The following is a 115343-nucleotide window of genomic DNA, read 5'->3' on the forward strand; positions in this document are numbered from 1 at the left end:
TGAAGGGGCTGTCTTTTATGGATGAATTTGATCTTATTCGCCGAATTACACCAAAAGAAACGCATCAGCGTTCTTTGATCATGGGCATCGGTGATGATGCTAGTGTTTATCAACCTCATTCACATTGTGAAGAGGTCGTTTGTGTTGATACAATGGTAGAGCATGTCCATTTTCGATTTGATTTTTCCACACCCTTTGAGGTTGGATTTAAAGCGCTGGCAGTGAATATCAGTGATATCGCAGCCATGGGAGGAACCCCTAAGTATTATCTTGTATCAATTGCGATCCCGCCTCATGGGGATGAAGCAATTGTCGCAGCTTTTTACGAGGGAATGAAAGCATTGGCTGACAGATATCATATGGATTTAATCGGTGGAGATACTGTAGCCACCCGCAGTGACTTTGTCATCACAGTAACGGTCATTGGTGAGATTCCAAAGGGAACAGCTTGTTACCGTCATAGTGCTCAGACAGGAGACGTTGTCTTTGTCACAGGTGAACTAGGTTCATCAGCTGCTGGGCTATCCCTTTTAATGAATGAAGTAAATGTTGCACATTCGATTGACACTGCTTTTTTTCTAGAGCGACACAAAATGCCGCAGCCGCATATTGCTGCTGGCCTTATTTGCTCAAGCTTCCCCCGGGTGACCTTGAATGATGTGAGTGACGGATTAGCGAGTGAGTTAAACGAAATAGCGGAAGCCAGTCGTGTGACGATTGAAATTGAAGCTGATCAGCTCCCAAAACATCCACATCTACCGTTGTTACATAAAGAATGGCTTGAATGGGTCTTGTTCGGTGGAGAGGATTTTGTCTTAACTGGTACGATCCCTGAAACGGATTGGAAGCGATTTGAGACGCAATGTAAAAAAGATCACATTCAGGTCACGCGTATTGGACAAGTCAAAGATGACCGAGCGTCCAGCGTTATTTTAAAAGACCATGATCAACAAACAATTTTAATGAAAAAAGGATATAATCATTTTAAGAAATGAGGTGACTCCACCATGAAGTTAACGTGGACAACAAAAGGTGCGGATGAGACGAAACGTATTGCTGCTGCCTTGGCTACACTTGTGATGCCCGGCGATGTCTTAACATTAGAAGGAGACTTAGGCGCAGGTAAAACGACTTTTTCAAAAGGTTTTGCAGAAGGCTTAGGTATTACCCGTATCGTCAACAGCCCTACTTTTACAATTATTAAAGAATATACGGATGGCAGACTGCCACTTTATCATATGGATGTGTATCGTATGGAAGATGCGGAAGAAGATATTGGACTGGGCGAATATTTTGAGGGGGAAGGTGTATGTTTGGTTGAATGGGCACATCTCATTGAACCTCAATTGCCTTCATCGTATTTAAAAATTGAAATGCTGAGAACAGAACGTGAAGAAGAACGTCATCTCACGTTTTATGCAAAAGGGGAGCGCTATGAGGCCCTTTGTAAGGAGATGAAAGACATTGACCATACTGGCAATTGATACGTCAAACCATACACTCGGAATAGCTCTTGTCCGTGATGACACTGTGGTTGGGGAAAGTATTACGTACTTAAAGAAGAATCATTCAGTACGTGCAATGCCGACAGTTGAAGCATTGATGAAAGAATGCGGCGTAGCACCGAACGAATTAAGCAAAATTGTTGTAGCCAAAGGACCCGGTTCTTACACTGGCGTTAGAATCGGTGTGACCATTGCAAAAACACTTGCTTGGACGCTGTCTATCCCGATAACTGCTGTTTCAAGTTTAGAAACGCTGGCGGCAAATGCTCGATATTTTGATGGAATGATTTCTCCTATATTTGATGCAAGAAGAGGACAAGTTTATACAGGGTTATATACATTTGAAGGTGGAAAGATAAAAGAAGCGAAACCAGATCAAAATATCCTGCTCACTGATTGGCTTCAAGAGCTGAAAAAGGAAGGGAACTCTGTTTTATTTCTTGGACATGATGTGCATCTTCATCAAGAGAATGTTCTCTCCATACTTGGAAAAACTGCTGTGATCGCAGACGAGGCATTTCATAACCCAAGACCTTCAGTGCTCGCATTTTTAGGGGCAGACCGCCCTGCTGAAGATGTCCATCAGCTTGTTCCTAATTATATTCGTTTGGCAGAAGCGGAAGTGAAATGGCTTGAAGGACAAAAATAATCTCAACACAGTGGAGATGCGAAGAATGACAGTAGAGGACATCCCAGAGGTATATACGATTGAAGTGCATTCGTTTACAGCGCCTTGGAAAAAAGAGTCGTTTGTCTATGAAATTCTCCATAACCAATACAGCCATTATTTCCTCATTGAAGAAGATGGTCAGCCTGTTGGGTATTGCGGCGTTTGGATTGTCATGGATGATGCACAAATTACGAATATTGCGATTCTCCCTGAGCACCGGGGAAAAGGATACGGGGAAGCGCTGCTTCGATATGTCATGGAATTTTGCAAAGAAAAAAAGACAGATCATCTTTCACTAGAAGTGCGGGTATCAAATACGCCAGCACAATCCCTTTATGAAAAGCTAGGTTTTAAACCAGCTTCTATTCGAAAGAATTATTATACGGATAACGGGGAAGATGCATTAGTCATGTGGGTGAAGATAAATGAGTGAAAAAAAAGATCTATTCATATTAGGTATAGAAACAAGCTGTGACGAAACAGCTGCGTCCATTGTGAAAAATGGGAAAGAGATCGTAGCGAATGTTGTCGCCTCACAAATAGAAAGTCATAAACGATTTGGCGGCGTGGTACCAGAAATCGCTTCAAGGCATCATGTGGAACAAATGACGATCGTATTAGAAGAAGTCATGACGCAGGCCAATATGACCTTTCAGGATTTAGACGCCATTGCTGTGACAGAAGGTCCGGGCTTAGTTGGTGCACTTTTGATAGGTGTCAATGCAGCCAAAGCATTGAGTTTTGCACATCAAATTCCGCTTGTTGGTGTTCATCATATTGCTGGACACATTTATGCGAACCAGCTCGTTGGTGAACTGGTGTTTCCTTGTTTAGCTCTAGTCGTCTCTGGTGGGCATACTGAGCTTGTTTTGATGAAAGAGCATGGGTCTTTTGAGGTCATTGGTGAAACGTTGGATGATGCGGCTGGAGAAGCGTATGACAAAGTAGCTCGGACAATGGGTCTGCCATATCCAGGGGGACCTCACATTGATCGATTGGCACATGAAGGGGAGCCAACGATTAAGCTTCCTCGAGCATGGCTTGAAGAAGGGTCTTATCATTTTAGCTTCAGCGGTTTAAAATCAGCGGTTATTAACACACTACACAATGCGTCTCAAAAGGGTGAAACCATTGCGCCAGAGGATTTGGCTGCAAGTTTCCAAGAAAGCGTGATTGAGGTGCTGGTAGGAAAGACCTTAAAAGCGGCTGAAGCGTATGGTGTGAAACAAGTCGTTCTAGCTGGCGGGGTTGCTGCCAATAAAGGTCTTAGAGAAGCCCTTACTTCAGCATTTGCGAAGTTGCCTGAAGTGAATGTCATGATTCCGCCATTGTCTCTTTGTACAGACAATGCAGCCATGATTGCTGCTGCGGGAACCATTGCATTTGAAAAGGGAATAAGAGGCGACATGGCAATGAACGGTCAACCTGGACTGCCGCTTGTCTCCTATGAATAAGAACTCCTGTGGATACAGGAGTTTCAGCGTGTAGACAAACCCTCGCATTCTTTGTCAGTCCTGCGTGCTGGTGCTCACGAATGTGAAATTCGCTCCGCGCCAGTACTCGTCCTTCCTAGACTTCAAAGGTTTTCTATCACGCTGAAAAGAAGACAAAGGGCTAAAATCAAGTTCATTTTTGCCCTTTGTCAAAAATTTGAAACTCCTGTATATCCACAGGAGTTTTTTCTATTGAAATGAAAGCGATTTATTCACATGTAAACGTTATATATCCACAATTGTTAGAAAATTCGTTATAAAATGAAGAGAATGTGTATAAATGTGATCTTTTATGTGGATATGTGATTAAAATACTGTGGATAAAGTGGATAACTTTAAAATATTTAAGAATAATCAAGATGTTATTGTGGGTATCATTGTGGATAAAGATTCTCACCTTAAAAAAAGAGCACCCGTTAGGGCACTCTTTATGCATCTGATAGATCTTCCCATTCCGCAAAAAGTGATTCCATCTCTTGATTGAGCGCATCATTTTCTGTTTGAATGGCTTGTACTTTCTCGTGATCTTGGAAAATAGCAGGATCACATAGAAGCTCTTCGTTTTCACCGAGCTTGTCTTCGATGACAGCGATACGCTCTTCAATTTCTTCAATTCGGCGCTGCTTTTGTCTTTCTTTCTTTTTGAGTTCTTTCTCTTCTGCATAGGAAAGTTTTGCTGTTTCTACTGGTTTTTCTGCTTGTTTTTTATGCGTCTCCTGAGTTTGGAGTGCTTCAAGCTCTAATTGTTCGTTTTTCTTTTCAAGATAGTAGTCGTAGTCACCAAGGTATTCTTTTGTTTCATTTGGTGAAAGCTCAAGTACTTTTGTTGCCAAGCGATTGATAAAGTAACGGTCATGCGAAACAAACAAGATGGTGCCTGGATAATCTATTAGTGCATTCTCTAATATTTCCTTACTGTCCAAATCAAGATGGTTCGTCGGCTCATCGAGAATGAGGAAATTGGCTTTTTGGAGCATCAGCTTTGCCAGTGCAAGTCGTGCTTTTTCTCCACCACTTAAAGCATGTACAGGCTTTAAGACGTCATCACCTGAAAAAAGGAAGTTTCCTAAACAAGTCCGAATGTCTTTTTCAGTCATATGGGGATAATCATCCCAAAGTTCATTTAACACTTTCTTGGAGGATGTCAGCTTGGCTTGTTCCTGATCATAGTAGCCAATCGTCACATGAGAACCAAAGCTGATCTCGCCTTTTACTGGTTTTAACGTTTCCGTTAAGGTTTTTAAAAGAGTTGATTTCCCGATACCGTTAGGACCGATGAGTGCCACGCTATCCTCTCGTTTAATATGAAAAGAGAGGGAGGAGAGGAGCGGCGTTTTTTGATCGTAACTAATATCGAGATCATGCACCTTCAGCACGTCATTTCCGCTTTGCCTCATAATATCGAAATGGAAGTTTGCGGATTTTTCATCTCCTAACGGCTTATCTAAACGATCCATCCGTTCCAGCTGTTTCCGCCTACTTTGAGCACGCTTTGTGGTGGATGCTCTTGCTAAGTTGCGATCCACGAAATCTTGAAGCTTCGAAATTTCTTCTTGCTGTTTTTCATACAGCTTCATATCACGCTCTAGCTGCTCAGCTTTTTGGTCAAGATACTTGCTATAGTTCCCAGCGAACTTTTTCATCGCTGTTCTTGACACTTCATATACATGGTTGACTACTTTGTCTAAGAAGTATCGGTCATGGGAAACGATGAGGATGGCTCCTGTATAATTTTGCAAATACTGCTCAAGCCATGATAAGGTATCAATATCTAGATGGTTGGTTGGCTCATCCAAAATCAAGAGTTCTGGTTTCATCAATAATAGCTTTCCAAGCGCTAGACGGGTTTTCTGACCGCCGCTTAAGGATTGGACAGTTGTATGGTCTTCAAAATGACTAAAGCCGAGTCCGTGTAAAATAGAGCGGACATCTGCTTCATATTGATAGCCGCCTTGATCTTTAAATGCTTGCTGCAGCCTGTCATAGGTTTTCATTAGAGAATCTAATTCTGTTCCTGTGGAAGAAGCCATTTTCTCTTCTATGGTTCTCATCTCTTGTTCCATTTCTTTTAAATGATCGAAAACGGATAGTAGTTCGTCTTTTAGCGTACGTGTAGACGTCACATCTGTATGCTGTGCTAGATATCCAATGGATAGGTCTTTCGGTTTGATGATCTCACCTTGTTCGTAAGACATTTGACCGGCAATGATTTTTAAAAGCGTGGATTTTCCTGCACCGTTACGACCGACAATGGCAATACGATCCCTCGCTTTGACTTCCAATTTTATATTCGTTAAAACGGTATCAGCCCCAAACGATTTGGACAGCTGATTCACTTGTAGAATCATCATGTAACTTCACCTCTGCTATAATATGTTAAGTGTAGCTTATCAGCAGTAAACCGGCAAATCTTACATACGGCTGCCATGGTCAAATGAAAGACAGATAGGAAAAAATAGTGTATGATTTGAGTGAGGGAGCGTTGAAAGATGAGTCAATTTAGCCACTTTAACGAACAAGGAAGAGCAAAGATGGTCGACATTAGTGACAAATCGTCTACAGTGAGAACTGCCGTTGCTGTTTCAAGCGTTCGTATGATAAAAGAAGTATTTCATCAAATACAAAAGCATGACATTGGAAAAGGGGATGTATTATCTGTCGCACAGGTAGCTGGCATCATGGCAGCAAAGCAAACGTCCAGCATCATTCCAATGTGTCATCCGCTTGCATTAAAAGGTGTCGATATCTCCTTTGATTGGGAGGAAGACGGAAATGCGTACATTCTGAACATACAAGTACAGGTGAAAACAAAAGGAAGTACGGGTGTGGAGATGGAAGCGCTCACTTCTGCCTCAGTATGTGCACTGACCGTTTATGACATGTGCAAAGCAATAGACAAAGGGATGATCATCGGCCCGACCTATCTAGTAGAAAAAACAGGCGGGAAAAACGGTGATTTTCACAGAGCATCTGATATTTAAGTTGGAGGATCTTATATGAATATAGACCAGTCAAAAATTCCACAAGCGACAGCCAAACGTTTGCCGCTTTACTACCGTTTTTTAAAAAATCTGCATGCATCAGGAAAACAAAGGGTGTCATCGGCAGAGCTTAGTGATGCAGTCAAAGTGGATTCTGCCACCATTCGCCGAGATTTTTCTTACTTTGGTGCACTTGGGAAGAAAGGGTATGGCTATAACGTCGATTACCTCTTGACCTTCTTTAGAAAGACCCTTGACCAAGATGAAATGACGAATGTCATGCTCATCGGTGTCGGGAATTTAGGGACTGCTTTTTTACACTATAATTTCATTAAAAATAATAATACAAAAATTTCAATGGCTTTTGACGTCAATGAGAGTAAAATAGGAAGTGAGATAGGCGGCGTGCCTGTCTATGATTTGGATAAGCTTGAAGAGCATGTGCAAGAGGTAGGAGATATTCCTGTTGCGATTTTGACAGTGCCTGCCGTAGCAGCTCAATCCATTACAGATCGTTTGATTGCCCTTGGCATCAAAGGAATCCTTAACTTTACGCCGGCTCGATTGAATGTGCCGGAACACATTCGAATTCATCATATAGATTTGGCGGTTGAACTTCAGTCTCTTGTGTATTTCTTAAAGCATTACTCTGTTACACAGGAGGACTGACGAAAAGGGGTAAAGGGGGTGGAGCAAATGGGTCCGATCGGTCCTGGAAGTTTGGTTCTGATTGCGGTTGTTGCGCTCATTATTTTTGGGCCGAAAAAGCTTCCTGAATTAGGAAGAGCAGCAGGAGATACATTACGTGAATTCAAAAATGCCACAAAAGGTTTAGCTGATGATCAGGAAGAAAAAAAGAAAAAAGAAGATCAGTAGAATAGGATGAGCTTCATGAATGTCAAAGATATGCCGCTTATGGAGCATATTGTGGAACTGCGAAAACGTTTAGTGATCATTGCGATGTTTTTTGTCACCTTTATGGTGGCAGGTTTTTTTCTCGCTAAGCCAGTCATTGTGTATTTACAAAATACCGATGAAGCGGCAACACTGACATTGAACGCATTTAAGCTCACAGATCCACTTTACGTGTTTATGCAGTTCGCTTTTGTCATTGCTCTTGTTTTGACGTGTCCCGTGATCTTATATCAGCTTTGGGCGTTTGTGAGTCCTGGCTTATATGAAAAAGAAAGAAAGGTGACACTTGCTTATATTCCGATTGCACTGCTTTTATTTCTGAGCGGTGTGGCTTTCTCTTATTTTATTTTGTTTCCATTTGTCGTCGATTTTATGATACGGATGTCAAATGATTTACATGTGGAGCAAGTGATTGGGATTCATGAGTATTTTACATTTCTGATGCAGTTAACACTTCCATTTGGCTTTTTGTTTCAGATGCCTGTCGTGTTGATGTTTCTCACTAGACTTGGTATCATTACACCGATGTTTTTATCAAAAATACGGAAGTATGCCTATTTTGTCCTCCTTGTCATTGCCGCACTGATTACACCGCCAGAGCTCGTTTCTCACCTCATGGTTACCTTGCCGATGCTCGTTTTGTATGAAGTGAGTATTGTCATTTCAAGAGTGACCTATCGCAAAATGCAGCAAACAGAGACAGAGGAGAAAGAAAATGATGTTGTCTCATAAAAAAGCATCGTGATCCAAATAGGGGTCACGATGCTTTTTCTATTGTGAAAGAAATTGATTGATTGCTTGAAAGAGATGCTCATAATAGGCAGGTTCATGCGGGACAAAATCATGTACATGGACCTCTCTCTTTTCCTCACGTCGCTTGCCGTCTGCATCCACTTCAAAGCCCTCGATGTTCATTTTTTAGCATTCTCTATTTAAAAGCTGCTGTGCATCGATCAACCTTGCTCTATAAAGTCCAGCAACTTCTTCTTTCTGTAGATGGACATCCATGTGCTCTTTTTGATCCATATAAAAATACACATGGCAAAACTCACGATCGGTAAACGAAGGCATATGGATTTCATCTTTAATAACACCAGCAAAGGTAAGGTTCTCAAACGAGATGGAGAGACCAAGCTCTTCTTCGACTTCTCTGATGCCATCAGAAGGCTGTTCATCTGCGAGAAGGTGGCCTGCTGCTGTGATATCAAGTAGAGAAGGGAAATCCTTTTTGGAGGGACTCCTCAGCTGAAAATAGAGAAACACTGTGTCATCTTCCTTTTTTAAAAGCCAGAAATGAAAGGTTTCATGCCAAAGGCCCTCAGCATGGATATCAGATCGAGCGGCTGTACCAATCGTTTCATGCTGATTGTTCATGATGTTCAGTTTTTCGTGTTCCATGAAAACATGACCTCCATAAAAAAACCATTTTCCAAACGGCGGAAAATGGTTTTTGCTTTATTTTTGCTGCTGTTTTTTCATTTTGACAGAAAAAGCAAACATTTTTAACGCGATATTGATATTATAGGCCGCAAACACCATCAGCAAAATGCTGTAAAATGACCACATGTCACCTGGATTTTGAATGGCCATATAGGTGAACGCCACACCTACGGCAAAATAAATAATGCCCCATACGACAGGGTTTCTCATGAGAAAAAGCCTCCAATAATCATTTGCATTGTTTGAGATTGTTCTTCAATCATTTTTCTTACTGGCTCAATCTGCACAAGGATAACGAGCGAATTCATCAGCATATGAGCACCGATGGGCACAATGATTCGTTTTGTTTTCGCATATAAAAAGGCAAATGTAAAGCCCATTGCGGTATAGAGCAAGATATGTGGGAAATCATTGTGTACAGCAGCAAAAACCACTGAACTGACAAGTGCGCCAATGAAAAAATTCGTTTTTTCATAAACCACACCAAAAATGATTTTTCGAAAAATGATTTCTTCTAATATCGGTCCAATCAGAGCGATGACGATTACAAGCCATGGAACTGCATCCATAATGGCTAAAATGTTTTGAGTATTTTCGGATTCTCGGCTAATGCCAAATGCATATTGTTCAATCGCCCCCGCAATGGATTGTGCAAAGAGGGAAAGAAAGAAACCGCCAATGATCCAAGCGATTGCCACGCCGACTGATGCCGGTGCTTCATTTCGAAGTGATGTTTTTGGCACAGTCCGAAGAATGAGCAGAATAATGATTAATCCGACACAGAAGCTAATGATTGTCCAGGTTCCTGACAATTCAGAGAGCTCTGCTTGTGTCATCGGTGTCTGAATGTATCCTAACCATTTCATAATGAACACATAAGGAATCGCAGAAACCTGCACCAATATATACGTTAAGATGATGTACCAATATTGTTTTTTCAAGTAACGAAAACCCCTTTACTAAAAGAACTAGATTTATTGTAACACAAGTCTTCTTTTTCGTTGAAAAGGAAAGAATCGGTGATAAAAAAAGATCATGAAAGCGTAAAAATTTTTAAAGGTTTTTACTTGAAATTACAGAAGACATTCTTTATTATAATAAATGTGTTAGCACTCGTTGATGATGAGTGCTAAAAAAGACTACATATAAAAATTGAGGAGGTTGTTTCTTATGTTAAAGCCATTAGGCGATCGCGTAATCATTGAACTCGTTGAATCTGAGGAAAAAACCGCTAGCGGTATTGTCTTACCGGATTCTGCAAAAGAAAAACCGCAAGAAGGTAAAATTGTTGCAGCAGGTTCAGGTCGTGTACTTGAAAGTGGTGAGCGCGTTGCGTTAGAAGTAAACACAGGCGACCGCATTATCTTCTCAAAATATGCAGGTACTGAAGTGAAATATGAAGGAAAAGAATATTTAATCCTTCGTGAAAGCGACATTTTAGCTGTTATTGGTTAATCACATAAACAAAGATTGAGATATATTTCTAAAAAGACTGAGGAGGTTTCGTTATTATGGCAAAAGATATTAAGTTCAGTGAAGAAGCACGTCGTGCGATGTTACGTGGTGTAGATGCACTTGCAGATGCTGTAAAAGTAACTTTAGGACCTAAAGGACGTAACGTGGTTCTTGAGAAAAAATTCGGTTCTCCACTTATCACAAATGATGGTGTAACGATTGCAAAAGAAATCGAATTAGAAGATGCATTTGAAAACATGGGTGCAAAACTTGTGGCTGAAGTTGCAAGCAAAACAAACGATGTAGCTGGTGACGGTACAACGACTGCAACAGTTCTAGCTCAAGCAATGATCCGTGAAGGTCTTAAAAACGTAACAGCTGGTGCAAACCCTGTTGGCGTTCGTAAAGGAATCGAAGAAGCAGTGAAAGTAGCACTTGAAGGCTTACACGAGATTTCTAAACCAATCGAAGGTAAAGAATCAATTGCTCAAGTTGCGTCTATTTCGGCAGCAGATGAAGAAGTCGGCAGCCTAATTGCTGAAGCGATGGAGCGGGTAGGAAACGACGGCGTCATCACAATTGAAGAATCTAAAGGTTTCACAACTGAGCTTGAAGTGGTTGAAGGAATGCAGTTTGACCGTGGATACGCTTCACCATACATGGTCACTGATTCTGATAAGATGGAAGCGGTTCTTGAAAATCCTTACATCTTAATCACTGATAAAAAGATCACAAACATTCAAGAAATCCTTCCTGTACTTGAGCAAGTCGTACAACAAGGAAAACCATTATTGATCATTGCTGAAGATGTAGAAGGCGAAGCACTTGCAACACTTGTTGTGAACAAACTTCGTGGAACATTCAACGCAGTGGCAGTAAAAGCACCTGGATTCGGTGATCGTCGTAAAGCAATGCTTGAAGACATCTCTGTTCTAACTGGTGGAGAATTAATCACAGAAGACCTAGGACTTGACCTGAAATCAACTGAAATTGGTCAGCTTGGCCGTGCGTCTAAAGTGGTTGTTACAAAAGAAAACACAACGATCGTAGAAGGATCAGGAGATTCTGCTCAAATCGCAGCACGCGTGAACCAAATTCGTGCGCAAGTAGAAGAAACAACTTCTGAATTCGATAAAGAAAAATTACAAGAACGTCTTGCAAAACTAGCTGGCGGCGTTGCTGTCATCAAAGTTGGTGCTGCAACTGAAACAGAACTAAAAGAACGTAAACTACGCATTGAGGATGCACTGAACTCAACTCGTGCAGCAGTTGAAGAAGGTATCGTATCCGGTGGTGGTACAGCACTTGTGAATGTATACAACAAAGTCGCTTCCATCGAAGCTGATGGTGACGTTCAAACAGGTGTGAACATCGTTCTACGTTCTCTTGAAGAGCCAATTCGTCAAATCGCTCACAACGCAGGTCTTGAAGGATCAGTCATCGTTGAGCGCTTGAAAAACGAAGAAATTGGCGTAGGCTTCAACGCAGCAACAAACGAATGGGTAAACATGATTGAAAAAGGAATCGTTGACCCAACAAAAGTCACTCGCTCTGCACTTCAAAACGCAGCTTCTGTAGCAGCTATGCTTCTTACAACTGAAGCAGTCGTAGCTGACAAACCAGAAGAAGGCGGCTCAGGCGGCGGAATGCCGGATATGGGCGGAATGGGCGGCATGGGTGGCATGATGTAACACCCCCGAAAACCCCTTGAAATATAGGGGTTTTTGTTTTGTCTATTTTTTGGTTAAGAGCGTTAAATGAATTGAAACCTTCACCGCTTTACATCCGTTAACTAAAGAGACAGTGATTTTTTGGGTTTTATCTAACATAAAGAGATGATTTTCAAAAGAAAAGCGGTGATCATATGGGCTTTACGACTTGGGTGGCGATTATTGTTGCGCTGGCGGTCGTGTTTGGATTGTTTGGATCGAAGAGGCGTGATAAATAAAGAAAGAGTTGAAAACCCACTTTCAATTAAGAAGTGGGTTTTTTGTTGTAAATACAACATTAATCAATTATACTAACTTTAGTTATTTGTTGTAAATGCAATAAAAGGAGTCGAGGTATATGAAAGAAATTTTGCGGGAGATCGGCGTGATTGCTCGCGCGCTTGATTCCATTAGTAATATTGAATTTAAAGAGTATGATTTAACGAAGGGGCAGTATTTGTATCTTGTGCGTATTTGTGAGGAGCCTGGCATCATTCAGGAAAAACTAGCGGAAATGATTAAGGTGGATCGAACTACGGCTGCTCGGGCTATTCAAAAATTAGAGCTGCATGAATTTATTGAGAAGAAACATGACTCAGCGAATAAAAAAATCAAGAAATTGTTTCCAACTGAGAAAGGGAAAGCCGTCTATCCAATGATCAAACGAGAACATGATCATTCAAATCGGGTAGCGCTGGATGGGTTTTCTGAAGAGGAAGCGGAACAGATTTATCAGTATCTTTTGAGGGTGCGAAAGAATATCGAAAAAGATTGGGAAGATGTGAAAAAAGGCAAAAAGAGAAGCTACTAATGACTAAGGAGGGGTTACTTCATGACCGTCACGCTCATTCGGTGTAATGAACAACATATAAAAGAGCTGCAAAAAATCGGAATCGAGACTTTTATAGAAACGTTTCAGGAGCAAAACAAGGCGGAGCATATCGACGCATATGTGAAGACAGCTTTTCATTCGAACCAGCTGTTAAAAGAATTACAACATCCCTTTTCACAATTTTATTTTGTTCAAGTAAATGGGCGCCTTGCTGGTTATTTAAAGGTCAATATGGACGATGCACAGTCAGAAGAGATGGGTGATGACACATTAGAAATTGAACGCATTTATATCAAACAGTCCTTTCATAAACTAGGATTAGGTCGATATTTAATGAATCAAGCCTTTGAAATTGCAGAGAAACATCATAAACGTGATGTTTGGCTTGGTGTGTGGGAGCATAATAAAGCCGCCATGGCATTTTATCAAAAGCTTGGGTTTGTTCAAACAGGAGTGCATGCTTTCCAAATGGGGGACGAGGAGCAAATGGACTTCATTATGACCAAAACATTGAGATGATCAAAAAGGGGGAAGGGGACATGCATATACCATCATTTTTTCAAGTGAAAGATATGGAGAAAATCAAATCATTTATTCAATCACATTCATTTGCTACAGTTGTGACGACAACGAATGAAAAGCCCATTGCGACCCATATTCCAGTGAGTATTCATCAAATTGGCGATTCGTATGTGATCTCAGGGCATATGGCGATTGGAAATCCTCAGTGGAAAACGTTTGAAGAGAACGAGAAGGTGCTCGTCATTTTTCAAGGGCCGCATGCTTACATATCCTCTTCATGGTATGAGAAAGAAACCGTACCGACGTGGAATTATCAAGCTGTACATGTATATGGAAAGGCTGCACTGCTCGAAAAATCAGAACTGGTCAAGGAATTAACAGCGATGCTGGAGACATATGAAAGTCATAGAGATCAGCCAGTGTTATGGGATACGTTATCTGAGGAACTGCTAGAGAAACAAATGAAAGGGATTGTGGGCTTCAAAATCATCATTAATGAAGTTCAAGCTGCTTTTAAGTTAAGCCAAAATCGCCATGAAAGAGATTATGCTCGCATTATTGAACAGCTGGAAGCAGAGGGTGAAGTGGAAATGGCGGCTGCGATGAAAAAGAGTTCCATGTAAGAGACTTCTCGAAAAATCAGTTATTCTTATGAAGTATTAAAATGAATGAATCGTTACTTATAAACAAAAACACTTTCTTTTCGGAAAGTGTTTTTTAATGTGATAAATAAAAAAGCCCTCATTATTCAAGGGCAATAGCGAAAGTTTATTTTACTTTTACTGTGAAGGTCACATCTTTACTATTCATGTAATCGTCAGTTGTGACATTTCCAAATTTCAGCTTTAATTCTTTGATGTTTTTAATGTTGATCTCTTTGCCTTCAGGAGCTAAGAATTGAATAACACCATCTTGTTTAACGCCACCTTCAACTTCGCCACCAATATCGCCATCAGTCATAAACATATTCGCATCTAATTGCATGCTTCCAGCTACAACTTTACCTTGGTCTGGATAGAAGTTTAGAACTTTATCTGTCGTATTTTCGATATTCATTCCTACATTGATTCTATCCTTCATAATTTTAATTTCGCCAAGGTTTACTTTCATTCCTTGAGCAGTTGTTTTGTGTTTGCTCGCATTTATTTTCTTTGAACCATCATCTTTTTTGTTTTTTGATTGTGTTTTTGTGCTAGTAGACTCTTTTTCTTTAGATGCACCTGTAGACACATCTTCTGTTGAGCCGCAAGCAGCCAGTGTAAATGTTAGCCCTAAAGCTAAAAATAAAGCATATAATTTCTTCAAAATGAAAATCCCCTTTTGTTTAATTTATATAAGCGTCTTGCACTTATATATTGACCATGACTATTATAATAGGATAAAAGAACCTTTAAATCAACAAAAAATGATAAAAATAGAAAATAATTGTTTTTGGGTGGTTTTTTGATAAACCAGTTAGCTTAAAATTACATAAAATCCACTTCTGATGACTTAAAACGAGTTTGAATTTCCTTATAATAGAATTATTATAAGAGATTGGGAGTGATTAAAATGGATGGTTCGTCAATCAAGATGGTTAATAGAGAGGATCAACATGAATTCTCGTTTCTGAATATATCTTCAAATACAGTTGGGGCTCTTTCAAAGGAATTTGCTGAGAGGATTCTAAAGGAAAGGAAAGTAGATGAAATTCATCAATTGATGTATGTTCCTATTGAAAATCATGAAGACCTTAAATGGCTGATCTACTCTTTGCATAAAGCCATCATGGATGAAAAAGATGTAAGTGTCGCTCTTGAATTGGCTGACCTACTCTATTTCTTTATTGTCCCTGCTTACAAAGAAGAATTGATGTGCAAGGAAGATTTGTCACACATGATGGATGATATATTGTTTATATTTGATCTTTGGACAGATGAAAACATAATAGAGTTAGTTGATGCCATTCAATATGAATTACAAAAAGTAGAGAGAAAAGGCTTGTAGAGCAATCTCTACAAGCTTTATTCTCTATTTTTATGCAGTTGTGTTATTGACGACAGTCTCTTTTCTAAACACGCCCATGCAGCCTGCAATGATGATTAATACAGCTGGAAGGATAAAGAACATAGAAATAGAAATAATACCACCAACAGCAGATACTAATAATAAAATCCCGCCAAGCTTTGCTTTTTTCTTCACGATAACAGATGCCACAATCGCAAGAATAGAGAAAAGCATCGCTGCCCAGCCTAATCCTGTGATTTGACTCGTACCTGATTCACTAAATGCCGCATCGAGTCCTCCAAAGGCAATGGCAAACATTGCACCGAAAAATCCAAAAATACCTCCAATTAAACCTAAAACAAATTCTGTCGTTCTTTTCATAATACTTTCCTCCGATATGTAAATAAGAATTATTGGTACTTAAGAACCAACACAATCTTACTCATCGGCATTCTTTTCACAATGTTAATAGTTTTGTTAAAAAAAACAAGAAAATCCATAAAGAATTTTCTTGTCCAATTACTGGGCTCTCTCCCAGGTAATCTTTGTTTCATTTGTTGTTTTCTTTCCTTTTGCCAGTACTTTTCCGTTTTCCTGTTTCACGGTGATGTTTAGGTCGTAAAAGGAGTAGAGGGCGCCGAGGCTGTCATTTTCCGGTTTATGCAGGTTGTTTTCCTTTTCAGTGGATGCACCAATAGCTAGTGTTTTGGCAAAGTTCAAACCAATGACTTCAGCGTAATCACTATTGGTCTCAGATGAAGCCGTCACGTTTAAGGAAATGACTTTTTTCTTTTGATCAACGGTGATCGCTGTGTCTTTTACGAGCTTAGACTGCTCCATGACCTCTTTCGTTTCATTTTGAATGCGTTCATTAATCGTTGGAAGTGCCGTAGATTCTGTTTTTTCTTCTTTTGTCGTATTTGAGCAAGCTGCTAGGATAGAGAAGGTTGCAACAAGACTCATGAAAACAAGTAGACTTTTTCTCACGTTCTTTCTCCTTTGTTCTTCAAAGTATGTATGCTTATGTTACCACGAATTGATGTTTTGATTAAAAGAGAAGTGTTGATAAGCTGTGAACAATCAAAAGCACCCAAAGTTGGGTGCTCGTGTTTTATTGTGCTGAAAGGGTTGTACTAAGTGGGATAGACGAAATGACTGTGAATTTTGGAGCCGGAGCACCAGATTCTAGATTTTTGCGTAAAAGAGATGATTTGACGGTGCCGTCCCATTTTTTATAGACACTTCCAGATGTATTTGCACGAAGCTGTACATTAGAGAAGCTTGCTTGCGAGTAGCTGTTTGTTCCATTATCTTGTACGCCGTGTACCATTTTGACGACATCGAGGTCTTTCAGACGACTAGGGTTGAAAACAGGCTGTTTATAACGCAGTTTCCCGTTGACGTATAGTGACACTGTGCCATCACCATTGTTGATGAGCTTTAAGTTGACACGTGCACCATCTTTAATACTTGAATCGTATTCGCTGTTCCAATATTGACTGCCGCCTTGGGAGCCGGTGCCCAGGAAGACCTTATAACCAGAAGATGTTTTTGAAATCCCGCTCTCAACAACGGCAGAACCGAGACCAAGATACCAGTCGGCATAGCCATTTTTAATAGTGGCTGTTTTTGGCAGCACAATATCAGCCGAGATACCTGACCATTTGGCTTCATCCGTTTGTGTCACGATGGCGCCGTGACGAGGACCAGCCGCAGAGGCAGGAATACTTGAAAGCATCAATACGAAGGTCAAACTTACACTCAAAACGATGAACCACTTTTTCATGAAAATTCCTCCTTATCTTTGATTCATTTCTATTATATAAAACAAAAGGGAGGGATTTACTGACAATGTTCTGGCTGTTTTTGGTGAAATTTATGAACAAAATCGGTCATTAAGTGGTCAACTTGTATTCGAATTGTAATGTGACTGTAAAATAACTGGGTGCATCTTCATGTATAATAGGGTCAGAAACCAAATACGGAGGATTTTTTAATGAATAAAAAGCTTATCGCGACAATCGTAACAGTAGCTAGTTTATTTTTAGCGTTTAGTTTCTCACATGGAGCAAGTGCAAAAAAAGTAAGCGGCAATATTACATGGTATAATGGTGTCGGTAAAAAAGGCGCAGATGGAAAAAAACTCGGTCATTGGGATGCAGCAACAAAAATGGGATTTGACGTACCGAAAAAAGGTACAAAACTAAGAGTGACAACAAAAGCGAAACCACATAAAGTGATTACAGTATATAAATATGATGTAGGTAGAATGCCAAACGCAGTATTAGACGTAAGTCCGAAAGCATTCAAAGCACTTGGGTATAAAACAAGTAAAGGTGTCGTCAAAGGGCATTACACTTATTAATACATAGGCATGCAAAGAAGCGGGAAAAGTTCATTTTCTGGCTTCTTTTCTTGTGGAGAGGGTCTGAAAGTCAATGAAAAAATCAACATGGTGGATCATCACAGTAATTGGAGTCGCAGTAATTGCGGCCGTCATCTTCTTCATGATGAAGCCGGGGCAAGAGGCAAAACATGCAGGAAAAGTGAAAACAAATCAAGATGCAAAAGACGAATTGCTTGTTTCATTTACGGATCAAAAGTTAAACAATACTTATTACTTGCATGACAAGGCGCTTCATACAGAGAAACTGACAGCATATCCTTCAATTGCTTATGATCAGGCGAAACAGCTTTTATACTATACGTATACAGATGAAGACACACAAAAAGTAAGTATACGGGAATTGAATGTGAAAATGGATAAAGAAAAAACGCTCTTTACGAGTGACGATTCAATCGACAGTATGAGACTTTCTGGTGACGGAAAACAGTTATATCTAAGGTATAACAAGGATTCAGGTGAGCAATTTTATGTAGCGTCTTTTGATTTGAAAACACAGAAAGTGAAAGTGTTATATCCAGAAAAAAGTGATGATGATACGGTGAGTTCTTTTGCTTATGATCCAGCATCAAATCTGTTGGCCATTCAGCATTATTCGTTAAAAGAGGATTATAAAAAGACGGATGAGGCAAATGAAAAAGGAATGGATCCTGAACCAACGACCATGAATATTACCCTACAAACAGGTGAGAAGGGAAAGCGAATTGCACGTATTTCTCAAACCATCAATGATATTTCTTTTTCACCAAATCATAAAAAACTCATTTATACAGAAGTGAAGGTTCGAAATGAAAAAGAAGTATCATCTATTAAGGTGATGGATGTAGATACAGGAAAAACAAAGACACTTGTTAAAAACAGCCAAGATGTGCGTATTTTAAGTGCTGCCCAGCCACAATTTTCTGCGGATGGTACATCTGTTTATTTCTTAGGTGTTGCAAATAACGCAAAGGAATTAAAGGATGACACAGGACGAAAGGCGAAGGTCAGAACTATTTTTGAATATGATATTAAGAAGAAAACAGTAGAAACCGCTTGGGAGAAAGAAGGCGGGATTGTTAACAATTTCACTGTCAATCGGTAAAAGGTGCGCGTTCAGTTATTTTATATAACTGGACGTTTTTTTATTTTGTCATGGGATGTGTCGGTGAAAAATGCGGATTTGTGAAATGAACATCACTTTTTAAGCAAGGAAATGAGTGGTATTTTGATATTTTGCTACTGTGACAGAATCAGCGTAAGAGAGTAAAGTAAGTGGAAATAAAAAAACGAGAGGACAGAAGACTTCTCGTTTTCTCTTATTTATTTATTGTTTTCATCTAGTAAGTTTTGAAAAATAAACAAGGCATTAATGGAATGAGGGAATCCTACAACCTTTGTACAGTGCTTAATGATCTCCATAATCTCTATAACAGAGAGCCCGATATGTAATGCTTGTACAAAATGAGCTTTTAACTCTTCATCACAATCACCTTTTGCAATGAGAGCCGATAATGTGCTGATGGCCTTCTGTTTTTCATCTAATATGAAGTGATTGAATTCTTTTTGTTCACCGAGTTCAATTGTTAGTTGTTCAATGTTTGATCGAATGCTCTCGTTTTCATGAATTGAAAGCTTCTCCCTGTTACCTGCCACTGTTTCTTGCTTGACCTGGCAAGTCTCTTTTTCTTCATTCAAATTGAACTCCTCCGTTTTTTATGACGATTTTCTATTTGTTCGTGCTTGGTTTCTTAAGTGCCTTTTGATAGAGGTAATGGGTATATAGTAGTATTATCGGTTTACTTCGTCAACTTTTTAAGTGTGGAATGTTCAAAAAAATGCCATTCATGCGATACATTGTTCGTTTTTTCTCATGGAGATTGAAAAGAAAATAGAGGGCTAATATATAGAAGCTGTTAGCCCTTTTTATATTACGCAATTAAGAGAGAGGAGGTTTCATATTTACTAAATGATATCCATCGGCCGCATCATGTCATAATCTTCGTGTTCTAAAATGTGACAATGCCACACATATCGTCCGCTATACGGGACAAACCGAGCTATGATGCGAATGACTTCACCAGCATGCGCCTGAATTGTATCCTTGTAGCCTTGTTCATGCAAAGGAGGCGCTTCATTTGGTCCCGTGTACACGATTTCACCAGTTGATTGATAGATGTCTGTATCGAATGGTCTTCTATCAATCACCCGAAATTGAACAAGATGTAAATGAATAGGGTGTGTGCCCCTTGTTGGGTTGACAATGTTCCATACCTCTACACTACCAAGTCGAGGATTTTCCGTGACAGGATCATTCCAAAACCGGTTATCTAGTAATAAAATCGGGCGCCCATATTTATCTTGTGTGCCAGTAAGCGTTAGTGTTCGCTCGTTATCAGCTCGGCTCGGTCGGAGCGGTGGAAGTGGTTTGAAGATCGGACGTAATGTTTTAGCTGCTCTTCCTTTGAGCGGACGAGTGACTTTAAACTGCATAATGTTCGCATCTGTTTCTGGATTGACTTCCTGACCGCAGCCTGCCGTATTTTTTAAAATAATCGTTTGGTTTTCGTAAGCTGAGAAGTCGATGATGACATCAAAACGTTCAGCAGGTGCAATGCTAAAAGATTGGTGATGAACAGGTCTTGGCAAAAAGCCGCCATCAGATCCAATTTGTAAGATTGTGGCGTCGTTATCTAGATGAAGCTCGTAAGTTCTTGTGTTGGATGCGTTTAAGATACGAAAACGATATTTTCGCGGCTCTACTTCTAAATACGGCCATACTTTTCCATTGACTAAAATCGTTTCCCCGCAAAAAAATGGCACGATAGAGGGATCAGGAAGGTCACTATCTTCTGGTGTGTTATTTGGTCTACTTGGGTAAAACAGTGCGCCATCCTCCTGGAATGTCCGGTCCATGATCATTAAAGGGATATCATATTCATCTTTCGGTAATTCGAGTGATTTTTCAAACGCATCTGAGATCAAATAAAAGCCAGCTAATCCGGCGTATACATTTAATCGTGTTAATGCCATGGCATGATCGTGATACCACAATGTGCATGCTTGCTGGTGATTAGGGTATTCGTAAACCTCTCGTTCAAAGAAGGGACCGGTCGCTTCAAAGTCTCGCGAAAACCAAGCCTCCGGATAACCGTCACTGCTTGCAGGTGTCACGCCCCCATGCAGGTGAACGACTGTTTTGACTTCGGGTTCATCATGATGTCCAGCGTGAATGGTATGATCGACAGGCAGGAAGTGTTTCAGCGGCAATTTGTTCATCCATTTCACTTTGACCTTTTCATTTCGATTCGCTTTAATGGTTGGACCAGGCAAACTGCCATTATAGGTCCATAGCTTGGTTGGGGGCAGATCTCTATGAACTTTTAGGAACACCTCCTCCATAGCGATTTCATAATACGTTTGTCTTGGGTTTTTTTTGACGGGCTCTGCGACTTCTGGAATTGGCAGCTCGTCAACAAACTTTTCTAGGTTCATGTTGACTAATCCTCACTTAAAATCAATTTGATACATTATAAGTGCGGACATCCAAATAGGTGAATAAAATAAAAAAACCCGCTTTTCAGCGGGAGAATTAAGGGTGTTTATTTTCAAGCGCTGCACTTGCAGGCACTTTTTTATTCGGTTTAAAGATGAAGTAGGCGGCTAGTACACCGATGGTAATGATGCTTGTCAGTATGAGCTGAGGTCTCATCGATTCGATAAACAGCATAGAGGCCAAGATGGCGCAGATGACCAAAATGGTAAAGTACGTAAGGTATGGGAACAGCCACATTTTGATTTTGAGTTGTTCTGGATTTTCTTTTTCAATTTTACGACGCATTCTTAATTGTGAAACGGCAATGACCAAGTAGACAAGAAGTGCAATGGCACCAGAGGCATTGACTAGAAATAGAAAGATGGTTTCAGGATAAAAGTAGTTCATCATGACGGCAATATAGGAAAAGAAGGTACCTGCGACTGTCGCTGCTACAGGGACACCGCGTTTGCTGATTTTCATAAAACGTTTTGGTGCTTCGCCTCTTTCTGCTAATGAATAAAGCATTCTGGACGTTGTGTATAGGCCGGAGTTTAAACAAGAAAGAACGGCTGTTAAAACAATGACGTTCATGACTTGGGCGGCTGATGGGACACCGATGTATTCTAATACTGCAACGAACGGACTTGTTAAAATATTCGCTGAATTCCATGGGAGTAAAGTGACAACGACGGCGATCGACCCGACGTAGAAAACAATGATACGCCATACAACTGAACGGGTAGCTGTTGTCACAGATTTGACAGGGTCTGCTGATTCACCTGCGGCAATTGCCACAATCTCGGTTCCCATGAAGGAAAAGATGACAACGACAATCCCGAGGAGTACAGAGCCGAATCCGTTTGGAAGGAAACCGCCATTCCCCGTTAAATTGGCAAGACCTGCAGTATGATGACCGCCAAAACCAAAGATAAATGCAAAACCAATGAGTAGGAAGAGAATAATGCTGACGACTTTAATCAATGAAAACCAATATTCAAATTCGCCAAAAGATTTAACAGAAAAGATATTTGTCAAAGTTAAGAGGATTGTGAGGATAAGACTTGTGAGCCAAACAGGTGCATCTCCATACCAATATTGAATAATGGCAGCACCGGCAATGGCTTCAATGGCGATGACGATGACCCAGAAGAACCAGTAAAGCCAGCCGATTGTAAATCCGGCCCACGGGCCTATGGCGTCGCTCGCATATTGTGAGAAAGAGCCGCTTGTCGGATAGGCACATGCCATTTCTCCAAGCATTCTCATAATAAAGATGACCAGAAGTCCGGCAAATGAATAGGAAAGAATCGATCCAGGCCCTGCAGAATGAATGACAGCACCACTACCAACAAATAGCCCTGCCCCAATGACCCCGGCAATGGAGATCATTGAAATATGTCTTGTCTTAAGGTTTTTTTGAAGACCGTTTGTCATGTTGGACATTTCTTTACCTCCAAACATTTCTCTTTTATTCAAGAGTTTGTTTTTAGAATATTTTAAATTTTATCATACTGAATTGTCATTCAGCATTGGACAGGTTATCAAACTGACATTTCAAACCTCTTAACATGATGTTAAAAAGTATAAAGGATTTGAGAGATTATGTTCCCTCATTTTCCTCTGCCCATTCTTAAAAATAGCATAAGAAGGAAGAAAGAAAAGTTGTGTTTTAAAATAAAACTATTCTGACAATTAGATAGTAGAGTGATTTTGTTCTTTTTCATTTTTCGGGGTGATTTTGAAAAACGTTGATGGGAGTAGGTCTTGAGGTCAATTGACCTTATAAAAATAAGTTTGCTTAGGTCAACACATTTCTATGTATCCTATTTTGCTGATTCAAGCGAATCATGTTGCTGTAGACCCACACGGGCTTGGCTTTGTAAGATAAATATAGAAAAGTAATGTGTGAGGAGGCGCTGTTCGGTATGGAGCGCTACAACGAATTAAGACAAGGTGAAACAGGTGCTTGGGTCAGCATTATAGCCTATGTGATCTTATCTGCTGTCAAACTGATCATTGGGTATGTGTTTCATTCAGAAGCCCTTTCCGCAGATGGCTTGAATAATACGACAGATATCATTGCTTCGCTGGCCGTATTAATTGGGCTGCGTATTTCTCAGAAGCCACCTGATGAGGATCATCCATACGGTCATTTTAGAGCTGAAAATATTGCGTCACTTGTGGCTTCCTTTATTATGATGCTTGTCGGGCTTCAGGTTTTGCTGAGTGCAGGCCAGTCGCTTTTCTCATCAGAGCATCAAACGCCTGATATGATTGCAGCTTGGACGGCAGCAGGAAGTGCTGTTGTGATGTATGGCGTGTATATGTATAACCGTAAACTGTCTAAACGAATTAATAGCCAGGCGCTATATGCCGCAGCGGCTGATAATAAATCAGATGCTTATGTGAGTATCGGGACGTTTGTCGGAATTATCGCCTCTCAATTTCAGCTGGCGTGGGTTGATACGCTTGCTGCGTTTGTGATTGGCTTAATTATCTGTAAAACGGCGTGGGAGATTTTCAGAGATGCGTCTCATTCGTTAACGGACGGTTTTCATATAAAAGATATGTCTAAATATAAAGAGACGATTGAAGCGACACCAGGAGTGGGCGATTTGAAAGACATTAAAGCTCGTTATCTTGGAAGCACCGTCCATGTGGATGTGGTCGTTGAAGTAGAACCGCATTTAAACATCGCAGAAAGCCATGATATTGCAGATGAAATTGAACGCAGAATGAAGCAGGAACATGATATTTTACACTCTCATGTTCATATGGAACCAGCAAGTGAGCCTAAAGAGGAGCAGAAGTCTTTTCCGTCGTGAGAAGGCTTCTTTTTTCTACGTGTTGATGTTTCATGCAAATGCGTGTTGTATGGTAAAGTTAGACTATATGAAAATTGACGGAAACGTGATAGGAGGATCAGGATGGCATTTGATGAACCGATGCATTCAGATTTACAAAAAATCGTAGATAACATCAATAAAGTGATGGTGGGAAAAAAAGATATTGCGATATTAAGCCTTGTTGCGATTTTGGCGAAGGGGCATGTGCTATTAGAGGATGTGCCTGGCGTTGGGAAGACCATGATGGTTCGTGCTCTTGCAAAATCCATTGGGTGTGAGTTTAAGCGAATCCAATTTACGCCTGACCTTTTGCCTTCAGATGTAACAGGTGTGTCGATTTATAATAAAAAGACAAACGAGTTTGAATTTAGACAAGGACCGATTATGGGGCAGATTATTTTGGCTGATGAAATCAACCGAACCTCTCCTAAAACACAATCAGCCCTTCTTGAAGCGATGGAAGAAGGCAGTGTCACAGTGGACGGAGAAACGATGCCGCTGGCAGATCCTTTCTTTGTGATGGCTACGCAAAATCCAGTGGAGTATGAGGGAACCTATCCACTTCCAGAAGCGCAAATGGACCGTTTCTTATTTAAGCTGCAGATGGGGTATCCAACCATGCTGGAGGAGCTTGAGGTGCTGAATTTGCAGGAGAAACAATCGCCAATTGACACGCTTCAGGCAGTCATGACAAAAGATCATATCCATGCTTTGCAGCAAGCGGTTCAGACCGTACATGTGGATGCATCGATTAAAGAATATATTGTCGAAATCGCCCAAGCGACGCGAAATCATCCGTCTGTCTATTTAGGCGTGAGCCCAAGGGGTTCAATTGCATTGATGAAAGCGGCTCAGGCGTATGCGCTGTTGAACAGGCGGGATTATGTGATTCCTGATGATGTACAGTATTTGGCGCCTTACACATTGCAGCATCGCATGATCTTGACATCAGAAGCAACATATGAAGGGAAGAAGGCGGAGACACTGTTGCGACAGATGATTGAGCATATTGGCGTACCAGTTCAAAAGTCGATGACTCAATGAAGTCACGTAATCGTTTAGCTTTTTCACTATGGTTACGGGTGATGATGCTCGTCATTCTCACGGCAGCAGCCTTTTGCTATGCCATGTTTCAGGGCGGCTTTGTGAGCTGGTTCCTTTTTTATGCATTTTCACCATATGCTTTGTATGCTTTGTTGTTTGCCCTTGTTCCACTTCGTGCAACAGCCAAAAGGACATTACAGCATACCCGGTTAAAGGCAGGGGATGTGCTGTCTGTTGACCTTGAAATCAAGCGGACGAATTTATTTCCGTACGTGTACGCCATACTTGAGGATGAACCGCCGGATACCTTTCATTTGCAGGAACAAATTGAAATGAAGCGAATGATCTTTCCTTGGTTTCGGAAAACGTGGCGTTTTTCGTATCAATTCAATGACATCGTGCGGGGAGAGCATCAATTGACGGCGGTTAGAATCAAAACGGGTGATATGTTTGGGTTTGTTGAAAAAGAAGTGATTCTTCCATTAGAGAAAACATTGCTTGTGTATCCGAAAATGTTGGATATTCCTGTAGAATCTGCTGCATCGGTGAATGAAAATGGAGGCAAAGCGGTGCACTCTTGGTTAAATGAACCGACAAATGTGACGACAGGTGTGCGTGAATACCAGCAAGGAGACCGTTTCGCTTGGGTGGACTGGAAGACAACAGCTAGAAGAGGTCAGCTTATGACGAAGGAGTTTGAACAGAATCAGACAAAGGATCTGGTGGTGTTTGCTGATTTTACAGATGAAGCCGCTTTTGAAACGATTGTGTCTATGGCCGCATCGGTTCTGCAAACGGCTGTGAAAAAAGGGGTGCCGGTAGGCCTTGTCCCGCTTGGGGATCAGCACTTATTTCGAGTGGATCAAGGAGAGTGGCATTTACAGGACATGCTCTACTATTTAACAAAGGTGCAGTATCAGCCTTCTCGTGCACCTGATTATCAATCATTAACAGCGAGTGAGCACCAGCAGACAGGAAAGTATGTGGTGACAGGTCATCTGCAAGAAGAGCTTGCTACCATTTTACTTGGGAATCGAAACAGAAAGAACATCACCGTTCTTTTAGTGAAGAGAGCCGTTGATCGATTGACGGCAAAAGAAAAACAGCTTGTGGACCGGCTTAAAGCTTCTGGGATACACACGACCCTTTTATTTGAGGACCGGCTGCACGAAAGAACTGTGAGGTGACAAACATTTATGCTGCATATGCATCAGCGGCAAAGCCGTTTTGAGTTGTTCATCTATTATGCTGTCGCATTTCTGCTGCTTTGGGAGTGGCTTCGTCCGCTTCAAGATTTTACAGAGACGAGTCATACGTCTTATTTCATCATTTTTATAGGGCTTACGTGTTTGTTTACGTTCTTTCGATTGAAGTGGTATGTGACGTTTCCTATTTGTGCTGGATTGATCTTGCTCGCATTATATTTGATTTTTTATCAATCAGAGCCAAGTTATCTGCCTGCGCTGTTTGCTGATATTAAAGATAATATTTCTTTGATGAGCATGGGCATGTGGAGTGACATGTATCCGTCTTTCCGCACATTGTTGTTTTATATTTTGCTTTGGCTACTTGTGTATTTGCTTCATTATTGGGTTGTGTATCAGCAGCGTATCTTTTTCTTTTTACTGATGACGATTGTATATGTCACGATTCTTGATACGTTTACGCCTTATGATGCGACTTTTGCGATCGTTCGAATTATGGTATTTGGCTTTTGTTTGCTTGGCCTGCTCTATTTCGACCGGCTTCGTTCGGCTGAAGGTGTGCGGGTGTCACAGAAAGCGCGTCTCAATTGGTTCTTACCCATGCTGGTGGTTGTTCTTGTATCAGCATCACTCGGTGCTTCTTTGCCAAAATCTGATCCGAAATGGCCTGACCCTGTCCCGTTTTTTAAAGCGGTCACGAATCAAGATGGTTCTGCCGGGCAGAATAAGGTGGGATATAGTACGGATGATTCGTCGCTTGGGGGACCGTTTAGTGAGGACCGTACACCGGTATTTAAATGGAGCGGAAAAGAGCCGTCTTATTTTCGTGTAGAAACAAAAAGTATTTACACGGGGAAAGGCTGGGAGGATGCTTCAAACGATACGAAACCTACTCGGTTAAAAGGGAATGAAGTGCCGAACCAGTGGTTTACCAATCGCGTGAAAACAGAGGAGCATGAAACAAGAGTCGATATTGAATCAGATTATCGATTTAATCATGCTGTTTATCCGATTGGTACGGTTATGATGACGCCGATGGAAAACATTCCACTGCAAATGATGGGCAAAACGGAGAAAATTGTCCCGTCTACTCAAAACCCGCCCAAAAATTTAGGGAACTATCAAGTCAGCTTCTTATCACCTACATTTATCCTAGAGGATTTACAGCGGATCAAAGTACCGACCAAGCAGCAAGTGAACCAGCAGGTCGGACGTGAATACTTGCAACTCCCATCCTCGCTGCCAGAGCGTGTGAAAACATTGGCGAACAGCTTAACGGAAACGAAGGATAATATGTATGATAAAGCAAAAGCAATTGAGGATTATTTAGGATCTGCGAAGTTTTCATATGAAACCCAAAATGTCGCTGTGCCTGGGCGTGACGAAGACTATGTGGATCAGTTCTTATTTGATACGATGATTGGCTATTGTGATAACTTTTCAACCTCGATGATTGTCATGCTTCGCTCGATTGGAATTCCGGCGAGATGGGTGAAAGGGTACACGTCAGGTCAGTTATATGAAACACAAATGGATGGAAACAATGTGTATGAAGTGACCAATAACAATGCGCATTCATGGGTAGAGGTGTATTTTCCAAACCGTGGCTGGGTGACATTCGAACCGACAAAAGGGTTCACGAACCCAGAGAAATTTACGAATGAAACCACGGCTAACAACGACCAAACAGATGATCAACAGGATGAAAAAGATCAGCCCGCATCTGATCAACAAGAAAACGAGCAGACACAACAGCCGCAGCAACAAGAACCAGAACAGGCGGCAAAACAAGAGGAACAAGCAACTAAAGCAAAGCCAAGTATGGTTCATGTTGGTTCAATCTTGGGCTACGCAGCAGGTGTGATTGTCTTTCTTGGTTTCATAGGCTGGATGCTTTACCGGTTCAGAGCAAGATGGCTGCCAATCTTTATTGTGAGAAAGGTAAAACGTCTGCCAGATGAGGAAGCTTTTTTCTATGCATATGCTGCTCTATTAAAACAGCTAAGGCGCAGAGGGATCGAGAAAAAGCCAGGCATGACGCTAAGAGAATTTGCTTCTTTGATCGATGACAAGGAAGGGAATCATCACATGTCTGAGCTAACGCAGTTCTATGAGCGGGCGCTCTATCGACAAGAAGATGCGTCGGCGCTTTGGCGGCAGTCGGTGAAGTTATGGGAAAATTTAATAAACAGGAGATAGTCTTGACCCCGTACCTTCCTGTTGTTAGAATAGGTGAATATTAAAACCTTCTAAAATACATGAAATTGAAGCGTTCGGATGTGAGTCTGGGCGCTTCAAAAGCGTGATTTACACTGAGAGCAGGTTTTCTCCTCTCATTTTTTCTGTGCGTTTATAAAAACTATATTGGACATAGAGGTGACACCATGACAAATTTAGTAAATGAAATGATTTTGGTTCTCGATTTCGGTAGTCAGTACAATCAGCTGATCACTCGCCGTATTCGTGAATTTGGTGTGTACAGTGAGCTTCATCCGCACACTTTAACTGCTGAAGAAATTAAAGAAATGGCGCCGAAAGGAATCATCCTTTCTGGTGGACCAAACAGTGTATATGATGAAGGATCTTTCCGTTGTGACGAAAAGATTTTTGATCTAGGCATTCCAGTTCTAGGCATTTGCTACGGCATGCAGCTGATGACTCACTATTTAGGTGGGAAAGTAGAAGCGGCTAGCCAGCGTGAATATGGAAAAGCAGACATCCATATTAACGGAACACCTGCTTTATTCAAAGACCTTCCAACGGATCAAGTCGTTTGGATGAGCCATGGTGACCTTGTCGTTGAAGTACCAGAAGGCTTTACAGTTGATGCAACAAGTGCACATTGTCCAAACTCAGCGATGAGCTTAGCTGAGAAGAATTTCTATGGCGTTCAGTTCCACCCAGAGGTACGTCACTCTGAGTACGGAAATGATCTATTGAAGAACTTTGTCTTCGGCGTATGTGAGTGCGATGGCAAATGGTCAATGGAGAACTTCATTGAAATCGAAATGCAGAAAATCCGTGAAACAGTAGGCGACAAACAAGTATTGTGCGCACTAAGCGGCGGTGTAGATTCTTCTGTTGTGGCTGTATTGATCCACAAAGCCATCGGCGATCAGCTGACATGTATTTTCGTTGACCACGGTCTTCTTCGCAAAGGCGAAGCAGAAGGGGTTATGAAAACATTTAGCGAAGGTTTCAACATGAACGTGATTAAAGTAGATGCGAAAGATCGCTTCTTAAACAAGCTAAAAGGTGTGTCTGATCCTGAGCAAAAACGTAAAATCATCGGTAACGAATTCATTTATGTATTCGATGACGAATCGGACAAGCTAAAAGGAATCGACTACTTAGCACAAGGAACTCTTTACACAGATATCATTGAGAGTGGAACAGCAACGGCACAAACAATCAAATCTCACCACAACGTTGGCGGTCTTCCAGAAGACATGCAGTTTGAATTGATTGAGCCACTCAATACACTATTCAAGGATGAAGTTCGTGCTCTAGGGTCAGAGCTAGGTATTCCAGACGACATCGTATGGAGACAGCCATTCCCAGGTCCAGGACTAGGAATCCGTGTACTAGGTGAAATTTCTGAAGAAAAACTAGAAATCGTCCGTGAATCTGATGCGATTCTACGCGAAGAAATTGCCAACTTCGGCCTTGAGCGCGACATCTGGCAATACTTCACGGTCCTCCCAGACATCCGCAGCGTAGGTGTCATGGGTGACGCAAGAACATACGATTACACAATCGGCATCCGTGCTGTTACGTCTATTGACGGTATGACGAGTGACTGGGCAAGAATCCCTTGGGATGTACTTGAAAAGATCTCGACTCGTATCGTGAATGAAGTGAAGCATGTGAACCGCGTGGTGTATGATATTACGAGTAAGCCGCCTGCTACGATTGAGTGGGAATGAATTATATAAATGATTTGGTGTGATAATGTTGTTTTATAAGGGTTTGGGTTATTTTGAAATGACGAAAAACTATATAAAATGATATAGTTCCCCACCAAAATCCCCACCAAGGGGAGAGAGATACCAAATCCTTTTAATAAGGGTTTGGTATTTTTTTTATGATGTGTGGAGAGCATTCAAAACCTATTCGAGCGAAAAAGGATTAGAGCATTTATTGTTAAACTACTTTAATTAAAGGGGAAAAAAATGAAAATACAAATACCTATTAGATATAAGAATCTTATTACAGCTCTAAAATGGGGATCTATATTAACTTCAATAATTGTTAGTTTCTTTACCTTACAAACAGAGTTAGCTGTAATAATTACTTTATTTTTAGTTATTATAGGTCTGTTTGTTGAGAAAGTAATTTTTGAATATAATTATCTCTATATAAATCCAACGCCACGCATTAATGCTGAATTCCAGCAAACTTCTATAGCTGTTGGATTGCATGAATTTAATGGAATAGAACGACCACTTATTGGGATAGTATATAGAACAAAAGTGGAAGCACAAGAAGCGTTTCGCTATTTTAAGAGTATAAACGAAAACAGGTACAAAGATATTGAAAATAATATTTTTCTCAGTTTTGTTTTTGAAGATGAAAAACGTTACACATTCTTTTTGTACCCTAATAAATATAGAAATAGAACGATGAAAAACATCGAAGAAATTATGTTGAATCAGGGTCACGATAAGACAAAGAAACTTAATTTCAAAGTGCTTTCTATAGTAAAGTATTTCCCTAGTACCTTTAAAGGGGAAGGAAGTCTTAGAGAGATTCTTACTGAAAGAGTCTTACCAAAAACACCTTTTGCTTTTCAGACCTTCTATTTAGATAATGGAGAAATAAAACCGGCACAAAAAAAGCCAATTTTAAAGTATCAATTACGAATTATAAATAGAAATGAGTTAAGCTCCGAAGACATTGAAAGTGCATTTGAATGGTTTGATAATAATCCTCATATTCACAAAAGGTTTACAGAGTCATAAGTTTAGCTGGTATTGTATCTTTATCAAATGAAGAAGACTGAAGCTCTTTTATTAAACAGATGAATGAGAACATCTTGATGAGAAAAAGCCTAGCGCAAATAAATTCTTACAAAGTCTCGCAAAAGCAATTGAATTAAAAGATACAAATTTTATACATTTGAACATACCAAATACTATCTTTGTCACAAATAATACACAAAAAACATAGATCTTTAAAAGATTATTTGTTTTCGGTGCTTTTTTCGCTATATAAAATAATCTATACACTTCATATAATTGTGTTAAAATTTTAATGTAAGCGTTTAATTATATATGAGAGGAAGTAAAAAATGAATGAGTTTGATTCTTTTATAAATTTTGATCAATTGGTAGATGATGTATTGACAGGTGAGCCAGATGATCCTAGAGATATTTTCGATATCATTCCAAATAAAAACCCTAAATATGAAGAAACCCTTAGGCCAGGTCAAGAAGTAGTTTTAAAAAAATGGTATGCTGACCACAAAGATAAGCATAATACGATTTTAAAAATGAACACTGGTAATGGAAAAACTGTAGTGGGACTACTTATATTGAAATCATATTTAAACAGAAAAATGGGGCCTGCTGCTTATGTAGTACCTGATAATTTCTTGTTAGAACAAGTGTGTAAAGAGGCAGAAGATCTAAATGTCTTGATTACAAAAGATGTAGATGATTCATCATTCATTAACGGAGATGCAATATTAGTAGTAAATATGCATAAAATATTTAATGGTAGATCTGTATTTGGAGTTAATAATAAAAAAATAGATGTTGGTTGTATAGTTATTGACGATGCGCATGCTTGTATGAATATAGCAAAAAATCAGTTCTCCATTAAAATTCCAAGAGCTAATTCTCTCTATAATTTTTTCTTAAATACTTTTGAATCAAGCATCAAACAACAGAATGAAATAAGGTTTGAAGAATTAGCTCAAAATGAAATAGGTGCTCAACAACTAATTCCATTCTGGGATTGGCAATCAAATCTACAAAATGTAAGAAAGAAATTAATGGAAAATAAAGACGTTAAAGAAGAAAATAATGCTAGTCTTTTTTTTAATTGGGAATTATTAAAAGATAACTTGGATTTGGCAGACTGTATAATTAGCTCAAACGAAATTACTATAAGCGTTGAATATTTACCAATAGAATCTATTCCTAGTTTCAGTGAATGCAAACATAAAATATTCATGAGTGCGACAATAGAAGACGATTCAATTTTAGCCACTCATTTTAATATTGATGTATCTGAGATTGGAAAAATAGTAACCCCTGTGAAAGCTAATGATATTGGTGAAAGAATGATACTTATACCTCAAAGTTTTGATTCCAAAATAAGTGATGATGATCTAAAAAGACTTTATGTGGAATTAGCAAAAAAAAATAATATTGTCATACTCGTTCCTTCAGACGTAAGAGCACAGTATTGGAAAGATGTAGCCTATCAAATAATAGATAATCAAAAAAGTTTAACCGATACTATAGAGGAAATGAAAAATAGAGTTGTTGGAATTGTAGTAATAAAAAATAGATATGATGGAATTGATTTACCAAAATCAGCTTGCACAGTATTAGTTTTAGATGGAATACCAGATATTAGAAGTGGTTATGATAAGTATGAAGAAATTATCTTAATGGATAGTAGCACAATAAACAAAGAGAAAGTTCAAAGAATAGAGCAAGGTATGGGAAGAGCAACTCGTTCGAGAGAAGATTATTCTGTAGTATTTTTAATGGGCAGAAATCTAGTGAGTACATTATATGGTAAAAATGAAGATTATTTTACAAGTGCTACTAGAAAACAATTAAATATATCTAGAGGAATATCTAGACAAATAAAAAACAATCCTGCTAATAAAGATATACATCCACTTAATTTGATGTATAAAACTTCTTCATATTGTCTAGATAGAATACCTAATTGGATTCAAGCACACAGAAAGGCATTATTAGGTGAAATTTATGAAGACTCTGTTTCTTTTGATGAAAATATTTTAAAACTTAGAAAAGCTTTTAATTTATACAAAGATAGACGCTATTCTGAATGTCAAACCTTAATTCAGGAGGTTATATCAGCTGAAAATGATAATACATTAAAAGGATATCTAAAATTCAAACTTGCAAAATATCAAAATAAAACAGATCAAACATCAGCACAAGAAATTTTATCTTCAGCTCGAAAATTAAATAACCGATTGCTTTTCCCGATAAATGGAATACAATATAAAAAGTCTCTTATTCCAAATACCTCTCAAAGCACCAGGATTTCTCAATTTAATTCAAGCTTTTTTGGAGATGCAAATGAATATATATTACATGTTCAGAGTATAGTTGATAACCTACAATTTCAAGATACTAGTTCTACTCTTTTTGAAGAAAATTTGAAAAAATTAGGTGTTGTACTTGGGTTTATATCTAAACGACCTGAGAATGAAGTCGGAAAAGGACCAGATAATTTATGGTTAGATTCCGAAGGGCCTTCTTTTGTAATCGAGTGTAAAAACGAGGCATATGCTGAAACAATTAACAAACAATATTGTAATCAATTAAATGGATCAATAAACTGGTTTGAAAGACAATATGATGGACTATTGAATTTTGTTCCAATCATGATTCACCCATCTACTAAATTTGAATATGCTGCAAGTCCACATTCTAAAATTAGAATTATTGATAAAAATAAATTAGAACTCTTAAAGAAAGCTACCTTAGAATTTTCTGTAGAAATTTCCGCAAATTTCACAAATGAATCAATAATTTTTAAATCATTAAAAAGTAATAATTTATTAGCTAATCTAATTGAAAATAATTACACTATGAAATTTAACTATATCTAATTTTGTAACCCACTATTTTTTATATTGATAAATAAGAAATTACCGAGTTAGAAAAATGAATTTAATTGGTTCGCCTCTAAACATCAATCATTTATTGGAGTATACGGGCATTTTTTATATACTTACATTAAAAAACCACTCTGATTATACTAATCGAGTGGTTTTTTAACTACTAATATTAGCCTTATAACAATACTAACTTTCTAAGTAATATTTGTAATTATTTAATTGTAAAAAGAAACATTATTGGTGAAATGAAAAATAACAACTTTAAATATCGATAAAACAAATAACGAGCTGAATTCATTCAATGCGGTAATATAGTGAGATTTCCAATAAATCTTATGCACTAACATGAGCCTAATTGTTTTATCGGCTCTTTGATATAACTTTGTTTAAAATCCCATTCCCAAGGCTTGATTTCAAGTTCTTCACACTTTTCAAACCAGCCTTCTATCCATGTGTTCCCCTTCATTTCTTTCCTCCTCTTTTCATTATCTATTGAACACTTTTTTCATTCTTAATCTTCTCCACAACACCACCGCAAGAACAAGCAAAATGCCACATTGAATCGAAAGTAAAAGCATTTGTAATTCCACAGGCGTTTGCCCATTTGTGATTTGATCCACGATATTATGAACGGCATGCCATAAGATCACCCATTGCAGACTGTTCGTGAGTGCAACGATTTCAGCTGCAACGAATCCAAATAAAAAGGCGAAAAGGATTTGTGCCACTGTTAATGTGAGGCTTTTTCCGCTTAGCAGATTCGCAGCATGACCAAGTCCGAATAGTACGGCGGAGCCCCATATGGCAGTGCTCAAGTTAATTTGTTTTAAATATTGAAACAGAATGCCTCGAAAGATTCCTTCTTCAAAAAGGCCGACACACACCATGAAGAAACAAAGTGCTAGAAAGGAAGAAACAGTTAAATCCTTGTTGAATCCAGCAATAAACGGAATGGCCTCGATGATAAGGATCGGAAATATCCACATACCAAGAGAGCCTTTTCGAAAACCTATTTCTTTCAAGTGAAAACGACTTTTTTGAATAATGAATAGAAGTAAAAGACACCCAGTTAGCATGGCGCAGCCATTGATGAGATAGATGGTCATCGGATCGGTTACTTCTTTGATGGATAAATAGACACCTGCACTTGTTGGAATGATTAAAGAAAAGAGCAGTAGAAGTACTGATTTTCGAATGATTGTGATTGGTTTCATGTGTTGATTCCTCCTCTAACCTCAGAGTATTGGAATCATGCAGAAGTCACAATGAAATCTTCCTAACATGTCAATTTTTAGCCCTAAGATGCGCTTTAAGATGTTGTTCGTTTCTTTCGTTGCTGTAAAAGTTCGTTGATTTCCTCAGCAGTTGCTTGATCTTTTTTATACAATAGATACTTCATCAAAAAGAATAAAGCCATGACCACAAGGAAATTCACGATAAACGAAAGGGGGCTGAGTTCACCGCTGACGATGATGATGGTGGTCATAATCATACACATCACAAGGACGATATATAGAATTTGTTGAAAAAGAATCCGTTTATGGCTGTACGTTTGTTTTGGGTATAGCAAGAAGGTCAGGGCGCTTGAAAAAAAGGAACTGAACATGATGGCTTGTAAAATATAGATGGGCATCGTTCCAAACGTGAAACAGTAAATCAATACGAGTGCAGTAAAGATCATACAAAATGTGATCAAAAGATTTGTGATATAACGTTTCATCCTGTTCACTTCCTCCGTAATCCAAGCTTCTCTTTTAATGCTTGGATATAAAAACGTGAAATCATTACTTTTTCTTTATTTGTAAGGCTTGCTTCAAAACGGCCACTCGTTTTAGGAGAAATAGCGGCAATAGAATCTATATTCAGAATCATCGATTTTGAAATCCTGACATAATCGTGCGCTTCAAGCCGTTCTTCAAGTTCAAATAACTTTTCCTTTAAGAGAAACACTCCATCTGACGTATACAAGAACGATCTTTTATCAACGCTTTCTATATATAAAATGTCGTGATAATAGACCTTTTTCACTCTTTCTTTCGTTGGTTCTTGTGCTAAGAAATAGGGGGCTGACTGCTCCACTTGCTGGACAAGTTTTTCAACCGCCGGATTGAGTTCATAAATGTGAAAAGAAACATACTCTGGTTGCGGCTTTTGGATGAAATGAATATCCGTTTTCATTTGTTTCTCCTCTGTTTAATAGGATTTTTCGTAATCTCTCTTCAAAATCGAATACATATACACATCATCGAATCCCTTCTGACCCAATTCATACTCTCTTAATAAACCCTCTTGTACAAAATGTATCTTCTCCAATAATTGAACAGAAGACGTATTTGCTGGATCAATGATCGCTTCAATCCGATTCAAGTTCATCTCCTGCAATCCATACCGCAACACCGCAGTAATCGCTTCCTTCATGATGCCTTTTCGCCAATGATCTTGGTGTAATTCATAGCCAATTTCCGTACGGCGGTGCTGTTTTTCTAGATTGAGAAAGCCGCAGCTGCCGATGATGGCTGGATTTTCTTTTAGAGAAATGCCCCAGCGGATGCCTGTTTGTTCTTTGAAGATATTGTCATACCATTTGATTTCCCCTTTTGTGTCCTCGATGGTTTCATGTGCATCAATGCCCATGTAGCGGCACACGGTTTCATTGGATAAATAGATGTGCATATCCTCAGCATCTGCGATTGTCGCTTGTTTTAAGATTAGTCTTTCAGTCTGTATCGTTGGAAATGATTGTGGAAAAGTAATTTTGTTCATGCGTTTATCCTCCATGTGATGTCTTTTGTTCTGTACATGCCTTACAATAAAAAACCCCTTCATTTCTTAGCCAAGCCTTTACTTCTGTCATTCCTCGTCTCTTTGGATAGACCAGCTTAACGTACACTTCTTCGTTACCTACTATTTTCTTTTGGCAGCTAGCACAAGCAGGTTCTTCAAATAGAAACAATCAATATCCTCCTTTTTGTAGATATTTCTTCCATTATATCAAAAGTTCAATACGATCTTTGCGGCCTATTCTTCACTTTCTCTATTTTTGTCCGACATATGCTAAGTAAAAGAAATTTCTGTTTGTTGAAACCGTTTGTGAGAAACCTTGCTCTAACAGGTGTAGGAGGTGTGGATGAGATGAAGCAAGTGCGTCTAATTAAAAAAGCACAAAAAGGGAATGTCCCGGCATTTGAGACATTAATGCTGATGTATCAAGAGCGTTTATATAAAACGGCTTTTCTCTACACAAGAAATAAAGAGGATTCGTTAGATGCTGTTCAGGAGACGGTCATTAAAGCATTTAAACATTTATCTGGATTAAAAGAACCGGCTTATTTTTCTACATGGCTGACTAGGATCTTGATTCATACAATTTTTGCGATGAAGAAGAAGCAGCAAGATGTTGTTCCGTTTGAACAGCATCATGAGAGCGTTGAGCGGCATGATTTTTTGGAAGACAAGATCGATTTAAAAAATGCACTAGATGTATTAGATGAGCAATATCAGCTCGTGATTCAGCTATTTTATTTTCAAGATTATTCAATTTCGATGATTTCTGAGCAGATGGGTGTGCCTGAAGGAACGGTTAAAACTCATTTGTATCGAGCAAGAAAGTTATTAAAGCAAACATTGGAGAAGGAGGAGAGTGTCGATGGAACGAAAAGAAATGAAGAAGCTTTATGATGAGATTGATGTACCAAAGGTTGAAGTGACCTCTGCGGTTCGCCAAGCAATAGGAGATGTGAAAGCGGAAAAGAAAAGACGTTGGTTCACATGGAATTGGAGAACGCCAATCTATTCAGTTATCGCCCTTGTTGTCCTTTACTTTTCATCAGGCTTCATTTTTCCTTCTCTTAATACAGCGATGGCTCGAGTGCCGTTTGTTGGACAGTTATATATGATGTTTCACGATAAAGTAGGAATGTCTCTTTTTCAGAGTGAGTTGGTGAAGCATGTCAATGAGGGAGCTGAATCAAGAGGGGTTACTGTGAAAGTGAACAGTGTGTATTATGATGCCGGGCGGCTTGTTTATACGTTTACTGTGGAGAACTTGAATACAAAGGAAGATGTTGTCCCTTTCATAGTCAACTTAGATCCAGTAAATCAAGCTTCCCAATCGAGTTCCTACAATCATGAATTGAAAAAATTAAAAGATGGCCATTATGTTGGGCAGGTGACAGTCTATACAAATGGTCAAACGATCAAACAAGGTCAACAAGTGCCACTTGTCATTTCGAAAATTGGGGATATTGTAGGGAATTGGCGCTTCAAGGTACCAGCGGTCAAGCAAAAAACCACTGTATTAGCTGGACAAAAAGACGTGTCTATTTTAAATGGACGTTATCACTTAAGAAATATAAAGGTAGAAAATGGAGTGAAAAGCTCTGTTATTCAATATACCATTGATTACAATGGTTTTGCTAAAGACGATATAGTTAGTATAGAAAGAATGAAGGATAATCTAGGGAATGATTATCAGCTCGAAATTGGAACAGTTTTAGGAGAAAAACAACTGACTTCTGACAAAACTAGAAAAAACCATTTGACCATTTTAGATCAGTCGATTGATCCAGAGGCAACTGAATTAACATTTTACACGGGTGTGACAGACGAACAAGAAGAAAGCAAAATCATTCATCTTCAGACAAAGCTGCCTGTTCAGTTCAAAACAAAACATCATGGAATAGGGATCAAAATCAATAAAATTGAGCAAAAGGGGCATTCTGTGACAGTTTATTATCAATTTACTGGAGTAAATCAGAAAGAATTAGATGAGGATGTTATGGAGAATGTAGGTGAATGGATAGGATTAGGTGATGTTAAAAAGCTGAAATCGTGGTCAGACCCTGAAACAAATGATGAAAACGGATATTACTTGGAGAGAAACGATGCGAAGGTGACCAATTTCAAGACAGCCTCTATGCAATCCACCTTTGAATTTGATGTGAAGAAGTTAGACACATTTTCATTTAAGGATTATGGGCTTTACCTTGATTTGTCAGATCTGAACCGATTGGCACCACAGGAAGATATACCCGTAACCATTCCAGTCAAAAAAGAAACATCAAAAGCTAATCGATAAATAAGAAAGCGAACATGATTACACATGTTCGCTTTTTGTCTGCTTTTGAACCAGCTGATGACGGTTGAACGAATACCTGATCAACATCAACGCAGCAAAACTAGCTATCCCACCAATCCAACTTAAATTCGTTACATTTGTATATTGAATAATCAGACCACCCATTGACGATCCAAGCATCATGCCGATATTCATAATCGCTGTATTAAAGCTCAGCACAGTTTCTGATGTTTCGGGTTTTAGGGAGATGAGATAAAATTGCTTCGCTGGTGTTGTTGTCCATGTGGCGGTGCCCCAAATGGCGAGCGTGATGAAGACGCCAACTACAGAAAATTGTGTAAAAGATAATGCAAAGAGCATGAGCATCTGAACCGTGATGCTGATTGAAATGGTTCGGTTTGGTCCCCATTGATCGACAGCGTATCCGCCAAAGCGTGATCCGATAAAAGCAGAAATCCCTAAGACGAGCAAGGCAATGCTTGTCATTTCGAGCGTAAATCCGGATGTCTGTCGCAATAATGGCGAAATGTAGGCAAATACCATTGTGTACCCTAAAATCCAAAAGGCAGTCGTGGCTAAGCCGCTTAACACCCTACGGTCTTGAAGAATTTGCATTTGCTGTTTGAATGGCACATGGGAATGTCCCTCCATAGGCGGTAATAAACGATACAGAAGAAACAAGAGACAAGCGGTTCCTATTGCAATGATGAGAAAAATGGCATGCCAATCTACATATCCTGCTAAAAATGTTCCAATCGGTACACCGAGTACTAGTGAAACTGTAAATCCAGTGATCACCATGGCCATCGCACTCCCCTTTTTTTCTGGCGGGGCGAGCTGCGCTGCATAATTTGTTGCGAGTACAATATATAAGCCGCCACTCATGGCCATGATGACCCGTGAGAGCATGAGCAGCATAAAGTGATGGCTAAAAAAGGCGAGCACATTCCCTGCTATAAACATTGAAATCGCCGATAAAAGAACCTTTTTTCGATTCAATTTCGATGTGGCCATGACTAAAAAGAGGGCACCCACGGCATAAAAAAGAGAATAGATGGTGATGAGCTGTCCCGCAACCGGGATGGAGATGCGCAGATCGTCAGAAATGATGTCCAGTATGCCTGATACGACGAATTCTGAAGTACCTGTGACGAAAGAACCGACGGCTAAAAGAAATATGAGCAATGGATAAGATGTACTTTTCATTTTGAACCCTTCCTTTATGTTGAAACGTTGTATTCATTTTAAATTCCGTGCTAACATAAGTAAAATTGATGTTTTTCATGAAAGGGATGAGTGAATACTCATGAGCTTTGTTCGATTCGAGACGATGGCTAAGGTGGTCGAGCTAGGCAGTTTTACCGCCGCAGCTGAAGCATTAAATATGACACAGTCTGCCGTGAGTCATGCGGTGGCAAGTTTAGAGACGGAGTGGGGCGTGTCTTTATTCGTACGTGACCGAAAAAAGGGCATTACGCTGACAGACATCGGTGAAACCCTTCTTCCGCATATAAGAGAAGTGCTAAATCGAGTAGAGAAAATTCAGCAGGAAATTGCGCTCACCAAAAATATTGAATCTGGCTTGATTAGGATTGGAACATTTGCCAGTGCATCCGCTTGTTTGTTGCCAAAACTGCTTGTGAGCTATCAGAAAAAGCATCCAAAGATTGAATTTAAATTTTATGAGGGGACATATGAAGAAATATTGGAGTGGCTCGATTCTGGCATTATTGATGTTGGGTTTGTTGTAAAAGGTAAAGCGGATGAAGCGTTTGATCTATTGCCACTTATGAAAGATAAAATGGTGGTCGCCTATCACGAAAATCATCGTTTTAAGCAGCAACCAATTGTAGATATGGAAGAATTAGCGGACGAACCGTTTATTATGCCAACTGGCATGTATCAGTCCCATGTAGAGGATATTTTTTCAGAGGCGCAAATCAAGCCGTCTATTTTATTTGAAGTGCATGATTGTACGACCATTGCCCGCATGGTTGGGGAAGGACTTGGTGTGACGATAGGTCCTGAATTATTCCTAAAAACGCAACAACTTGTGCAGATCAGTCATCTGAATGTATCGCATCATCGTGAGGTGGCGCTTGCCTGTCCATCGCTCACGCAATCTTCTCCTGCTGTGAAGGCATTTTTCGATGTAGCAGAAACGGTTTTTGCCAGAATTCAGTGATGGGTGTATAAAGAACTAGATGTGATTTTCCAAATTCGTGTAATAAGACGAATGAAGCGGACATTTCTTTGAAAAATGTTCGCTTTTCGTATTGTGTTTTAAAAATGAAGTTGGTACAATAGACACAGAAATCAAATAGATAGAAGTCGTATAATGGCGGGGATATGGCCCGCAAGTTTCTACCAAGCTACCGTAAATGGCTTGACTACGTCAATTCACACTCGTTTGATATAAATCATGCATTGTTCTTGTTTGATGTCACGGTCTGAATTCACATTGTAGTCAAGCGTCCCAAAAACTGGTGGGGCGTTTTTTATTTGACTTGTGAATGGGGCAGACTAAAGCAAAAGGACATGAAGGGAGTCAGTTGGCTTTGAAACAGTTTTTTCAGTTTGATGAGTTAGGTACGAATTATCGCAGAGAGATCATCGGCGGTTTAACGACATTTTTGTCGATGGCTTACATCTTGTTTGTCAATCCGATCACACTTGCTTTAGTAGCAGTACCGGATTTTCCAGATAAATTACGAATTGATCAGGGGGCTGTCTTTACAGCTACGGCGTTAGCTTCTGCGGCAGGTTGTTTCCTGATGGGATTGATCGCCAGGTACCCGATTGCGATTGCACCAGGTATGGGACTGAATGCGTTCTTCGCTTTCTCAGTGGTTCTTGGTATGGGGATCTCATGGCAGGCAGCACTTTCCGGTGTGTTTGTTTCAGGATTGATTTTCGTTGCTCTTTCTTTAACAGGTTTTCGTGAAAAAATCATCAATGCCATTCCGAGTGAGCTGAAGCTGGCTGTTGGTGCAGGGATTGGTTTGTTCATTACATTTGTGGGTCTTCAAGGCTCCGGTATTATTGCAAATAACGATAATACGCTCGTTTCGATTGGAAATATTCATAGTGGTCCGGTATTGTTGACGGTATTTGGAATCGTTGTGACTGTCATTTTAATGGTTCTTCGAGTGAATGCAGGTGTCTTCATTGGGATGCTTGTGACAGCCATTGCTGGAATGATCTTTGGTCTTGTGCCAGTTCCATCTCAAATTATCGGAAGCATTCCAAGTTTGTCTCCAACCTTTGGTCAAGCTTTGATTCACTTGCCAGATATTTTCTCCATTCAAATGCTTGTGGTCATTTTAACGTTCCTATTCGTTGGGTTCTTTGATACAGCTGGTACACTTGTGGCTGTGGCGACACAAGCTGGTTTAATGAAAAATAATGAGCTGCCTCGTGCAGGAAGAGCGCTTCTGGCGGATTCTTCTTCTATCGTCGTCGGTTCTGTTCTTGGTACATCAACGACGACGTCTTATGTTGAATCTAGTTCAGGTGTTGCTGCGGGTGCCCGCTCTGGTTTTGCAGCCGTCGTGACAGGTATTTTCTTCTTACTTGCGATGTTCTTCTCGCCACTATTATCTGTCGTGACATCGAATGTAACGGCACCTGCTTTAATCATTGTCGGTGCACTGATGGTAGCACCTCTTGCGAAGATCGCATGGGATCGTTTTGAAATTGCGGTACCGGCCTTCTTAACCATGATTATGATGCCACTCACATATAGTATTGCAACAGGGATTGCGATTGGTTTCATTTTCTACCCGATCACCATGATCTTTAAAGGAAAAGCAAAAGAAGTGCATCCAATTATGTACGGACTGTTTGTCATCTTTATTCTATATTTTGCTTTCTTAAATCATTAATGGTTTGTCTGAAACAGCAGCTCATGGAGGCTGCTGTTTTTTGTAGGGAAATTTTAAAAACATAGTTGACTTATAGGAATTATGTGTTTATGATAAAAAGACATAATTCGCTGATTGGATCACCAAAGGCGCTTTGATTTCCTTTTTTCTATAGAAGGGTTCAGAGTGCCTTTTTTCTTGCATTCATTATAACGGGAGGGGATGACTTGTCACGCTGGCTTAGGCAGGTGATTGAGCGGAAAAAGCAGGTATTGATTGAGCAGCTCCTTTTATGGGGGCATGAAGAAAAACATGAAGCGCTCATGCATTATACGATTCATGAGCTGGAAAATGAGGTTCTCTATTTAAAAGAGCGAAAGCAAAATTAGTGGGATGGGGGATGAGCGATGGATGAACAAAAGCTGAATTTTATTTTATCTGCCTTAAAAGGGATTGAATACGGGTCGGTGGTGATCACCATTCATAATGGACAAATTACACAAGTCGATACGACAGAAAAGACTCGTTTCCCCGCACACCAGGAGAATCTTCGGATTCAGAAAGCAAAGCAGGGGCGCTATCGTTCATGAAAAGTAATGAAAGATGATGAAAAGCTGATCCACTCATCAGCTTTTTTGTTTTGGCTTAATTTCTCTCCATTTAAAACCTCTTCATTCATTTATCCGTCTATTCGTATGAACGTCAAGGAATCTTGACTGAATAGAGAGACTCCGCTACTTTAATAGGAGTCATCCGGACAGGTCACCTGAGCCTGTGCGGATTGTCTGAGATAGGAGTTGATATGGGATGTTAGAGAAAGATCAAGAGCAGGTCACATCTGAAACGAAAAACGAAAACGAAGAGCCATCAATAGATCGAGAAACGAGGCAGTCCCGCCTCAGCCGCAGTGCTGCAAAACGAGGAAGAACGGCTAAGCCAGCTGATGAAGAGCGTTCAGCCATTCAGCGCATTGCAAGAGGTGTAGGCGGTGCGTTTAAGCGCTATGGCTCATATGGGCTCGCGATGTTAAAATCACCGAGCCGTGCGATCCATCAAGCGGACACTTTACGCATGAAGTACGCTTGGATTTCAATTGTGTTATTCAGTGTGTTTTTTGCTTTAGGCAACTGCGTTCAATTAAAGGCGTCAAAGACCCGTTTATTAGGTTTTGGTATTCATTATTCTTTTGGTGACGCCTTTTTGAAGGTATCGGTCTTTACACTCATTTTGTTGACACTGATGATGCTGACGGTTTGGGTGCTCGGTAAGTACATGCTGAAAGGGAACATATCGCTGAAAGAAGTGATCATGAAGTTCGGTGCCGTGCTTGTGCCGGTTTTGGTTTTATCTATCCTTTGGCTTGTATTTGCCATGCTGAATATTCCATATGTAACGGTGATTTTATCCGTGATGATGTTTTTTGGTCTTCAGCTGATTGCCATTGTGCTCTTCCGCTCCATTCAATCAGAGCAAGAAGCTGTGCGGGGAGACTTGATGTATGCCGGCTGGGTCTTTTTGTTGATTGAGCTCGTCATCATTGCCCTTTTATGGGGCATTGTCGGAGAGTATTTGATCCCATCACTTGTTCCAGTTCGGTTTGGATAATAACACGTTTCAGCGTGTAGACAAATCTTTGGAATCGACTGTAATCCTGCGTGACGGTGCTCACGAAAGTGAAATTCGCTTCGCACCGGTACTCGTCCTTCTTAGAATTCAAAAGTTTCTATCACGCTGAAAAGAAGACAAAGGGTTAAAATAAAGTATATTTTAGCCCTTTATCAACCATCTAAAGCCTCCTTTTGAAAAAGGAGGTTTTTCATGTTGAGAAGAGGAAAAAACGGGTAAACTCTTGGTAACAAAGACCACCCCTTGTTGTCGAAAGATATATGTGTTTTTCTCGCGCAAATTTGATTGTATCAAGGTTTGTTCTCTAGTAGAATATGGGGTGCTTTATTTGATTTTTAGTGCAGGGGGTTCGAATCGTGCTTCAACAACTTTTATCCAATGCGTTCACCATGGTTTTGATTATTTTAGTGATTAACATTGTTTATGTCTCTTTTTCCACTATGCGTTTAATTTTAACAATGAAAGGCAGAAGGTACGCAGCCGCTTTTGCTGGTACTGTCGAGATGCTGATTTATGTCATTGGTTTGAGTATCGTATTAGATAACTTAGATCAAGTACAAAATGTCATTGCGTATGCGCTAGGTTATGGAATTGGAATCATTGTCGGGATGAAAATTGAAGAGAAGCTGGCACTTGGCTACATTACTGTGAACGTGATTACAAAAGAAATCGATCTAGATCTCCCAAAACAATTGAGAGAAAAAGGATATGGCGTCACCAACTGGGTAGTAGGAGGTCTTGAAGGAGACCGGTCAGCGATGCAAATTTTAACACCGAGAAAATATGAACTGCAATTATATGAAACGATTAAAACGCTTGATTCAAAGGCGTTTATCATTTCGTATGAGCCCAAAACGATTCATGGCGGCTTCTGGGTGAAGGCTGTGAAGAAAAGGAGAATTAAAGAATGACCGCAAAACCAAAGAAAAAGAAATTCTACGTGGAAGACAACATGACGATTGAGCAAGTGTTGTCCCAGATGGCGGAGGAAGGATACTCACCTGTCCGACGAATGGAGGAGCCCATCTTTCAGGAAAAGAAGGAAAATGGGTCGATTCAGATCATTCCGATTGGGAAAAAAATCGTATTTGAGGGAAAAATACTCTAAATCCGAACATTAAAACGACGACTTCATAGATTGTTCGATAAATCCGTTGACATCATGAACATCCGTTGTTAAGATAAACATGAAATCAAAACACGAGCCTCATATAATCTTGGGAATATGGCCCATAAGTTTCTACCCAGTTACCGTAAATGACTGGACTATGCAGGATAGTGAACAAAACTGACATGGCGTTTTAAAAGCGAACAGCGCTTACCATGGCCCGGTTTGTGTTGCTTCCTAACAATGCAATACAAACCGGGCCTTTTTGTTCGGCGTTTGACAAGCTACTTAGGTTTGGGAAGCGTGTCAAACGATACAAAATCGAATAATAGCTTAAAGGTGGGGACAAAATGAAGCCGCTTGTAGGTGTCATCATGGGAAGTACATCTGATTGGGAAACAATGAAACATGCGTGCGATATCTTAGAGGAATTGAACATTCCGTATGAAAAACAGGTTGTATCTGCACATCGGACACCTGATTTGATGTTTGAATATGCGACTGAAGCAAGAGGTAAAGGACTCAAGGTCATTATTGCCGGTGCTGGAGGCGCAGCACATTTACCGGGGATGGTCGCAGCAAAAACGACACTGCCGGTCATTGGTGTGCCCGTACAATCAAAAGCATTAAACGGGCTGGATTCCTTATTATCCATCGTTCAAATGCCAGGCGGTGTACCTGTTGCTACAGTGGCAATTGGCAAAGCTGGTGCAACAAATGCAGGGCTTCTAGCTGCACAAATGATTTCAGCATTCGATGAAGCCGTTGCAGCACGCCTTGAAGAAAGAAGAGAGCAAACAAAACAAACTGTATTAGAAAGCAGTGATCAGCTTGGCTAAGCAGACCATTTTTCCAAACGCAACCATTGGTATCATCGGCGGCGGACAGCTTGGCAGATACATGGCCGTCAGTGCAAAGCAAATGGGCTACCGGGCAGCAGTTCTTGATCCGGTAAGACATTCTCCTTGTGGACAGGTTGCTGATACAGAAATTACAGCCGCATACAGTGACCTTGAAGCGATCAGGCAGCTGGCGGACATCAGCGATGTGGTCACATATGAATTTGAAAATATTGATTATGATGCACTCAATCAGCTGAAGGAAGAGGCGTATTTACCGCAAGGAAGCGAACTCCTTCTTTTAACCCAAAACCGTGAAACGGAGAAAAAAGGGATTGTAGATGCAGGCTGTGAAGTCGCCCCTTATCGCATCGTTCATGATGAGAAGGAGCTGAAAGATGCAGTAAGTGCGCTTGGTTTACCAGCTGTGCTGAAAACATGCAGAGGCGGTTACGACGGTAAAGGACAGTTCGTCATCAAAGAGAAGGATCAGCTTCATGAAGCGGCTGCACTTCTCACGCATGGAACGTGCATTTTAGAAAGCTGGGTTCCTTTCCAAATGGAACTGTCCGTGATTGTGACGCGTTCTGTTCATGGGGAAATTGCGACATTCCCAGTCGCTGAGAACATTCATAAGCACAATATTTTATTCCAAAGCATCGTGCCTGCACGGGTAGATGGCAGCATTCAGGAGAAAGCAAAAGAGCTGGCAACAACGCTTGCTGAAAAGCTAGGGCTGGTCGGTACGCTTGCTGTTGAACTGTTCCTGACAAATGAAGGGAAGCTGCTCGTCAATGAACTGGCACCGCGCCCGCATAACTCTGGACATTACACATTGGATTTATGTGAGACGAGTCAGTTTGAACAGCACATTCGCGCCATATGCGGTTTGCCGCTTGGCGGAACAGCTCTTTTATCAGAGGGTATGATGGTGAACTTGCTGGGCGATGAAGTGGACATCCCAAAAGAACATCCTGAGCTTTTAAAGGAAGCGAAACTTTATCTATATGGCAAACATGAAGTAAAAGCCGGCCGCAAAATGGGGCATATGACATTTATGAAACAGCTTGATGATGAATGGATGGCAAACATCACAAAGATATGGACTGAAAGAGATGGAGGAAACGGGAAATGATCGAACGTTACGCACGACCAGAAATGTCAGCAATCTGGACAGAGGAAAACAAATTTAATGCATGGCTTGAAGTAGAAATTCTCGCTTGTGAAGCTTGGGCAGAACTTGGCATCATTCCGAAAGAAGACGTTGTGACAATGCGCAAGAATGCAAGCTTTGATATTGGACGTATTTTGGAGATTGAACAAGACACGCGCCACGACGTGGTTGCCTTTACGCGTGCTGTATCTGAATCTCTAGGAGAAGAAAGAAAGTGGGTTCATTACGGGTTAACATCTACAGACGTAGTGGATACGGCGCTTTCATATCTATTAAAACAGGCGAACGATATTTTGCTCAAGGACATTGAGAGATTTGTTGACATACTAAAAGAAAAAGCAAAAGAGCACAAATATACCGTCATGATGGGCCGTACGCATGGTGTACACGCTGAACCGACAACATTTGGCTTGAAGCTTGCTCTTTGGTACGAGGAAATGAAGCGTAACTTAGAACGTTTTAAACAAGCAAAAGCCGGCATCGAATACGGCAAAATCTCTGGTGCTGTTGGCACATATGCGAACATCGACCCGTTTGTTGAGCAATATGTATGTGAGAAACTTGGCATCAAAGCTGCACCAATCTCCACCCAAACCTTGCAGCGTGACCGTCATGCAGATTACATGGCAACCCTTGCTTTAGTCGCAACAAGCATTGAGAAATTTGCTGTTGAAATTCGTGGTCTTCAAAAGAGTGAAACGCGTGAAGTAGAAGAGTTCTTTGCAAAAGGACAAAAAGGATCATCCGCGATGCCTCATAAACGAAACCCGATCGGTTCTGAAAATATGACGGGGATTGCCCGTGTCATCCGTGGTTATATGCTGACTGCTTATGAAAATGTACCGCTTTGGCATGAGCGTGATATTTCTCATTCATCTGCTGAACGCATCATTTTACCAGATGCAACGATTGCACTGAACTATATGCTGAACCGTTTCTCTAACATTGTGAAGAACTTGACGGTGTTCCCTGAGAATATGAAACGCAACATGGACCGCACACTTGGCTTGATCTATTCTCAGCGTGTTCTTCTTGCACTTATTGATACAGGCATGGCACGTGAAGAAGCATATGACACGGTTCAGCCAAAGGCGATGGAAGCTTGGGAGAAACAAGTACCATTCCGTTCATTAGTAGAAGCAGAAGAGAAAATCACTTCACGCTTAACACCTGAACAAATCGCTGACTGCTTCGATTACAACTATCACTTGAAAAATGTCGATATGATTTTCGAACGTCTAGGTCTTGCGTAAGAAATGGGCCGCCTGCTAGTCAGGCGCCTAATCCTGAAAATTGCCAACATTCAAATTAGGAGGCCAATCTGAATGACTGTGAAACAAGAACTTCTCTACGAAGGCAAAGCGAAAAGAATCTATCAGACCGATGACGAGCATATTTTATATGTCGAATATAAAGACTCAGCTACAGCATTTAACGGTGAAAAGAAAGCGGAAATTGAAGGCAAAGGCAGACTGAATAACGAAATTTCTAGCTTGATTTTTCAAATGCTACATGAGAAAGGGATCAACAATCACTTTGTGAAACGCCTATCTGAAACAGAACAGCTCATTCAAAAGGTAGACATTGTACCGCTTGAAGTCGTTGTGCGAAACGTGGTGGCAGGCAGTATGTCAAAGCGTCTTGGAATTCCAGAGGGAACGAAACTGGACACACCTTTGATCGAGTTTTACTACAAAGATGATGCACTCGGCGATCCGCTCATTACAGAAGATCATATTCGCATTTTACATGCAGCGACACCTGAGCAGGTCGAGGAAATGAAACAAATCACAAGACAAGTGAATGAAGAATTAAAGCAAATCTTCTCAGATTGCCATGTGAATTTAATTGATTTCAAGCTTGAATTCGGAATAGATCACGAGAATCGTATTTTGCTAGCTGATGAGATTTCACCTGATACGTGCAGGCTTTGGGACAAAGACACAAACGAAAAGCTTGATAAAGACGTGTTCAGACGAAACCTGGGCGGCTTAACAAATGCATACGAAGAAATTTTCAAAAGACTTGGAGGCCATAAACATGTATAAAGTGAAAATTTTTGTCAGCTTAAAAGAGAGCGTTCTTGATCCACAAGGAAGTGCCGTGCAGCACGCTTTGCACAGCATGTCTTATCAGGAAGTAAAGGATGTCCGTATCGGGAAATATATGGAGCTAGTCATTGAGAAATCAGAACGTGACTTAGATACAGTGGTCAAAGAAATGTGTGAAAAATTGCTTGCCAATACGGTGATTGAAGATTACCGCTATGAGGTGGAGGAGGTTGTCGCACAGTGAAGTTTGCAGTGATCGTCTTGCCTGGCTCTAACTGTGATATCGATATGTACCATGCGATTCAAGATGAGTTAGGTGAACAAGTTGAATATGTATGGCACGACGAAACGAGTCTTGATGGTTTTGACGGTGTACTCGTACCAGGCGGTTTCTCTTATGGGGATTACTTAAGATGCGGTGCGATTGCTCGTTTTTCTAACATCATGCCAGCTGTGAAAAAAGCAGCTGCGGAAGGAAAACCTGTTCTTGGTGTTTGTAACGGGTTCCAAATTCTTCAGGAGCTTGGCATTTTGCCAGGTGCAATGAGACGGAATAAAGATCTAAAATTTATCTGTCGTCCAGTTGAACTCATTGTAGAGAACAACGAAACGCAATTTACAAGCGGTTATCAAAAAGGTGAATCGATTACGATTCCTGTAGCACACGGTGAAGGTAACTTCTACTGTGACGAAGACACGTTAGCGAAGCTGATTGAACGAGGCCAAATCGCTTTCACTTACGGTGACGATATTAACGGCAGTGTCAATCGAATTGCAGGTGTAACGAATGAACAGGGCAATGTACTCGGCATGATGCCGCACCCTGAGCGCGCGGTTGACTCATTACTAGGCAGCGCAGACGGACTTAAATTGTTTCAATCTATCGTGAAAAATTGGAGGGACACTCATGTCACTACTGCTTGAACCAAGTCACAAGCAAATTAAAGAAGAGAAATTGTATCAGCAAATGGGATTGAGTGATGAAGAATTCGCTTTAATCGAATCCATTATTGGCAGGCTGCCAAACTACACGGAAACGGGTATCTTTTCTGTCATGTGGTCAGAGCATTGCAGTTATAAAAACTCAAAGCCTGTTTTAAGCAAATTCCCGACAAAAGGAGAGCATGTTCTTCAAGGTCCTGGGGAAGGCGCTGGAATCGTTGATATTGGAGACAACCAAGCGGTTGTATTTAAAATCGAATCACATAACCATCCATCTGCGATTGAACCGTATCAAGGAGCGGCAACAGGTGTCGGCGGAATCATCCGTGATGTATTCTCCATGGGTGCTCGTCCAATTGCGGTATTAAACTCTCTTCGTTTTGGTGAACTGACTTCACCGCGCGTGAAGTACTTGTTTGAAGAAGTAGTGGCAGGGATTGCAGGCTATGGAAACTGTATCGGTATTCCAACAGTCGGCGGAGAAGTTCATTTTGATCAAAGCTATGAAGGCAACCCGCTCGTTAACGCGATGTGTGTAGGGTTAATCAACCATGAAGACATCAAGAAAGGGCAGGCAAAAGGTGTTGGCAATACGGTCATGTACGTTGGTGCTAAAACGGGACGTGACGGGATTCACGGTGCAACATTTGCGTCTGAAGAATTTTCTGATGAATCAGAAGAAAAACGTTCAGCGGTTCAAGTCGGCGATCCGTTCATGGAAAAGCTTTTGCTTGAAGCATGCCTTGAAGTCATCAAAAATGATGCGCTTGTGGGCATTCAAGATATGGGAGCGGCTGGCTTAACTAGCTCAAGTGCAGAGATGGCAAGTAAAGCTGGTTCAGGTATCGAAATGAACCTAGACCTGATCCCTCAGCGTGAAACAGGCATGTCAGCGTATGAAATGATGCTGTCTGAATCCCAAGAGAGAATGCTGTTGGTCATTGAAAAAGGCCGTGAGCAAGAAATCATTGATATTTTTGAAAAATACGATCTTGAAGCAGTCTCAGTCGGTCATGTGACAGACGATAAAATGCTTCGTTTACTCCATCAAGGAGAAGTAGTGTGTGAGCTTCCAGTTGATGCACTTGCAGAAGAAGCACCGGTTTATCACAAGCCGTCAAGTGAGCCTGCATACTATCGTGAGTTTTTAGAAACAAAAGTGGAAGCTCCAGCGATCACAGATGCAGCAGATACATTGAAGCAGCTGTTAAAACAGCCAACGATTGCGAGTAAAGAATGGGTTTACGATCAATACGACTATATGGTTCGTACAAACACTGTCGTTGCACCTGGCTCTGATGCGGGCGTGCTTAGAATCCGTGGGACGAAAAAAGCTCTTGCGATGACAACAGATTGTAACGCACGTTATCTCTACCTTGATCCAGAGGTTGGCGGGAAGATCGCAGTTGCAGAAGCTGCACGTAACATTGTCTGCTCAGGGGCTCGTCCGCTTGCAGTAACAGATAACTTGAACTTCGGTAACCCGGAGAAACCAGAAATCTTCTGGCAGATTGAAAAGTCTGCTGACGGCATTAGCGAAGCTTGCCGTACATTAAGCACACCGGTCATCGGCGGTAACGTCTCTTTATATAACGAGTCAAATGGAACAGCCATTTACCCAACGCCAGTTATTGGCATGGTTGGTTTGATTGAAGATACAGCTCATATTACGACTCAATCGTTCCAACAGGCAGGCGATGTGATTTTCGTCATTGGTGAAACGAAGGAAGAATTTGCAGGCAGTGAGCTTCAAAAAATGACAGAAGGCCGTATCTACGGAAAAGCACCAGAAATTAATTTGGATGTAGAACTGGCGCGTCAAGAAGCCCTATTAGCAGCGATTCAAAACGGACTTGTTCAGTCAGCACATGATGTGTCTGAAGGCGGTCTTGGTGTAGCACTAGCTGAAAGTACATTTGGAACAGATGGTCTTGGCGCTGATATCCAGATCGATCTAAACAGCGCTGCATCACTATTCAGTGAATCACAGTCACGTTTTGTCGTCACAGTGAAACCAGAAAATCGCGAAGCGTTTGCTGCGGCTGTGCAAGATGCAAAAGAAGTCGGAACGGTCACAAATGATGGTGTATTCACTGTCAAAAATCAAGAAGGACAACAATGGATTCATGCGGCAGTCAACGAGCTTGAACGCGCATGGAAAGGAGCGATCCCATGCTTGCTGAAATCAGAGGCTTAAACGAAGAATGTGGCGTCTTTGGGGTTTGGGGACACGAAGAAGCCCCACAAATCACATATTACGGATTGCATAGCCTTCAGCACCGAGGACAAGAAGGTGCGGGAATTATTGCAACAGACGGTGAAAACCTGACGTCACACAAAGGCCTTGGACTGATTACGGAAGTGTTCCAAAATGGTGAGCTTAAGGATTTAAAGGGAAAAGGTGCGATCGGACACGTTCGGTATGCGACAGCAGGCGGAGGCGGCTTTGAGAATGTGCAGCCCCTCTTCTTCCGCTCGCAAAACAATGGCAGTCTTGCCCTTGCTCATAATGGAAACTTGGTCAATGCAACGCAATTAAAACAGCAGCTAGAGAACCAAGGAAGTATTTTTCAAACGTCTTCTGATACCGAAGTGCTCGCTCACTTAATTAAGCGCAGCGGATATATGGATTTGAAGGATCAAATCAAAAATGCTCTGTCCATGCTAAAAGGGGCTTATGCTTTCTTAATCATGACGGAAACAGAAATGATCGTAGCGCTTGATCCGAACGGATTACGCCCACTTTCACTTGGTATGCTTGGGGATGCTTATGTTGTCGCTTCTGAAACATGTGCCTTTGATGTCGTCGGTGCTACCTATTTACGAGATGTAGAGCCTGGCGAAATGCTGATCATTAATGATGACGGCTTAAAATCTGAGCGTTTCTCGATGAACATTAACCGCAGCATGTGCAGCATGGAATACATTTATTTCTCAAGACCGGACAGCAATATCAATGGCATCAACGTGCATAGTGCGAGAAAGAATCTTGGCAAGAAGCTTGCAGAAGAAGCACATGTCGAAGCAGATGTCGTGACAGGTGTGCCAGACTCCAGTATTTCTGCAGCGATTGGCTATGCCGAAGCAACAGGTATTCCATATGAGCTAGGTTTAATTAAAAACCGTTATGTTGGCCGGACATTTATTCAGCCGTCTCAAGCATTGCGTGAGCAGGGCGTGCGCATGAAGCTGTCTGCTGTGCGCGGGGTGGTCGAAGGCAAACGTGTCGTCATGGTGGATGATTCCATCGTACGCGGAACCACAAGCCGCCGGATTGTGACGATGCTAAGAGAAGCGGGAGCGACGGAAGTGCATGTACGCATTAGTTCACCGCCAATCGCTCATCCGTGTTTTTATGGAATTGATACGTCTACACACGAAGAGCTGATTGCATCATCTCATTCAGTGGAAGAAATTAGACAGGAAATCGGTGCAGACACCATTGCATTTTTATCTGTAGACGGTTTAATGGACGGGATTGGCAGAAAGTATGATGATCCGCAGCGCGGTCAGTGTTTAGCATGCTTTACTGGAAAATACCCGACCGAAATTTATGAAGATACTGTCCTTCCTCATGTGAAGGAAACAGTCCTGACGAAATAATCGAATAATGGAGCAGCAGTCAACGTGATTTGATATGCTGCTCTTTCATTCTGCCGAAAATACATGAAAGACAAGCAGATAAAAGGAGTGAATGGGATGTCAGAAGCATATAAAAACGCCGGTGTCGACATCGAAGCAGGATACGAAGCCGTTAAACGAATGAAAACACACGTAGAACGTACAAAAAGAGCAGGTGTCATGGGGGCTCTAGGCGGATTTGGCGGTATGTTTGATTTATCTGAGCTGCCATACAAAAAGCCCGTTCTTGTCTCAGGAACAGATGGTGTTGGTACGAAATTAAAGCTAGCATTTTTAATGGATCAACACGATACGATCGGTGTAGATGCTGTCGCTATGTGTGTGAACGATGTGCTTGCACAAGGGGCAGAGCCGCTCTTTTTCTTAGATTACTTAGCAGTTGGAAAAGCAGATCCTTTGAAAATTGAATCCATCGTCAAAGGTGTAGCTGACGGATGCGAGCAGTCTGGTTCAGCGCTTGTCGGCGGAGAGACTGCAGAAATGCCGGGTCTTTACACAGAAGAAGAATATGATATTGCTGGATTTTCTGTAGGTGTCGTTGAAAAGGATGAAATCGTCACAGGAGAGAACATCAAGGAAGGTCATTTGCTGATTGGACTCAGCTCTAGCGGAATTCATAGCAATGGCTATTCTCTTGTACGAAAAGTATTGCTGGAAGACGCAGGTCTAGACCTTCACCAAACGTATGAACCTTTTACAAGACCGCTTGGAGAAGAGCTGCTGGAACCGACGAAGATTTATGTCAAGCCTGTTCTTAAACAAGTGAAGGCTGGCAAGGTTGACGGTATGGCACATGTGACAGGCGGTGGCTTTATTGAGAATTTACCACGTATGCTGCCTGAAGGGCTTGGTGTTGAGATTGATAATGGCTCATGGCCGGTCCCGCCTATTTTCTCCTTTATTCAAGAAAAAGGGCAATTAAAAGCAGAAGAGATGTTCAATGTATTTAATATGGGTATCGGCTTTGTCCTAGCCGTCAAAGAGGATGATCTCGTCGATGTGATCAGCGGACTTGAACAAGACGGAGAGAAAGCCTTCCTTATCGGACGAGTTCAAAAAGGAGAAGGCGTCACTTTCGGTGGTGGAAGCCTCTCATGAAAAAGTTTGCGATCTTCGCCTCTGGAAGCGGGACAAATTTTCAAGCCATTATTGATACGTTAAAAGAAGAACAGTGGCCGGCAAAAGCCGCCATTGTGATCTGTGATAAACCGGGTGCGAAGGTGCTGGAGCGGGCAGAGAAAGAGGGCATTCCGTCCTTTTCTTTTACGCCGAAGGCTTTCCCGAGTAAAGCCGCTTTTGAGCAAACCATCATTGAACAGCTGAAGCTGCATGAAGTGGAATGGATTTTCCTCGCTGGGTATATGCGACTGATCGGTCCGACATTACTTGACGCATTTAGAGGGAAAATCGTGAATATCCACCCTTCTTTACTGCCAGCATTTCCTGGACTCGATGCGATTGGACAAGCCTATCAAGCAGGAGTCAAAGTAGCTGGCATCACGGTTCATTATGTCGACGAAGGCATGGATACCGGCCCGATTATTGATCAAGCAGCCATTCATATTGAACAAGGGGAAGACCTTGAATCCATTGAAAAAAGAATGCATGAATTAGAACATACACTATATCCAAAAGTGATCAAATCACTTTTAGAATTATCTTAATGAGGTGACAAAGGCATGACGATCAAACGCGCATTAATCAGTGTTTCCGATAAAACAAATCTTGTACCTTTTGTGAAAGAACTAACAGAACTTGGAGTTGAAGTGATTTCAACTGGTGGTACACACAAACTTCTTCAAGAGAACGGCATTGATGTCATTGGTATTTCTGAAGTGACTGGCTTCCCAGAAATCATGGACGGACGACTCAAAACGCTTCATCCGAACATTCACGGTGGACTGTTAGCAGTGAGAGAAAACGATGAGCATATGGCACAGATCGAAAAGCACGGCATTCAGCCAATTGATCTTGTCGTTGTGAATCTATATCCATTCAAAGAGACCATTTCCAAAGACGATGTCACGTATGAAGAAGCGATTGAAAACATTGATATTGGCGGACCGGGTATGCTTCGTGCTGCTTCTAAAAACCATCAGGACGTCACTGTGATTGTAGACCCGCGTGATTATGATTCTGTCGTTCAACAAATCAAAGAAGGCGGCGTCTCACTAGAGAAAAAACGTGAGCTTGCAGCAAAAGTATTCCGTCATACAGCTGCTTACGATGCCCTGATTGCGGATTACTTAACGAACTTTGTTGGCGAAACAGAGCCAGAACAGTTCACAGTCACATTTGAGAAAAAGCAATCTCTTCGTTATGGAGAAAACCCGCACCAAGCGGCGACGTTCTATGAAAATGCGCTTCCAAGCAAAGGCTCTTTAGCTACTGCAACGCAATTACATGGAAAAGAACTTTCCTACAACAACATCAAAGATGCAGATGCTGCTCTTCAAATTGTACGTGAATTTACGGAGCCAGCGGCTGTGGCTGTAAAGCATATGAACCCATGTGGTGTTGGGACAGGGGAAACGATTGCAGAAGCATTTGATCGTGCATTTAAAGCAGATGAAACATCTATTTTCGGCGGCATTGTGGCGCTTAATCGTGAAGTAGACAAACAAACGGCTGAGGTGCTCCATACGATTTTCTTAGAAATCGTCATCGCACCATCGTTCAGCCAAGAAGCACTTGACGTGTTAACAGCGAAAAAGAACCTTCGTCTACTAACATTAGATATAGAAGCAGATCTTGGGAAAAAAGAAAAGCAGCTCACAAGTGTTCATGGTGGATTGCTCGTTCAGGATATCGACACATACGGCTTAGAGGAAGCAACGATCTCTATTCCAACGAAAAGAGAACCGACTGAAGACGAATGGAAAGACTTAAAGCTCGCTTGGAAAGTCGTCAAGCATGTGAAATCAAATGCCATCGTTCTAGCGAAGGATCAAATGACAGCAGGTATTGGTGCTGGTCAAATGAACCGTGTTGGCTCGGCTAACATTGCGATTGAGCAAGCAGGTGAAAAGGCAAAAGGCAGTGCACTAGGTTCTGATGCATTTTTCCCAATGGGCGATACAGTGGAAGCTGCTGCAAAGGCAGGCGTCACAGCGATCATCCAGCCAGGTGGTTCCATTCGTGATGAAGAATCAATCCAAAAAGCAGATGAATACGGCATCGCCATGGTCTTCACTGGCGTTAGACATTTCAAACATTAAGGGGATGACAGTGTGAACGTATTAATTATCGGCAGAGGCGGAAGAGAGCATACCATCGCATGGAAAGTGAATCAAAGCGAACTTGTCAGCCAAGTATTTGTCGCACCCGGCAATGATGGAATGACAGACGCTGCGAAGCTTGTCCCGATCGACGAGGGAGATCATGAGGCGTTAATTCGTTTTGCAAAAGACAATAACATCGGTTTAACAATTGTCGGTCCAGAGGTTCCTTTAATTGCAGGTGTCGTCGATGCATTTGAAGAAGCAGGACTCAAGGTATTTGGACCGAATGCAAAAGCCGCAGTCATTGAAGGCTCAAAAGAGTTTGCAAAAGACTTAATGAAAAATTATGAGATCCCGACAGCCGCTTACGCCACTTTTACATCGTTTGAAGAAGCGAAGGCATATGTGGAAGAAAAGGGTGCCCCAATTGTCATTAAAGCAGATGGGCTTGCCGCAGGAAAAGGCGTGACAGTGGCAATGACGCTTGAAGAGGCAATCAACTGCCTGCATGACTTTTTAGAGGATGAAAAGTTTGGCGATGCGAGTGCATCGGTTGTCATTGAAGAATTTTTAACGGGTGAAGAGTTTTCTCTGATGGCCTTTGTCAATGGAGAAAAGGTGTATCCGATGGTGATCGCACAGGATCATAAACGGGCATTTGAAGATGACAAAGGACCAAACACCGGCGGGATGGGCGCTTATTCACCGGTTCCACAAATTTCTGATGAAGTCGTACAAAAAGCGGTGGAAGACGTCGTCAAACCAGCAGCTCGCGCGATGGTGCAGGAAGAGCGTTCGTTTACAGGCATTTTATATGCAGGCTTAATGCTGACACCAGAAGGCTCAAAAGTCATTGAGTTCAATGCACGCTTTGGCGACCCTGAAACGCAAGTAGTGCTCCCTCGTCTTGAATCAGATCTAGTCCAAGTATTCCTAGACATTCTAGATGGAAAAGATGTAGACTTGCAGTGGAAAGACACAGCCGCTGTCAGTGTCGTTCTTGCATCAGAAGGATACCCGGAAGACTATGCAAAAGGCACGCCAATCGGTGCTTTGCAAACAACGGTCTCTGATGTCGTCACCTTCCACGCAGGAACAAAAAAGGAAAACGATCAATTCGTCACAAATGGCGGCCGTGTAGCAAATGTGACCGCATTTGACGACACATTTGAAGCGGCAAGATCAAGAGTGTATGAAGCGGTTGAAGAAATCATTCAGCCAGGTTTATTTTATCGCCGTGACATTGGCGCCCGTGCGCTGAAGGCTGCGGGGAAAAACGTTTAATCAAAACACCTTTCTATCTGACGAGATGGAAAGGTGTTTTTTTCTTCTTCTGTTCATAGGAGGGATGCGGGCAGATGATGAAGAAGTAGTATGGGATCACGAATAGATTTAGGGAGGCAACATGGAAATCAAAGCATTTATCATCTTTGCAAACGTCATGCTTGTTTTATATCTCATAACTATAAATAACATCATGGTGACTGCCATTAAGCAGAATAAATTGAAAAAAGGCTTTGCCATTAGTTATATGATCCTATCCATTTTTTCTGGCATTGCTATTTCTTCATTTTTAATTTGGAAGTTTTTCATTAGCTAAGAGGGGAATGAGTGTATGGTGCAATTGAAGAAACTTGCAAACGAGCGTTTTTCTGCTTTGATCTGTATGGATTCATTCAATGAGCGAATTCGTTTGGATGACTATAGCGGCAGGGTGCAGGATGTGATTCAGTCCGTGCTTCAGGAAGCGGCGGACTGCAAGGCGTCTAAGGTTATTGTAAAAGTAAGGCGCGAGCATATGCCTCTTTTTTTAGCAAAAGGCTTTCGGCTTGAAGGCGTGTTTTCTCATTATTTCCTCGGAAGTGATGCGTACGGCATGTCGCTCTTTCTGACCGAAGATCGAATGAACAGCCCATTTTGGCTGAAGGAAGATGAAATCGTTGCGTCTATTCAAGAAAAGCCGATGAAAAAAGACCAAGGCGTGTGGCAGGATGAGTATGTGATGAGGAAAGCCGGTCCAGAGGATGTGCACAAGCTGGCAGCACTCTATGATACGGTCTTTGAAACGTACCCCACGCCAATGAACGAGCCAGATTACATCCGAAAGGTAATGGAGGAAGGGACGGTTTTTTATGCCGTTGAACATGACGGTCAACTTGTAAGTGCCGCATCCGCTGAAATCAATGTGCCATATGGTCATGCAGAATTAACAGATTGTGCAACCCTTCCCACATACAGAAAACTAGGATTCATGCATCATTTGATTCTAGCCCTCGAACAAGAGCTTCAATCCATGCACATTTATGTCTTTTATTCTCTTGCCCGTGCACTGTCCTATGGAATGAATCAAGTATTTTATCAGCTCGGGTATACATACACCGGACGCTTTCAAAACAACTGCTATATTTTTGACAAAATTGAAGATATGAATCTATGGGTCAAAACGCCAAATGAATCATGAAATGGTTCTCATCTGATCAAGCAGACCAGATAGGCGGTACGCCATGATACTCAGCTGCAGCTTCATCCGATCATCAGTGGATTTGAGGCTGCAGCCTGTTCTCGTTTCAATTTGTTTCAACCGGTAGCTTAACGTATGCCGGTGAATAAACAATTCCCCCGCTGACTTTTGAATATTTTCATTGTGTGCCAAATACACTTCGAGTGTATGAATGAGGTCAGCTCCTTGTTTTTTTGTATAAAGCAGCGGGCTTAACAGCTCCACATAAAAGTCATGCAAATTCATTCCGGCTTCGTTCATTTCAAGCAGCATCCCATATAGACCGAGCTTCTGATAATGAATGATGCTGTCATCTGTTTTCAAAAGAGGAAGAAGCCTTGCTGCATACTGGGCTTCTTTTGCACTTTTAGCAAAGAGACTGATCTGGTCGTAGGCTCTTCCAATGCCAATCACAATGGGATGGACGGGGAAAAAATAAGACCAAGTACTGCGGCATTCTTCTGATGCACGATACCAATTTGTTTCTTGATACGTGTTTTTTCCTGCGGGTGTCAGAACGAAAATGGAATCAAGCCTTGCCTTTAATAAAAAAGGAATTTGTCTGCGTTCAAAAATGGATGTGAGCAATTGGGATAGGCGCTGCACCATTTGATGATCGAGCTGTGTGTGCTGATGCTGAAATTGAAAGTAGATGACGACTTGTTCCTCACTCATATCATATTGCAGCTTTCTTGCTTGTTCGATGACATAACTTTCTTCTGTGTATTGCTGTTGCAGCATATCATCCAATAAATGCCCCTGCATTTGGTTTTCTGTATCTTGAATGGCTTTTTGTTTCAACCATTCAATCGCATACACCGCACCGGCATGCTCAATGGCGATGGCATCGAGATGGTGCCACGTCTCTTTTTTCTTTAACGCCACAATGAACCCGAAAATATCCCCCATTGCAATCACAGGGCATGCAGCTAGAACAAACGCACCATATGTGTCATAGACGAGCCGGCCTTTTTCCTCTGCCTGCTTGAGCAGAGAAGAGGTTTCAATCGGTTCGTCATCTGTTAGAAAGCCAAAAGCAGGAGAATAGGTCACTTCGTCTGTTTCGAGATGAGCTGCTGTTTGGTGCAAAAACACATCCAGTACGACGATATTTGCCGCTGTGAGATGTGCCAGTTCATCTGTAATTTGCGTGACATTTTTATTGCTCACATTTAAATGGGTCAGTCTTTGATGAATCGCGGAAGAATATTTGAGCTGATGGAGCTGACTGCTGACGATTTGTTCTAGAACGGCTTTTGTGATGTCTGAAAAATTGACATGGGGCGGAATCTCGATGAGCGGAATACCGCTATTTTCGGCGGCTTCAATGAGTGATGCGGGAATTTCCGTTAAGTACACGCCTTTATAAATGGCAATGGCTGAAAGACGATGAGATTGAATCAATTGTTCAAGCCGGATGCGTCTTTCTTTATTTTCTGTCAGCCCAAATCCAGTTGTAACAAGTAATTCTCCTTCGGAAAGTCTAGACGTGTCCTCAATAATTTCCACAATGGTTACCCACTGGATAAGACGATCCAGTCCATTTTCTCCAGCAAGCAGTTTGGTTTCTTTCATCATATCGAGCGAGAGTGCATCTTTGACGAGAATCGCCATAGACTCATGACCTCCTTTTGAACACTCTTATACACCATGTATAAAAAACACATGTGAAATTCGGGCATATGGCGAATGGAGGATGACTGCCCTCTTGATTAAGCTAATCTTATACCAAGTATACAAAATTTTCTTGCGATTCATGTAAAAAGAAAAGTGCAGCTGCTGACAAGAGAGGGAGGAATGACAAAGTGGAGACCCGGGATTACTTAATCAAACCGATGTTAAATCAGCAATATCCTGTGGCTGTGAGAGGAGAGGGGATTTATTTATATGATCGGGACGGGAAAAAATATATAGATGGCTCATCAGGGGCAGTCACGGCAAGTATTGGACATGGCATACAAGACATTATTGATGCGATGACGGAGCAAGCGAAAAAGGTGAGCTTTACGTACAGATCACAATTTACGAATGAACCAGCGGAAGAACTAGCGTATGAATTGAGTACACTTTGCCCAGGTGATCTGAACTGGTCTTTTTTTGTAGGGAGCGGTTCAGAGGCAACGGAGACTGCTATGAAAATGGCGATTCAGCATTGGCAGGAGCAGGGGAAGACGGAAAAAAATCATATCATCTCAAGATGGATGAGTTACCACGGTATTACATTAGGGGCGCTGTCAATGTCAGGACATATTGCAAGGAGAGAGCGCTTTGAACCACTGCTTGAAAAGCACCCAGTGCTGTCACCGCCCTATAGCTACCGGTCATGGCTGCCAAAGGAAGACAGCAAGCAGGTCGAGTGGTATGTCCAGGAATTTAAGACCGTCATCCAGCGTATAGGAAAAGAGAGGATCGCCGCATTGATTGCTGAACCGATTGTTGGCGCAGCGGGAGCGGCGCTCCTGCCACCAGACGGTTATTTCGAAGCAATGAAGCGAGTCTGTGAAGAAAACGACATTTTATTGATCGCAGATGAAGTCATGACGGGCTTTGGACGAACTGGAAAAATGTTTGCGATGGAACATTGGGGCACGGTACCAGATATCATGGTTCTCGGAAAGGGCATGAGCGCAGGTTATTCTCCAATCGCAGCAGTTGTCTCAACGGATCGTGTGATGGCACCGATTATCAGCGGTTCCGGCTCTGTCATGGCAGGGCACACATATAGTGCCAATCCGCTTTCAGCAGCCGTTTCATTAGCGGTCATTCGATATATGAAAAAGCATCAGCTTCCCGAACGGGCTGAACTTTCCGGGCGATACATGATGAATGCTTTAAAAGATCTGCAAGTAGCCCATTCCATCATAGGGGATGTAAGAGGGAAGGGATTGCTTATTGGCATTGAATTTGTCGCAGATCGTTTATCCAAAACGCCATTTCCTGCACATGCTCAGATAACCAATCTCGTCGTTGAAACGGCAAAACAAAATGGACTGCTGGTGTATCCAGCAAGCGCTGGAGAGAATGGAGTCGGAGGCGCAGCGGTTATGATCGCACCGCCGCTTTCCATCACACAGCAGGAAATGGATGAACTGATTGATAAATTCGGCCAGACCATCACACAAGTCGAACAAGAAGTAATCAATCGAGGGTTTTTCCCATCTGCTATGTAAGGAGGAACGAACATGAACAAAACTGTGGGTTTGGATGAAGTGATGACGCGATTAAAAGATGGCATGACCATCATGTTTGGCGGATTTGGCGGCGTGGGTTCACCACCATCGTTGATTGATGCCATTTTGCAAGCAAATATTCAAGATCTGACATTGATCGGAAATGATGCAGGTTTCCCGCAAATTGGTGTGGGCCGGCTCATCACAGAAGGAAGAGTGAAAAAAATCATCGCCTCTCATATCGGCTCAAATCCCATTGCCGGACAGAAAATGCAAGCTGGTACATTAGACGTTCATTTTTATCCGCAGGGCATTCTTGCAGAAAAAATCAGAGCAGGCGGAATGGGGCTGGCGGGCATTGTGACAGATGTTGGGATGGATAGCCTGAATCTCGATGAGAAACAATTGGTTGAGCTGAATGGGAAGAATTATATGTTAGAGCCTGCGCTCACAGCGGATATTGCCATCGTCAATGCCTACAAAGCAGATGAAGTGGGAAACTTGATTTTTGATAAAAGCGCACGGAATACAAACCCGATTGTGGCGATGGCGGGAGACTGGACCATTGCGGAGGCAGAAGAAATTGTGGCAGCGGGGCAGCTCGATCCAGAAGAAATCGTGACGCCAGGCGTATTTGTGAATCAAATCGTGCAATCAAAAGGAGTGAACTGGACATGGGCATGGGAGACATCGATTTAAGACACCGTATTGCCAAAAGAGCAGCACAGGAAATTGAAGATGGCATGATTGTGAATCTTGGGATCGGCATTCCGACCCTAGCAGCAGATTACATTCCATCACATTACGAGGTGTGGCTGCATGCAGAAAACGGCATTATGGGGGCAGGAGCCTCGCCTCTGCAAGGGGAAGAAGATCCGAATTTGTGCAATGCCGGTGGTTTTCCCATTACGTTGACAAAGGGCGGCTCGTACATGGACAGTACGACTGCTTTTGGCATCATCCGAAAAGGCATGCTGGATATGACGATTTTGGGTGCACTTGAAGTAAGCAGCCAAGGGGATCTTGCCAATTGGATTGTACCGGGGAAAAGAGTACCGGGTATGGGCGGAGCGATTGAGCTGGCGCAAAAAGCGAAAAAAGTGGTGGTGGTGATGAGCCATCTTGATAAACACGGTCGATCTAAAGTGAAATCGGCTTGTACATTGCCGTTAACCGCTAAAGCGTGTGTCGATTTGATTATTACGGATATGGCGGTCATTGAGGTCAAGTCTCAGCTGCTCATTTTACGTGAAGTCATGCCGCCATTTCAGCCGGAAGATGTCATAAGGGCGACTGAAGCGCCATTAATTTTAGCGCCTGATGTCAAATCTGTTGTGTAGAAAGGATGAACGACTTGCAGCCAATGACACGTATTAGAAACTGGATGAAAGAGCATCAGGATGAAGCCATTACGCTTCTTCAGCAAATGGTGCAATGTGACAGCACCCAAGGAAATGAAGAAGACGTGCAGCAGATCGTGGCCAATAAACTGTCCGCCATTGGCTTTGATGTAGACGTTTGGGAAATTGGCGGCGATGAATTACTAGAGCATCCTTATTTTTATTCCCCGCGCCGATCTTTTCATGGGAGTCCCAACGTTGCTGGACGATTGAAAGGAAAAGGTGGCGGCAAATCGATTTTATTAAACGGGCACGTAGATGTGGTTCCGGCAGGAGATACAAATCAATGGACATATCCACCTTACAGCGGGCATATCATAAACGGGAGACTTTATGGACGCGGGGCAACAGATATGAAAGGTGGAAACGTTTCTTTACTCTTTGCGCTTGAGGCACTGCATGCGCTTCAGATTCCCCTGAAAGGAGATGTGGTGTTTCATAGTGTCGTCGAAGAGGAAAGCGGCGGAGCAGGCACACTTGCAGCGATATTGAAAGGGTACACAGCGGATGCTGCCATCATTCCAGAGCCAAGTCATATGAACATTTTTCCGCTTCAGCAAGGATCAAAGTGGTTCAGGCTGCATATTAAAGGAAGGGCAGCTCATGGCGGAACAAGGTATCACGGTGTTTCTGCTATTGAAAAGAGCACGGTGGTCCTTTCTCATATAGCGGCACTAGAAAAAGAAAGAAATCAGCGAGTGACGGAGCCGCTGTTTCAGCATATCCCGATTCCAATTCCAATCAACATTGGGAAAATTCAAGGCGGTGATTGGCCGTCCTCTGTCGCAGATCTTGTCACAATGGAAGGCAGGCTTGGTGTGATGCCAGGTGAGACAGTTGAGCAGGCAGAGAAGGAATTAGAAAATTGGATGACTGGACTCGCTGAAAAGGATGATTGGTTTCAAGAACATCCTGTGGAGGTGGAGTGGTTTGGTGCTAGGTGGCTTCCAGGGTCAATCGACTCTGATCACCCGCTTTTAGGTCTATTGAAGGAACAATATGAAGAGGTCATGCAGCACCCGCCAAAAGTGGAAGCCGCCCCTTGGGGGACAGACGGCGGATTACTGTCACAAGCAGCGGATATCCCAATCATTGTGTTTGGACCTGGAACGACAGAGCTTGCCCATTTCCCGAATGAATCCATTGAGATCAAACATGTGATTGAAGCAGCAGAAATCATTGCTGGTACGTTGGTCAAATGGTGCGAAGCAGCGGAATGATTCACACACAAAAAAAGAAGGCTGTCTACTCAGCCTTCTCCAGCGTGCAGATAAACCCTCGCATTCGTTGTCAGGTCTGTGCGCCGGTGCTCACGAATGTAACATTCGCTCCGCTCCGGTGCTCGCCCTTCCTAGGCTTCAAAGGTTTTCATGTCACGCTGAAAGGAAGACAACGGGCTATAATAAAAATCATTTTAGCCCTTTGTCAACAATCTGATGAAGGCTGTCTACTCAGCCTTCTCTTTATGTGTATTCTGCTGTTCACACATATAGGTCACTGGACAAAAACGAAGAATACCAGAGCCCAATTTTAATCCGCCGAGCATGATGCCAAAAAGCAGCATTTTACTCCATGGTTTTCGAGCATATAAGGATCCAGCTACAGTACATATCGTCATTCCGCAGGCAATTCTCATGAGCGCTTCCATTAAGCCAAGATTAGGTTTCATTGCAAGTGATTCTCCTTTTTTAAATTATTTTAAGTGTGATTTCAAGAAATTGTAACGTTTCATTAATGCGTAACGTGGTTCGTTATGTTACGATAGGGCTAATACAAATGAAGGAGAGTATGTGAATGTCCGAACGTACTTTTAATTGGAGAAACAATGACATCCGCACACAAATCGATGTAGTCGACTCAAAAATAGTTCCAACACTCCTTTTAACGAATGGACTCGTGCTAAACCCGTTTTTGAAGCAATGGGTGAAGGCAAATATTTGGATACATGATGATCGAATTGTTTATGTCGGAGCAGAGCTTCCTCAAAATAAATCAGCTAAACGTGTGATTGATTGTGAAGGTAAATACATTGTGCCGGGGTATATTGAACCTCACGCGCATCCGTTCCATATTTATAATCCCCAATCACTTGCAGAATATGTGTCTCAATTTGGCACAACAACGATGGTCAGCGATAACTTATTTCTTCTTTTGCAAAGCAACGAAAAGAAAGCGCTTTCCACTCTGTGTGAATTAAAAAAGCAGCCATTTCAGTACTTCTGGTGGTCCAGATACGATCTTCAAACCGAGGTCAGGTATGAAGATGAGATGCTTCCTATTAACTATCGGAAAGAATGGATTGATCATCCCGACGTCCTTCAAGGCGGCGAATTAACGAGCTGGCCAAGATTAATGGACGGTGATGATCTCATTTTATATTGCATGCAAGAAACGAAGAAGCAGAGAAAACGAATTGAAGGGCATTTCCCTGGGGCTTCTGAGAAAACGCTAACAAAAATGAAGCTGTTTGGAGCGGACAGTGATCATGAAGCAATGAATGCAGACGATGTGCTCAAACGCTTGTCTCTAGGTTATCATGTGTCCTTGCGTCATTCTTCCATCCGCCCAGATTTAGTGAACATTTTAAGGGAATTGCATGAGCGTGACTTTAGGCACTACGATCACTTTTTCTATACAACAGATGGATCAGCGCCTCACTTTTATGAAGAAGGCATGATCAATCGTCTCATTTCCATTGCCCTTGAAGAAGGCGTGCCTACTATTGATGCGTACAATATGGCGACTTTTAACATTGCGAAATACTATCAAATTGATGACTTATTAGGCGTGGTCGGTCCTGGCCGATTGGCTTCTTTGAATATTTTAGATGATCCGATGAATCCAAATCCAGAAACGGTGATTTCTAAAGGGGTAATCCTGAAATTAGAGGGGGAGAACCAGCATCAATTCCAAGAGACAAAATGGGAAAATGGTGGGCTTGAACCATTAGATTTAAGCTATGACCTGACAATGAGTGACTTGCAATTCTCAATGCCTCTTGGTGTCAAAATGCGCAATGCTGTCATCATGGAGCCTTATACAGTGGAGATTGATAACTCTGTCAATCAGCTGTCCTGTGACCATGATCAAAGCTTCTTCAGCCTGATTGATCGAAAAGGCGAGTGGCGCGTGAACACAATGTTAAAAGGATTTGCAAACAAGGTGCAAGGGTTTGTCAGCTCATTTTCAACCACTGGTGACATTTTAGTGATTGGGAAAAATAAAGATGATATGATGCTCGCTCATAAGCGAATGAAAGAAATTGGCGGTGGAATTGTGCTCACAGAAAACGGAAAGATTTTGCATGAAATCCCGCTGCAATTATCAGGCTGTGCATCAGCTGAACCGTTTGAAACGGTTCTTCAGCAGGAGCAAACGTTACGCAAGCTACTCATTGAGCGAGGGTATCCATTTGACTGCCCGATTGATACACTTGTCTTTTTCCAAAGCACACACTTGCCGTATATTCGAGTGACACCAAGAGGAATATTTGATGTCATGAAAAAAACTGTACTCTTTCCGTCTATAATGCGTTAAAATATAACAGAGTGGAGCTGTATCATATTTGCTGGATTTCTGACCGCTGTTATAGGGCAGGAGTGAGCAAAAGATCTCTTCGCTGCTAGATATGGTGACAAAGCATAGGGCTTTGACATGACGAATGAAGTGCCCAATTGTAAAATGAATCTGTCGGTTACGCTGGCCGACCAACATATTTTGAATAATTAAGCAAGGCGGGGCGCAGGTTTATCGTCTCGCCAAGCTTGCTACACATACTGTTTTTTAGGGAAAGACTTAACAGAGCAGAAGTGTTCTAGATATCGGAGGCAAACAAGTTTGTCAGATTGTCGCACAAGGAATATGACAAAACTTGTCGAATTTGTTTACGATAAAGAAGCTTCGGCTTACGAAAGAACCTGATGGCATTTTCAGCGTAGAACCAAACCTGTCATGATTCGTTCAAAGCTCATTGCTGAGGTTGAAAAAAATGAGTCAGGAAAGATACCGCTTTCTCGGAAAAGTCAGTGCGGAGCGGTGTGCCAATAGTAAAGGAGAAGATGTATAAAGATGCAAATTGATAAATTAAGGGGCAAAAGCTTAGATCAGCTATTCAACTCCATCTTATCCCTTAAAGACCTGGAAGAATGTTATCGATTTTTTGATGATTTGTGCACCATCAATGAAATCCAATCTTTATCACAGCGTCTTGAAGTAGCGCGTATGCTTCGCGAGGGAAATACGTATCATAAAATTGAGACGGAAACAGGTGCAAGTACAGCCACTATCTCACGTGTCAAACGCTGCTTGAACTACGGAAATGATGCCTATACGATGGCACTTGACCGTGTAGCAGAGCAACAAGCAACGGACGAAACAAAATAAAGCAGCTTTCACTGCAAACATTCTTTATGATTTGTCGTTTTGAAGTTGAACAAGTAAGAGCCATTTCATTTGAAATGGCTCTATTTGATGTCATCAAGTTCTCCCATAAACCATCGTTCACCTTCATAGGACACTTCATCGTCATCAGTGATCACTTCCTTAAAACCGATGGTTCGCATATTTTGCGCAACAGATAAATCCCATTCTTTTTGAATATTTCTCTGATCAGAAAGGGGAAGCCATGTCTGATACTCATCTTGTCTGTTGAAGAAATCTTTCACATAAGAATCCCCTTTAAACACAATGATTTGTGAATGCCATAATTCAGGCAGATCGACTGCGACCACGACACGATATATGTCCCCGTCGTTTGGTTTCAAATCAATGAGATGCTCAGCTCTATTCAATAGAGTTTGAATGCATAGACGTTTGATCTTTTTCGGTGTTCTGTTGGAAGTCATAAAATCATAAGCCGCTGGTAGAGGCAGGTGCCAGTAGTCAGAAACATTCTCCGGAAACGACTGCGTATTTGCGTTCATTTCTTTTATGATCTGTTGAGTCTTTCGTTTCATACCGCGGACCTTTTTTTCACGCATACTCTTTCTCCTTATCAAAGATCTATTAAGTTCTTTATACGTGATTGAGCAAGAATGTCAACGAAAAAAGGTGCGGAAACGCACCTTTTTAAGCTAGACAGACTGCTCTGTGCCTGAGAACATAGGGACTTCACTTGTCTGGCCGTTTTCTTGTCTAAAAATAATATGTTTTTCGTTAAAATGAATAGGTGATTCGATTCCAGCTGCTGCGCATAAATTAAACAAACCTTCTCTAAGAGAAAGGATATAATTACAGACTCGGTATTTCTTTTCTTCAATGGATAAACCTTTTTGCAGCTTTGGATCAGTTGTGGCGACCCCGACTGGGCATTTATTCGTGTGGCATACTTGTGCGCGAATGCATCCGACTGAAAACATGAGTCCCCGTGCGATATTGACAAAGTCAGCACCCATGGAAAGGGCAATCGCAATTTTATCAGGTGAGAGAAGTTTGCCAGAAGCAAAGAGTTTTACCTGATCTCTGACACCGTATTCCTTCAATATTTGATGAACCATTGGGAGTGCCGTGAAAATCGGCAGCCCTGCGGAATCTGCCAATTCATGAAAGGATGCACCAGTGCCGCCTTCTCCGCCATCTACTGTAATGAAATCAGGATGCTTTCCGCTTTTTTTCATGTACGCTGCAAGTTCCTCAATGTTTTCTTTATGTCCGACCACAAGCTTGATGCCGACTGGCTTTCCGCCTATACTTCGCAACTGTTCAATGAAATCAAACATATCAGGAATGGAATGGAACATCTCAAATCGATTTGGACTGTCAATGGATTGGTGGGGCGGCAATTTACGGATGCTTGCAATTTCTTCGGTGACCTTTTCACCGTCAATATGTCCGCCGCGTGTTTTAGCTCCTTGAGCCAGCTTCAGCTCAAAGGCTTTGACTTCCTCGTGCTCGCTTTTTTTCTTAAACTCTTCAAAGGAAAAAGCGCCATCCTCTGTTCTCACGCCAAATAGACCAGGCCCAATCTGGCATATAATATCGGCTCCGCCTTTGAGGTGATAGGGAGAAAGCCCGCCTTCACCTGTGTTCATCCACGTACCGCCAGCCATCTTTAATCCTGAGGATAATGCTGTAATGGCCCTGTCGCCTAAAGATCCGTAGCTCATGGCTGACTGACCAATCAGGCCTTTTACACGGAAAGGCTTTTGACATGTGTGCTCGCCTATCACTTGTACATCGTCTTGATGGAGATAGTAAGGTTTTGCTTCGATCTCTTTGGTATGTTCACTTCTTCTCAGTAAATTGTCTTGATCGATCTGATACACTTTTGTTTGGATTTTTTCAGATTGATCGATGCGTAACTCATCTCGCTGCTTTGGAAATAGGACGTTGCGAATATAGTAACCAGGCTTGTCAAAATCACGTTTTGATCCAAAGCCCATTGTCCGGCTTTTGTACTTCCCAGACATGACAGCTTGCTCGTATTCTCTTCTTGAGAAAGGAAGCTCCTCTCGATCATTTAGAAACAGATATTGACGAAGCTCAGGTCCTATTTTTTCAAAAATAAACCGTAGCTTTCCAATGACCGGATAATTTCGTAGGACAGAATGCTCTTCCTGTTTTTCATCTCGCATCCAAATCCAGATGAATAAAATGATTGGTATGATGAAAAAAATCACTAATAATGCGCCAATGACAATGAAAGTTGTTGTCACGTAAATCCCCTCTTTTCTCTATCATTACTGTTGTTATTCCACTTTTCATTGAAAGAGAAACCACTTCAACAGATTGTGACGTTTAGAAATGAAAAGGCGGGGTAACTTACAAATAAGATCATAAGGGGAGGGAACATACATGAATAAGCGTCCGAATGCGTATGTACTTGCAGGATTAGGGGTTGGTGGTGCAGTGTTATTAGCAGTGAAAAATAAACAGCATCTCAAAAAATGGGCAAGCATGTTCCGCTCAGATGAAAAGGTTCCTGAAAAAGCTGGTCACCCTGATCCGTTAGATATTCAAGACAACAAGATGGTCGATGAAGGGGCCATGACATCTGTTCATTATTTTAATGAAGTGAGACAATAGTTTAGAAAAACCGTTTTGACCATTCAAAACGGTTTTTTCTTGTCTTTTTTTTGATGTGATATCGAAGAGGATCGACAATCGTAAAACCGATCAACCCTTCGTGATCAGGCGTCGAGAAAAGAAATTCAATGCCCGATAAATGATAGGTTGAGAGAACTTCCTGATCCGTAAAACGTAACGAAAGCTCGTCCTCATAAACGGGTGTGTGCTTCAACACCTTGGCTTCTTCTGCAAATAACTCCAGCCCAGCCACTCGGCCCTCTTTGTCGATGTCTACGTTCACACATTCATTCACGTCTAATTCAATGGTTTCTTTGATTGTCCCGATTCGAGGCGGGATGAGATAGATGTATCCGATGTCGATCGTTTGATCATATGTGATGATTCTTTTCAAATCATTCACCTGCTTGGTCGATAGTAAAATGTTCCTTTCATGTATAATATCATGTGATGAGATGAAGTAGCTCTCATTTCAGTTCAGCACGCATCTATTGATCTCCTTCAGCTCCTCTTGAAGTGGAGCTTTTCATATAGTCTCCATTCACCTCGCCTAAAGTGAAAATCGACTATTTTCAAAAGAATGAAACTTTTAGCTGAAGGAGGTTACCCATTTTTTGCGGTGTCTGATTTTGTTATAATATTTAAATGGAATGAAACGAATGGAGGAACGTTTTTCATGTATGATGTTACCGAGTGGAAGCATGTCTTTAAACTCGATCCAAATAAAGAGATTTCCGATGAACAACTTGAAGCGATTTGTGAATCCGGTACGGATGCCATTGTGATTGGCGGAAGTGACAACGTGACAGAAGACAACGTACTGCAACTGATGTCAAAGGTGCGCCGCTTTCTTGTGCCATGTGTCCTTGAAATCTCGACACATGAGATGATTGTGCCTGGCTTTGACCTGTATTTTATCCCCACTGTGTTAAACAGCGCTCATCCTGATTGGATTGTTGGTCTGCATAAGGATGCGATGAAGGAATACGGTGATTTGATGTCAATGGAAGAGATTGTGCCGGAAGGATATGTCATCTTAAACGAAGAGTGTAAAGCGGCTAAGCTGACAGAGGCCAATACGGCACTGGATATAGATGACGTAAGGGCATATGCGAGAGTGGCAGAGCACTTGATGAAACTGCCCATCTTTTACTTAGAATACAGCGGGACGCTTGGAGACATAGAGCTTGTGAAAGAAACCAAAGCAGTGCTACATGAAACGGTTCTATTTTATGGCGGCGGTATTGAAAGCAAAGAGCAGGCGAAAGACTTTGCACAGCATGCAGACGTTGTCGTAGTGGGAAACGTCATTTATGACAATTTTAAAGAAGCGTTAAAGACAGTCGACGCAGTGAAAAAGTCATCATAGTCAAACAAGACGAAACGGGTTAAAATAGAACATAAGTTCGAATTGGCGGTGAATGAAATGAATGAAATATCAAATCATCTATTAGAAGGGCTGAATGACGCGCAGAAAGAAGCGGTCAAAGCAACAGACGGGCCGCTGCTACTGATGGCAGGAGCAGGTAGTGGAAAAACACGAGTGCTCACGCATCGAATTGCGTATTTAATGGCAGAAAAGCATGTGGCACCGTGGAATATTTTAGCGATTACCTTTACAAATAAAGCAGCAAGAGAAATGCGTGAGCGTGTACAAGCGATTTTAGGGCCTGGTGCGGATGACATTTGGATCTCTACGTTTCACAGCATGTGTGTGCGCATTTTACGACGCGATATTGACCGTATTGGTGTGAATCGCAACTTTTCTATATTAGACACATCTGATCAGCTTTCAGTCATTAAAAACATTTTAAAAGAACGAAATATCGATCCTAAAAAGTTTGATCCACGTAGCATTTTAGGTTCAATCAGTAGTGCAAAAAACGAACTCATTGACGCAGAGGAATACGCTAAAACTGCTGGTGATTTCTATGATCAAGTGGTCAGCGACGTCTACACAGATTATCAAAAACGATTACTCAAAAACCAATCACTCGATTTTGATGATCTTATTATGATGACGATTCGTCTGTTTGAGCGGATCCCTGAAGTATTAGAACACTATCAGCGAAAATTCCAATACATTCATGTCGATGAGTATCAGGATACAAACAGAGCGCAGTACATGCTTGTGAAATTGCTTGCTCAGCGTTTTCAAAATATATGTGTGGTCGGTGACTCGGATCAGTCCATCTACCGCTGGCGTGGAGCGGATATTACAAACATTCTTTCCTTTGAAAAAGATTATCCGTCCAGTGAAGTGATTTTGCTTGAGCAAAATTACAGATCGACTAAACGTATTCTGAATGCCGCAAACACGGTCATTCAAAACAATTCAAACCGTAAGCCAAAAAACCTTTGGACAGAAAATGACGAAGGAGCGAAGATTGCCTATTACCGCGCAGATAATGAATTCGGTGAAGGTCAATTTGTCGCTGGAAAGATTCGTCAGCTTCATCAGAGCGGCAAACGTAAGTTATCTGATTTTGCGATCCTCTATCGAACGAACGCTCAGTCACGTGTCATAGAGGAAACGTTAATGAAGGCAAACATTCAATACAACATCGTCGGCGGCACGAAGTTCTATGACAGAAAAGAGATCAAGGACATTTTGGCTTACTTACGCCTTGTGTCAAATCCAGATGACGACATTAGTTTTGCGCGCATTGTCAACGTACCAAAGCGTGGAATTGGGGCGACTTCTGTTGATAAAATTGCCGCATACGCAGAAATGAATGATCTCTCTATGTTTGAAGCACTTGGTCAGGTGGATTTCATTGGACTCAGTGCAAGAGCAGCCAATGCACTTGATGAGTTCAAACAGCTCATTGATCAAATGACAAATATGCAGGATTATTTATCTGTCACAGAATTAACGGAAGAGATCCTAGAGAAAACAGGTTACCGTGAAGCGCTGAAGATCGAAAAAACGATTGAAGCACAAAGCCGTTTAGAAAATATTGACGAGTTTCTATCGGTCACTAAAAACTTTGAAGAACAAAATGAAGATAAATCACTTGTCACCTTCTTGACAGACCTCGCCCTCGTCGCAGACATTGATAAGCTGGATGAGGCTGAGGAAGAAGATCAGGATGCGGTCATTTTAATGACGCTTCACGCAGCAAAAGGACTTGAATTCCCTGTTGTGTTCTTAATGGGCATGGAGGAAGGCGTCTTCCCGCACAGCCGTTCATTAATGGAAGATGCCGAGATGGAAGAAGAGCGCCGTCTTGCTTATGTAGGGATCACACGGGCCGAAGAAGAGCTTTATTTATCAAGTGCGAAGATGAGAACGTTATTCGGCCGGACGAACATGAATCTGGAATCACGATTTATCAGAGAAATACCAGCTGATTTATTGGACAACCTAAATGAGAAAAAAGAAACGAAAACACCGTTTGGCCAAACGAGAGAAAGACCGCAAAGACGAGGGCCTGTCTCACGTCCCCAAACGCAAACCATTCAAAACACAGGCGGCGGCAGCATTGGCTGGGCTGTCGGTGATAAAGCCGCTCATAAAAAATGGGGCGTTGGCACGGTTGTGAGTGTAAAAGGTAGTGGGGATAGTACAGAGCTTGATATTGCCTTCCCAAGCCCTACAGGCATTAAGCGTCTCCTTGCCGCATTTGCGCCAATCGAAAAGCAATAAACTGATAGGACTGACAAAACGGATGAAGTGAAAGGAAGAAGCAGATGGATAAAGAAGCAGCGAAACGCCGGATCGAGGAACTACACCAGATTTTGAATCAATACAACTACGAATATCACACACTGGATCGTCCAAGTGTTCCTGACGCTGAATATGATGCGCGGATGCGTGAGCTGATTTCTCTGGAGGAAGAATACCCTGATTTAAAAGCAGCGGATTCACCCTCGCAAAGAGTAGGAGGTGCTGTTTTAGACGCCTTCCAAAAAGTACGTCACGGTACACCGATGCTCAGTCTAGGGAATGCGTTTCATGAACAGGACCTTCTTGATTTTGACCGCCGGGTTCGTCAAGCAGTCGGTGACGACGTCGCTTACAATGTCGAGCTGAAAATTGACGGACTCGCTGTTTCTCTCCGTTATGAAAATGGCGTGTTTGTCCGGGGGGCCACGCGGGGTGATGGGACAACAGGTGAGGATATTACCGAGAACCTCAAAACCATTCGTTCCATCCCGCTCAAAATCAATCGGCCTCTGTCGATTGAAGTGAGAGGCGAGGCATTTATGCCAAAACCTTCTTTTGAAGCCCTTAACGAAAAAAGATTACAAAACGAAGAAGAGCCGTTTGCGAACCCGCGTAATGCGGCTGCTGGCTCACTTCGTCAGCTTGATACGAAAATTGCAGCGAAACGAAACCTTGATATCTTCGTCTACAGTATAGCGGAGCTTGATGAAATTGGTGTTGAAACGCAAAGCGCAGGACTTGATCTTCTCGATGAGCTTGGCTTTAAAACGAACAAAGAAAGACGGATGTGCCAAACCATTGAAGAAGTGATCGACCTCATTGAAACACTGAAAACAAAGCGTGCTGATTTCTCATACGAAATCGATGGCATTGTCATTAAAGTCAATTCATTGGCTCAGCAAGAAGAACTAGGCTTCACAGCAAAAAGTCCACGCTGGGCTGTTGCGTACAAATTTCCGGCCGAAGAAGTCGTGACGAAGCTGATTGATATTGAACTAAGTGTGGGGCGTACTGGCGTCATCACCCCAACAGCGATTCTTGAGCCTGTAAAAGTGGCAGGGACGACAGTGCAACGTGCATCTCTTCATAATGAAGATTTGATCAAAGAAAAGGATATCCGCCTTTTTGATCAAGTGATTGTCAAAAAAGCGGGCGATATTATCCCAGAGGTTGCAGGGGTCCTTGTTGATCAGCGAACAGGAGAAGAAAAGCCGTTTCACATGCCGACTGAATGTCCAGAGTGTCAAAGTGAGCTGGTCAGAATTGAAGGAGAAGTGGCGCTTCGGTGCATCAATCCACAATGCCCCGCTCAAATACGTGAAGGACTCATTCACTTTGTGTCTCGTAATGCGATGAATATTGATGGGCTAGGCGAGCGAGTCATTACACAACTTTTCAAAGAACAGCTTGTCTCTCGTGTATCAGACCTTTACCGCTTAACAAAAGAAGAGTTGATTCAGCTAGAACGAATGGGCGAAAAATCAGTCGATAATTTACTGCGTTCGATCGAGCAATCGAAAGAAAACTCTCTTGAACGTTTATTATTTGGACTTGGTATTCGATTTATTGGTTCTAAAGCAGCGAAGACGTTGGCCATGCACTTTGAGGATATCGATCAGTTAAAACAAGCAACGAAAGAACAATTACTTGAAGTAGATGAAATTGGTGAAAAAATGGCCGATGCAGTCGTCACGTACTTTGAGAAAGAAGAAATACTAGATCTGCTAAATGAACTAAAAGAACTTGGGGTCAATATGACCTACACTGGGCCAAAACCGGTGAAAGTAGAAGAAAGTGATTCCTACTTTGCAGGAAAAACGATTGTGCTGACGGGGAAATTAGAAGAAATGTCTCGTAATGATGCAAAGGCAGCGATCGAAGCATTAGGCGGCAAGTTAGCAGGTAGCGTAAGTAAAAAAACAGACTTAGTCATTGCCGGCGAAGCAGCTGGAAGTAAGCTGACAAAGGCAGAAGAACTCAATATTGAAATTTGGGACGAAGCCAAAATGCTCGAGGAGCTAAAGAAATAAGAGGAGTGTTTTCTATTGAAAAAGTTGCTATTGCTGCTGACAATGCTCACACTGGTATTGTCAGCGTGTGCACCTTTTGGGGGAAAGGATGAGGAAGAGGTCACACAAAAAACGGATGAAACGAAAGAAACAGCGATCATCCCAATGTACAACATCTCTGATTCCTATTACAAAATGGTGCTGCCGTTTAAACAAGGAGCGGCAAGAGGACTAACAGCAGAGCGTCTCAATACACGCTTAGACATTGATGAATTTGAAACAGGGCTCATGCGCCTGGCAACAGAATCATTCAATACAAACGACTATTTGTTCCAAGAAGGACAGCATTTAGATGAAGATACTGTTCTCAGCTGGCTTGCCCGCAAAAAAACAGGCAGTGATCTGAAAAAAGCTGAAAAAGAAGACAAAGACTTTAAGAACTTAGGCTTAAACCCTGCTCTTCCAAACTCAGGTTCAACAAAGTCAAAAAATGAAAATAGTCCAATCTACTTAGCTTCCATGCTAGAACATAATTACTTAATCAGAAAAGATAAAAATAGCTTACAGCTTGGCGGGGTTGTCATCGGTCTTGCGCTTAACTCTGTCTATTATTATCGCGAAAATATCGGGGATCCTCAGCAAGAGGTGACCATCGATTCATCGAAAAATTCAAAGAAACTTTTAGCAGAGGGCGAAAAAATTGCGGAACAAGTCATTAAACGCCTTCGTCAAATGGACGGACTGCAAAAAGTCCCAGTCATGATTGCTCTTTATAAACAAGCACCAAAATCATCTATTGTTCCAGGAAACTTCATCGCTAAAACCGATGTAAAAGCAGGATCAGCTGATATTGGCAGTTGGGATACGATTAAAGAAGAGAATGTCTTCTTCCCTTCAGATAATGCCAAGAGCAGCTACAAAGATGATTCAGAGCGATTTGACCGCTTCAAGACAAAGGTAGAAGACTACTTCCCGAATTACACAGGTGTGGTAGGCAAAGGTTTCTATAAAAACGGGAACTTGCAAAAAATGAAAGTAGAAATTCCAATGCAATTCTACGGAAAAACAGAAGTCGTGGCATTCACGCAATACTTAACAGGTGAAGTCATGGATTACTATAAGAGCACCAATATAGAAATCAACATCACCTCTTCTGATCAGCAAGAAGCCCTCATCACAAAAAATGCTGAAGACAAAGAACCAACGGTCCATATATATGACTAAATAAAAACCGCCTTTTGGCGGTTTTTAGCGTGTAGACAAACCCTCGCATTCTTTGTCAGTCCTGCGTGCTGGTGCTCACGAATGTGAAATTCGCTCCGCGCCAGTACTCGTCCTTCCTAGACTTCAAAGGTTTTCTATCACGCTGAAAAGAAGACAAAGGGCTAAAATCAAGTTCAATTTCGCCCTTTGTCAACCATCTGAAAACCGCCTTTTGGCGGTTTTTTATTTCTAATTAGAGGAATTTTTCAACTTTTGTCAAAGTATGTGAAGAAACCAAAAGGAAAGGCAGGTATGTTGATGCTCGAATAAATGCTGATTACCGTCATGTATAAGTAAAAAGACGATAAAAGGAGAATCAGCATGCATAAAGAAGTAAAAGCACGATACGATGAACAAATGGTCTTAAAGAAAGCGGCTCTACTCTATCATTTTCAGCCAGAACAGGTCACATTTCTAGCCGATGCAGAAAATTATGTGTATGAATATACGGATGAAAAAGGGTCAAGTTATATATTGAAAATTACCCATACCATTCGCCGCTCAAGCACATATATTCTAGGAGAAATGGACTGGATTCGGTATTTATCTCAACATGGAATCTCAGTAGCTAAACCGGTTTTATCCGCAAGAGGAAAAGATGTTGAAGCGATTCCCGATCAAGCAGGAGGCGCTTTTTTGCTGAGAGTGTACGAAAAGGCGCCCGGCAGAAAAGTGACCGAAGCAGATTGGAATGGACTGTTGTTTCAAGCGTTAGGAGCCTATACTGGGCGTATGCATCAAACGACTAAACAATATCAAGTGAAAGATCCTCGCTATAAGCGTCAAGAGTGGTATGAGGAGGAGCAATTAAAGCTTGAAACGTATATTCCTTCTGATCAAACGGTTGTGTTGCAGAGAAAAGATGAACTGATGCAAAAGCTTCACCAGCTCCGAATATCCAAGGATGTCTATGGACTGGTGCATGCGGATTTACATCACGGGAACTTCCATTATCATCAGGGAGAAATCATTGCATTTGATTTTGATGATTGTGGGTATCACTGGTTTATCAATGATATAAGCATTTTGCTATACAACGTTCTTTGGTATCCGGTGATTCCGTATGAGGATAAAGCTGAATTTACGGGTGAATTTATGAGCCATTTTCTCAAAGGCTATCGACAGGAGAATGAGCTTGATGACGCATGGCTGGCGACAATACCAGATTTCCTTATGCTGCGTCATATGCTTATTTATGGGCTTTTACATCAAGCATTTGATCTCCGAACACTAAGCGCTGACGAAAGTGCCATGCTGGCGCGTTTTCGAAAGGAGATTGAGGACAAAACCCCAATTACGCCTTTTGACTTTCATCAGCTAACAACATAAATAGAAAGCCCCTTGCTGTTTCACATAGCAAGGGGCTTTCTATCCTAAACCGTATCACACTTCACACCAACAACGCCTTCTAAATCTTTAATATCAAAGTACACATCGGTTGTATAGCGGTCTTTATGTACGCGAACACGTACTTCCATGATCGGATAGTCCTTTTCCTTTAAATCATCAATACGTACAGAATGAATGCGAATATTGAGTGCTTTCATTTCTTTTAAAATCTCTGTCATGCGGTTTCGATCAGAAAGTGACATTCTGATGCGGATTTCTTTTTCCTGTAAGCGAATGGGTCCAATCCGCTGGAAGAGCCAAGGTAAAAATTCCACACTGACAAGAATAAAGAAAAGACTAAGGAAGGCTTCTTTATAAAAACCTGCACCTGTTGCAACCCCAAGTCCTGCTGCTCCCCAAATCATCGCAGATGTCGTAAGGCCTGAGATGACGTCATTGCTTTTGCGAAGAATCACACCTGCTCCAATAAAACCAACACCAGATATAATTTGCGCCGGTAACCTGAGTGGGTCCATTTGAAGCTTAGAGACTCGAGGGAAATTGTAGGCTGCATCAATGCTGATGATGGTTAATACGCAGGAGCTGACAGCAATGACAATACACGTTTTCAGCCCAAGCGGCTTTTTCTTAAGTTCGCGTTCAAGACCGATGATCAAACCGATTAAGGTGGCAACGGCTAATTTTAAGACCGTATCCCATTCAATTGTCCAAAACATGCGTATCGCTCCTTTCACTTCATGTACGTTTCACATCATGTATATGATCTTCTCACAGCCCATATGGCTGCACAACTTCTATTTTATTCAGAAACGGGAGAAAGAAAAGCATTTTATTTAAAAATAAAGAGAGTCATCCGCATAATGCAGATGACTCCTCATGTCTGGTTATTTTGTTTCTTCTTCGAGATGGTCTTCCATTTTGCTAAATAGCTTTTTAGAAGCTTTAGACGGTTTATTTGTTAAGAGGCTGACAATAATAGCAGTCAAACCACTTAAAATAAATCCAGGAACCATTTCGTACAATCCAGTCGTGTTGTTTAAGCCTGTTGAAATCCAAACGAGAACGACAACAGCCCCAACAATCATTCCGGCTAAAGCGCCATGATGATTCATTCGTTTCCAGTATAGACATAACAAGATGACTGGACCGAATGAAGATCCAAATCCAGCCCAAGCATAACCGACAAGGTCAAGAATAGTATCACTTGGGTTTAGAGAGAGACCAATGGCAACAATCGCTACGACTAGTACAGAGATACGTCCAATCATCACAAGTTCTTTGTCAGAGGCTTTTCTTCTAAAGAACGTACGGTATAAATCCTCTGTCATCGCACTTGCAGTGACAAGCAGCTGAGAAGAAATTGAACTCATAATTGCAGCTAAAATGGCAGAAAGTAAAAATCCAGTAATATATGGATGGAATAACACTTTAGAAAACACAATAAAGATGGTTTCTGGGTCCGCCAAAGTGGTGCTTGTTTCATGAACATACGCCACGCCGACTAAACCGACAGATAGTGAACCAATGACAGACACAATCATCCAGCTCATACCGATACGACGTGCTGGCTTTAAATCTTTTACAGTCGTAATCGCCATAAAGCGAACAATAATGTGCGGCTGTCCAAAGTAACCGAGTCCCCAAGCGAGGAAGGAAATAATGCCAATGACGCTCGTTCCTCTAAAAATATCAAGCAATTTAGGGTCAATCTGTTGAATATCATTGAATGTGGCAACAGGTCCACCTAATTGAGTAAAGGCAACGATCGGCACGAGCACTAATGCTAAAAACATAATAGCTCCTTGAACAAAATCAGTTAAACTAACTGCCAAAAAGCCGCCGAATAGTGTGTACAAAATCACGATACTAGAAGTTAAGATTAAACCAAACATATAATGAGCACCAAACGCTGATTCAAATAAGCGTCCGCCTGATACCATACCTGATGAGGTGTAAAGCGTAAAGAAAATCATAATGATGACAGCTGAGACAGCTTTCAATAAAGTAGATGAGTCTTTAAACCGTTTGTCAAAAAAGTCTGGAATGGTAATCGCATCATCAGCAACTTCTGTATACGATCTCAATCGTGGCGCTAGGAAAAGATAGTTTAAGTAAGCCCCACTAATTAAACCAACAGCAAGCCATCCAGATGAAAGACCGGTTGTATACATAGCGCCTGGAAGCCCCATCAGCATCCACCCACTCATATCAGCTGCACCAGCAGATAGAGCCGTTACATAAGGACCTAACCCGCGTCCGCCTAACATATAATCATTCAAGTCATTTGTTTTTCTGAATGCATACCAGCCAATGGCAAGCATTCCAATAAAATAAATAGATAGAGAAATTACAATCTCAATACTCATGTTTCCATATCACCTTTTTCGTATTAATTTGACATCACCTCAATCAAAATATACAAAGAACAGCCTATTGAACTGTCTGCTCACTGCTATGGTTACTTAACCTATCAGAGTATTCCCAAGTGATCAACCTTCTTAAACATCCTCATCAGACAAAAAAATACGTGTATGCGTGATAAGCGTCTATATGTAAGCGCTTACCCAATTAAATAAAAGAAAAAATTTTCTGAAAAATAAAAAGTCACCTTGATGAATATTTTAGACAATAGTGGACAAAGCCTTTCTGGGCGACCTCGTAAAGTTGCTTTAGAACAGTAAAATTTGATATGATAAAGTGTATATGACTTATGATCATGACCACGAACACGTATCATTTTTGGAGGTGAACCTGCATGTCAAGAATTTCAATAGAAGAAGTAAAGCATGTTGCGCATTTGGCACGGCTTGCGATTACAGAAGAAGAAGCTGAGATGTTTACAGAACAGCTTGATAGCATCATTTCATTTGCAGAGCAGTTAAACGAGGTAGATACGGAAAACGTTGAACCAACAACACACGTATTAAAAATGAAAAACGTCATGAGAGAAGATGTTCCGAATAAAGGTCTTTCTATTGAGGCAGTCATCAAAAACGCGCCTGATCATAAAGACGGCTATATTCGTGTGCCATCAATTTTGGACTAAAGGAGGCCTGAGGCATGTCACTGTTTGACCACAAAATTTCTGAATTAAAAGAGCTTTTACATAAAAAGGAACTGTCTGTTTCTGATTTAGTGGGCGAGTCTTATAAACGAATCCATGAAGTAGACGGGAAAGTACAAGCATTCCTAGCGCTGGACGAAGAGAAAGCACGTGCGTACGCAAAGGAATTGGACGAGGCCGTTGGTGAAAAGGACGAGCTTGGTCTATTGTTCGGTATGCCGATCGGTGTCAAAGATAACATCGTGACGAAAGATTTACGTACAACGGCATCAAGTAAAATCTTGCAAAACTTCGATCCTATTTACGATGCAACCGTTGTGAACCGCTTAAGAGAAGCGGAAGCTGTCACAATCGGTAAATTAAACATGGACGAATTTGCGATGGGATCTTCTACGGAGAACTCAGGCTTCAAAGCAACGAAAAACCCGTGGAATTTAAATACAGTTCCAGGTGGGTCAAGTGGTGGCTCAGCAGCATCTGTTGCAGCTGGAGAAGTACCATTCTCTCTTGGATCAGATACAGGCGGCTCCATTCGCCAGCCGGCATCATTCTGTGGTGTTGTTGGTCTTAAACCAACGTATGGCCGTGTATCTAGATACGGTTTAATCGCATTTGCTTCATCATTAGATCAAATTGGGCCGATTACGCGTAATGTTGAGGACAACGCATATGTTCTTCAAGCGATTTCTGGTGTTGATCAAATGGACGCAACGAGTGCAAATGTCGATGTCCCAGATTTTCTTTCTTCATTAACTGGCGACATCAAAGGCTTGAAAATCGCTGTGCCAAAAGAATATCTTGGCGAAGGTGTTGGCGAAGAAGCAAAAGAGTCTGTTCTTCAAGCATTGAAAGTATTAGAAGGACTTGGTGCGACATGGGAAGAAGTGTCTCTTCCGCATTCTAAATATGCGCTTGCGACGTACTACTTACTGTCGTCTTCAGAAGCATCTGCAAACCTTGCGCGTTTTGACGGTATTCGCTATGGCTACCGTACAGACAATGCAGACAACCTGATTGATTTATATAAAAATACCCGTTCTGAAGGCTTTGGAGACGAAGTGAAACGCCGCATCATGCTTGGCACATTCGCTCTAAGCTCAGGATATTACGATGCATACTATAAAAAGGCGCAAAAAGTCCGTACGCTGATCAAAAAAGACTTTGAAGATGTTTTCGAAAAGTATGATGTCATTGTAGGACCAACAACACCGACTCCGGCATTTAACATTGGTGAAAAGACAAGCGATCCACTCACAATGTATGCAAACGATATTTTAACGATCCCTGTTAACCTTGCAGGCGTTCCAGGAATCAGTGTGCCTTGTGGATTTGCAAATGGTCTTCCGTTAGGACTGCAAATCATCGGTAAACACTTTGATGAAGGAACGGTTTACCGCGTGGCTCACGCTTTCGAACAAGCAACAGATCATCATAAAGCAAAACCTGAACTGTAAGGGGTGAATCAGAATGAACTTTGAAACGGTAATTGGACTTGAAGTCCACGTAGAGCTCAAAACACAATCAAAAATTTTCTCAAGCTCACCGACGCCTTTTGGTGCGGCTGCCAATACGCAAACAAGTGTCATCGATCTTGGTTATCCTGGCGTACTGCCTGTGCTGAACAAAGAAGCGGTGAACTTTGCCATGAAAGCAGCAATGGCACTGAACTGTGAGATTGCAACTGATACAAAATTTGACCGTAAAAACTATTTCTATCCTGATAACCCAAAGGCGTATCAAATTTCTCAATTTGATAAACCGATCGGTGAAAACGGCTGGATTGAAATTGAAGTAGACGGCAAGACAAAACGAATTGGTATTACACGTCTTCATTTGGAAGAGGATGCAGGAAAACTGACGCACACAGGCGACGGTTATTCACTCGTCGATTTCAACCGTCAAGGTACACCACTTGTTGAAATCGTATCTGAGCCTGACATTCGTACGCCAGAAGAAGCGTATGCTTACTTAGAAAAATTAAAATCCATTATTCAATATACAGGCGTCTCTGACTGTAAGATGGAAGAAGGCTCACTGCGCTGTGATGCCAACATTTCTCTTCGTCCAATCGGCCGTGAAGAATTTGGAACGAAAACAGAGCTCAAGAACTTGAACTCATTCGCATTCGTCCAAAAAGGTCTTGAGTTCGAAGAAAAACGCCAAGAGCAAGTATTGCTTTCTGGCGGATTGATCGAACAAGAAACTCGCCGCTATGACGAGGCGTCTAAAAAGACGATCCTCATGCGTGTCAAAGAAGGTTCTGATGATTACCGCTACTTCCCAGAACCAGATTTAGTGGAGCTGTATATTGATGACGAGTGGAAAGAACGCGTAAGAGCATCCATTCCAGAGCTTCCAGACGAGCGCCGCAAACGCTACATTGATGAACTTGGACTTCCTGCATATGACGCAATGGTACTGACGCTGACAAAAGAAATGTCTGATTTCTTTGAAGCGACCATTTCAGAAGGTGCTGAAGCGAAGCAAGCATCAAACTGGCTCATGGGTGAAGTATCTGCCTACTTGAACTCGGCTCAAAAAGAGCTGGAAGATACGAAGCTAACGCCGCAAGGACTGGCTGGCATGATCAAGCTTATCGAAAAAGGAACGATTTCTTCTAAGATTGCCAAAAAGGTATTTAAAGAACTTATCGAAAATGGGGGCGACGCAGAAACAATCGTCAAAGAAAAAGGACTTGTCCAAATTTCTGACGAAGGTGCACTGCTCAAACTTGTCACAGAAGCTCTTGATAACAACCCGCAATCCATTGAAGACTTCAAAAATGGAAAAGACCGCGCAATTGGTTTCTTAGTCGGACAAATCATGAAAGCATCGAAGGGCCAAGCAAACCCGCCGATGGTCAACAAGATTCTTCTCGAAGAAATCAAAAAACGTTAAATCGCAAAAACCGCCTCATGGAAGAGGCGGTTTTTTTGTTGATGGACATGACAGGGTCTTATCACAGATTCAGACCACCGCCGTATATCAATTCATTGGTTCTTTTTTTATAATGAAGCATAAGCTTTAGCACATATTCGAAGGGGATAAAGGTGAACTAAAGTGAACATCGCCACGTATTGTCATTGGAGGAATAGCTTCAATTGTTCCACAGCTCTTTGGACAGCGGAGTCCTCACACGTTTCTAAATTTGTCAGCATCCCTTGAATGACCGGCTTGCGAGGCTCAGCTTTGGCCAATTCTTCTTCAATAACTTCAATAGATACAAGGGTATCATCCGAAAGCAGATGCTCAGATTTTAACAATCGAAGCTCTTCTTGAAGAGTAGCGGCATTTGGCGCTTCATCATCCCAAATGTTTTGCTTCAGAATCGGCTTCGCATGAGAACGAAGAAGCCCATGAACCAAATCATCAAATCGGTCAAGAATAAAGGATGAGAGCTCATCACATGATAATTGCATCTGATCTTGTAAAAGCAGTACTTGCACATAAGATTGGATGATTCCTTGAATCATGACTGACAGGTCAGTTATATATGGTTCGATCTCCTGTCCATACGTGGTCAAAATAGAAATTTGGATTTCATCATTCATCTGCTTTTTAACCGTTTTGGAATACTTTTTAATTTGCTGGTTTTCCGGAATAATGTTCTCGCTGAGGATCAAAATGATAAAATCCTTGTTCTCAGCAAAGTGCTGGAACTGTTCAGCGATTTGTTTCTGAAAGATATCTCTAGGCGCAAGATGTTGATTTTCTTTTCGAATCTTTTCAATACTTTGCATAGACGTGTCGATATAATATTCAAACGCTCTGTTGAAAAGCTGTTCTTTTGATTTGAAATGCAAATAAAATGCACCTTTAGAAATTCCGCATTCATCTGCAATTTCCTGAATGGTCGTAGAAGAAAAACCTTTTTTCGCAAACAACTGAATGCTTGCTTTAATGATTTTTTCTTTTTTTTCGTTCATGAAATAAGGCCCCTTCAGCTTTAGAATGTTACGTCAAACGCAAGTGAAATGGTTGACGGCATTGTATATCACCGTTTATTATGATATAGAATGACCAGTCAGTCAATACATAAAGGAAAATGGAGGACATAATGAATTCGATCATCAATTTTGTATTAAAGAACAAGTTCGCTGTATGGCTCATGACGATTATCGTAACAGTTGCTGGTCTATATGCCGGATTGAATATGAAACAAGAATCAATCCCGAATATCAACACTCCAGTCATTACGGTTTCTACAACGTATCCTGGCGCAACGCCGGACGAAGTATCAGATAAGGTGACAGATCCAATTGAGAAGTCGATACAAAATCTCAATGGGGTGAATGTGGTCACTTCTAATTCTTTTGAAAATGCCTCATCGATTCAAATCGAGTACGATTACAATAAAGATATGGATGAAGCAAAGAAGGAAATTGAAGATGCCATTAGCAATATCAATTTCCCAGAAAATGCAGAAAAACCAAAAATCGCACGTTTTAGCATCAATGCGATTCCAATCTTAGCTCTTAGTGTCTCCGGTGATAAAGAATCATTACAAGACCTGACACAAAAAGTGGAAAATGACCTTATTCCTTCTCTTCAAGGTTTAGATGGTGTCTCTTCTGTCGAAGCTTCTGGACAACAAATCAAAGAAGTAGAATTTTCTTTTAAACAAAAGAAATTAAAGGAATATGGTTTAGATGAAGAAACTGTCCAAAACATGATCAAAGGCTCTGATGTCAATGTACCTTTAGGGTTATACACATTTGGCAACAAGCAAAAATCAGTCGTAGTGGATGGCAATATTTTAAGTGTTAAAGATTTGAAAAACATGCGAATTCCTGTTACACCAAGTGCAAGCGGCGGTGCGGGAAGCGCAGGAGCTGGGGCGTCTTCTAGCGGCTCAGGAAATGCAGGAGCTCAAGGTGCTGATCAACAGGCTGGAAGTGCAAGTCAGCAGCAGGCAGCAGCAGCTCAGCAGCAAACTGGTACAGGTGCAGCAAGCGGTCAATCGGTAGAGCTGCCGACGATCAAACTTTCTGAGATTGCAGATATTAAAGTCGTAAAAGATGCAGAATCGATTTCTAGAACGAACGGAAAAGACAGTATCGGTCTGCAAATTGTCAAAGGCTCTGATGCCAACACAGTGAGTGTAGCAGAAGCAGTCACAAAAGAACTTGAAACATTCAAAAAAGACAATAAAGGAATCAAAGTCAGCACGACATATGATCAAGCAGAGCCGATTAAAGAATCTGTCAGCACAATGCTGAACAAGGCGATCATCGGAGCAATCTTTGCGATCATTATCATCATGTTGTTCCTTCGAGATATCAAATCAACATTAATTTCGGTCATCTCTATTCCGTTATCCCTGTTGATTGCTGTTTTATTATTAAATCAGCTAGATATCACATTAAATATCATGACACTTGGTGCCATGACAGTCGCCATTGGACGTGTTGTCGATGACTCGATTGTCGTCATAGAAAACATCTATCGACGAATGGCGTTAAAAGATGAACCGTTAAAAGGCAAAGCACTCGTTAGAGAAGCAACAAAAGAAATGTTTATTCCGATTATGTCTTCGACGATTGTCACAATTGCGGTATTCTTGCCATTAGCGCTAGTGGGTGGAATGATTGGTGAACTATTCATCCCATTTGCATTAACCATTGTGTTTGCTCTAATGGCTTCACTACTTGTCGCCATTACAATCGTTCCAATGATGGCTCACAGCCTATTTAAAAAGAACCTGTACGGAAAAGCGAAAAAGGTAAAAGAACACAAACCAAGCAAACTTGCTGGTGGTTATAGACGTGTACTCAATTGGACATTGAACCATAAATGGATCACGTCAGGAATTGCAATTCTGATGCTGATCGGAAGCTTATTCCTCGCACCACTTGTCGGTGTCAGCTTCTTACCACAGGAAGCAGAAAAAACGGCAATGGTGACATACACGCCAGAGCCTGGACAAACAAGAGAACAAGCCATTGCTGAAACGAAAAAGGCAGAAGATTACTTAATGAAACGTGATCATGTCAATACGGTTCAATATTCATTAGGCTCTTCAAATGCACTGACAGCAAGTGTTGGTGGAAACTCTAACGGTGCATTATTCTTCGTACAATACGACGATGACACACCGAACTTTGATAAAGAAAAAGATCGTGTGGTTAAAGCCCTTCAAGACAAAACGTCTAAAGGAGAATGGAAATCACAAGACTTCTCATCTGCTGGCGCAAGCAATACAGTGACGTACTATGTGTACGGTGACAAAGCAAGTGATATTGAAGGCACAGTCAAAGATGTCGAGAACATTTTAAAAGATGAGAAGAACTTGAAAAACGTCAGCACAAGCTTATCTGAGAAGTATGACGAATATACGTTTAATGCAGATCAAGAAAAACTGGCGAAACTAGGCTTGACCGCTTCACAAATCGCACAGGCGATCGCTCCTCAAAGTAATGAAACAACGTTGACGAAAGTAACAGAGGACGGCAAAGAACTAGATGTGAAGCTTCAAACGGAAAAAGATGAATACAAGAGTAAAAAAGATCTAGAGAATAAAAAGATCACAACACCAACAGGACAACAAGTCCGAATTGGCGATGTGGTGAAAGTGAAAGATGGCACAACAGCAAACACTGTGACAAAGCGTGATGGGAAGATTTACGCTGAAGTATCTGGTGACATGACAACAGACGACGTATCAAGTGTGACACAAGATGTCCAGAAGAAAGTTGACAAGCTTGATTTAAAATCTGGCGTTACGATTGATACAGGCGGTGTAAGTGCGGATATTGAGGAATCCTTTACACAGCTAGGACTCGCAATGCTTGCAGCGATTGCTATTGTATACCTCGTTCTCGTCATTACATTTGGCGGAGGTCTTGCACCATTTGCGATTCTGTTCTCACTTCCATTTACGATTATTGGTGCACTCGTTGGATTGTTTGTAGCGAAAGAAACCATCAGTTTAAATGCCATGATTGGATTGCTGATGCTGATCGGAATCGTTGTAACAAATGCCATTGTCTTGATTGACCGAGTGATTCATAAAGAAAAAGAAGGACTTTCAACAAGAGAAGCCTTACTTGAAGCAGGTACAACAAGATTACGCCCAATCTTAATGACGGCACTTGCGACAATTGGTGCATTGCTGCCACTCGCATTAGGTTTTGAAGGCGGAAGTCAAATCGTATCAAAAGGACTTGGCGTCACCGTTATTGGCGGTTTAACAAGTTCTACACTTCTCACATTGGTCATCGTGCCAATCGTGTATGAAATCTTAAGCAAGTTTAGACGTAAGAAAAAGTACGCTGAAGAAGAGTAAGAGGAAGCCCCGCTCATGAGTGGGGCTTCAGCGTGTAGACAAACCCTCGCATTCTTTGTCAGTCCTGCGTGCCGGTGCTCACGAATGTCAAATTCGCTCCGCGCCGGTACTCGTTCTTCCTAGGCTGCAAAGGTTTTCTATAAGAAGACACAGGGCTAAAATCAAGTTCATTTTAGCCCTGTGTCAACAATTTGAGCCCCGCTTATTAGCGGGGCTTTTTTATGATGAAATCTGACAAACCGCTTTTCTCATAAGCTCTTCAAAGGCTTGGAAAAAGGCATCTCGATCAACGTGGTCAATGACTTGAATCGATTTTCCATCTGGATGTTCTTCGGTACGTCCTTGTCTTGGCGATTCGGTATAAACAATTGCATTCATTTCTTTTGAACGGGTAAATGAGGTGGATGCAAGAGTGATCGTTGTCAGCACATCCCATAAGTAGTAAGTCGAGTTCGTTTCGTGATGAATGAGAGGCGGACAAAAGGCATAACATTGTCCAATAAAGTCAATCCCGATGTGAGAGCGAAGGGAAGCCCATCGTTGACGGACATCGAGTGTGAGCGGGACTTGATTCGTGCTTTCCAGTGCGACCATTTCAATTGGAAAACGCTCTTGAAATACGGTGCTCACAGCATAAGGGTCCCAAAAAGCATTCCATTCTGCTGTTCCATCATGCTCGGGTTCTTCGACATTGCCTTTTTCAAGGAATGTGCCGCCCATCCACACCAGTTTCTCAATTTTATTTGAGATGGAAGGATCTTCTTCTAACGCGCGTGCAAGGTCTGTAAGCGGTCCTGTAAAGAGCAGCGTAACAGGTTCGGTTGACTTTTTCACCGTTTCAATCAGGTGAAGATGTGCAGGAAGCTTAGATACTTTTGTATCAATAGCGCCTTTTTCGTTTAAAATCGGCAGGGCATCTACATAAAAAGCATGCATGCGCCATTCCTTTGGAAATGGATTCACACCTCTAGAATTGGAAGCGGCTACTTCAATCTCATATGGGCTAAAACGATCAATAATTTTCTGAGAAGCGCTCAGCGCAGGCTCTAAATAACAATCAGCAGGAATCACAGACATCCCGATCACTTTCAGGTGTTCCATTTGAAGAAGTAGAAATAAGGACACGAGATCATCAACACCGCCGTCATGGTTGAAATAGACAGGCTTTTTCATGGCATACCATCCTTTTTATCGTTTTCTTTTATCTTATCAGAATGCTGATCTGCTGAGGGAAACGTACCGTGAGATTTCAAATATTAGGGGGTTGTTCTGTTGCCATTTTCAAATCTCATAGTATAATTAAAGGTTGTTAGTGGTGAAAATAGATTGCATAATGATAATAGGATGATGATGAATGAAACGTGCTCGAATTATATACAATCCGACATCTGGACGTGAACTCTTTAAGAAGAATTTACCGCAGGTTTTGCAAAAATTTGAACAGGCTGGCTATGAAACATCTTGTCATGCGACGACATGTGCAGGAGATGCAACACAAGCAGCCGAAAAAGCCGCACAGAGAGATTTTGATTTAATTGTAGCAGCTGGTGGAGACGGCACGATTAATGAAGTCGTCAATGGATTAGCACCGCTTGAAAAAAGACCAAAATTAGGAATCATTCCAGTTGGAACGACCAATGACTTCGCAAGAGCACTTGGCATTCCAAGAGAAGATATTTTAAAAGCGACAGATGCCATCATTGATGGTGTAGCAAAGCCGCTTGATATTGGTAAAGTGAATGGACAGTATTTCATTAATATTGCGGGAGGCGGCCGATTAACAGAGCTGACCTATGAAGTGCCTAGTAAGCTGAAAACCATGCTAGGACAACTTGCGTATTATTTGAAAGGCATGGAGATGCTTCCTTCCATTCGCCCGACAGAAGTCGAAATTGAATATGACGGCAAATTGTTTCATGGAGAAATCATGCTGTTTCTTGTTTCACTAACAAACTCAGTAGGCGGCTTTGAAAAGCTCGCACCAGATTCCATTCTAGATGATGGGATGTTTGACCTGATCATTCTAAAGAAGGTCAATCTAGCAGAAGCCATTCGAGTGGTCAGCCTTGCACTCAGAGGCGAGCATATTCATGATAACAATGTCATCTACGCAAAAGCGAATCGCGTAAAGGTAGATGTAAAAGATAAAATGCAATTGAATTTAGATGGTGAATACGGCGGCATGCTGCCAGGTGAATTTGAAAATCTGTATCGCCATATTGAATTTATTGTGCCAAAAGCAACAGCTGAAAAAATAGGGTGAAGACTAAACTTGGTTCCTTATGGCGACCAAGTTTTTCTTTGCAAATGAGGTGATAAAATTGGTGAAAATGAAACCGCCTGTTGAAAAGAATGAATACTACAATGTAACCTTCGAAGATTTAACGCACGAAGGTGCAGGTGTAGCGAAAATTGAGGGTTTCCCTGTGTTTGTACCGAATGCCCTTCCTGACGAACAAGGGAAAATCAAAGTCACACGTGTCAAAAAAGGATTTGCTTTTGGACGACTCATGGAGCTGACAAAGGAAAGTCAGCACAGGCAAGATGCGCCATGTCCTATCTATAAGCAGTGCGGAGGCTGTCAAATTCAGCACATGAGCTATGAAGGCCAGCTGCTTTTTAAACAGAAACAAGTAAAGGACGTATTGGAGCGGATCGGCAAGCTTGATATGAGCCGTGTAAAAGTTCATCCTGTACTCGGCATGGAAGACCCTTGGAATTACCGAAACAAAGCACAAGTACCAGTTGGCGAACGGGAAGGCGGACTTGTTGCTGGATTTTATCAGCAGCGTACCCATGAAATCATTGATATGGAAAAATGCTTGATCCAGCAATCAGAAAATGACGAAGTGGTACAGGCAGTAAAAGACATCTGCAATGCGTTTGGCATCAAAGCATATAACGAAGAGCGGCATAAAGGCTGGCTGCGTCATGTCATGGTTCGCTACGGCATGGCAACAGGTGAAATGATGGTTGTGTTTGTCACAAGAACGGCTGATTTTCCGCAAAAGCAACAAGTGATTGAGCAGATTATAGCACGCTTCCCACACGTTCGGTCAATTGTGCAAAACGTGAATTCAAAGAAGACAAATGTCATTTTCGGAGACGAAACGACCGTTTTATGGGGAGAAGAATACATTTATGACACGATTGGCGACATCAAATTTGCTATTTCAGCCCGCTCGTTTTATCAAGTAAACCCAGCTCAAACAAAGGTGCTTTATGACAAAGCGCTGGAATATGCCGAGCTGCAAGGAGAAGAAACCGTGATCGATGCGTATTGCGGAATCGGTACAATTTCCTTATTTCTCGCACAAAAAGCAGGCAGAGTATATGGCGTGGAAATTGTGCCAGAAGCGATTGAAGATGCAAAACGCAACGCTGCCTTAAACGGAATCAACAACGTCGAATTCGCAGTCGGCGAAGCAGAAACGGTTATCCCAAACTGGTACAAAGAAGGCATCAAAGCAGATACGCTAGTCGTCGATCCGCCAAGAAAAGGCTGTGATGAAGCACTGCTTGATACGATTTTAAAGATGAAACCAAACCGTGTTGTGTATGTGTCCTGTAATCCTGGGACGCTAGCTCGTGATTTGCGTATTCTTGAAGATGGTGGGTATGTGACGGAGGAAGTGCAGCCTGTGGATATGTTTCCGCATACGAGTCATGTGGAGTGCGTTGCTAGTCTTGTGATTCAACAGTCATAACGTATTGAAGCATCCCGATTTCGTGATATAACACCGATATCGGGATATTTTTATTTTGGCTGCCCTTCACTTGAATACAAAACGGTAATTATAGGTCGAAAATTAATTTTCACCCCTTATTTGGTTTTGAAATGTCCTTTTTTGCAATTTTGCCTAGTTCATATTAAAGTATATAATGATAAAAATTGCTGAAAGAATTTACAGAAGGACATGCCCCATAAGGCGCTATGTCATGAGAGGAATTGGATGAAAGATGAGTAAAAATTTCTGGCGTGATTTACCGCGGCCATTTTTTATATTAGCACCAATGGAAGAAGTGACAGATGTTGTGTTTCGTCATGTTGTGAGTGAGGCGGCGAGACCGGATGTGTTTTTTACAGAGTTTACAAACAGTGAGAGCTACTGCCACCCTGATGGCATTCAAAGTGTGAAAGGCCGCTTAACGTTCACCGAGGATGAGCAGCCGATTGTTGCTCATATTTGGGGAGATAAGCCTGAGAACTTTAGACAAATGAGTATTGGAATGGCGGAGTTAGGATTTCAGGGGCTTGATATTAATATGGGTTGTCCTGTCCCTAATGTTACGCAAAACGGAAAGGGCAGTGGATTGATTCTTCGTCCAGATGTTGCGGCAGAGCTGATTCAAGCGGCAAAAGCAGGGGGATTACCTGTTAGTGTGAAAACAAGACTAGGGTTTACAGAGGTCGATGAATGGCGTGGTTGGCTCAGACACATATTGGAGCAAGATATTGTGAATTTATCAATTCACCTTCGTACAAGAAAGGAAATGAGCCAGGTGGATGCGCACTGGGAGCTTATTCCTGAGATTAAAAAACTGCGTGATGAAGTAGCACCTGATACGCTTTTGACGATCAATGGTGATATTCCTGATCGTCAAACGGGCTTAAAGCTCGCTGAGCAATATGGAATAGACGGAGTGATGATTGGGCGTGGGATTTTCCATAACCCATTTGCTTTTGAAAAAGAGCCGAAAGAGCATACGAGTGATGAGCTGCTAGGTCTTTTAAGGTTGCATCTTGATCTTCATGATCAATACTCATCACTAGGTTTGCGTCCATTCAAGGCATTGCACCGTTTCTTTAAGATTTATGTAAAAGGATTCAGAGGAGCGAGTTTCTTAAGAAATCAATTAATGAACACATCATCAACAGATGAAGTGCGTGCAATGCTGGATGAATTTGAAGCGAGAAATAAGGAGCAATCATTATGAAAAAGAGGAGGGAGGGCCCTTCTCTTTTTTCTTGAATCAGGACTACTTCTTTTGCACTACATATTCGTGATTATACTAAACTTCTTGGTATTTCTATTTTGTAACTTGTTTATCTTAATGTCTTAAAACAGTATTAATTAAATTCATTAATATTCTAGTAATAAACATCATGTTATTTAACTTAAAGTGATATGAAATTAAAATTATACTTATGTATAAAAAATTACTGTCGATATAATTAATGGGAGGTATTAGTGTGTTAGTGTTCAAAAAAAGTGTTGAAGTTATATATAGAATCTTAAAAAAATTTTTCGTTCCCTCAAAAAAATTATCTGTATTCTTTGCTCAACTGTGTATGTATTTGTTTTTAATAGCACTGGTAGGCGTTTTAATTAACCAGACATGGATAATTGAATACAGTGGTTTTTTTCTAAGTAGCATAATTGATATAGCTTTTATATATTGGCTGTTCTCTTATTTCAGCTTTCTAAAATTTAGAAAAGATCCTTTGTATTTTAAAGTAGCTAAACAAAAGGACTACCCTCACCAATATTCTGAAATTAGTAAGGCAGTGGAAAATATCGATGAAATTGAAGTCTCTGTTATGAAATGGGCTAAAGAGAATTATAATCAGAATGCTTTAGAAAAACTAAAATCATTAAATCTATATCACAGAGTTAGTTCAGGAAGAAAGGATTTAGATTTTTTATATAACTCACTTATAGCAGTTATTTTCGGGGTAATAACGACAGTAATATTTAATCCTGACATAATGAATACTTATAAAACATATATAAGTGAGCGTTTCCCCTTAGTCAACGAGTATGTAATTTACTATATGAATGGTGTGACAATATTTTTTTGTGGGGTAATCGTATCATTATACTTTTTGAAAGAAAAGCATTTAATGAATAGAAAAACTGAACTTTATGAAAGTATATTAGATAGAGTTATTAGCAAACTTGAGCACAAAGAAAGTGACTGAAACTCTTTTAGACCTCATCTATAACGTTTAAATGATAAGTGAGTTAAAAGACCCCCTCACCAAAAGGGGGTCACCAATTCCTTTACTCTGCACTCTCCTCAACATCACGGCTATCTTCTGTTTCACCAATATAAATAGGGCCGTTTGCATGGTCGATTCGGATTGGCCATTCGTATGGGACTTGCAGGCGTCGTGCGATGGCTCTCCAAAATTTTGCAGAATCAAATTCTAGTTCTTGAAAGTCTTTAAGCAATTCTTTATAAGAAGATCCATCAAATTGAATGTACGAGTCTTGCAGACGCATAAAGGCGTAATGTCTCACTTCTAATGCTGCCGCAGCTTCCATTTCTTCTTCTGTTGCTTCGCCAATGATTGTTCCTGCGGGTGGAAGCATGTCGTATACGTTAAATTCCTCTTCTTCTTCGTGTGCTGCATTGTGCTGTTGATCTGACATTTTTTTCACTCCTTCTAGTCTTCATCAAGCTTTTATTCGTGCTTACTTCTATTATCGGAAGGAAATGCGAAATGTGGAATGAAAAAAGAAGCAGATCCACAATACTTGCTTTTTCTTCTCGAATCTTTTATGATCAATTACAGATATAAAAGGTCTACAATAGATAGAAAGGAATGTTTCTATGAAATATTCTAAAGCGACCAACTATGCGCTTCATACGATGGTATTTTTAACACTTGCACCAAAGGGGAAAGCAATAGGCGTTGAGCCTCTCGCCAAGATGCAAGATCTTTCACCCACTTATTTATCCAAAATTTTAACAAAGCTTGTGAAGGCGGGATTAATTGAATCAACACCTGGCGCAAAAGGTGGTTACACCATTCTGAAAAAGAAGGAGGACATTTCGTTTCTAGACGTCATTCAGGCGGTAGAAGGACAAACCAATTTATTTCGTTGTTCCTTGGCACATGATTCTTTCATGCCTCACGATGGCTGTTTGATTGAACAAGTCATGCAGGATGTTGAAATGAAAATGCAGGAGACGTTAAGTCAAAAGCGGTTAGTTGATATTGCAAGCCAAATAGAGCAGACAGAAAAAAATCCATTTTTCAACATGTGATTTTTTTGAGTAAATTATAGATATTAAGAGTCTTTAAAGTCTTTGATAAAAAGGAGAGATTTATATGTTATTAGATTGTGCCATTATTGGAGGCGGGCCAGCCGGATTAAATGCAGCTCTTGTTGTGGGGCGGGGCAGAAAACAGGTCATGGTATTCGATGATGAGATGCCAAGAAATCGAGTGACTCAGGAATCACATGGATTTATTACAAACGATGGAATGATACCGTTTGAGATCAGACAAGCGGGAGAAGCGGATCTTCAAAACTACCCCAATATCCAAATCAAACGAAGCAGAATTGTGGAGATACAAAATCATGAGGACAACTTCGCGTTACTGACACAAGAAGGAGAAAGATTCGAAGCGAAAAAAATCATTTTGGCAACTGGACTTCAGGATATATTGCCAAAGATCAACGGGATTCATGATGTGTATGGAAAGACGTTGTTTAGCTGTCCTTTCTGCGATGGCTGGGAGCTAAAGGACAAGCCACTTGCCCTGATTGCAGAGAACCAGCGCGCTTTGCATATGGCGAAACTTCTTTCCAATTGGACAAAGGATTTGATTGTGTTTACAAATGGACAGCAAGTGTTAGCTGAAGAGGAGAAAGCACTGTTATCAGCACATTCTATTCAAGTTATTGATGTGCCAATTGTAGCGATCCATCATGACAATGGACAGCTGCACTCTATTCACCTTGCGAATGGGGAAACGGTGAAAAGAGAAGGCGGATTTGTCGCAAGTGATTTCAAGCAGTCAACCCCTTTTGCTGAAAAACTAGGCTGTCAAATGACGAAAAATGGGGGCATTGAAACAGATATTCTTGGGCGTACAACCGTCAGCGGTATTTTTGCATGTGGTGATAATTTAGGCGGACCTGCTCAGCTTGTTCTTGCAGCAGCAGCTGGAAGTCAGGCAGGAATGGGCGTGATTCATGAACTTGTGCAGGAAGAGTTTCAACAAAAAACATCTCTGTAAAAAGAGATGTTCAGCGATGAGCGATTTTCCGTTTTGCTAAGACGTGAGCAGTCCATTCAAAAAGTGCGTAGATGACAAAGAAGATTAGGATCCAGCTGCTGACATCGACCCATACATTGGTGATATGAATGATGTTCGCCTGATCAAGTCCAGTCTGTATCCACATCGTGATCAATGCGGTGAGGAACACCTGTAAAAACCATTTTTTCAATTGGTCACACCTCCATCTCTTTCTATCATATAAGAAATGACAGTTTATTTCCAATTGAATTTCCATCAGTTTCAACGGTAAAATAAGAAATAAAACCACTGGAAGGACATGACATGAGCGATCAAACCAATCGTTTTTTAAAAAGTCATTTTCCTGATCTTGTCCTCACGCCGCCTCTTTTTTATGGGTGGCCTTTTGGTCTTCGCTTTGAAGTGGCAGATTGGTCATTAGGAGAAGAATCGGTTGTATTAGAAAAAGCAGGCGATCGGGCTTTAAAAATTGTCAGATATGCTTTTGATCCAGAAGACGATATTCTACTTGTCACGGATGTCTATACGCAGCATGAACATGAATTAACGAAGCAAAAGCTCCTAGTTTATCAAAAATATGCCGACCGGCAAGTGCGTCACCGATTGCGTTACGAGCGTTTGACTTATGTACAATCAAAACTAGAAGAAACAATGAAAATAGAGAGATTTACACTCAAGTGTCAGCTGCAAGATATTCGATTGCGCCCGCTTCTACAAGCCATATGCCAAGAGGATTTCTACAAACCGAATCAAATCTTGAAAGGAAAGCTTGGTTATGACATTTATCTCATCAATCTCTCAAAACAGATGATTTTCCACTTATATGATGATCGAGGCTGTGATCTTATTGCGGCAGATCCAGAACATCTGCATCCAGTTTATGAAGGTTTACAGCACTGGCTCTTAGACTATGACCGTGCTCAGATGGATCAGTTGTTTGCCGGGAAATAAGAAAACCGCACTTTTGACAAGTGCGGCTTCTTTTTATGCTTCTACTTTATTGAAAAACTGTGGCAGATATTCTTTGTGTGCTTCTAGCATTTCATCTAGGATGCTTTTTGCAACAGCATCTGATGGGACGAGCGGATTGATGGTCATGGCAACAAGAGCTGTGTTGTAGTCGCCTGTCACGGCTGCTTCAGCGGCTACACGTTCAAAGGATTTAATTTGAGAAATAAGTCCTTTGACAGCGACCGGCATTTCACCAACAGCGATTGGTTTTGGGCCGTCTTTTGTGATGACACAGTTCAGTTCAACGGCAGAATCATTTGGAATGTCACTGATGGCGCCATTGTTGATTGTGTTTACAGGCTGAATGTCATGCTTGTCGTTATAAATGGATGCGATCAAGTTACATGCTGCATCACTGTAGTAAGCACCGCCTCGTTTTTCAAGCTGTGGCGGCTTAATATCAAGATCAGGATCTTTGTAAAGCTCGAACAGGTCATTTTCTAGTGCACGGACGACTTCTGCACGAGTTCCCTCATTCGCTGCTGCTTTTTTCTCTTCAGCCAGCATATCACTTGTTTTGTAATAGTAGCGGTGGTACGGACAAGGAATCACACCAAGCCCTTTTAAGAAATCTGCATCCCACGGAATCGCTTGAATGTTGTTCATGGACATGGTGGAGTTTGGATCTGCCATGTCTTCGATCACTTGATCCATGATGCTTTTGCCATCTAAGAACACGTTCAGTCCAAATACCATATGGTTTAATCCAGCAAAGCTGACTTCGACTCTGCTTGCATCGACATCAAGCCCTTTGGCGATGCCCATGCGAATACCGATTGGTACGTTACATAAGCCAACGACTTTGCGGTGGTTTGAATAGCGAAGTACGGCTTCTGTGACCATACCAGCAGGATTGGTGAAATTCACAAGCCAAGCATCCGGGCATAATTCTTCAATATCTTTCACAATCTCAAGAATGACAGGGATGGTGCGCAGACCCTTGAATAGACCGCCTGGACCGTTTGTTTCTTGACCAATGACATCATATTTTAAAGGAATGCGTTCATCCTTCATACGTGCTTCCAGTAATCCGACGCGGAATTGTGTTGTGACGAAATCAGCGTCTACCAGTGCTTTCCGGCGATCTAAAGTTAAATGAACCTCGATTGGAAGTCCCGCTTTTTTCACCATACGTTTTGCAAGATTTCCAACGATCTCAAGCTTTTCTTTACCTGCTTCGATATCGACGAGCCAAAGTTCGCTTATTGGAAATTCCTCGTACCGTTTAATGAATCCTTCGACAAGTTCTGGTGTATAGCTTGATCCTCCGCCGATTGTGACAACCTTTAATCCTTTTGCCATGTTCTGCACCTCCGAATAATGTAACGCACAATGTTATAATAGAGTGAATCAATCTTTTATCATTTGTTTGTACATCTATAGCTTATCGTGAGAGTACCTTGTGCGTAAACGGTTTCAGCGTCTTTAGGCAAGGGTGCCCTATTTAGAGATTTGTTACATAAAAGAAACGTGTTGTGTCATGTTATTGGAGAAAGGGGAAGTCAGATGTTTTCAAGTGAGGTCATTTCCAGCTTTAATGAACTAGAAAGCGCTTTATACCGATACATTATGGAAAATAGTGAAAAAGTCGTCTATATGAGAATTCGTGATTTGGCAGATGCCGCACATATATCGACCTCATCTGTCCTTCGCTTTTGTCGAAAAGTGAATTGTGAAGGCTTTTCAGAATTTAAGGTGAAGCTCAAAATGTATTTAGAAGCAGAACAAACACCTTCTTTGAAAAGCACGCAGCATTTCCTGTATGAATTTATCGAACGGACACTTAAAGGAGATTTTGAGGAAAAGATTAAAGAGGCAGCGAAGCTCATTGCGGATGCAAAGAATGTGCTGTTTATTGGGACAGGCAGTTCTGGTATTTTGGCGCAGTATGGGGCAAGGTACTTTTCAAGTCTGGAGAAATTTTCGTTTTACATCAACGATCCGTTTTTCCCGATGAATATGCAGTATTTAGACAATAGTGTCACCATTGTGCTGTCTGTATCAGGAGAGAACAGTATTACGATTGATCATATTTCGAAACTTAAAAGAGAAGGCAGCACGATCATTAGTATTACAAACAATCAGCACTGTACAATTTCTCGTATTTCTGACTTAAATATTGCTTATTACGTCACAGATGAACGAGTCCATAGAGCCAACATCACTACACAGACACCCGTTGTGTATATCCTAGAAGCAATGGCGCGTGACATGTTTGCGATGTTAAAAGAAAAGTAAAAGAGCCGCTGCCTCAAACAGCTGCTCTTTTTTTCTGCATCATGAAAGCGGTGATGGCAATGCTTGAGCAGATGAGTACAAACAGTCCGCCTAACAAATACACAAATCTCGCTCCGAATGTATCCGCAATTAATCCAACAAAGAAAATAGATAAACTGACAGACATAGAAGAGAGAACGTATTGAGCCGAATACACCTTTGATAACTCATGGACTGGCGTTTCCGTTTGGAGAATGGTTTGCTGCGAAACATCCCGAATTTGATAGGCAGGCCCCATTAAAATACAAAGCAGCAATGCAAGCCATGGCAGGCTGTTTAGCGAAAATAGGATCGTCAGCACTGCATAAATAAAAGAGCCCGCTGCCATAAAGAGGAGAAGTTGTTTTTGAATAAACTGACTTAGCCATGCGGCCATGAGTCCACCTATAATGGCACCTATATAATATGCGGCATTGATATATCCCCACCATTCCGCACCTTCCTTTAAAACAAGTGTGACAAAGGCAAGCGTAACCGGTCCGACCCACAAAGCACCTGCAATATTTTCACAAACATCCATGAAAGTCAGGATGCGAACCGTTTTGTTTGTCCAAATGATCTTCCAGCCATCCTTGAACCCGTTCATCTTATTTTCTTTTTGAACCGTGTCTTCTTGCTTGAGTAGAGAAAAAACAGGGAGGATCAATAGATAGGACAACACAATCATGAAACAAGAGGCCCACATTAAATAAGATGGACCAATCAACAGGACGAGCATTCCAGTAAACGAATAGCCGGCGATTTGAACAGATTGATAAAAAACGGAGGCTGTACTGTTCGCTTTCACAAGCTGATTTTCTGGCACAAGCATCGGCATGATGGCCTGTAATAAAGGGCTGATGAACCCGCCTGTGATGGAAATCAAAACGAATGCACTAAACAGCCAGATCAGGTGCTGCTGAAAGAAATCAAATTGGGTCGTGAATACGACGAGCATTCCAATACGTAAAAGAGGGACCCATTTCAATAGACGCTTGGCTTGAAAGAGTTCTGTCAAAACAGGAGAGAGGAGCCCAGCCAATAGCTGACATAGTGTTCTTATGAGCGGAAATACAGCCGCATAGGCGACAGATTGTGTATCTTGATAAATAACCAATGTGACTGTCATCAAAAATAGAATATCACTTAGCATGAGAAGGCTTTTACTGCCTGTATAACACCAAAACTTATTTCCCATATCCAACCGACTCCTTTTCAAAAACAAGTTCAGTATAGCATGTTGGCGAAGTGTGCAGAGGTTTTCCATTGAAAAATACATCTTAAGGTTGAGAGAATTGTGATAAGCTAAATGAAAGAACATCGTAAGGAAAGGGGTTCAATCCATTGAAAAAATTACCAGCACATGACTTTTTGGACAAGCATGGCATCCCGTATGACATCAAAACATTTTCTGCCGACACAGAGAAGGGCGCAGCGAATGTAGCGGCAGCTCTTGGTTTTAGAGAAAGACAAATGATCAAAACATTGATCTTTGAAACAGGGGAAGGGGAGCAGCTGCTTGTGATGGTTGGTGCTGACCAGCACATCAAATCAGGGAAACTAAAGAAAGCCGCCGGCTCTCGTAATATCAAAATGGCTTCACCTGACACGGTGCTTGAAGTGACGGGCTATCGGATTGGCTCTATTCCGCCATTTTGTTGGCAACCTGAAGGGTTCCGCACGATTATCGAAGCATCGCTATTAGAAGAAGAGATATTAGGCGTTGGAGCAGGAGAATGGGGAAATGAAATCCTCATCACACCAGAACAATTAGTGATAGCCTCAAAGGCGGTCCCATTTGATCTTGTTCAGCCATCCGAATAGAAAAAAGTGCCTGTTGCTGAAGCAGGCACTTTTTTTAATTGGAAGCAGGTGGTGTAAAGGGACCAATGTCTTTCATTTGCAAAAAAGCATGTACCGTCCTATTTTCCTCAAGGTCATTCGCCCGTTTGCAGACCACAACAGGTCTGATAATGTCAATTCCTTCGATATACACGCACCCAATTTCTCCGCGTTCTAAGCTTCGCTGAACGGCGTCACGAGGAACAAGGGTAATGCCATAGCCAGCTTTGATCATTTGAATGGCTTCGTGGACACCACTGAATTGTAAATCAACGGTCGGTTTTTTAATTCCTTTAGCGGTAAAAAGGGAAAAAAGTTTGTCTCTCGTCGAACTGCCTTCTTCACGCATTAAAAAGGGTTCATGGCTTAGGCGTTCTAGGGGGACGGTTTGTCCATTTAACGGGTGATCCACAGGCACGATAAAGTCATAACTTAAATCAGTTAAGTGAGAGGTGTGAAGATCTTCGTGGTGCAGATCTTCAATTACAGCAATCGCCACATCTGATTGATATTGAAGCAGGCTTTCGATCACTTGAGCGGAGTTTCCGCTTTTTAATTCAATGTCTGTCTGTGGCGATGATGTTTTAAAAGAGGCAAGCCAATCAGGCAGCAAAAAGTTAAGTGGTACGTAGGTAGAAGCAATTCTGAGTCTTCCTTTTTTTCCGTTTTGCAGAAGGGTGATCTGATATTCTACTTCTTTTTCCGCCTCGAATACTTGCCGGGCATATGGATACAGGATCTTTCCCATCTCTGTCAGTGTAATCCCCCGGCCGTTTCGTTTGAAAAGACGAAAGCCGATCTCTCGTTCAATGCTTCGTAATTGTGCTGTCACAGCCGGCTGCGTCAAAGACAGCACGTCTGCCGTTTGTGTGACACTTTTTGTTTCGGCTACCTTTGCAAAAATACGGAGGGCATGTAAATTCATCTTTGCACCGCCTATCAATTATTTTGATGATTCAATCAAAAACATTCATTAGATTTATTATAAGGTATCCCTTATCGTAAAGGTAGCGAAGGGGGAAGAAAAAATGGATCGTCGTCAAAAGCAAGTTGTGTCAATTTCGCTCATCACAGCATTTGCCCTTATTGGGGATTCAATGCTCTATATTGTTCTCCCGGTCTATTGGAAAGAGATTGGTTTATCATCCATTTGGGAGGTGGGGTTACTGCTGTCTATCAACCGATTCATTCGTATCCCGCTAGCACCTGTCGTATGGTGGCTTTATCGATATATCCCAATGAAGACCGGTGTACTGATCGCAATTATGATCGCGTCAGTGACCACGATATTATATGGTATGAGTGGATTTTGGCTGCTATTGATTTGCCGCTGTGCATGGGGTCTCGCTTGGACGTTACTCCGTATGAGTGGGATGAGGGTCTTGGCTGAAATGGACGAAGGCTCACAAGGACATTTGACGGGTCTTTATAATGGGCTTTACCGGCTTGGCAGTTTATTTGGCATGTTATTTGGTGGAATCCTTGCCAGCTTGATCGGTTTTCAGTCCATGACGCTTGTCTTTGGCTTACTCACATTAATGGGCTGCATTTTTTATGTATCGTTGAATGAAATTGAAAAGAGAGAAGGCACGCAGGTGTATCATGGCATCAAACAGAAGTGGTTTACACGAGATGTGGTAAAAGTACTGATAACAGGCATGCTGATCGCACTGATCATCCAAGGTTTATTCGCATCCACGCTGAGTCATGTCATTGAAGCAAAGATTGACCAAGATGAATTGACTCTGTTTGGCTTTGTCATCGGAGCTTCGGCTTTAAGCGGTGTTATTCAAGCACTCAGGTGGGGATGGGAACCATTTCTCGCACCGAGAACGGGCAAATGGTTTGATCGTCTTGTGATGAAGGAACGAATGTTATGCTGGATGTTTCTTTCATTTGGAGGGCTCAGTTTTCTTGTGATCATGCTGAAGGTAAGCGGCTGGTTCCTATTGATGCTGCTTTTGATTCAACTAATGGCAACAATTGTCACAACGTTCACCGATACACTTGCCTTTCAAAAAGCTTCTGCTCAAACAGATAAGAACCGCTTTCTCGCCAGCTATTCTTTTGTTCAAGATATGGGGGCTGCTTTAGGACCTTTGTGTGGGTATACGTTGATCCAGTTTTTCGGAACAAACAGCGTCTTTTGGCTGATGCTTATCATAAGTTTAATGCTCGTCAGCATGTGGATAAAAAGCGGGCAGCATGTTTCTTCTAGTGCAGTGTAAAAAATAAAGCGTTATATAAAAAACTGCCTCATGCAGCTGATCGCAGGAGGCAGTCATATTCTCTTATTCTAAGTCTGAATCATAGGCTTTTTGCGTGAGTTGGCTGACGACCTCTTTCAAGCCATTGGGTTTATGGAATTCAACAGGTGTGCTTCCTTTTTCAAATACAATTTGATCTGCTTCAACGAGCACGACATATCGATTGTTGACCTTTGCGATATGAATCGAGTGGCCGAAGTCGGCTAAAAGTCCTTTAATTTCTGTTTCGCCTAGACGCATCTTCATCGTGATATCAGGGGTTTGTTCAACAATGTGTGAAGCGGCTAGCGTGACCTGTTCTGTATCGAGTGTTTCCCGAATCTCCCGTTTTTCACTTGCTTCCCATATTTCAAGGTCCTCTTCAAATTGTTTTAATTCTTCACTTTCATCCTGAAATGTTTCAAATACATGTTCCTGCACCATATTCATGACCTGTGATTTCATGATTTCAGGCATCGATTCCCCGTATTCGACGAATTTTAGAAAGTCTTCAAAATAACGAGCGTGTGAGGATTGGTGAATTTTCACTTCGGCTTCCTCTGTCATGCCCTCTTCTGGCATGAACGGGTATTGAATCGATTTCATGTTTTTTGTTGTAATCGCCATTTCTACTTTTTTGATCAAGGTAGATGTATCAGCAATAGAAGCGACTTTCTGTTCAAAATCGCATTTCATGATAAAGACAAAAGAGTCATCGAAATATTTTTTAGGAACCGCAGATGCAACCAAAAACACGCCGCCTCTGACAGCACTTGTATCTAAATAGGTGCGAACAAATTGTTCACTGCATTCGTTAAATACTTCTTTTGTATCTGCAAATCTCGTCTGATGAAATAAATTGTAGTTTGGATTTGAATCGAGTTCATGCCCGGGTTCTACAATAAATCGGCCAATTTTAGTCGGTACTTGCTCAGACTTAGGGTGTCTGTCCACTTTTCGTTTGACGATTTTTTTAAGCTCACCGTCTAGAAAGTCTTTCAGCTCACTTTGTTCAAATTCTTCTTGGTTTAATGTTTGGTAATGTTTAAACCGTTTATTTGCTTGTTCTTCTTTGCCTTCTATTTCAACCACATAGAATGATAGAAATCGTATCGTAAAATCCACTGATGGGTCACCACTTTTTCTTCTTTGGATATGTTGAGTATAGAAAAAGGAGTGAAAAACGTCAACGAATGGAGAAATATCGTGTCATTATTTCCCGAGAAATGTTTCGTGAAAAACGCTTGATAATAATTATCATTCTTGATAGAATGATAAAAGAAAAGAAGGAACCTGCCAGTTCCTTCATCTCAGAAAATCATGTATTATTTTGTTTCAAATGTTTCGCAATCCGTTTCAGCATTGCGAGTCACGTCAGTCATTGTGCTTTTACCAATTTTAATGGTAGAAGCTGTACAGCTGTTGTCAGCCCAAAAACGGCAAGAGTTCACTTCACAAAGTACATTTTGTGCCATGGGAATTCACCTCCGTGATTCATATTAAGAATGAAGCAAGCTGCCACTTGAGTTCATTCAATCTAGTAGTCTCTTTATCGAAAGAGGCTGTTTGTGCTGTATATGCACATGTTTATCATACCATCTACCCTGAAAATATACAATTTAAACTTTGAAAGAGCGAGAATGCAAATCTCGCTCTTTTTTGTTTGTAAAAATAGTTAAATGCTAGGTGGCACCCTCTCTTATTCCGACATATGAATAGAGTAGATTCAAAACCTGATGTCGGACAAAGTATAAGGGTACATGTACTGATTTTCCGCATGAAGATAGGGTTTTCAATCAAAAATTTTCATAGAGAGATGAGGGGAGAAGATGAAAGCAGTCATTCTCTGCGGAGGAAAGGGAACGAGAATGAGTGAGGTCACACAAGCGCTTCCTAAACCACTTGCTATGATCGGAGACCGGCCTATTCTATGGCATATTATGAAAATCTATCAGTATTACGGTGTAGACGAGTTTATCTTATTGCTTGGATATAAAGGAGAGAAAATCAAAGAGTATTTTCTCAACTACGACTGGCGGCATCACAGCATGCAGCTGGATATGTCGACAGGGGAAATGAAGCTTTTAGGGAAGTCGGAGAATTGGAAAATCACCTTTTTAGATACGGGTGAGGATACAATGACAGGCGGGCGGTTAAAGCAGGCACAGGATTATATTGGTGATGAGACATTTATGATGACGTACGGGGACGGACTTGCCAATATCAATATGTTTCATTTGCTCAAGCGCCATCAAGAGCTTGGAGCAGCTGCCACTGTCACAGGAATTGAAAAGAAATCACAGTACGGCACGCTGAAGGTGTATAACGGGATGGCACAATCCTTCTCTGAGAAGACAGACAGTATCGGGATGATCAATGGAGGATTTTTTGTGTTGTCTCCAAAGGTTTTTGATTATTTAACAGATGATGATCAATGTGTGTTCGAAGCAGAGCCTCTTCAGAACTTGGCGAATGAAGGAGAGCTAGCAGTCTATGAGCACCACGGATTTTGGACAGCAATTGATACGTATAAAAACTTGAAAGAAATCAACGGCATGTGGGCAGATGGAAAACAACCATGGAAGGTTTGGTGACAGCATGAGCGGATTTTGGAATGGGAAAAACGTATTTGTGACCGGGTGTACGGGATTGTTAGGGAGTTACCTCGTCAAGGAATTGATTGATCAAGGAGCAAACGTAACAGGGCTTGTACGTGATCAGGTGCCAAGATCAAACTTATATCAAGGCAGTCAATTTGAAAAGATGAATGTCGTCCAAGGCGCACTTGAGGACATGCAAACGATAGAACGTGCGTTAGGAGAATATGAGATTGATACAGTCTTTCATTTGGCCGCCCAAGCGATTGTTGGGGTCGCAAATCGTCACCCGGTCTCTACATTTGAAGCCAATATTTTAGGAACATGGAATGTGCTGGAGGCGTGCAGAAGGCAGCCGCTTATCAAACGAGTGATTGTGGCATCGAGTGATAAAGCATACGGAGATCAAGAACAGCTTCCTTATGATGAAGACATGCCGCTTAACGGTAAGCACCCATATGATGTGTCAAAAAGCTGTGCAGATTTAATTTCTCACACGTACTACAACACATATGGTCTTCCGGTTTGTATTACGCGCTGCGGTAATTTATATGGAGGCGGGGATTTGAATTTTAACCGAATCATTCCGCAAACCATCCAGCTTGTGTTAGAGGGAAAGGCGCCAGAAATTAGAAGTGACGGTACCTTTATCCGTGATTATTTCTATATTGAAGATGCGGTCAAGGCTTATTTACTGCTAGCTGAAAAAATGGAGGAAAAAGGGCTTGCAGGAGAAGCATTTAACTTTAGTAATGAAATTCAGCTGACCGTGCTTGAGCTCGTTGATAAAATCTTAAAGGCGATGGGCAGTGAATTAAAACCTCGTATTTTGAATCAAGGAACGCATGAGATTAAGCATCAATATTTATCAGCAGAAAAGGCGAGAAAGCTGCTTGATTGGAAGCCTGATTACTCCATTGATGAAGGGTTAGAAAAGACAATTGAATGGTATCGCGAATTCTTTCAAAAATAGAGGTGTATACAGATGAACAGCATATATTGTACGGTTCTATCAAGTGGAAGACTTTATCAAGCCATTGCGTTTTTCTTATCGTTGAAGCAAGTAGAAGATGATGCTGTCATCAAAACGTTATGTATGGATGATGCTGCATTTGATTTGCTTCATCAAATGAATTTCCCGCATGTTGATCTTGTTCATGTGCGTGAGCTTGAAACGCCGGAGCTTCTAGAGATCAAAAAGGAACGAAATGATTCGGAATATTGCTGGACATTAAAACCGATTTGGATTGAGTGGCTATTTAAGCAGGACCAGGCGGAGGAAGTGACGTATCTAGATGCGGATTTGTTCTTTTATGAGAGTCCACAAGTGATTTTTCAAAACCAGCCTGATGCCTCTGTGCTTCTATCAAGAGGGGATATTGTCATTCCAAGCTTTGATCCAGAGGAAGTGAAGATGCTTCAGAAACTTTTAGGGCGTTATAACTCAGGCTTCCTGCATTTTAAAGGAGATGAAGCCGGCCGGAAGTGCCTGAGCTGGTGGAAAGAAGAATGTCTAAAAGAATGCAAAAATGCGCCTGGAGAGGGGAAATTTGGCGATCAAGGGTATTTGGATCATATGCCGATGCTGTTTGAAAAAGTAGAAGATATTCAAACAAAGGGTGTGAATATTGGTCACTGGAATTATGGCCAGCATTCTTATCAGGAAGAGAATGGACGTATTTTGCTTGAGGATGGAAGCCCACTCATTTGCTATCATTTCAGTGGTTTTCGGATCTTAAGCAAAGATGATATGCAGCAAATCCATGAAAAAGGAAGAGATGACTTGCCATTTTTCCAAGAAGCCTATCGGGAAGTGCTGCGTCATGTGATTGAATCGGTAGAACAAGTCAATCCGATGTTTAACGGCTATGCCAAACTGGAGGAGGATGGCGCATGAATGAAAAGCCGAAGGTCAGCGTCATTATTCCGAGTTATAATGCGAAAGAGCGTTTAGAAGGGAGCCTCTTTTCCTTAACGCTTCAGGAAACCGATATTCCATTTGAGGTCATTGTTGCTGATAATGGGTCAACAGACGGCACGATGGAAATGCTCGAAAACATTGAGGTGAACTTTCCATTCAAAAAGGTGCGTATTCCTGTCAATCAAGGAATTGCCAAGGGGCGCAATCATGCCATTCGTGAGGCAGAGGGAGACCTCTTAATATTCCATGACAGCGATATGCTGGCAGAGCCGCAATTTATTCAAAAACACGCAGAGGCACATGCTGATCATGAGGATCTTGTCATTTGCGGTGTTTGCTGGAAGCGAATCTACCGTTATTTTTACACCGGTTTTGATCAAGATCATGTGAAACGATTAAAAAAACAAGGGCTGTATCAGCGGAAAATGAAAGACAAAACGTCTCTTGTGTCGATGGAGGAAGTGAAAAGCGGCGCATTTCTAGAGAGAAGCTTCGACTTGCAGTCCGAATTTATTGATATCCTGAAAGACATTTTAAGCACGTACGACTATGATTTAAGTTCTTATCAATTGCCGTGGCGATTTTTTATCACAAATAACTCTTCCGTCAAGCGAAAGCATGTCATGGAACTAGGGATGTTTGATGAAAAAATCGTTCGATACGGGTTTGAGGATTATGATTTAGGCATTCGTCTGCATCAGCTTGGCCTCTCATTTGAGCTGCGTGAGGATATTTTAAGTGTGCATCAGGAACATCCAAGTAATTTAACGTCATTCGATGACATCAAATATAACATTTTGTATATGTGCGAGAAGTACAACAATATTGATTCGATTGATGTTCATCTGGCTTTCTCTGGACCATTTTCTCATACCGTGACAAATGATATCGTGAAAGACATTCGCCAGCTGCGTAAGAATGAAGCATATGATGATCTGCTCGCTTATTTTTTGGAGCTGCTTCATATGATCACAGAGCGGAATGTGGGCATTAAACGTGATCAAAAGGACGTGCTGACGGCAAAGCATTTCCCTTTGAAAAAGCTGTCAGAGGCGGCTCAGCTTGCCAAGCAGGAACATGGATGCACGGTGCTGGCCGAGGCCATTCAAGGGCTCACAAAAGAGCTGCTGCATGTTGACTTGTTCCAAGTGGATGTGTTGTAGATGGCATCCTATCATTTCACAACCATTGTGTCGAATACCCATGTATTTAAGCTGCTGGCGCTGATTCATTCACTTGAGCAGACGGCTCAATCATACAAACTTTCTGTCTTATGTGCTGATCCTTTGGCTTACAAGGTGTTAAGTCAGTTTCCTCATCCACATGTCCAATATGAACAGCTTGAAGATGTGGAAGATGATTCGCTGCGAAAAGCAAAGGCGGATCGTACGTTCCATGAGTATTGCTGGACGCTTAAGCCTGCGTTTCTACTCAAAATTCTTGAGTCCTCTGATGCAGATTATCTCGCTCATTTGGATACGGATTTGTATTTTTATCATGATCCAGAGGCGATATTTGCAGAAAATCCACTCGCTCATGTATTTTTGACAGATCATATGAATTCCAAGCGATTCTATCACTTTTATGAATTATCCGGCCGTTTTAATACTGGGTTTGTAGGCTGTCGAAACACAGATGTGGCCAAACGGGCTGTGACGCAGTGGAAAGAGAACTGCATTGCGCACTGTACAGTAGAAATGGATACGGAAAAAAAGACATATGGTGATCAGCGGTATGTTGAAAGATGGGTCGATGATTTTGAGGGTGTCCATGTGGTGGCATCTAAAGGTGCCAATGCAGCGATTTGGAATATTGAAAACTATAAGCTATCCGTTGTGAAAGGAGATATGTATCTCGACGAATGTCCACTGCTGTTCTATCATTTTTCTGCCTTTACGATCATTGATGAAAATACCTTTAATCTGAATTGGTATTACTATATGACAGAACACACTCTTGTAGATCATTTGTATATTCCGTATGCTGATTTGATTCATCTGAAAATTAAACAGGTGCAAAAGGTCTTTCCAGACTTTCAGCAGGGGTTTATTGCAAAGAAGCATGTTCCGGACACGCATTTTTATGAGATATGAAAAAACCGCTCATTTATTGAGCGGTTTTTACCTTTTATGATTCATTCCATTTGGCTATGGTCTGATCGCTTGGCAGTAAGAAGGCTAGGATGCCTAATATCGGTAAAAAGGCGACACCGATCATGGTAGGCGTTAAACCGACTGCATCAATTAATGAGCCGAGGGCAACGGATCCAATCGCTCCCATACCAAACGCAAGCCCAACAGTTAAACCAGACATTGTGCCAATTTTCCCGGGAAATAGTTCTTGGGCATAGACCACGGTGACAGAGAAGCTTGAGGTCAGAATGATCCCAATGAGTCCAAGTAAAACATAAGCAAAAACTGGTCCGGCAAATGGGAGAAGCAGGGCAAGCGGAAAGGATGCTAATAAAGAAATTAAAATGACGGTTTTCTTGCCGAAGCGGTCTGCAAGCGGCCCGCCTAAAAATGTCCCAATCGCACCCAATATAAGAAATAAGAAAATATAAGTTTGTGATTCCTTAATCGTCAAACCATATTGTTCAATCGCATAAAACGCATAGAAATTCGAGATCGCATTTCCATACCAAGAACGCGCGAAAATAAGAAAGACGATAATGCCAAGTGCTGTGAGCGCTGACTTGCGGTGAAGTTCAGATCTTGCTGCTTTTGCAGGCGCTTTTTTCGCTTGTGCTCGAATGGTTTGAAGCTTTCTTGCGTACCATCTCGAAATATAGAGAAGGAAACCGACAGCAATCATTCCAACAATCGTAAACCAAGCCACACCTGGCTGACCGAGAGGGACGAGCATTAATGCAGCGATTAGCGGAGCAAAGGCTTGACCTGTATTTCCACCGACTTGATAGATAGATTGAGCAAGACCGCGTCTAGGACCAGCTGCCATGTTGGCAACCCGTGAGCCCTCTGGATGGAAAATCGCAGAGCCGAGTCCAATAAAGACGACGCACAGTAGGATGGTCGCAAATGATGGCGCAAACGCAAGGCCGAAAATGCCGACAGCACTTGAAAATAATGCGATAGGCAGTGCATAGGGCATCGGCCGTTTATCTGTGTACCACCCGATCGCAGGCTGCATGACAGAGGAGACCATATTTAATGTAAAGGCGATCAGCCCTAATTGAGTAAAGGTCAGCCCCATTGAGCGTTCTAAAATAGGGAACATGGCAGGAATCACGGCTTGCAATGTATCGTTGAGCATATGGCAAATACCAATAATCAATAAAATAGGATAAACCGTTGAACCGGTGACCGCTTTTTGAGGTTTATTCTTTGTTTGAGCAGCAATAGCCAATGAGACTTCCTCCTTTCATTCAACTTGTTTTCTTTTTTTCATTCTCCTCATTTTATTCATAAGGTGAACTATAAAACAATAGCAAATTGTCATGATTTAGAAAAAAAGAGACACATGCGCTTGATGGAGCGTGTGTCTCTTAAGGGTTATTTATAGAAAGAAGCGATGACAGGCTTCATTTTTTGAATGACAAGTCCACTGCCTCCACGGTTTTTCACACCTTCAATCATGCCGACGAGGACGTAATCTTCTTTTTTAGGATTAAACGCAAGTAAAAATCCATTTTCAGTACCGTCTGTCGCACCTTGTTTGCTCTTTAGTTCCGCTGTTCCGGTTTTAGCGGCTATATCAGCCCCTTTTATTTGCAACGAGTGAGCGGTTCCGTTTGAATTGGTGACGACTTGAGTTAGTGCATCCTTCACCGTATTTGCTGTATCTTCTTTGATGATCTGTTTTGGTGATGCTGTTTTTTCATCCTGAATGACTCGAGGGTACACAAGCTTTCCTCCTGTTGCAAATGGAGAATAGGCATGTACTTGTTCAATTGGAGACATGAGTAATTCTCCTTGGCCATATGCTGAGTCGGCAAGTAAGATGTCTGATTGGATCCCGTCGTTAGACACTTGTGCTGGCTTCATTGTAAACGGCATGTTTAAATCATCACCAAACCCAAATGTTTTCACTTTTTTCTCGTAAGTATCTTTGCCGATTTCAAGGGCTTCCTGTCCAAAATAAATATTATCTGAGTACACGAGGGCATCGACCATATTGACTTGTTCTTTGTCATGAACCCGTGTAATGCGATAATTTCCCCATGATTGATCCTTTTGCCATTTCAGTCCATGAATGGTGCGCACTTTATTAGGTTTTGTGACACCTGTTTCCAGTCCAATCGCTGCTGTAATGGTTTTGAATGTAGATCCTGGTGCATATCTGCTCGCATATCGAGCTTGGAATGGGAGATCAGGATTTTCACTGTATGCTTGATATTGTTTAGGCGTGATCCCGTTGGTCATTAAATTGACATCGTAAGAAGGGGTGCTAACAAGCGCTAATAAATCACCTGATGATGGGTTCATAATGGTGACAGCCCCTTTTTCACCTTTCAGCTGTTGATAGGCTTTTTTCTGCAAAGATGCATCAATGGTCAGCTTGACGGTTTTCCCGTCTTTTCGGTTTGTTTTTTGTAATGTTTCTTCAATACCTGTTTCATCATGGATAATGAGGATGCTTCCGCCATCTTGTCCTCTTAAGTTCTTGTCAAATGTGAATTCAAGGCCGGTTTTGCCGATGATTTGATCCGCCTTTAAGGCTGGATTTCTTTTGATATCATCCGCATTTGCTTTTCCCACATAGCCTGTCAGATGAGCAGCGGCTTCGTTATAAGGATAGTAGCGCATTTCCTTCGTTTGATAGGTGACGCCATTTATGTCTTTTGGAATCGGCTTTTGCTCTAACATAGACTTTAGCGGGACA

The 115343-nt window shown here is 41.6% G+C and carries 115 protein-coding genes and 2 riboswitches (1 of these 117 running past the window's edge); of the genes, 78 read left to right on the plus strand and 37 right to left on the minus strand.

Annotated elements, in window-relative coordinates:
* Positions 1 to 17: 17 nt before the first annotated feature.
* From thiL to tsaD, 5 genes are read left to right on the plus strand one after another with little or no spacing between them, the layout of a single operon-like run.
* Complete coding sequence (gene thiL, locus MHH31_RS02975) at positions 18 to 995, plus strand: thiamine-phosphate kinase (protein WP_342495259.1); 978 nt, start codon at positions 18 to 20, stop codon at positions 993 to 995.
* Positions 996 to 1007: 12 nt separating this feature from the next.
* On the plus strand, positions 1008 to 1484 hold the full coding sequence (gene tsaE, locus MHH31_RS02980; protein WP_007496038.1) for a tRNA (adenosine(37)-N6)-threonylcarbamoyltransferase complex ATPase subunit type 1 TsaE: 477 nt from the start codon (positions 1008 to 1010) through the stop codon (positions 1482 to 1484).
* Entirely contained in the window at positions 1465 to 2154 is a 690-nt protein-coding gene (gene tsaB, locus MHH31_RS02985) for a tRNA (adenosine(37)-N6)-threonylcarbamoyltransferase complex dimerization subunit type 1 TsaB (protein ID WP_243173111.1), read from the plus strand. Before tsaE ends, tsaB begins: the two co-directional genes overlap by 20 nt.
* A 25-nt stretch (positions 2155 to 2179) precedes the next feature.
* Positions 2180 to 2608: a ribosomal protein S18-alanine N-acetyltransferase gene (rimI, locus tag MHH31_RS02990; protein WP_008344382.1), complete on the plus strand. Its 429-nt coding sequence runs from the start codon at positions 2180 to 2182 to the stop codon at positions 2606 to 2608.
* Positions 2601 to 3629 (plus strand): tRNA (adenosine(37)-N6)-threonylcarbamoyltransferase complex transferase subunit TsaD, encoded by a 1029-nt coding sequence (gene tsaD, locus MHH31_RS02995; RefSeq protein WP_243173112.1) that lies wholly within the window; start codon positions 2601 to 2603, stop codon positions 3627 to 3629. The genes rimI and tsaD overlap by 8 nt, the downstream gene beginning before the upstream one ends.
* A gap of 467 nt (positions 3630 to 4096) precedes the next feature.
* Here tsaD and MHH31_RS03000 read toward each other — a convergent pair whose 3' ends face one another.
* Entirely contained in the window at positions 4097 to 6019 is a 1923-nt protein-coding gene (locus MHH31_RS03000) for an ABC-F family ATP-binding cassette domain-containing protein (RefSeq protein ID WP_342495260.1), read from the minus strand.
* Positions 6020 to 6157: 138 nt separating this feature from the next.
* Between MHH31_RS03000 and moaC the strand changes: the two genes are divergently transcribed.
* From moaC to tatC, 4 genes are read left to right on the plus strand one after another with little or no spacing between them, the layout of a single operon-like run.
* Positions 6158 to 6649: a cyclic pyranopterin monophosphate synthase MoaC gene (gene moaC, locus MHH31_RS03005; RefSeq protein WP_026050052.1), complete on the plus strand. Its 492-nt coding sequence runs from the start codon at positions 6158 to 6160 to the stop codon at positions 6647 to 6649.
* Positions 6650 to 6664: 15 nt separating this feature from the next.
* Positions 6665 to 7318, plus strand: a complete 654-nt coding sequence (locus MHH31_RS03010) for a redox-sensing transcriptional repressor Rex (RefSeq protein WP_008355687.1) — start codon at positions 6665 to 6667, stop codon at positions 7316 to 7318.
* 27 nt (positions 7319 to 7345) lie between these two features.
* Positions 7346 to 7525 carry a twin-arginine translocase TatA/TatE family subunit gene (locus tag MHH31_RS03015; RefSeq protein WP_008344374.1) on the plus strand — a complete coding sequence of 60 codons (180 nt, stop codon included), beginning with the start codon at positions 7346 to 7348 and terminating at the stop codon, positions 7523 to 7525.
* A gap of 6 nt (positions 7526 to 7531) precedes the next feature.
* A complete protein-coding gene (tatC, locus tag MHH31_RS03020; RefSeq protein ID WP_096881072.1) occupies positions 7532 to 8296 on the plus strand; it encodes a twin-arginine translocase subunit TatC in 765 nt (254 codons plus the stop codon).
* A gap of 39 nt (positions 8297 to 8335) precedes the next feature.
* Here the strand turns inward: tatC and MHH31_RS03025 are convergent, their stop codons facing one another.
* Genes MHH31_RS03025 through MHH31_RS03040 form a run of 4 tightly spaced genes read right to left on the minus strand, consistent with a single transcriptional unit; the run spans position 8336 to position 9945 of the window.
* Positions 8336 to 8479, minus strand: a complete 144-nt coding sequence (locus MHH31_RS03025; RefSeq protein ID WP_342495261.1) for a hypothetical protein — start codon at positions 8477 to 8479, stop codon at positions 8336 to 8338.
* A gap of 3 nt (positions 8480 to 8482) precedes the next feature.
* Positions 8483 to 8962, minus strand: coding sequence for an NUDIX domain-containing protein (locus MHH31_RS03030; protein WP_342495262.1), 480 nt, complete (start codon positions 8960 to 8962; stop codon positions 8483 to 8485).
* A 57-nt stretch (positions 8963 to 9019) separates the two neighbouring features.
* Entirely contained in the window at positions 9020 to 9214 is a 195-nt protein-coding gene (locus tag MHH31_RS03035) for a YdiK family protein (RefSeq protein ID WP_017366710.1), read from the minus strand.
* Positions 9211 to 9945, minus strand: coding sequence for a CPBP family intramembrane glutamic endopeptidase (locus MHH31_RS03040; RefSeq protein ID WP_045034403.1), 735 nt, complete (start codon positions 9943 to 9945; stop codon positions 9211 to 9213). Before MHH31_RS03040 ends, MHH31_RS03035 begins: the two co-directional genes overlap by 4 nt.
* Positions 9946 to 10174: 229 nt before the next feature.
* Here MHH31_RS03040 and groES point away from each other — a divergent pair, with 229 nt between their 5' ends.
* The 5 genes from groES to MHH31_RS03065 all read left to right on the plus strand — a co-directional run bounded on the left by groES (position 10175) and on the right by MHH31_RS03065 (position 14145).
* Complete coding sequence (gene groES / locus MHH31_RS03045) at positions 10175 to 10459, plus strand: co-chaperone GroES (protein ID WP_003214120.1); 285 nt, start codon at positions 10175 to 10177, stop codon at positions 10457 to 10459.
* Positions 10460 to 10515: 56 nt separating this feature from the next.
* Positions 10516 to 12150, plus strand: coding sequence for a chaperonin GroEL (groL, locus tag MHH31_RS03050; protein ID WP_007496015.1), 1635 nt, complete (start codon positions 10516 to 10518; stop codon positions 12148 to 12150).
* A gap of 376 nt (positions 12151 to 12526) precedes the next feature.
* Entirely contained in the window at positions 12527 to 12979 is a 453-nt protein-coding gene (locus tag MHH31_RS03055; RefSeq protein WP_039170043.1) for a MarR family transcriptional regulator, read from the plus strand.
* Positions 12980 to 13000: 21 nt separating this feature from the next.
* Positions 13001 to 13519, plus strand: a complete 519-nt coding sequence (locus MHH31_RS03060) for a GNAT family N-acetyltransferase (RefSeq protein WP_178929654.1) — start codon at positions 13001 to 13003, stop codon at positions 13517 to 13519.
* Between the two features lie 20 nt (positions 13520 to 13539).
* A complete protein-coding gene (locus MHH31_RS03065; RefSeq protein ID WP_342495263.1) occupies positions 13540 to 14145 on the plus strand; it encodes an FMN-binding negative transcriptional regulator in 606 nt (201 codons plus the stop codon).
* A 145-nt stretch (positions 14146 to 14290) separates the two neighbouring features.
* Here the strand turns inward: MHH31_RS03065 and MHH31_RS03070 are convergent, their stop codons facing one another.
* Entirely contained in the window at positions 14291 to 14827 is a 537-nt protein-coding gene (locus MHH31_RS03070) for a hypothetical protein (RefSeq protein ID WP_045034406.1), read from the minus strand.
* A gap of 237 nt (positions 14828 to 15064) precedes the next feature.
* Here MHH31_RS03070 and MHH31_RS03075 point away from each other — a divergent pair, with 237 nt between their 5' ends.
* The gene (locus tag MHH31_RS03075; RefSeq protein WP_126268984.1) at positions 15065 to 15508 is read left to right on the plus strand and encodes a hypothetical protein; all 444 of its coding nucleotides are present in this window, start codon (positions 15065 to 15067) and stop codon (positions 15506 to 15508) included.
* Between the two features lie 30 nt (positions 15509 to 15538).
* On the opposite strand, the gene MHH31_RS03080 is transcribed toward MHH31_RS03075, so the two are convergent.
* The 3 genes from MHH31_RS03080 to MHH31_RS03090 all read right to left on the minus strand — a co-directional run bounded on the left by MHH31_RS03080 (position 15539) and on the right by MHH31_RS03090 (position 17294).
* A complete protein-coding gene (locus MHH31_RS03080; RefSeq protein ID WP_045034408.1) occupies positions 15539 to 15889 on the minus strand; it encodes a DUF4064 domain-containing protein in 351 nt (116 codons plus the stop codon).
* 138 nt (positions 15890 to 16027) lie between these two features.
* Positions 16028 to 16495, minus strand: a complete 468-nt coding sequence (locus tag MHH31_RS03085) for a hypothetical protein (RefSeq protein WP_100325609.1) — start codon at positions 16493 to 16495, stop codon at positions 16028 to 16030.
* A 124-nt stretch (positions 16496 to 16619) separates the two neighbouring features.
* Positions 16620 to 17294: a hypothetical protein gene (locus MHH31_RS03090; protein ID WP_041093255.1), complete on the minus strand. Its 675-nt coding sequence runs from the start codon at positions 17292 to 17294 to the stop codon at positions 16620 to 16622.
* A 210-nt stretch (positions 17295 to 17504) separates the two neighbouring features.
* Between MHH31_RS03090 and MHH31_RS03095 the strand changes: the two genes are divergently transcribed.
* Positions 17505 to 17873 (plus strand): RlpA-like double-psi beta-barrel domain-containing protein, encoded by a 369-nt coding sequence (locus MHH31_RS03095; RefSeq protein ID WP_003213878.1) that lies wholly within the window; start codon positions 17505 to 17507, stop codon positions 17871 to 17873.
* 73 nt (positions 17874 to 17946) lie between these two features.
* Entirely contained in the window at positions 17947 to 18996 is a 1050-nt protein-coding gene (locus MHH31_RS03100) for a hypothetical protein (protein WP_342495264.1), read from the plus strand.
* A 218-nt stretch (positions 18997 to 19214) separates the two neighbouring features.
* Here MHH31_RS03100 and MHH31_RS03105 read toward each other — a convergent pair whose 3' ends face one another.
* From MHH31_RS03105 to gabP, 3 genes are all read right to left on the minus strand, one after another.
* Positions 19215 to 19589 (minus strand): carboxymuconolactone decarboxylase family protein, encoded by a 375-nt coding sequence (locus tag MHH31_RS03105; protein ID WP_146271517.1) that lies wholly within the window; start codon positions 19587 to 19589, stop codon positions 19215 to 19217.
* Positions 19590 to 19856: 267 nt separating this feature from the next.
* The gene (locus MHH31_RS03110) at positions 19857 to 21386 is read right to left on the minus strand and encodes a multicopper oxidase (RefSeq protein ID WP_342462305.1); all 1530 of its coding nucleotides are present in this window, start codon (positions 21384 to 21386) and stop codon (positions 19857 to 19859) included.
* A gap of 97 nt (positions 21387 to 21483) precedes the next feature.
* The gene (gabP, locus tag MHH31_RS03115; protein WP_024719380.1) at positions 21484 to 22872 is read right to left on the minus strand and encodes a GABA permease; all 1389 of its coding nucleotides are present in this window, start codon (positions 22870 to 22872) and stop codon (positions 21484 to 21486) included.
* A 482-nt stretch (positions 22873 to 23354) separates the two neighbouring features.
* On the opposite strand from gabP, the gene MHH31_RS03120 reads away from it, so the two are divergent.
* From MHH31_RS03120 to MHH31_RS03150, 7 genes are all read left to right on the plus strand, one after another.
* Positions 23355 to 24254 carry a cation diffusion facilitator family transporter gene (locus tag MHH31_RS03120; protein WP_008344349.1) on the plus strand — a complete coding sequence of 300 codons (900 nt, stop codon included), beginning with the start codon at positions 23355 to 23357 and terminating at the stop codon, positions 24252 to 24254.
* A 102-nt stretch (positions 24255 to 24356) separates the two neighbouring features.
* Entirely contained in the window at positions 24357 to 25319 is a 963-nt protein-coding gene (locus MHH31_RS03125) for a MoxR family ATPase (protein ID WP_342495265.1), read from the plus strand.
* A complete protein-coding gene (locus MHH31_RS03130) occupies positions 25316 to 26506 on the plus strand; it encodes a DUF58 domain-containing protein (RefSeq protein ID WP_342495266.1) in 1191 nt (396 codons plus the stop codon). The genes MHH31_RS03125 and MHH31_RS03130 overlap by 4 nt, the downstream gene beginning before the upstream one ends.
* Positions 26507 to 26515: 9 nt before the next feature.
* Positions 26516 to 28723 carry a transglutaminaseTgpA domain-containing protein gene (locus MHH31_RS03135; RefSeq protein ID WP_342495267.1) on the plus strand — a complete coding sequence of 736 codons (2208 nt, stop codon included), beginning with the start codon at positions 26516 to 26518 and terminating at the stop codon, positions 28721 to 28723.
* 185 nt (positions 28724 to 28908) lie between these two features.
* Positions 28909 to 30450, plus strand: coding sequence for a glutamine-hydrolyzing GMP synthase (gene guaA, locus MHH31_RS03140; RefSeq protein ID WP_017366723.1), 1542 nt, complete (start codon positions 28909 to 28911; stop codon positions 30448 to 30450).
* Between the two features lie 246 nt (positions 30451 to 30696).
* Complete coding sequence (locus tag MHH31_RS03145) at positions 30697 to 31485, plus strand: hypothetical protein (RefSeq protein ID WP_342495268.1); 789 nt, start codon at positions 30697 to 30699, stop codon at positions 31483 to 31485.
* A 329-nt stretch (positions 31486 to 31814) separates the two neighbouring features.
* On the plus strand, positions 31815 to 34346 hold the full coding sequence (locus MHH31_RS03150) for a DEAD/DEAH box helicase family protein (RefSeq protein ID WP_342495269.1): 2532 nt from the start codon (positions 31815 to 31817) through the stop codon (positions 34344 to 34346).
* Positions 34347 to 34695: 349 nt separating this feature from the next.
* Here the strand turns inward: MHH31_RS03150 and MHH31_RS03155 are convergent, their stop codons facing one another.
* The 6 genes from MHH31_RS03155 to MHH31_RS03180 form a co-directional block, all read right to left on the minus strand.
* Complete coding sequence (locus MHH31_RS03155) at positions 34696 to 34821, minus strand: hypothetical protein (RefSeq protein WP_342495270.1); 126 nt, start codon at positions 34819 to 34821, stop codon at positions 34696 to 34698.
* A 19-nt stretch (positions 34822 to 34840) separates the two neighbouring features.
* Entirely contained in the window at positions 34841 to 35569 is a 729-nt protein-coding gene (locus MHH31_RS03160) for a CPBP family intramembrane glutamic endopeptidase (RefSeq protein WP_342495271.1), read from the minus strand.
* 95 nt (positions 35570 to 35664) lie between these two features.
* Complete coding sequence (locus MHH31_RS03165) at positions 35665 to 36075, minus strand: hypothetical protein (RefSeq protein ID WP_342495272.1); 411 nt, start codon at positions 36073 to 36075, stop codon at positions 35665 to 35667.
* A gap of 5 nt (positions 36076 to 36080) precedes the next feature.
* Positions 36081 to 36533, minus strand: coding sequence for a LytTR family DNA-binding domain-containing protein (locus tag MHH31_RS03170; protein WP_157292997.1), 453 nt, complete (start codon positions 36531 to 36533; stop codon positions 36081 to 36083).
* Positions 36534 to 36548: 15 nt separating this feature from the next.
* A complete protein-coding gene (locus MHH31_RS03175; protein WP_342473917.1) occupies positions 36549 to 37118 on the minus strand; it encodes a GNAT family protein in 570 nt (189 codons plus the stop codon).
* A gap of 4 nt (positions 37119 to 37122) precedes the next feature.
* Positions 37123 to 37308: a Fe3+ hydroxamate ABC transporter substrate-binding protein gene (locus MHH31_RS03180; RefSeq protein WP_342495273.1), complete on the minus strand. Its 186-nt coding sequence runs from the start codon at positions 37306 to 37308 to the stop codon at positions 37123 to 37125.
* A 179-nt stretch (positions 37309 to 37487) separates the two neighbouring features.
* Between MHH31_RS03180 and MHH31_RS03185 the strand changes: the two genes are divergently transcribed.
* Positions 37488 to 38033, plus strand: coding sequence for a sigma-70 family RNA polymerase sigma factor (locus tag MHH31_RS03185; protein WP_342495274.1), 546 nt, complete (start codon positions 37488 to 37490; stop codon positions 38031 to 38033).
* Positions 38002 to 39432, plus strand: a complete 1431-nt coding sequence (locus MHH31_RS03190; RefSeq protein ID WP_342495275.1) for a DUF4179 domain-containing protein — start codon at positions 38002 to 38004, stop codon at positions 39430 to 39432. Before MHH31_RS03185 ends, MHH31_RS03190 begins: the two co-directional genes overlap by 32 nt.
* 18 nt (positions 39433 to 39450) lie before the next feature.
* Here the strand turns inward: MHH31_RS03190 and MHH31_RS03195 are convergent, their stop codons facing one another.
* A complete protein-coding gene (locus tag MHH31_RS03195) occupies positions 39451 to 40638 on the minus strand; it encodes an MFS transporter (protein WP_342495276.1) in 1188 nt (395 codons plus the stop codon).
* 100 nt (positions 40639 to 40738) lie between these two features.
* Between MHH31_RS03195 and MHH31_RS03200 the strand changes: the two genes are divergently transcribed.
* The 21 genes from MHH31_RS03200 to ablB all read left to right on the plus strand — a co-directional run bounded on the left by MHH31_RS03200 (position 40739) and on the right by ablB (position 60359).
* Complete coding sequence (locus MHH31_RS03200) at positions 40739 to 41617, plus strand: LysR family transcriptional regulator (RefSeq protein WP_039168487.1); 879 nt, start codon at positions 40739 to 40741, stop codon at positions 41615 to 41617.
* A gap of 126 nt (positions 41618 to 41743) precedes the next feature.
* Positions 41744 to 41845: riboswitch (purine riboswitch) on the plus strand.
* 145 nt (positions 41846 to 41990) lie between these two features.
* A complete protein-coding gene (locus tag MHH31_RS03205; protein ID WP_024719393.1) occupies positions 41991 to 43316 on the plus strand; it encodes an NCS2 family permease in 1326 nt (441 codons plus the stop codon).
* A gap of 206 nt (positions 43317 to 43522) precedes the next feature.
* A complete protein-coding gene (locus MHH31_RS03210; RefSeq protein WP_008344307.1) occupies positions 43523 to 43684 on the plus strand; it encodes a hypothetical protein in 162 nt (53 codons plus the stop codon).
* Positions 43685 to 43702: 18 nt separating this feature from the next.
* Complete coding sequence (locus MHH31_RS03215; RefSeq protein WP_008344304.1) at positions 43703 to 43885, plus strand: YezD family protein; 183 nt, start codon at positions 43703 to 43705, stop codon at positions 43883 to 43885.
* A gap of 217 nt (positions 43886 to 44102) precedes the next feature.
* Complete coding sequence (locus MHH31_RS03220) at positions 44103 to 44900, plus strand: hypothetical protein (RefSeq protein WP_342495277.1); 798 nt, start codon at positions 44103 to 44105, stop codon at positions 44898 to 44900.
* A gap of 377 nt (positions 44901 to 45277) precedes the next feature.
* Positions 45278 to 45832 (plus strand): DUF5698 domain-containing protein, encoded by a 555-nt coding sequence (locus MHH31_RS03225; protein ID WP_008344300.1) that lies wholly within the window; start codon positions 45278 to 45280, stop codon positions 45830 to 45832.
* Positions 45829 to 46029, plus strand: a complete 201-nt coding sequence (locus tag MHH31_RS03230; protein ID WP_017359825.1) for an NETI motif-containing protein — start codon at positions 45829 to 45831, stop codon at positions 46027 to 46029. Before MHH31_RS03225 ends, MHH31_RS03230 begins: the two co-directional genes overlap by 4 nt.
* A 79-nt stretch (positions 46030 to 46108) precedes the next feature.
* Positions 46109 to 46210: riboswitch (purine riboswitch) on the plus strand.
* Positions 46211 to 46379: 169 nt separating this feature from the next.
* Positions 46380 to 46868 carry a 5-(carboxyamino)imidazole ribonucleotide mutase gene (gene purE, locus MHH31_RS03235; protein WP_017359824.1) on the plus strand — a complete coding sequence of 163 codons (489 nt, stop codon included), beginning with the start codon at positions 46380 to 46382 and terminating at the stop codon, positions 46866 to 46868.
* Positions 46861 to 48003 carry a 5-(carboxyamino)imidazole ribonucleotide synthase gene (gene purK / locus MHH31_RS03240; protein WP_342495278.1) on the plus strand — a complete coding sequence of 381 codons (1143 nt, stop codon included), beginning with the start codon at positions 46861 to 46863 and terminating at the stop codon, positions 48001 to 48003. The genes purE and purK overlap by 8 nt, the downstream gene beginning before the upstream one ends.
* The gene (gene purB, locus MHH31_RS03245) at positions 48000 to 49295 is read left to right on the plus strand and encodes an adenylosuccinate lyase (RefSeq protein ID WP_008344295.1); all 1296 of its coding nucleotides are present in this window, start codon (positions 48000 to 48002) and stop codon (positions 49293 to 49295) included. The genes purK and purB overlap by 4 nt, the downstream gene beginning before the upstream one ends.
* 72 nt (positions 49296 to 49367) lie before the next feature.
* Entirely contained in the window at positions 49368 to 50090 is a 723-nt protein-coding gene (gene purC / locus MHH31_RS03250) for a phosphoribosylaminoimidazolesuccinocarboxamide synthase (RefSeq protein WP_007496901.1), read from the plus strand.
* A complete protein-coding gene (gene purS / locus MHH31_RS03255) occupies positions 50083 to 50337 on the plus strand; it encodes a phosphoribosylformylglycinamidine synthase subunit PurS (RefSeq protein WP_008344293.1) in 255 nt (84 codons plus the stop codon). The genes purC and purS overlap by 8 nt, the downstream gene beginning before the upstream one ends.
* Positions 50334 to 51017 carry a phosphoribosylformylglycinamidine synthase subunit PurQ gene (purQ, locus tag MHH31_RS03260; protein WP_008344292.1) on the plus strand — a complete coding sequence of 228 codons (684 nt, stop codon included), beginning with the start codon at positions 50334 to 50336 and terminating at the stop codon, positions 51015 to 51017. The genes purS and purQ overlap by 4 nt, the downstream gene beginning before the upstream one ends.
* The gene (purL, locus tag MHH31_RS03265; RefSeq protein WP_089374154.1) at positions 51001 to 53232 is read left to right on the plus strand and encodes a phosphoribosylformylglycinamidine synthase subunit PurL; all 2232 of its coding nucleotides are present in this window, start codon (positions 51001 to 51003) and stop codon (positions 53230 to 53232) included. The genes purQ and purL overlap by 17 nt, the downstream gene beginning before the upstream one ends.
* Positions 53208 to 54638 (plus strand): amidophosphoribosyltransferase, encoded by a 1431-nt coding sequence (gene purF / locus MHH31_RS03270; protein WP_039168587.1) that lies wholly within the window; start codon positions 53208 to 53210, stop codon positions 54636 to 54638. The genes purL and purF overlap by 25 nt, the downstream gene beginning before the upstream one ends.
* 96 nt (positions 54639 to 54734) lie before the next feature.
* The gene (gene purM, locus MHH31_RS03275) at positions 54735 to 55775 is read left to right on the plus strand and encodes a phosphoribosylformylglycinamidine cyclo-ligase (RefSeq protein WP_017366751.1); all 1041 of its coding nucleotides are present in this window, start codon (positions 54735 to 54737) and stop codon (positions 55773 to 55775) included.
* Positions 55772 to 56341, plus strand: a complete 570-nt coding sequence (purN, locus tag MHH31_RS03280; protein WP_008344288.1) for a phosphoribosylglycinamide formyltransferase — start codon at positions 55772 to 55774, stop codon at positions 56339 to 56341. The genes purM and purN overlap by 4 nt, the downstream gene beginning before the upstream one ends.
* A 15-nt stretch (positions 56342 to 56356) precedes the next feature.
* Positions 56357 to 57895: a bifunctional phosphoribosylaminoimidazolecarboxamide formyltransferase/IMP cyclohydrolase gene (purH, locus tag MHH31_RS03285; RefSeq protein WP_342495279.1), complete on the plus strand. Its 1539-nt coding sequence runs from the start codon at positions 56357 to 56359 to the stop codon at positions 57893 to 57895.
* A 12-nt stretch (positions 57896 to 57907) separates the two neighbouring features.
* Positions 57908 to 59182, plus strand: a complete 1275-nt coding sequence (gene purD, locus MHH31_RS03290; RefSeq protein ID WP_024719399.1) for a phosphoribosylamine--glycine ligase — start codon at positions 57908 to 57910, stop codon at positions 59180 to 59182.
* A 121-nt stretch (positions 59183 to 59303) separates the two neighbouring features.
* A complete protein-coding gene (locus tag MHH31_RS03295; RefSeq protein ID WP_008344285.1) occupies positions 59304 to 59498 on the plus strand; it encodes a hypothetical protein in 195 nt (64 codons plus the stop codon).
* Positions 59499 to 59513: 15 nt separating this feature from the next.
* Positions 59514 to 60359: a putative beta-lysine N-acetyltransferase gene (gene ablB / locus MHH31_RS03300; RefSeq protein ID WP_326242151.1), complete on the plus strand. Its 846-nt coding sequence runs from the start codon at positions 59514 to 59516 to the stop codon at positions 60357 to 60359.
* Here the strand turns inward: ablB and MHH31_RS03305 are convergent.
* Complete coding sequence (locus tag MHH31_RS03305; protein ID WP_178896570.1) at positions 60354 to 62012, minus strand: PucR family transcriptional regulator; 1659 nt, start codon at positions 62010 to 62012, stop codon at positions 60354 to 60356. The genes ablB and MHH31_RS03305 overlap by 6 nt on opposite strands.
* Before the next feature lie 191 nt (positions 62013 to 62203).
* Here MHH31_RS03305 and MHH31_RS03310 point away from each other — a divergent pair, with 191 nt between their 5' ends.
* Genes MHH31_RS03310 through MHH31_RS03325 form a run of 4 tightly spaced genes read left to right on the plus strand, consistent with a single transcriptional unit; the run spans position 62204 to position 66188 of the window.
* Entirely contained in the window at positions 62204 to 63568 is a 1365-nt protein-coding gene (locus tag MHH31_RS03310) for an aspartate aminotransferase family protein (protein WP_039168511.1), read from the plus strand.
* Between the two features lie 12 nt (positions 63569 to 63580).
* The gene (locus MHH31_RS03315; RefSeq protein WP_072367859.1) at positions 63581 to 64267 is read left to right on the plus strand and encodes a CoA transferase subunit A; all 687 of its coding nucleotides are present in this window, start codon (positions 63581 to 63583) and stop codon (positions 64265 to 64267) included.
* Positions 64243 to 64908 (plus strand): 3-oxoacid CoA-transferase subunit B, encoded by a 666-nt coding sequence (locus tag MHH31_RS03320; RefSeq protein WP_008344276.1) that lies wholly within the window; start codon positions 64243 to 64245, stop codon positions 64906 to 64908. The genes MHH31_RS03315 and MHH31_RS03320 overlap by 25 nt, the downstream gene beginning before the upstream one ends.
* Positions 64909 to 64922: 14 nt before the next feature.
* Complete coding sequence (locus MHH31_RS03325; RefSeq protein ID WP_282746696.1) at positions 64923 to 66188, plus strand: peptidase; 1266 nt, start codon at positions 64923 to 64925, stop codon at positions 66186 to 66188.
* A gap of 227 nt (positions 66189 to 66415) precedes the next feature.
* Here the strand turns inward: MHH31_RS03325 and MHH31_RS03330 are convergent, their stop codons facing one another.
* Positions 66416 to 66637: a DUF2892 domain-containing protein gene (locus MHH31_RS03330; RefSeq protein ID WP_008344274.1), complete on the minus strand. Its 222-nt coding sequence runs from the start codon at positions 66635 to 66637 to the stop codon at positions 66416 to 66418.
* Between the two features lie 125 nt (positions 66638 to 66762).
* On the opposite strand from MHH31_RS03330, the gene MHH31_RS03335 reads away from it, so the two are divergent.
* Positions 66763 to 68505: an adenine deaminase C-terminal domain-containing protein gene (locus tag MHH31_RS03335; protein WP_058336462.1), complete on the plus strand. Its 1743-nt coding sequence runs from the start codon at positions 66763 to 66765 to the stop codon at positions 68503 to 68505.
* Between the two features lie 531 nt (positions 68506 to 69036).
* On the plus strand, positions 69037 to 69351 hold the full coding sequence (locus MHH31_RS03340; protein ID WP_007496879.1) for a YerC/YecD family TrpR-related protein: 315 nt from the start codon (positions 69037 to 69039) through the stop codon (positions 69349 to 69351).
* An 80-nt stretch (positions 69352 to 69431) separates the two neighbouring features.
* Here the strand turns inward: MHH31_RS03340 and MHH31_RS03345 are convergent, their stop codons facing one another.
* The gene (locus MHH31_RS03345) at positions 69432 to 69947 is read right to left on the minus strand and encodes a DUF3916 domain-containing protein (RefSeq protein WP_058336463.1); all 516 of its coding nucleotides are present in this window, start codon (positions 69945 to 69947) and stop codon (positions 69432 to 69434) included.
* 93 nt (positions 69948 to 70040) lie between these two features.
* Positions 70041 to 71621, minus strand: coding sequence for an FMN-binding glutamate synthase family protein (locus MHH31_RS03350; RefSeq protein WP_035391436.1), 1581 nt, complete (start codon positions 71619 to 71621; stop codon positions 70041 to 70043).
* A gap of 139 nt (positions 71622 to 71760) precedes the next feature.
* Here MHH31_RS03350 and MHH31_RS03355 point away from each other — a divergent pair, with 139 nt between their 5' ends.
* A complete protein-coding gene (locus MHH31_RS03355) occupies positions 71761 to 71991 on the plus strand; it encodes a hypothetical protein (RefSeq protein ID WP_017366762.1) in 231 nt (76 codons plus the stop codon).
* 1 nt (position 71992) lies between these two features.
* Here MHH31_RS03355 and MHH31_RS03360 read toward each other — a convergent pair whose 3' ends face one another.
* The gene (locus tag MHH31_RS03360) at positions 71993 to 72394 is read right to left on the minus strand and encodes a DUF2283 domain-containing protein (protein WP_253718713.1); all 402 of its coding nucleotides are present in this window, start codon (positions 72392 to 72394) and stop codon (positions 71993 to 71995) included.
* Positions 72395 to 72667: 273 nt separating this feature from the next.
* Between MHH31_RS03360 and MHH31_RS03365 the strand changes: the two genes are divergently transcribed.
* From MHH31_RS03365 to MHH31_RS03385, 5 genes are all read left to right on the plus strand, one after another.
* Entirely contained in the window at positions 72668 to 73360 is a 693-nt protein-coding gene (locus MHH31_RS03365) for a heptaprenylglyceryl phosphate synthase (RefSeq protein WP_058336465.1), read from the plus strand.
* A 57-nt stretch (positions 73361 to 73417) separates the two neighbouring features.
* Complete coding sequence (pcrA, locus tag MHH31_RS03370; protein ID WP_039168527.1) at positions 73418 to 75640, plus strand: DNA helicase PcrA; 2223 nt, start codon at positions 73418 to 73420, stop codon at positions 75638 to 75640.
* 44 nt (positions 75641 to 75684) lie between these two features.
* Positions 75685 to 77691 carry an NAD-dependent DNA ligase LigA gene (gene ligA / locus MHH31_RS03375; protein ID WP_025206875.1) on the plus strand — a complete coding sequence of 669 codons (2007 nt, stop codon included), beginning with the start codon at positions 75685 to 75687 and terminating at the stop codon, positions 77689 to 77691.
* A gap of 42 nt (positions 77692 to 77733) precedes the next feature.
* Positions 77734 to 78894 carry a CamS family sex pheromone protein gene (locus MHH31_RS03380; protein ID WP_223255677.1) on the plus strand — a complete coding sequence of 387 codons (1161 nt, stop codon included), beginning with the start codon at positions 77734 to 77736 and terminating at the stop codon, positions 78892 to 78894.
* A 360-nt stretch (positions 78895 to 79254) separates the two neighbouring features.
* Entirely contained in the window at positions 79255 to 80262 is a 1008-nt protein-coding gene (locus tag MHH31_RS03385; RefSeq protein ID WP_058336466.1) for a phosphotransferase, read from the plus strand.
* Positions 80263 to 80306: 44 nt separating this feature from the next.
* Here MHH31_RS03385 and MHH31_RS03390 read toward each other — a convergent pair whose 3' ends face one another.
* Entirely contained in the window at positions 80307 to 81005 is a 699-nt protein-coding gene (locus MHH31_RS03390) for an MgtC/SapB family protein (RefSeq protein WP_169476135.1), read from the minus strand.
* A 162-nt stretch (positions 81006 to 81167) separates the two neighbouring features.
* Positions 81168 to 82649, minus strand: a complete 1482-nt coding sequence (gene putP, locus MHH31_RS03395; protein ID WP_039168534.1) for a sodium/proline symporter PutP — start codon at positions 82647 to 82649, stop codon at positions 81168 to 81170.
* A 389-nt stretch (positions 82650 to 83038) separates the two neighbouring features.
* Here putP and gatC point away from each other — a divergent pair, with 389 nt between their 5' ends.
* The 3 genes from gatC to gatB are packed head-to-tail and all read left to right on the plus strand — an operon-like array spanning position 83039 to position 86245.
* Positions 83039 to 83329, plus strand: coding sequence for an Asp-tRNA(Asn)/Glu-tRNA(Gln) amidotransferase subunit GatC (gene gatC / locus MHH31_RS03400; RefSeq protein ID WP_003213898.1), 291 nt, complete (start codon positions 83039 to 83041; stop codon positions 83327 to 83329).
* A 14-nt stretch (positions 83330 to 83343) separates the two neighbouring features.
* Positions 83344 to 84801 (plus strand): Asp-tRNA(Asn)/Glu-tRNA(Gln) amidotransferase subunit GatA, encoded by a 1458-nt coding sequence (gene gatA / locus MHH31_RS03405; RefSeq protein ID WP_342495280.1) that lies wholly within the window; start codon positions 83344 to 83346, stop codon positions 84799 to 84801.
* Positions 84802 to 84814: 13 nt separating this feature from the next.
* Positions 84815 to 86245 (plus strand): Asp-tRNA(Asn)/Glu-tRNA(Gln) amidotransferase subunit GatB, encoded by a 1431-nt coding sequence (gene gatB / locus MHH31_RS03410; protein ID WP_007496855.1) that lies wholly within the window; start codon positions 84815 to 84817, stop codon positions 86243 to 86245.
* Between the two features lie 182 nt (positions 86246 to 86427).
* Here gatB and MHH31_RS03415 read toward each other — a convergent pair whose 3' ends face one another.
* Positions 86428 to 87273: a TetR/AcrR family transcriptional regulator gene (locus MHH31_RS03415; RefSeq protein ID WP_039168537.1), complete on the minus strand. Its 846-nt coding sequence runs from the start codon at positions 87271 to 87273 to the stop codon at positions 86428 to 86430.
* A 131-nt stretch (positions 87274 to 87404) separates the two neighbouring features.
* Between MHH31_RS03415 and MHH31_RS03420 the strand changes: the two genes are divergently transcribed.
* The gene (locus tag MHH31_RS03420) at positions 87405 to 90632 is read left to right on the plus strand and encodes an efflux RND transporter permease subunit (RefSeq protein ID WP_159145476.1); all 3228 of its coding nucleotides are present in this window, start codon (positions 87405 to 87407) and stop codon (positions 90630 to 90632) included.
* A 219-nt stretch (positions 90633 to 90851) separates the two neighbouring features.
* On the opposite strand, the gene MHH31_RS03425 is transcribed toward MHH31_RS03420, so the two are convergent.
* The gene (locus MHH31_RS03425; RefSeq protein WP_144667874.1) at positions 90852 to 91805 is read right to left on the minus strand and encodes a nucleoside hydrolase; all 954 of its coding nucleotides are present in this window, start codon (positions 91803 to 91805) and stop codon (positions 90852 to 90854) included.
* Positions 91806 to 91986: 181 nt separating this feature from the next.
* On the opposite strand from MHH31_RS03425, the gene MHH31_RS03430 reads away from it, so the two are divergent.
* The 4 genes from MHH31_RS03430 to MHH31_RS03445 all read left to right on the plus strand — a co-directional run bounded on the left by MHH31_RS03430 (position 91987) and on the right by MHH31_RS03445 (position 96555).
* Positions 91987 to 92895: a diacylglycerol kinase gene (locus MHH31_RS03430; protein ID WP_007496845.1), complete on the plus strand. Its 909-nt coding sequence runs from the start codon at positions 91987 to 91989 to the stop codon at positions 92893 to 92895.
* A 61-nt stretch (positions 92896 to 92956) separates the two neighbouring features.
* The gene (rlmD, locus tag MHH31_RS03435; RefSeq protein WP_342495281.1) at positions 92957 to 94339 is read left to right on the plus strand and encodes a 23S rRNA (uracil(1939)-C(5))-methyltransferase RlmD; all 1383 of its coding nucleotides are present in this window, start codon (positions 92957 to 92959) and stop codon (positions 94337 to 94339) included.
* 253 nt (positions 94340 to 94592) lie between these two features.
* Complete coding sequence (locus MHH31_RS03440; protein WP_144680092.1) at positions 94593 to 95570, plus strand: tRNA-dihydrouridine synthase; 978 nt, start codon at positions 94593 to 94595, stop codon at positions 95568 to 95570.
* Positions 95571 to 95826: 256 nt separating this feature from the next.
* Positions 95827 to 96555, plus strand: a complete 729-nt coding sequence (locus tag MHH31_RS03445) for a hypothetical protein (RefSeq protein WP_163116604.1) — start codon at positions 95827 to 95829, stop codon at positions 96553 to 96555.
* Positions 96556 to 96637: 82 nt separating this feature from the next.
* Here MHH31_RS03445 and MHH31_RS03450 read toward each other — a convergent pair whose 3' ends face one another.
* Entirely contained in the window at positions 96638 to 97009 is a 372-nt protein-coding gene (locus MHH31_RS03450; RefSeq protein WP_007496834.1) for a hypothetical protein, read from the minus strand.
* Positions 97010 to 97190: 181 nt separating this feature from the next.
* Between MHH31_RS03450 and MHH31_RS03455 the strand changes: the two genes are divergently transcribed.
* Positions 97191 to 97628: an Rrf2 family transcriptional regulator gene (locus MHH31_RS03455; RefSeq protein WP_282833969.1), complete on the plus strand. Its 438-nt coding sequence runs from the start codon at positions 97191 to 97193 to the stop codon at positions 97626 to 97628.
* Between the two features lie 64 nt (positions 97629 to 97692).
* Positions 97693 to 98607: an NAD(P)/FAD-dependent oxidoreductase gene (locus tag MHH31_RS03460; RefSeq protein ID WP_342495282.1), complete on the plus strand. Its 915-nt coding sequence runs from the start codon at positions 97693 to 97695 to the stop codon at positions 98605 to 98607.
* A gap of 10 nt (positions 98608 to 98617) precedes the next feature.
* On the opposite strand, the gene MHH31_RS03465 is transcribed toward MHH31_RS03460, so the two are convergent.
* Entirely contained in the window at positions 98618 to 98818 is a 201-nt protein-coding gene (locus MHH31_RS03465; RefSeq protein WP_025206887.1) for a hypothetical protein, read from the minus strand.
* A 113-nt stretch (positions 98819 to 98931) separates the two neighbouring features.
* On the opposite strand from MHH31_RS03465, the gene MHH31_RS03470 reads away from it, so the two are divergent.
* Positions 98932 to 99579: a DUF3885 domain-containing protein gene (locus tag MHH31_RS03470; RefSeq protein ID WP_342495283.1), complete on the plus strand. Its 648-nt coding sequence runs from the start codon at positions 98932 to 98934 to the stop codon at positions 99577 to 99579.
* Positions 99580 to 99612: 33 nt separating this feature from the next.
* Here the strand turns inward: MHH31_RS03470 and MHH31_RS03475 are convergent, their stop codons facing one another.
* Positions 99613 to 100941 (minus strand): 6-phospho-beta-glucosidase, encoded by a 1329-nt coding sequence (locus MHH31_RS03475; RefSeq protein ID WP_342495284.1) that lies wholly within the window; start codon positions 100939 to 100941, stop codon positions 99613 to 99615.
* Positions 100942 to 101145: 204 nt separating this feature from the next.
* Between MHH31_RS03475 and MHH31_RS03480 the strand changes: the two genes are divergently transcribed.
* On the plus strand, positions 101146 to 101877 hold the full coding sequence (locus MHH31_RS03480; protein WP_017366780.1) for a MurR/RpiR family transcriptional regulator: 732 nt from the start codon (positions 101146 to 101148) through the stop codon (positions 101875 to 101877).
* Positions 101878 to 101890: 13 nt separating this feature from the next.
* Here MHH31_RS03480 and MHH31_RS03485 read toward each other — a convergent pair whose 3' ends face one another.
* Positions 101891 to 103093: an MFS transporter gene (locus MHH31_RS03485; RefSeq protein WP_342495285.1), complete on the minus strand. Its 1203-nt coding sequence runs from the start codon at positions 103091 to 103093 to the stop codon at positions 101891 to 101893.
* 146 nt (positions 103094 to 103239) lie between these two features.
* On the opposite strand from MHH31_RS03485, the gene MHH31_RS03490 reads away from it, so the two are divergent.
* A complete protein-coding gene (locus tag MHH31_RS03490; protein WP_017360428.1) occupies positions 103240 to 103719 on the plus strand; it encodes a YbaK/EbsC family protein in 480 nt (159 codons plus the stop codon).
* Between the two features lie 34 nt (positions 103720 to 103753).
* Here MHH31_RS03490 and MHH31_RS03495 read toward each other — a convergent pair whose 3' ends face one another.
* On the minus strand, positions 103754 to 104662 hold the full coding sequence (locus tag MHH31_RS03495) for a LysR family transcriptional regulator (protein WP_342495286.1): 909 nt from the start codon (positions 104660 to 104662) through the stop codon (positions 103754 to 103756).
* A 103-nt stretch (positions 104663 to 104765) separates the two neighbouring features.
* Here MHH31_RS03495 and MHH31_RS03500 point away from each other — a divergent pair, with 103 nt between their 5' ends.
* The gene (locus MHH31_RS03500; RefSeq protein ID WP_342495287.1) at positions 104766 to 105965 is read left to right on the plus strand and encodes an MFS transporter; all 1200 of its coding nucleotides are present in this window, start codon (positions 104766 to 104768) and stop codon (positions 105963 to 105965) included.
* Between the two features lie 63 nt (positions 105966 to 106028).
* Here MHH31_RS03500 and MHH31_RS03505 read toward each other — a convergent pair whose 3' ends face one another.
* A complete protein-coding gene (locus tag MHH31_RS03505; protein WP_039168562.1) occupies positions 106029 to 107108 on the minus strand; it encodes a DUF3900 domain-containing protein in 1080 nt (359 codons plus the stop codon).
* A 200-nt stretch (positions 107109 to 107308) separates the two neighbouring features.
* Positions 107309 to 107458: a DUF1540 domain-containing protein gene (locus tag MHH31_RS03510; protein ID WP_008344201.1), complete on the minus strand. Its 150-nt coding sequence runs from the start codon at positions 107456 to 107458 to the stop codon at positions 107309 to 107311.
* A 354-nt stretch (positions 107459 to 107812) separates the two neighbouring features.
* On the opposite strand from MHH31_RS03510, the gene rfbF reads away from it, so the two are divergent.
* From rfbF to MHH31_RS03535, 5 genes are read left to right on the plus strand one after another with little or no spacing between them, the layout of a single operon-like run.
* Positions 107813 to 108577, plus strand: coding sequence for a glucose-1-phosphate cytidylyltransferase (gene rfbF / locus MHH31_RS03515; RefSeq protein WP_342495288.1), 765 nt, complete (start codon positions 107813 to 107815; stop codon positions 108575 to 108577).
* A 4-nt stretch (positions 108578 to 108581) separates the two neighbouring features.
* Positions 108582 to 109553, plus strand: coding sequence for a GDP-mannose 4,6-dehydratase (locus MHH31_RS03520; RefSeq protein WP_025092661.1), 972 nt, complete (start codon positions 108582 to 108584; stop codon positions 109551 to 109553).
* A 12-nt stretch (positions 109554 to 109565) separates the two neighbouring features.
* Positions 109566 to 110477 carry a putative nucleotide-diphospho-sugar transferase gene (locus MHH31_RS03525; protein ID WP_171465072.1) on the plus strand — a complete coding sequence of 304 codons (912 nt, stop codon included), beginning with the start codon at positions 109566 to 109568 and terminating at the stop codon, positions 110475 to 110477.
* Positions 110474 to 111664, plus strand: a complete 1191-nt coding sequence (locus tag MHH31_RS03530) for a glycosyltransferase family 2 protein (RefSeq protein ID WP_342495289.1) — start codon at positions 110474 to 110476, stop codon at positions 111662 to 111664. Before MHH31_RS03525 ends, MHH31_RS03530 begins: the two co-directional genes overlap by 4 nt.
* On the plus strand, positions 111665 to 112594 hold the full coding sequence (locus MHH31_RS03535; RefSeq protein ID WP_024718603.1) for a putative nucleotide-diphospho-sugar transferase: 930 nt from the start codon (positions 111665 to 111667) through the stop codon (positions 112592 to 112594).
* Between the two features lie 34 nt (positions 112595 to 112628).
* On the opposite strand, the gene MHH31_RS03540 is transcribed toward MHH31_RS03535, so the two are convergent.
* Together MHH31_RS03540 and MHH31_RS03545 are read right to left on the minus strand one after the other, a co-directional pair.
* Positions 112629 to 113867: an MFS transporter gene (locus MHH31_RS03540; protein ID WP_056408120.1), complete on the minus strand. Its 1239-nt coding sequence runs from the start codon at positions 113865 to 113867 to the stop codon at positions 112629 to 112631.
* Positions 113868 to 114013: 146 nt separating this feature from the next.
* Positions 114014 to 115343, minus strand: partial view of a penicillin-binding transpeptidase domain-containing protein gene (locus tag MHH31_RS03545; protein WP_342495290.1) — the 3' portion only. Its footprint extends 710 nt past the window's final position; the window shows 1330 of its 2040 coding nt (coding positions 711-2040); its start codon lies beyond the right edge, outside the window — the gene reads right to left on this strand; its stop codon occupies positions 114014 to 114016.

Source organism: Bacillus sp. FSL K6-1033, from assembly GCF_038630765.1.
Lineage (GTDB): Bacteria > Bacillota > Bacilli > Bacillales > Bacillaceae > Bacillus > Bacillus altitudinis.

Bases quoted from the DNA above. Each gene is read 5' to 3' on its own strand.
- MHH31_RS03065 (WP_342495263.1), top strand. From the start codon at position 13,540: ATGCATATACCATCATTTTTTCAAGTGAAAGATATGGAGAAAATCAAA.
- MHH31_RS03495 (WP_342495286.1), bottom strand. From the start codon at position 104,662: ATGAATTTACATGCCCTCCGTATTTTTGCAAAGGTAGCCGAAACAAAA.
- MHH31_RS03380 (WP_223255677.1), top strand. From the start codon at position 77,734: ATGCTCACACTGGTATTGTCAGCGTGTGCACCTTTTGGGGGAAAGGAT.
- MHH31_RS03315 (WP_072367859.1), top strand. From the start codon at position 63,581: ATGAACAAAACTGTGGGTTTGGATGAAGTGATGACGCGATTAAAAGAT.
- pcrA (WP_039168527.1), top strand. From the start codon at position 73,418: ATGAATGAAATATCAAATCATCTATTAGAAGGGCTGAATGACGCGCAG.
- MHH31_RS03125 (WP_342495265.1), top strand. From the start codon at position 24,357: ATGGCATTTGATGAACCGATGCATTCAGATTTACAAAAAATCGTAGAT.
- tsaD (WP_243173112.1), top strand. From the start codon at position 2,601: ATGAGTGAAAAAAAAGATCTATTCATATTAGGTATAGAAACAAGCTGT.
- gatB (WP_007496855.1), top strand. From the start codon at position 84,815: ATGAACTTTGAAACGGTAATTGGACTTGAAGTCCACGTAGAGCTCAAA.
- MHH31_RS03055 (WP_039170043.1), top strand. From the start codon at position 12,527: ATGAAAGAAATTTTGCGGGAGATCGGCGTGATTGCTCGCGCGCTTGAT.
- purL (WP_089374154.1), top strand. From the start codon at position 51,001: ATGTCACTACTGCTTGAACCAAGTCACAAGCAAATTAAAGAAGAGAAA.
- MHH31_RS03355 (WP_017366762.1), top strand. From the start codon at position 71,761: ATGAATAAGCGTCCGAATGCGTATGTACTTGCAGGATTAGGGGTTGGT.
- MHH31_RS03335 (WP_058336462.1), top strand. From the start codon at position 66,763: ATGTCCGAACGTACTTTTAATTGGAGAAACAATGACATCCGCACACAA.
- MHH31_RS03460 (WP_342495282.1), top strand. From the start codon at position 97,693: ATGTTATTAGATTGTGCCATTATTGGAGGCGGGCCAGCCGGATTAAAT.
- MHH31_RS03090 (WP_041093255.1), bottom strand. From the start codon at position 17,294: ATGAAAAAGTGGTTCATCGTTTTGAGTGTAAGTTTGACCTTCGTATTG.
- MHH31_RS03080 (WP_045034408.1), bottom strand. From the start codon at position 15,889: ATGAAAAGAACGACAGAATTTGTTTTAGGTTTAATTGGAGGTATTTTT.
- purM (WP_017366751.1), top strand. From the start codon at position 54,735: ATGTCAGAAGCATATAAAAACGCCGGTGTCGACATCGAAGCAGGATAC.
- MHH31_RS03330 (WP_008344274.1), bottom strand. From the start codon at position 66,637: ATGAAACCTAATCTTGGCTTAATGGAAGCGCTCATGAGAATTGCCTGC.
- MHH31_RS03415 (WP_039168537.1), bottom strand. From the start codon at position 87,273: ATGAACGAAAAAAAAGAAAAAATCATTAAAGCAAGCATTCAGTTGTTT.
- MHH31_RS03340 (WP_007496879.1), top strand. From the start codon at position 69,037: ATGCAAATTGATAAATTAAGGGGCAAAAGCTTAGATCAGCTATTCAAC.
- MHH31_RS03480 (WP_017366780.1), top strand. From the start codon at position 101,146: ATGTTTTCAAGTGAGGTCATTTCCAGCTTTAATGAACTAGAAAGCGCT.
- MHH31_RS03100 (WP_342495264.1), top strand. From the start codon at position 17,947: ATGAAAAAATCAACATGGTGGATCATCACAGTAATTGGAGTCGCAGTA.
- rimI (WP_008344382.1), top strand. From the start codon at position 2,180: ATGACAGTAGAGGACATCCCAGAGGTATATACGATTGAAGTGCATTCG.
- MHH31_RS03130 (WP_342495266.1), top strand. From the start codon at position 25,316: ATGAAGTCACGTAATCGTTTAGCTTTTTCACTATGGTTACGGGTGATG.
- MHH31_RS03470 (WP_342495283.1), top strand. From the start codon at position 98,932: ATGAGCGATCAAACCAATCGTTTTTTAAAAAGTCATTTTCCTGATCTT.
- thiL (WP_342495259.1), top strand. From the start codon at position 18: ATGGATGAATTTGATCTTATTCGCCGAATTACACCAAAAGAAACGCAT.
- MHH31_RS03320 (WP_008344276.1), top strand. From the start codon at position 64,243: ATGGGCATGGGAGACATCGATTTAAGACACCGTATTGCCAAAAGAGCA.
- MHH31_RS03485 (WP_342495285.1), bottom strand. From the start codon at position 103,093: ATGGGAAATAAGTTTTGGTGTTATACAGGCAGTAAAAGCCTTCTCATG.
- ligA (WP_025206875.1), top strand. From the start codon at position 75,685: ATGGATAAAGAAGCAGCGAAACGCCGGATCGAGGAACTACACCAGATT.
- MHH31_RS03450 (WP_007496834.1), bottom strand. From the start codon at position 97,009: ATGTCAGATCAACAGCACAATGCAGCACACGAAGAAGAAGAGGAATTT.
- MHH31_RS03155 (WP_342495270.1), bottom strand. From the start codon at position 34,821: ATGAAGGGGAACACATGGATAGAAGGCTGGTTTGAAAAGTGTGAAGAA.
- purH (WP_342495279.1), top strand. From the start codon at position 56,357: ATGACGATCAAACGCGCATTAATCAGTGTTTCCGATAAAACAAATCTT.
- MHH31_RS03120 (WP_008344349.1), top strand. From the start codon at position 23,355: ATGGAGCGCTACAACGAATTAAGACAAGGTGAAACAGGTGCTTGGGTC.
- ablB (WP_326242151.1), top strand. From the start codon at position 59,514: ATGGTGCAATTGAAGAAACTTGCAAACGAGCGTTTTTCTGCTTTGATC.
- purS (WP_008344293.1), top strand. From the start codon at position 50,083: ATGTATAAAGTGAAAATTTTTGTCAGCTTAAAAGAGAGCGTTCTTGAT.
- putP (WP_039168534.1), bottom strand. From the start codon at position 82,649: ATGAGTATTGAGATTGTAATTTCTCTATCTATTTATTTTATTGGAATG.
- MHH31_RS03170 (WP_157292997.1), bottom strand. From the start codon at position 36,533: ATGAAAACGGATATTCATTTCATCCAAAAGCCGCAACCAGAGTATGTT.
- MHH31_RS03200 (WP_039168487.1), top strand. From the start codon at position 40,739: ATGAGCTTTGTTCGATTCGAGACGATGGCTAAGGTGGTCGAGCTAGGC.
- MHH31_RS03175 (WP_342473917.1), bottom strand. From the start codon at position 37,118: ATGAACAAAATTACTTTTCCACAATCATTTCCAACGATACAGACTGAA.
- gabP (WP_024719380.1), bottom strand. From the start codon at position 22,872: ATGTCCAACATGACAAACGGTCTTCAAAAAAACCTTAAGACAAGACAT.
- MHH31_RS03520 (WP_025092661.1), top strand. From the start codon at position 108,582: ATGAGCGGATTTTGGAATGGGAAAAACGTATTTGTGACCGGGTGTACG.
- MHH31_RS03230 (WP_017359825.1), top strand. From the start codon at position 45,829: ATGACCGCAAAACCAAAGAAAAAGAAATTCTACGTGGAAGACAACATG.
- gatC (WP_003213898.1), top strand. From the start codon at position 83,039: ATGTCAAGAATTTCAATAGAAGAAGTAAAGCATGTTGCGCATTTGGCA.
- MHH31_RS03015 (WP_008344374.1), top strand. From the start codon at position 7,346: ATGGGTCCGATCGGTCCTGGAAGTTTGGTTCTGATTGCGGTTGTTGCG.
- MHH31_RS03060 (WP_178929654.1), top strand. From the start codon at position 13,001: ATGACCGTCACGCTCATTCGGTGTAATGAACAACATATAAAAGAGCTG.
- MHH31_RS03195 (WP_342495276.1), bottom strand. From the start codon at position 40,638: ATGAAAAGTACATCTTATCCATTGCTCATATTTCTTTTAGCCGTCGGT.
- MHH31_RS03165 (WP_342495272.1), bottom strand. From the start codon at position 36,075: ATGAAACGTTATATCACAAATCTTTTGATCACATTTTGTATGATCTTT.
- MHH31_RS03475 (WP_342495284.1), bottom strand. From the start codon at position 100,941: ATGGCAAAAGGATTAAAGGTTGTCACAATCGGCGGAGGATCAAGCTAT.
- MHH31_RS03185 (WP_342495274.1), top strand. From the start codon at position 37,488: ATGAAGCAAGTGCGTCTAATTAAAAAAGCACAAAAAGGGAATGTCCCG.
- MHH31_RS03430 (WP_007496845.1), top strand. From the start codon at position 91,987: ATGAAACGTGCTCGAATTATATACAATCCGACATCTGGACGTGAACTC.
- tatC (WP_096881072.1), top strand. From the start codon at position 7,532: ATGAGCTTCATGAATGTCAAAGATATGCCGCTTATGGAGCATATTGTG.
- MHH31_RS03215 (WP_008344304.1), top strand. From the start codon at position 43,703: ATGGATGAACAAAAGCTGAATTTTATTTTATCTGCCTTAAAAGGGATT.
- moaC (WP_026050052.1), top strand. From the start codon at position 6,158: ATGAGTCAATTTAGCCACTTTAACGAACAAGGAAGAGCAAAGATGGTC.
- MHH31_RS03010 (WP_008355687.1), top strand. From the start codon at position 6,665: ATGAATATAGACCAGTCAAAAATTCCACAAGCGACAGCCAAACGTTTG.
- MHH31_RS03145 (WP_342495268.1), top strand. From the start codon at position 30,697: ATGAAAATACAAATACCTATTAGATATAAGAATCTTATTACAGCTCTA.
- gatA (WP_342495280.1), top strand. From the start codon at position 83,344: ATGTCACTGTTTGACCACAAAATTTCTGAATTAAAAGAGCTTTTACAT.
- MHH31_RS03530 (WP_342495289.1), top strand. From the start codon at position 110,474: ATGAATGAAAAGCCGAAGGTCAGCGTCATTATTCCGAGTTATAATGCG.
- MHH31_RS03190 (WP_342495275.1), top strand. From the start codon at position 38,002: ATGGAACGAAAAGAAATGAAGAAGCTTTATGATGAGATTGATGTACCA.
- MHH31_RS03035 (WP_017366710.1), bottom strand. From the start codon at position 9,214: ATGAGAAACCCTGTCGTATGGGGCATTATTTATTTTGCCGTAGGTGTG.
- MHH31_RS03535 (WP_024718603.1), top strand. From the start codon at position 111,665: ATGGCATCCTATCATTTCACAACCATTGTGTCGAATACCCATGTATTT.
- purF (WP_039168587.1), top strand. From the start codon at position 53,208: ATGCTTGCTGAAATCAGAGGCTTAAACGAAGAATGTGGCGTCTTTGGG.
- MHH31_RS03025 (WP_342495261.1), bottom strand. From the start codon at position 8,479: ATGAACATCGAGGGCTTTGAAGTGGATGCAGACGGCAAGCGACGTGAG.
- tsaE (WP_007496038.1), top strand. From the start codon at position 1,008: ATGAAGTTAACGTGGACAACAAAAGGTGCGGATGAGACGAAACGTATT.
- purE (WP_017359824.1), top strand. From the start codon at position 46,380: ATGAAGCCGCTTGTAGGTGTCATCATGGGAAGTACATCTGATTGGGAA.
- MHH31_RS03095 (WP_003213878.1), top strand. From the start codon at position 17,505: ATGAATAAAAAGCTTATCGCGACAATCGTAACAGTAGCTAGTTTATTT.
- MHH31_RS03345 (WP_058336463.1), bottom strand. From the start codon at position 69,947: ATGCGTGAAAAAAAGGTCCGCGGTATGAAACGAAAGACTCAACAGATC.
- MHH31_RS03455 (WP_282833969.1), top strand. From the start codon at position 97,191: ATGAAATATTCTAAAGCGACCAACTATGCGCTTCATACGATGGTATTT.
- MHH31_RS03500 (WP_342495287.1), top strand. From the start codon at position 104,766: ATGGATCGTCGTCAAAAGCAAGTTGTGTCAATTTCGCTCATCACAGCA.
- MHH31_RS03135 (WP_342495267.1), top strand. From the start codon at position 26,516: ATGCTGCATATGCATCAGCGGCAAAGCCGTTTTGAGTTGTTCATCTAT.
- MHH31_RS03030 (WP_342495262.1), bottom strand. From the start codon at position 8,962: ATGGAACACGAAAAACTGAACATCATGAACAATCAGCATGAAACGATT.
- MHH31_RS03425 (WP_144667874.1), bottom strand. From the start codon at position 91,805: ATGAAAAAGCCTGTCTATTTCAACCATGACGGCGGTGTTGATGATCTC.
- MHH31_RS03365 (WP_058336465.1), top strand. From the start codon at position 72,668: ATGTATGATGTTACCGAGTGGAAGCATGTCTTTAAACTCGATCCAAAT.
- MHH31_RS03220 (WP_342495277.1), top strand. From the start codon at position 44,103: ATGTTAGAGAAAGATCAAGAGCAGGTCACATCTGAAACGAAAAACGAA.
- groL (WP_007496015.1), top strand. From the start codon at position 10,516: ATGGCAAAAGATATTAAGTTCAGTGAAGAAGCACGTCGTGCGATGTTA.
- MHH31_RS03385 (WP_058336466.1), top strand. From the start codon at position 79,255: ATGCATAAAGAAGTAAAAGCACGATACGATGAACAAATGGTCTTAAAG.
- purN (WP_008344288.1), top strand. From the start codon at position 55,772: ATGAAAAAGTTTGCGATCTTCGCCTCTGGAAGCGGGACAAATTTTCAA.
- MHH31_RS03525 (WP_171465072.1), top strand. From the start codon at position 109,566: ATGAACAGCATATATTGTACGGTTCTATCAAGTGGAAGACTTTATCAA.
- guaA (WP_017366723.1), top strand. From the start codon at position 28,909: ATGACAAATTTAGTAAATGAAATGATTTTGGTTCTCGATTTCGGTAGT.
- rfbF (WP_342495288.1), top strand. From the start codon at position 107,813: ATGAAAGCAGTCATTCTCTGCGGAGGAAAGGGAACGAGAATGAGTGAG.
- MHH31_RS03305 (WP_178896570.1), bottom strand. From the start codon at position 62,012: ATGGCGATTCTCGTCAAAGATGCACTCTCGCTCGATATGATGAAAGAA.
- purC (WP_007496901.1), top strand. From the start codon at position 49,368: ATGACTGTGAAACAAGAACTTCTCTACGAAGGCAAAGCGAAAAGAATC.
- MHH31_RS03295 (WP_008344285.1), top strand. From the start codon at position 59,304: ATGGAAATCAAAGCATTTATCATCTTTGCAAACGTCATGCTTGTTTTA.
- MHH31_RS03510 (WP_008344201.1), bottom strand. From the start codon at position 107,458: ATGGCACAAAATGTACTTTGTGAAGTGAACTCTTGCCGTTTTTGGGCT.
- MHH31_RS03420 (WP_159145476.1), top strand. From the start codon at position 87,405: ATGAATTCGATCATCAATTTTGTATTAAAGAACAAGTTCGCTGTATGG.
- MHH31_RS03110 (WP_342462305.1), bottom strand. From the start codon at position 21,386: ATGAACCTAGAAAAGTTTGTTGACGAGCTGCCAATTCCAGAAGTCGCA.
- MHH31_RS03440 (WP_144680092.1), top strand. From the start codon at position 94,593: ATGAGTAAAAATTTCTGGCGTGATTTACCGCGGCCATTTTTTATATTA.
- MHH31_RS03000 (WP_342495260.1), bottom strand. From the start codon at position 6,019: ATGATGATTCTACAAGTGAATCAGCTGTCCAAATCGTTTGGGGCTGAT.
- MHH31_RS03160 (WP_342495271.1), bottom strand. From the start codon at position 35,569: ATGAAACCAATCACAATCATTCGAAAATCAGTACTTCTACTGCTCTTT.
- groES (WP_003214120.1), top strand. From the start codon at position 10,175: ATGTTAAAGCCATTAGGCGATCGCGTAATCATTGAACTCGTTGAATCT.
- MHH31_RS03150 (WP_342495269.1), top strand. From the start codon at position 31,815: ATGAATGAGTTTGATTCTTTTATAAATTTTGATCAATTGGTAGATGAT.
- purB (WP_008344295.1), top strand. From the start codon at position 48,000: ATGATCGAACGTTACGCACGACCAGAAATGTCAGCAATCTGGACAGAG.